Here is a 114,406-nt window from a genome sequence, read left to right as displayed (position 1 = left end):
TGGGTTGATGCCAGGGGCACCAAAAGCGCCTTCTACAAGGTAGACCCCCTCTGTGGCGACGTCGACAGCAGCCATATTGACGTTGATTTGAATATCCACGGAATCAATGGGCGGAATACAATTGATGGTGTCACAACTGCCAAAGCAGAGGTTCAATATCGTATCACTATAAACGGGATCAAGCAAACGATAATTGAGCTCGAAAGGATCAGCACAGGCTTGCCCTTCCAAATCTTCCAGACAACTGAGATCTGGGCAGGTGCCATTTGCAATACTATAATAGGTAGAGAAACCTTCTGGCCGGCGAATCGTGAAGGTGTAAATATCATCCTGGTTCATGTCGGTCAAAGGAAATTCTCCAGGTGCACCAAAGTTATTGAGCCAGTAGACTCCTTCTGGCGAAGTAGCCACGGGGGCCATGTTGACATTAAAAGTGATATCTACAGAATCAGCGGGAGGAAAGCAAGCTGCCAATTGGCATTCTCCAAAACAAAGGTTGATAGTGGTGTCATTTAAGACAGGTGCGAGTAGCCGTTCAAAATCGACAGTGAGGTCGTCACAGTTTTCTTCGCTTAGGTCTTCCTGGCAGTTACCGTCATTGCAGCGCCCATTGAGTAAGGTGTATGAGCCACTAAAACCAAGTTCTTGTAAAAAAGAAACACTGTATTGGTCGTCTTGGTAGGGAGAATAAAGGAGTTTTTGCCGTATATCTCCATCCTCAGAGGTGATTCTAACGTAAACGCCCTCTGGGTTTACCTCCTGGAAACTCATGTCTACGGAGAAATTAATTCTTACGGTAGGTGATGCTCCTTGAATCAGCAGGTGCTGCTCGTTAATTGCGAGGTCAAAAAAAGTTTCTGTTGGGTTTCCTGGCCAATTAACTTGTACACTATCAATGCTTGAATAATCTGCCAGCCCAAAATGGGCAATGGAGGAGTGTTGAGAAGCATGACTACCGCCACCGCTAATTTCACGGATGAGAACCAGGTCGTCAACAAATACGCTAATCTGTGCACCAATAGCATCACGGTTACATTGTGTGCCTTCCAGTTTTATTTTTACCCAATTATTTGAATTGTCTAAATCATTACGATAAAGTTTTACCGCTGGCGCATCTACAACACCGTACATACTACTTACCAATAGGTCTATATCTCCATCATTGTCATAGTCTCCATAAGCTAGCCCGCGGCATTTTTCATCACTATTAAAGCCTGCGGCATCTGATATGTCGGTAAAGGTTTGATCGCCATTATTATAGTAGAGCTTGTTGGGGTCCAAGCTGCCAGTAGCAATAAAATCAGCAGCAGGAATGTATCCGTTTGATACGAAAAGATCTTCGTACAAGTTATTGTCAAAATCAATAAAAGCAGTTCCCCAACTGGTGGATAATAACCCATCAGGGGTGTTAGTGTTTGTTACGCCCGCTACGGCGGCAACATCCTGATATTGACCAGTTCCATCATTATTCAAAAGTGCATTACTACCAAGGTTGGTAATGTAATAGTCAATGTCCTGGTCGAGATCATAATCACCCCAGGCAACTCCCATGCCATAAAGGCCAATGTTTGAACCATTGGATGATCCTACGATAGTGTCGAATACTCCTGTAGTAAGCTCATTGGTATAAAGTAGATTAGGTTCTACAAATTGACCAAAATCATTGACAACGTAAAGATCTTGGTCTGAATCAGTATCAAAATCGGTATTAGTTCCAGCTAATGAACAACCGTCGTCGTTTACACCAAGCTCGAAGGCTGCTTCTGTAAAAGTAAAATTCCCATTATTGTGGTAAAAATAATTTTCGTAGCAATCGTGATCGAAACCGATAGTCCCTGATTGATCTGTTATAGGGTTAGTTCGATCAACATAGTTCAATACATATAAATCGAGATAACCATCTAGGTCATGATCAAAGAAAATAGCCCCTACGGAGCGAGAAGCATCTCCTAGATTGGAAAGTGGTGCCACTTCTTGAAACGTACCATCGCCCATGTTCCTAAAAAAAAGATTTCTTCGATTCGGGGAGTATTGACTGGAAAAGCCGAAAGTAGTAACAAAGATTTCCCTAAATCCATCATTGTCAATGTCTCCGGTAGTTACTCCTGTGGTGTAGTAGGTTTCGGTAATTCCCAAGCCACTTTCAATAGTTACATCCGTAAAAGTACCGTCGTTTTCATTTCGGTATAACTTATCCATAAACCTCCCCCCAGTGAAATAAACATCTTCGTCGCCATCCATATCGTAGTCGAAAAAGGCAGCTCCACCACCAATACTAATATAGGGCGAAAAGGTATGCTCGATGCCTGCATCTTGGACAACGTCGGTAAACGTTTGAGCAGTGAGCAGTGAATTAGCTGTCAAAGAGCAAGACAAGAAGAGAATAAAAAGGAGCGAGTTGGAAACTTGCTCCTGATACGACCAGAGGCCGTTTAATGGGTGGTGTCGTTTTTTCACAGTAAGATAGTTGGCTGGTTGTTTAAAGCTACTCTTTTAATTCAAATTCCTTTTCATTGGAATAAAACTCAATAGAAGCTTCATAGGTAAGGCCGGGAATTTCGCCTTTTAGTTGTTTGCTTTTGACCAAATAAATCCGGTAAGCACCTGGGGTGAATAGCGCTACTGCATCCGCAGGGATAAATAAATCTGTACGTTCAAAAGGGCCTGGGCGTACGATAGTGCGGACTTCCTCATTGGGGTCCGTAAATAATAGCAAAAGGCTTTCGTCAGCCGCTAACTTGTCATTGATCGTTAGCCTGAGTCCTTCTGAAACACTTGCGGAGTTGATCGTAAATTGGTTAATCCCCGTCATGGAAAGCTTTACTTCACTAGGGGTGTCATGGCCAGGCATAGTGAAAGTAAAGCGGCTAGGAGTTTGGAAAGGTACTCGCATTTTTCCTTCATAGCGCAGGAGGTTTCCCGGTAGCTGTTTCTGTTGAGTACCACTACCCATAAAGGCTACTCCGCCGGGAAAAGAAAGCGTCGTAGAGTCTTCTTTGAAAAAAGAAGCCTGTCCGCGTAATTCTTGATTTTCAGCGACGTATCGCACGTAAAAATTTGCTTCTAATTGAGGCTGATCCTCCACAGCTTGTTCTGCACCGCAGCCAGTGAGAGAGGAGCCAAGAACAACAAAAAAAAGTAATCGTAAGCTAATCTTGAGATACATACCTTCTATTTTGTGCCCAAAATAAGCTAATACCTGCGATTCTTCTTACCTTTGCCCCCCAGTTTTTGGTGCAGTCTCGTCCAGATGGGCGAATTGTGTTGATCGCGCTCATGAGACAAACTACTTCTTACTGGTTGATCCGGTAGATTAAGCCCCTTTCCATGATTACATACGTAAAAGGTACCATCGCCTTCAAGAATCCCACTTTTATAGTGGTGGAGGCAGGAGGTATTGGTTATCACATCAATATTAGTCTTCATACTTACGCTCAAATTGAAAAAGCGGAACAAGTCCGCATTTTGACACATTTGCAGGTGAAGGAAGATAGCCATACCCTTTATGGCTTTGCAGAGGACTCGGAGCGTAATTTTTTTCGCATGTTAATATCCGTTAGTGGCGTAGGCCCTGCAACTGCACAGATAGCCTTGTCTAGCCTTACACCTGACGAGTTGAGGGCTGCAATTATAGGGGAAGATGTCAATACTTTTAAAGGAGTGAAAGGCATTGGTCCAAAGACGGCAAAACGCATTATTCTGGACCTGAAAGACAAAGTTTTAAAAGATAGTGGCGAATCTGTAATTCTTAGCACCCCTAAAGACAATACCCTTCGGGAAGAGGCGTTATCTGCTTTGGTGGCATTAGGTTTTTCCCGCCCGCAGGTGCAACGTACGCTGAATCGCATCCTTCGGGAGTCGCCAGTGGACAGTGCCGAGCAACTCATCAAGCAGGCATTACGGGATTTATCATCTTAGTTAGCGTATGCTATTTTACCCTAAACCTTCTGCGGTGTTAAATTTTGAGTCTTCTACCCCAAGGAACGGTAGAGCTCGTTTAAGGAATGAACAATCGGGATAGAGAATCGAACAGTGAGAAACAATGATTAGACAACTTCTACTCTCAAGTATTTTTATTACCCTTGCTATTTTTGGAAGCCTTCGTGCTTGGGGTAGTAATCCAGGATTAGACGATCCGTACCAGATCAATTACGTCAAAGCTAGCGTTCAGGATACCCTGCCGCCATTGCAGGACCGTTACGAAGATTTTATAACGAATCCTACCAATAACCCTTTCGACCTGAATGATCCCGCAGCGGTGGAGCAAACAATTGAATACGATCCGATTACCGGGCAGTATATCGTTACCGAACGAATAGGGGAAACCCTCTTTCGGCCTCCTACCTATATCTCTTTTGACGAGTATATGGAAATTACCCGTCAACGTGATCAGAAACGCTATTTTGACCAATTGGGTGGCTTCAATCGAGGGAGTAGCCTCAGTATTGATGACCCTCTCGCTGGGGTGGATGTTCAGTCTAGTTTGATCGATCGACTCTTTGGAGGAAACGAAATCAACATCCAGCCTCAAGGAAGCATTGATCTTACTTTTGGTTTCGATTACCAATACGTAGAGAACCCTATCCTTACCCAGCGACAAAAACGCAATGGTGGGTTTGACTTTGATATGGCCATCCAGATGAATGTCACCGGACAGATTGGAGAGAAATTGAAACTGTCAACGAATTACAACACCCAGGCAACCTTTAACTTTGATAACCAAATCAAAATCGATTATAACAGTGATCTCTATGGCGAAGATGATATCCTGAAAAAAATCGAAGCAGGTAATGTCAGTTTACCACTGCGGGGGCAATTAATTCAGGGAGCCCAAAGCCTTTTTGGTCTTAAGACCGAACTACAGTTTGGCCACCTGCGCCTGACAGCCATCGCCTCGCAGCAGCAATCCGAGAATGAAAATATTACGATTCAGGGAGGAAGTCAGGTAACAGAGTATGAGGTGAAATCAGATGAGTATGACGAGAATCGCCACTTCTTCATTTCGCACTATAACCGTGCTACTTTTGAGCCAGCACTGACGAACCTGCCGCAGATCAATACACTCTTCCATTTAGAAAACCTGGAAGTGTGGGTGACTAACGATAGAAATGATGTAGAGGATACAAGAGATATTGTTGCCTTTGCCGATTTGGGCGAACCAGAACGTTTGACTAATCCTGCTGAAATACAAGCACAAACTGATCCACGCTATCGGGAAATTTGTGATGGCCGACCACTACCAGATAATAGTGCCAATGACCTTTATGATAGAATTACGGCCAACGAAGAATTACAAAATATCGACCGTGCAGTAGCCATTCTTCAGTCTTCCCAGTTCAATCTCCGACAGTCCATTGACTTTGAAAAAGTACGTGCACGTAAATTGAGTGCCCGTGATTATACCGTTCACCCTGAACTTGGGTTTATCTCTCTAAATATTCAGTTACAACCAGACCAAGTGCTGGCGGTTTCTTATACCTATAAATATAACGGAGAACCTTTTGCAGTAGGTACCAGTTCGATTAACCGCGCTGATGTTACTACTGATACGACACAAACGTCTACCGTACTTTTTACGAAGATGTTGAAAAGTACGACCCAGCAAGTGGATGTGCCAGCTTGGGACCTGATGATGAAAAACGTTTATTCCATCGGTGCTTACCAGGTGAACCAGGAGGACTTTCGTTTAGACATCTTTTATGATGACCCAGGCCGAGGGGTTAAACGGTTCTTGCCAAAGTCTAACTTGGCAGGTGTTCCTCTGGTGCGCGTATTCAACCTGGACCGCCTTAATGTACAAGGAGATCCTCAGCCTGATGGTATTTTCGACTTTGTTCCAGGAGTAACAATTAACCCGTCGAACGGGCGAATAATCTTCCCGGTACTTGAACCTTTTGGTAGCTATCTGGCTGGAGAAATAGAAGGAGCCATTCGAGACTCTTTTGTTTATCAAGAACTTTATGATGAAATTGTCTTTGATGCTCGCGAGTTTCCTGAAAAGAACCGCTATGTCATCAAAGGAACCTACAAGTCATCAGTTGCTTCAGAGCTTTCCTTGGGGGCGTTTAATATTCCTCCGGGCTCAGAACGAGTCACTGCTGGCGGACAATTGTTGATCGCTGGACAGGATTATGACATTGATTATTCAACAGGACGAATTCGAATCCTCAACGATGCAATCCTTAGTTCAGGAGTACCCATCAACGTGTCCTTTGAGGATAATACCGTCTTCGGTTTGCAGAATAAAACGATGATAGGCCTGCGAGCAGATTACGAAGTAAATGAAAATGTAAATATTGGAGCGACCTTCTTGAATTTGTTTGAACGGCCCTTTACACCCAAGGTGAACTTTGGCGATGATCCGATAAATAACCGTATTTATGGCCTTGATTTCAACATGAGTAAGGATGCACCATTCTTGACTCGCCTAGTTGATAAGTTGCCATTTTACAGTACCACGGAGCCTTCCAGCATTTCAATCATGGCGGAAGCCGCTGCGCTTGATCCTGGTCACTCACGAGCGATCAACCAAAGCCGAGATGATAAGTCGGGTATCGTTTATGTAGATGACTTTGAAGGATCTGCAAGTACCATCGACTTGCGCCAGCCAACTAACCAGTGGTATTTGGCAAGTGTCCCCCAAGGGCAGCCTACCAAGTTTCCGGAAGCCAACCGTGGAGGCTTGGTCTCAGGAGCCAACCGCGCCCGACTCAACTGGTACCGTATTGATCCGCTGGCAAGAACAAGCCAGGATAATAGTGATCCCTATACGAGCCTAGTGCCTCAGAATGAGATTTTTCCCAATTTGTTTATTCAGCCTAATCAGCGCTCGGATGTACAAGTTTTTGACTTGTCTTATTTCCCTAATCAACGAGGTGCTTATAACTTTGATATTCCTGGCGGGCGCGAAGGCCTGACGGCAGGTGTTCAAGCTTCAGCCACTGACTCGTTGTCACCTGTACAGCTCAACGACCCCGATACCCGTTGGGGTGGTATCATGCGTGCGATTACGACCAATGACTTCCAGACCTCAAATATTGAGTTTGTAGAATTCTGGATGTTATCTCCATTCTTGGACCCTAGTAATCCAACACAGGCCGATCCTGATTATGAAAATAAGCAAGGTAACCTTTACTTCAATTTAGGTAACGTTTCGGAAGATATCCTACAGGATTCTCGCCGCTTTTTTGAAAACGGTCTGCCTGGCCCAGCCAACCAGGAGCGCCCGGTAGATAATACCGTTTGGGGCAAGGTGCCCGTAGGGCAGCAGATTACCCGTGCTTTTGACAATGATCCGGAAACCAGAGCACTACAAGATGTAGGACTCGATGGCTTAACTGATGAGGAAGAGGAAGATTTTTATAGCGGCTATTTGAATGCCATTGGCACCCTCAATCCACAAGCAGCAAACTTACTGAGGAGAGACGTAGCCAATGATAACTTCCGTTTCTATAATGATGGTTTCGGTAGCAATGATCGCTTGCGAGATCGTTACCGACAGTTCAATAACCCAGAGGGGAACTCTGGTGCTAATCAAGGAACACAACTTCGCCAGTCAGGTACAAATATTCCGGATGCGGAAGATTTGGATGCAGATAATACCCTCAACGAGACGGAATCTTACTACGAATATACCATCCCTATCTATGCGGACCCGACGAACCCCCGGGAAATCGACCGCGAGAGGGCTTTGTACATTACCGACCGTATCGAAGATCAGACAAGTGATCGTATTTGGTACCGTTTTCGGGTACCTCTTCGCCAGGAAGAGAAGCCAGGGGTGTTTGATGCCATCAATGGTATTCAAAACTTCCGTTCGATTCGCTTTATGCGGATGTACATGAAAGGTTTCAGTGCTCCTACCATTCTGCGTTTTGCAACCTTGGAGCTGGTTCGTAACCAGTGGCGTCGATACACCAGAGATGATATTGGTTACGATGGTGTCCTCGAACCTTGTGAAACCGATGGGGTGAATTTCCAAATCGATGCCGTAAATATTGAAGAGAATGGCAATAAACAGCCGTTCAATTATACGCTGCCATTAGGTATTCAACGTGAACAGTCACTAGGTGTCTTTAATGCCCTGCAAAATGAACAGTCACTGGCTTTACGAATAGATAAACTATGTGATGGTGCGGTCCAGTCGGTCTTTAAATATACCGAAGTAGATATGCGCCTCTACGAACGATTACAGATGTTCGTACATGCGGAAGAAAGAAATCAGGTTACTGTGCCAGATGATGCACTTAGTATGTTTATCCGCTTGGGTAGTGACTTTAGTAGTAACTATTATGAGTATGAGATACCGCTAAAAATGTCTCGTCCCGGAGCCGTAAGTTCCGATGCAAATCCTAATTCACCAGCCTATAAGGCAGAGGTGTGGCGTGGACAAAACCAATTTGACTTCCCACTAGAAGTACTTAAGAACCTAAAAGTGGAACGGAATGATGTCGAATTTAATGAAGCAGAAGAGTACACGCAGGTGTATGTTTCCGAAGGGGAAGATGGCCTTCAGGGAATTCACAATATCAAAGTTAGAGGTAATCCGAACTTAGGGTTTGTTAAGGTAATGATGATTGGTATTCGTAACCCATTAGTAGATGGAGATGCTTATGCAGGTGCTGAATATCCTGTCGAAGTTTGGGCCAACGAGCTTCGTCTCACTGGCTTGAATGAAAAAGGCGGCCTGGCTGCCATTGGACGGATGGACATGCAACTGGCCGATTTGGGGTCAGTTACCGTTGCTGGTAACTACAATAGTATCGGTTTCGGAGCACTTGACAACGGTGTGATGGAGCGTAGCCGCGAACAAATTACTGGCTATGATATTGCTGCCGATGTAAACATCGATAAGTTTTTCCCTGATGAGTGGGGCCTACGGATTCCTTTCTATGCGCAGCGTTCTAATACAACAAGTACGCCGGAATTCGACCCTTATGATTTGGATATTCGCCTGAAGGATAAACTCGATGCCACGGAAAGTGCTACTGCGCGTGACTCTATTCGCGAGCAGGCGCAAGATATTACCAACCGAGTTGTTTACAACTTTAGTAATGTTGGTATTGAACGCAGCGGCGACAATGGAGGAGCAAAGCCTAAGCCTTGGGATATTGAAAACTTCAGCGCTAGCTATAACTATACCCGTACGGAACAAAGTGATCCTCTTATTCTGAATGATACCCGTGAGGAATATGCTGGAGGTATTGATTATGCTTATAGCCGACCTACTAATTATCTACAGCCGTTTAAAGGAATTAAGAGTAAACCGCTCAGAATAATAAAGGAGTTCAATTTGAATCCTTTGCCAAATTCTTTCTCTTTCAGTACAGTGCTGGATCGGAGCTTTTCACGGACACAGTACCGGTTCTCTGGTGTAGAAGAACGGTTCAATACTTTCTTTAACAAGAGCTTCCTGTGGAATCGTAACTACGATTTGAATTGGGATTTAACGCGGTCCTTGAAATTCAATTTCAATGCCAATACCAATGCCGCTATTGATGAACCAGATGAGATTGCAGCATTAGAGGACCCAACGATTACGGATATAGACCAATTCAGAAAAGACAGTATTTGGACCAATATTCGAAACCTTGGCCGCCCTAAGTTATATGAACACAATGTGAGTTTATCTTACACGTTGCCTATTCGCTATCTTCCATATATGGACTGGGTACAGGTACGTGCTCAATATCAGGGGGGCTATGCCTGGAATGCAGCATCACTGAACGTGGATAGCTTGGGTAATGTAATTCAGAATTCACAAAACCGACAGTTAAATGCGGACCTGAATTTTGATAAACTATATGATCAGGTACCATTCCTGAAGAAAATCAATCGCCCGGCACGTCCTTCTCGTAATTCAGGAAGAACGCCTTCTGGGCGAAATAACACAGGAAAAGACGAGGAAGTAGCAGATGGAAATGGCGGCAGAAAGAAAAGGGACGGAGAAATAAGCCCAATTACCCGGGCCTTGGTACGTCCTTTACTCCTAATCCGTAAGGGCCGACTTACCTATTCTGAAAACATGCGTACGGTAGTGCCAGGATTCACACCTCAGACCGAACTCTTAGGGTTGTCGTCTGGATTTGATGCACCAGGATGGGGTTTTGTAGCTGGGTTACAACCTAAAATTCGGACCTTGACAAATGCGGAACGAGAAGCCGCTAATGCGGGTAATCCTGTTTCAGATGACTGGCTATACCAAAATCGGGAGTGGATCACGCAAAACGTCTTTTTAAATCAGGATGTTATTCAGGAATATACTCAGAACTACGAAGGGCGGATTACGATTGAGCCTTTCCAGGATTTCCGACTGGAAATCGAAGGGAGTCGCAGCTTTACAGAAAATTATACAGAGAGCTTTAAAATTTTCGATAAGGAAAACCCTGATGTTGATTTTGAACATAGAATTCCGAACGTTGGTGGGCGCTTGACCGTGTCTTACAATGCTTTGTCGACGATGTTTCAAAGCAGTACCGAGGACCTAAAGTCGCTTTTTGATACTTTCGAGGGCTATAGGCCAATCATCTCGCAGCGTTTAGGTAGTGGTATTCATGAAGACCCAGACCTAGCTGCTGAAGGCTATACCTCAGGCTTTGGCCGCAATCAACAGGATGTTTTGATCCCGGCGTTTATTGCTGCTTATTCAGGTGAAGACCCTAATACCATCGATCTTGATCCGTTTAATACAAGTTGGAAGCCCAATTGGCGATTGACTTACAACGGTTTGTCGAAATTGAAAGCGTTCCGAGATATATTCTCAAGCTTCAATATTTCACACGGTTATAAATCGACCTTCGCAATTAGTAATTACGAGACAAGTCTTTACTATCTTCGGGCGCTTCGGGAAAACCCTACAGCTGGAGGGATAGATCAAGAAACCTTTGACTTTTTTCCAAGAATTGAAGTTCCTGATGTTGTTATTCAAGAAAACTTCGCACCGCTGTTTGCCATCGATATGACTTTTCAGAATGGCATGTCTATGAATTTCGACTACAAACAAGCCAGAACTTTGGCACTCAATATTACGGGTAAGCAGCTGCTTCAAACTCGTTCTTCTGAGATTGCTACAGGCTTTGGCTACCGAATGAGTGGGGTGAATATCGGTTTCCTTACGGGGAATAAGAAGAAGAAAGGTCGTGGTAGTGCCGACGAACCTGATCCCGATACAACCGCTCCGGGAGGGCGACCTCGTCAAAATCGTGCCGGCGGCCGATTGAATACCAATGACCTGGATTTCCAGTTCAACTTTAGCTATCGTGATGATTTGACGGTGACACAAAAACTGGATTCGGATATCTTCGAACCCACGAGAGGGTCACTTTCAATAAACCTATCGCCTTCTGCCGAATACCAATTGAATAAGAACTTGTCTTTACGCTTATTCGTTGATTACCGTCGGACAATACCAAGAACATCTGCTGGCTTCCCGCGTACAGATGCCTCAGGTGGGGTCGTTGTAAGGTTCCAGTTGAATTAAACATTAGTAAGACTGTTTAATAGCCACAGAGACAAAGAGACACGGAGGTTTTATCTTCGAATAACTTTGACGCTGTGGCTATTTTATTTGGTATAAGGCCTTCCTTCTAGGGGGCTAATGGCCAACCACTCTTAAATATCCGTTAAAGTGCAACGAGCCAGAGGGTAATCTTTTAACTTTGTTGTCGTTCTCTGCGTTATCAAAGTCGATATGAATAAGCAAATAATCTGGTTAATTATAGGAGTGATGAGTTTGGCCGTGATTGGAGTGGTAGCACTTCAGACGGACTTGACCCTTACGTCGATTCGTGCCAACGAAGATGCGTTCGACAAAAATGTCCAAAACGCACTAAGTGTTGTCGCTACCCGGATCGAAGCAGCATCGCGTACAGATGATCTTTTAGTGATAGCGAATGGCTACTCTGCGGAATACCTGAATGTCGAAGGAGTCGTTGGGGCAGGAGAGAATGGCGGCATGTCCATTCCGGTAGGAAGTACTAAAGTTTCAGCCAGTGATGCTTATAATGACAAGCTACTGGCACAGTTACTAACCAATACGGGAACGGGGTTGTGCGATGAATGCCGTCGTCGGCACAAGCTGGGCGTTGGTTTCGAGGAAGGCGAAGTACAAAATATTACGTACGATTACCAGAGTGTTCATAATCCTATAGAAGAGCGGATTGATGCCCAGCGGCTTGGACAAATTTTAGAGCAAGAACTGGAAAATAATGCTATTAAGACTCCCTACGAATTTGGGGTTTTTAGTGTAGAGAGAGGAGCTTTCGTTATTAGGAATGGGCAATACCTGTCTGGAGGTTTACTAGTGTCTACCAATGACAATCCTTCTTTCCCTAGTTTAGCAGAGTCTTCCTACAGTGTGACACTTTTTGAAAATGAAGAAGGAGATGCTGCTGGTAATTTGAAAATTTATTTTCCAGAAAAATCCAGTGTATTGTGGAGTACGTTGTTGCCGAGCTTTATCGGTACTTTCCTTTTTGCGGCGCTGATTTTAGCATGTTTCGGTTATACCGTGTGGGTTATTTTTCATCAGAAACGGCTGTCGGAGATGAAAACAGATTTCATCAACAACATGACGCACGAATTTAAAACACCAATTGCAACTATCTCTTTAGCAGCGGATAGTATTTCCAACCCAAAGATCTCCGGTGAAATATCTAAAGTTCTACGCTTTGCCAACATAATAAAACAGGAAAATAAACGTATGAATAGTCAGGTAGAGAAAGTTCTGCAAATGGCCCAGATTGATCGGGGGGAATCACAGCTCCGTTTGACCAATGTAAATTTGCATGACGTGATCTCCCGAGCAGTAGAAAATATAGGTTTACAAGTAGAGCCTCGGCAAGGTACCGCAATGGCAGTACTCAATGCTGAAAATCCGATGGTTGATGGAGATTTGACGCATATTTCAAACGTTATTAATAATTTGTTAGACAATGCTAATAAATACTCTCCGGACGCACCTGATATTGTAATTACCACCACCGATCGTCAAGATGGTGTTGAAATAGGTGTTCTTGATCATGGCATGGGGATGAGCAAAGAAGCTCGTAAGCATATTTTCGATAAATTTTATCGGGTACATACCGGAGACCTCCACGATGTGAAGGGATTTGGTTTAGGACTCAGTTATGTAAAAGCCATTATGGACGCTCATAAAGGCAGCGTAGAAGTGAAAAGTGATTTGGGAAAAGGTAGTGAGTTTATCCTCTTTTTTCCACGTCGCCAAGGAGTTGAACAAACGATGCTTAGTTAAGTCCGCCCACACTATTTTCTCAAATTTTGCAAACATCCATTACTCATATGGCACATAGAATTCTCTTGGTAGAAGATGACCAGAATTTTGGCGATGTACTTCGCTCTTATCTCGAAATGAACGATTATGATGTAACGCTCGCTACAGATGGCGAGAAGGGGTTAGAATGTTATGAACGAGGAGAGTACGACCTTTGTATTTTTGATGTAATGATGCCAAAAAAAGATGGCTTCACTCTAGCTTCTGAAATACGAGAGAAGGATACCAGTATGCCTATCATTTTTCTGACAGCACGCGGAATCAAAGAAGATATTCTGAAAGGTTTCAAAATCGGAGCCGATGATTATATTACGAAACCTTTCAATTCAGAAGAGTTGTTGTTGCGTATTCAGGCTATCCTAAAAAGAAGCCAGCAGCAACCTGATCCACGAGAAGACGTCAAAGAATTTATTATTGGGCGATATCATTTCAATTTTCCATTACGTATCCTCACATTTGATGGCGGAGGTACTGAAGAAATGAAAGAAAAATTGTCGCCAAAGGAGGCACAATTACTGCGAATGTTTGCCATGTATCTCAATGATATTTTACCTCGTAGTGAGGCTTTGAATAAAATTTGGGGAGAGGACACCTATTTCACCGCTCGAAGTATGGATGTATTTGTAACGAAACTCCGCAAATATCTCAAGTATGATGAGAACATTGAAATTGTAAATATTCACGGAAATGGATTCCAATTATTAGTAAGAGCAGAGGAAGAAGCTTCCTAAATCAGGATTTCATCTACTAATATTGCCATTTAGTCACCCAAGAAGGGTGTATTACGATTTTTTTTGGTACATAATAGCTTGAGAAATTAAATTATTGCTAAATTTGGGCATATAAAGAAGTAAAGTCATTTATGACTGTTTCCTTTTATATGTTAATGCATCGCATTATTCCGGCATTTATGCCGTTAAGAATAGTTTTTGGGATTATGATTATGGCTAGACAGAGGTAACACCTGTCTAGCTTTTTTTTATCCAGTAAACCAGGATTCATCGTCTATGCTGTACACTAAACTTCTCAAGCCGCTACTTTTTCGTTTAGCACCTGAACAGGCCCATCACTTAACGGTGAAACTACTGGAAACGAGTTTAATGATTCCTGGTGTCTCCGCAATCATGCGAAATCAATACCACTTGGTAGATACTCGCCTGCGGCGGCAATGTTTTGGAATTGATTTTCCTAACCCCGTGGGTTTGGCTGCCGGGTTTGATAAAGATGGCCGTTACTTTCATGCGATGAGTAACCTGGGGTTTGGCTTTATTGAAATAGGGACGGTCACCCCTCGCCCTCAAGGGGGGAATCCTCAACCTCGTCTTTTTCGCCTGCCAAAAGATAAGGCTTTGATTAATCGGATGGGGTTTAATAACGAAGGAGTAGATGCCTTGGTGGAGCGCTTGAAAAAGGGGCGCCCGGAAGGGGTAGTGATTGGTGGGAATATTGGAAAAAATAAGGATACCCCTAACGAAAAAGCGACAGATGACTACTTGATCTGCTTCGAAAAACTTTTTCCTTACGTTGACTACTTTGTGGTCAATGTTAGCAGCCCCAATACGCCCAATTTGCGTGATTTGCAGGAAAAAGAGCCTTTAACCAAATTACTAAGTACGCTACAACAGCGGAATAAAGAGGAGGCGTCTCCCAAACCAATCTTATTGAAAATAGCCCCTGATTTGACGGATGGCCAGCTGGACGATATACTGGAGATTGCTAAAGCAACAGAGCTCGCAGGTATTATAGCAACCAATACGACTATCAGTCGAGAAGGCTTGGAAACCAATACAACAGAAGTAAGTACTATAGGAAATGGCGGCTTGAGTGGTGCCCCCTTGCGTAAGCGCGCTACGGAAGTTATTCGTTACTTGGCAGAGCACTCAAAAGGTGAGTTACCAATTGTTGGTGTTGGTGGAATTACCAGCGGCCAAGATGCCGTAGACAAATTGGCCGCTGGTGCTTGCTTAATCCAAGTATATTCCGGATTGATATACGCAGGCCCTACATTGGTGAAAGATATTTGTAAGGCTGTTTTGGCGGAGTAACTATTAGTTGGTTCCTGCGGAATCTTTAGCAAAAGCCCCTTTCTCAACCAGATACTCCGCAATCTGCACTGCATTGGTCGCGGCACCCTTACGGAGGTTGTCCGCTACAACCCAAAGGTTGAGGCCGTTTTCAATAGATTCGTCGCGCCGAATGCGACCTACAAAGACTTCATCTTTGTTTTTAGCAAAAAGCGGCATTGGGTAATTGTTATTTGCCAGATCATCTTGAATGACGAGGCCTGGGGTAGCTGCCAAAATAGCCTTGACATCATCTAGCTCGAAAGGCTTGCGCAGTTCTACGTTGATAGACTCTGAATGGCCTCCGTCTACGGGTACTCGCACAGCGGTAGCTGTGATGCCGATACTGTCGTCGCCAAGGATTTTACGGGTTTCGTGTACCAGTTTCATTTCCTCTTTGGTATAATCATTGTCTAAAAAGACATCACAGTGAGGGAGGCAATTTTCGAAAATAGGGTGGTGGTACGCCATTTCTTCTTTTGCCATTGTTGCTCCGCTTCGTTCCGTTTCATACTGGTTGACAGCCTTCACACCGGTGCCGGTAAAAGACTGATAGGTAGAAATAACCAATCGACGAATGCCATAGCGCTGCTGAATTGCGGTAAGCGCAACGACCATCTGAATGGTAGAACAGTTAGGGTTAGCAATGATTTTATCCTGGTCTGTGAGGGTAGCAGCATTTACTTCAGGTACGATGAGCTTCTTCTCAGGGTCCATTCGCCAAGCAGATGAGTTGTCGATAACCGTAGTGCCAGCGGCCGCAAATTTTGGTGCCCACTCCAGAGAGGTACTCCCACCAGCAGAAAACAACGCAATATCTGGTTGAGCAGCTACTGCTGCTTCCATTCCGATAACAGTATGCTCCTGCCCACGAAAAACAACCGTTTTGCCTACAGAACGTGCAGAGGCTACAGGTAGAAATTCACTAATAGGAAAATTTCGTTCTTCCAGTACACGACACATTACATTACCCACTAAACCGGTAACTCCAACAACGGCAACTTTCATGCTAAAATCATTTTATGTAGTGATAAAACAGCAGCAAAAATGCTTAATCTTAATTTAAGGGGGTAAAGATAAAGGCAATCATGCTTTTTCGCTACTTTTGGAAAATGAAAGCTGCTATTTTTTTCTGCATTTTACAAGTCCTGAGCTGGTCACTCGCTGCTCAGTTTACCGATGATTTTTCAACGGGAACCCTCGCCACCTACTGGCAGGGAGATACGGATGTCTTCACTGTTACAGATGGTGAATTGCAATTGAGTAATACTGCCCCGGAGTCCAATAATACTTCGGCGCTGTTCACCTTGGCTCCAACGAGTACAGCCGCTATTACAACATGGTCTTTTAATCTGCGCTGTGAGTTTGCTCCATCTACCAGCAATTTTGCGACGGTCTTTTTGACTGCTGATCAGCCTCCCGTAAATGGTAATGCCTGGCGTGGCTATTTTCTAAAAGTCGGAGGTATTTCGGGTTCAGACGATGCCCTGGAGCTTTATCGTAAAGATGAGAACGGAACAACAGAACTCTTGCTCGCTGGAACGAGTGGAGCAGTTGGTAGTGACCCTGTGAACTTGGGCGTAGTTGTGGCTCGGAGTACAGCAGGGGAATGGACGCTCGAAGTGGATTACTCAGGTGGTCAAGACTATGACCCTCAAGGTGCCGTAACGGATAATACCTATTCGAGTGGTTTATACTTTGGCTTTGGTTGTCAGTACACAAGTAGCCGTAACATGGCTTTCTTTTTTGATAATGTGGAAGTTGACCCAATTGTTGTTGACATGGAAGCTCCTGTTGCCCAAAGCGTCAGCGTACAAGGAGCAAATGCAATCATTGTTCAGTACAATGAACCTTTGGCACAAACAAGCGGAGAAACACCGGCCAATTACAACTTAAATAATGGCATAGGCACTGCCCAAAGTGTTAGCTTTCCGGATGGCGACCGTACCCGCCTTTTGTTGACATTTGCTAATAACCTAACCAACCTCAATACTTACACATTAAGCTTAACGGATGTTGAGGACTTAACTGGCAACGTCAATCCGAGCCAAGACCTGAGTTTTGAATTTCTATTGCCTGAAGTCCCGGTTTTAGGAGATTTAATCATTACCGAAATATTTCCAGACCCTACTCCACCAATAGGGCTTCCTGATTTTGAATATATAGAGTTGTACAATGCAAGTGATAAGGTTTTATCATTAGCTGGTTTGGGTTTAAGCACAGGTAGTACACCCCGTGAGATTGATCCTTATGTGATACTGCCTCAGTCTTATGTCATTTTGTGTGATCAGGACGCGGCCTCAGCACTGGGAGCTTTTGGAGAGGTGGCTACCTTGGCTTCCTTTCCTGCACTCACAAATGGCGGCGACGATCTTATTTTGACAGATAGTGATGGAAACATTCTAGCGAGTCTTGTTTACGATGATTCTTGGTATCAAGATCCCTTACGGGCGGAAGGTGGTTATGCGATGGAATTGATTGATCCTACTTTGCCCAATGATTGCCCAGGTAATTGGGCAGCTAGTGTTGCAGCCGCAGGAGGTACTCCTGGCCAAGAAAATTCAGTTAATGGTAGCGCATTGGAGAATGTTGCTCCAATACTACTAACCGCTTTTGCACCAAGTTCTACAGAAATAGTGGTTCGCTTTGATGATGTTTTGGACAGTGGCATTGATTTAACCGACTTTTTCTCTATTAATCCGAATATTGAAATAGGTACGGCGTTATTGGAGCCTGATCGGCAATCTGTTCGCTTATTTTTAGGAAGTGCTTTAGCAGAAAATACGGTGTATGAAGTAAGTGCGCTTACTGGACTCAAAGATTGTATTGGCAATGAAGCAACGACAACATCTTCGGTGCAAGTAGGCTTGACGGTAAACCCAGAACCCGGTGATTTAGTGATTAATGAAATTTTATTCAACCCTAATACGGGAGGTGTTGACTTTTTGGAACTCTATAATCCAGGAAGTAAAATTCTTAACCTTCAGGGCTTACGTTTAAGTAATGAAGCGATTATCACTGGGACGACGAGTACCATAGTAGAAACCAATACGGTTTTATTGCCAGGAGAATTTGTAGTATTTACACCAAACCCTTCTAATATTCTATTAGAGTATACGGTACCTAACCCCGCAGCTTTGGTAGAGAATAATTTGCCAACTATGGCGGATGATGAAGGTAATATTAGTGTATACAGTAGTTTTATTCTGTTGGATGCATTGGATTATACAGAGGATTGGCATTCTCGCCTCTTAAGTGATCGTGGAGGTGTGAGTTTGGAAAGGCTAAGGGCGGAATCAGTTACCCAAAGTGAAGGGAATTGGGCTTCGGCGGCTTCGACAGTAGGTTACGCAACACCTACGGGAATAAATAGTCAAGATCGGACATCGGTTATCCCTCCAACGGAAGACTTTTTTGTGCTGCCGGAGAAAACGTTTTCCCCTGATGGTGATGGTTTTCAGGATGTGCTAGAGATTCAGTACAGCTCTGACCAGGCAGGTTACTTGGCACGCATTGCTATTTTTGACGCCCAAGGACGGTTGGTTCGTCAATTGGAAGATTTGGAGTTGTTAGCAGGTACGGGTAGCTTTCTCTGGGATGGTACGACGGATGAAGAACAGAAAGCACGGATTGGAATTTATATCCTGGTCGCCGAAATTTTCACGGCCGAAGGAGATACCCTTACGGAGAAACATACCTGCGTCTTGGCAGGTAGATTAGATTAAGAGAATATAAGCCGTTATGAGAAACTTCCTTTTATCAATATGCCTATTAATCGGAACGACTGCACTATTCAGCCAACAGGATAGCCTTGGGTTTCCGGGCAATTGGGAGGGAGAATGGACCGGCGATTTGGTGATCAGTACCAGTGCAGGAGAGGTGCAACGGTTGCCGATGATTCTCCGGATATTACCACAAGAAGATAGCCGATATACTTTTACAATTGTCTACGGGGAAGATACTCCTGAAAATACGAGGCCCTATTTTTTAGAAACCATCGATGCCGAAAAAGGCCACTACGTTACGGACGAAGAGAATAGTATACTTTTGGATGATTATCTGATCAATGGCAAGCTGTACAGTAGGTTTGAAGTGATGGGGAACCTTCTTCTCTCCACACTAGAAGAGAGGGGCGGACAATTGATCTATGAAATCATCTCTGGCCCATTAGCTCCTACCCGAACCACAGGAGATACTATCATTGAAGGAGAAGAGGTACCTCCGGTGAATAGCTATTATGTAAAAGTACAGCAGCGCGCCGTTTTGGTACGAAAAGAAAGTGGGAAGTAGCGTTTAGTGCTGTAATTTCATCTTAGCAATTTGCTTAAGGATTTTCCTACCCCTGCTGAGGTAGCCGGGGCTGCCATGTTCCATTCCTTCTTCGATGAGGGTTTTTAATTCAATCGCCAAATCGGGGTAAACAGGTAAGAGGTTAGCGATGCATTGCATCGAATATACATGTATGGCAACAGGCGTTTTAGGGTCTGCCAACAACTCAAAGGAGAGTTGTACAACCCTTCCTTGCTGGTCTTCTGTTAAGGAAATATTGGTTTCGGCGATGACTTTAAGCCCGTTGCGCGCTATCGCTGGATGAGGGGGAGCCTCAACAGCACTGATGAGATCATCGAGGTGAGGTATTAGTAATTCTGGATATTTCATGCCCACTTCGCTGACGACCCAGGCTCCTCGTTGAACGGCTACCCAACCTTCTTCATTAAAGATACGCATCAGAGAAGCATAGCGTTCTGGATCGTTACCAATATATTCCGTGATCAGACGGGTGTTTTCTTTGGAATGTCTCTTTAAGAGTTGTTTGTGAATATCCATTCGTGTTGTTTTTGGCTTCTCCGAGGTGTGTTTTGCTTGATTTCGGTCTTTTTGTAGATGTTTTAAGCCCTTCACTTTTCCTCTTTTAAATCACTCCAACACCTTTGCACGGTATAGGAAATACGCAATAATGCCAAAGATAAGACTAAGGAAGAGCAGTAAAAACCAGAGCCCCAAACCGTCCTGCTGTCCAAGGGCGGTCTGAATAATTCCGTAATGAATATAGGCAAAACACAGGCAGAGTACAGCAGTGAGGGCACGGTTCATTTGTTGCATATTCTTATACTGCCGTGGCGCGTTTTCTGCTGTAATTGGAACGGAATAGTTCGCTAAATGCGGACTGCGCCCAACAAGGGTCAATATTATAAATAGCAAAACACTAAGGCCGAATACTACCCAGAGCGTTATTTTTTCACCATAACTATCAGGTTTTCCGGCGGCATCAAAATAAACAGGGATACGTTCGGGGACCAGGTCGTAATAGTAGAGGTTGAGGCCGAACATCAGTAAAAGGCATAACAATGCGATTCCTGTCAGGAAATAATCAAAGGAATCGGGAGCGATATTGAACTTAGGTGTAGTCATGATTGAATAGAATGGTACACTTAAAGATAGAAATAATCATCTACTCGAGATTGGTCCGTAGCCACAGGAGTATTTTTTCCATTTCTCTTTTTAGTGTCCTTGTTTTGTCGGGGTAGTTGTTGTGCATAAAGCTGAAAATATAGGTCTTTCCGCTATCAGATACGAGATACCCACTTAAGCAATGGACATGCCTTAGGGTACCTGTTTTGGCATAAATAAAAGGTTGGTTATTGGGCCCTTCGTACCAGCCTTCAATGGTTCCAGAAACTCCCCCTGCTGGAAAAAAACGAAAAAGTTGACCTTGGTTCATTTGGGTTTTCAACTGATCTAATACACTGATAATACTGAAGGGGGTAAACTGATTGTAGCGGGATAAACCAGAACCATCTACCCAGTCGAAAGGTTGGGGGGCTTTTGCCAAAAGGGTGTCTCTAACGTAAGCCAAAATCCGTGGACTGTTGATATAACCATATCGCTGAGCACTGGTCACCTGAAGGAATTGTTCTGCGAGGAAGTTATCACTGTCCTGAAGAAATTGTTGGAAGACGGTATCAGGGATGGGAGCTGTAAGTGTCTTCCGACGGAAAGCGCGTGGTAGTGTATCCTGGTTGTAAAGCACTGTGCGCTTAAATGTATCTTGCAGGAGCTTTGCCACAAGAGGTAAATCATAATGAAAACCAATACTTCGATCCAGTTTTTCTACACGTAAAGCACGATCACTAAAGGTGAAAATATTGCGATCCTCGTACCGGCTGAGCGTATTAGGGTTTTCGTAAACCAGGTTATCCTGAAAGTGTTCAGGCATTACCTTTATTGGCGCGAGGTGCCCCGTCTTTGAGAAATGAGCAGCATTGCCATATATAGGAAGTGCTGCCTTTTCCATCTGATAACCATAGGGGTAATCATCCCAGGACCAACCTTCGCCGTAGCGTTTATCATAAAAATGCCCGTTGGAGATGATCCAGGTCTTTTCTTCACGTTGTTGTAGCCATTGAGAGAGTGTATCGTAACCAATGAAGTCGGGGTGGAGTAGGAGGGGGTACCCCGTGCCCCAAATCCTAAGGGTGTCTCCTTGTTCTTGATAATGAATCACTGGCCATTCTCCACGTAGCAAGGTTTGTGCTGCATAAAAAGTGAGTATCTTGGTGTTGGAGGCTGGTGTGAAATACTTATCGGCTTGGTATTGATACAAAAGCTGTCTTTCTTCTGGATCAAAAAGCGCAAAGCCCGTAAATCCTTTTTGAAAGACCTCGGAATTTTCTACACTTTCTGTTAGGTGAGAGACGAGCTTTCGGGAAACGGTTTTCTGGGCTTGAAGGGGGATAGCGCAAAGAGCAAAGGTGAAAAGTGGGAGAAAAAATCGTAGCATGATTACAGTTGGGATTATGAATATTTGGGGGCTGCCAAGGTAAAGAATAGTCAATAATATTTTTTCTTTTGTTTAAATTCAAATAGCGTTTTGCGCAAAACTTATCGAAAAATAATTCGCCACATGGTACATAAGGTTTTAAATAATTTGCTGCGAAAAAAGAGAGCAGTTGCCGTATTGCAAAAAGTACATGTCCACGTTGCTTGGAGTTACGGAGGGGCACTCCTCTTTCTGTTGTTAACCTTTTTTGGGCAGCCACTATTTGCGCAGTTACCTAACAATGATCTAGAAGCCTATAATCGTGCGCGTACCGGACTTATTGTTTTGAAAAACGAAGCCAAACTGTTGCCTTTAAATGGCCTGGAGGCCTTGAGGCCTGCGTTGTTAAGTATTGGTTTGGATGATGATACAGAACTGTATAATACCCTAAACGCTTACGTTCCTACGGCTCGGGTAGATTGGCAAAGTCAAGAAGAATGGAGCGTAAATTGGCCAGCACCCTTGCCACAAACAACGGTCGGCAACGTTTTAATTATAGCCATGGATGTTGATGGCGTGGCGGAGTCAGGTTTTAATTTTTCGACCTTCTTTAGCCCAGAGATGCCAGTTGTTTTTCTGCTTTTTGGAAAGGGAGAGCTTGTAGAGGCCTTCCTTGATCAGAATATAGGAGCAGGTATTATTAGCCAAGAACGTGGACCCTGGGCACAATCACTAGCTGCGCAACTCATTTTTGGTGGAATTGGCGTTTACAACAGAGCTACAGAAGCACTAAGTGAAAACTTCCCCAAGGGGAGTGGCGAGCTCTTAATGGCCAATGGACGCATGACTTTTTCACCACCAGTACTACTGGAGATGGACGCTGATTTGTTGGGAGATAGTATTTCGGCGATTGTCAAGGATGGGTTGGCGCATCATGCTTTTCCTGGCGCTCAGGTATTGGTAGCTCGAGGAGGGACTGTTGTTTATCATGAAGTATTTGGATATCATACCGAAGCAAGAGAACGCCCCGTACAACGCACTGATTTGTACGATTTGGCCTCTGTCTCAAAAATCACTTCAGCACTGCCAGCATTAATGAAATGGTATGGGGAGGGTGATTTTGACCTTGATGCGCCACTAGAAACGTACTATCCTGCTGCGCATAAGAGCAATAAAGCCGATCTGGATTTTAGAACAATGCTTTCCCATCACGCGCGTTTGCGCCCTTGGATTCCTTACTGGCAGGGCACTTTGCGAGGGAATGGGAAATACCCTTGGTCGAAAGCACGTGACCTTGAACGGATCAACGATTATCGTTTTCGAAGAAAAAGTCTGTCGCGAGATTCTTCCGATAAGTTCTCTCTGTACCTGACCGACCAACTCTGGCAACACCGGAATTATCGCGATCAAATGATGAAAGCAATCCTAAAGTCTCCTCTGGAAGACGAAGCGAAATACCGTTACTCTGGTTTGTTGTTTTACCTCTTGCCGGATATTGTGACCATGAAGGCAGGTGTTCCCTACGAGGATTATTTGCAAAATACCTTTTACCATCCCTTGGGTGCTTACTCTTTGGGTTTCAACCCTTCTCGCTTTTTTGCTAAAGATCAAATCATCCCTACGGAAAGAGACAGTTTTTTTAGGATGCAGTTATTACATGGCTATGTACACGATGAAGGCGCGGCAATGATGGGGGGAGTCTCTGCCAATGCAGGCCTTTTTTCGAATGCGTATGATTTAGCAAAAATAATGCAGATGTACCTCAATGGTGGCGACTACGCTGGGCATCAATTTATTCAACAAATAGCACTAGACACCTTTACCAGCCGACATTTTGCAGGAGTAGGCAATCACAGAGGGCTGGGTTTTGATAAACCCTTGTTGGCATACGATGCTCAAAAAAGCTCGGTAGCAGAAGCTGCATCGGCAGAGAGTTTTGGCCATGCGGGGTATACAGGCACTTTTGTATGGGCTGATCCCGAAACGGAGCTGCTGTTTATTTTTCTGAGCAACCGCGTTTACCCAAGCCGGAATAATCGAGGACTTTACACCAGAAACATCCGCCCACGCATCCACACAGCGATCTATCAATCCTTAAAGGAGTGAAAAATGTAGCAACTATTGTAATAAAACCAGCGTTTGGAATACATATAAGATAGATCAATAAAAGCTGATAAAGATGAAAATATTTTTGCGCTGGTTATTACTTGAAGTTTTGGTTTTTCTGGGAGTTGTATTATTTGCACAGCCTGTTGAACACTCGTTTACGCCGACTAAAGCAGAGAATAAACTCTTGTGGGAAATCTCTGGTAAAGGCCTTGCTGCTCCCAGTTACCTCTACGGTACTATCCACATGATCCCTGCGGAAAACTATTTCCTTACGGAAGCAACCAAAGTAGCCTTTGATAAAAGTACCCGGGTTGCTTTTGAGATTGATACGGAAGAAATGACAAATCCTGCTGCAATGATGGGATTGCTGAGTAAGATGTACATGAACAATGACACTACACTTGCCGATCTGCTGCCCGAGGCCGACTACGAGATCGTTTCTACCCACTTTGAAGAAATGGGGATGCCGATGATGTTTATGGGTAAAATCAAACCCATGTTTTTGACGATCCTTGCCGGAGAAGATATGAAGGATATGAAACCCGGAGAAAATCCCATGAGTATGATGGGAGGCGACGGCATGAAAAGCTATGAGCTAGAGCTGACCGAACGTGCTAAAGTTGCGGAAAAGCCGATTGTAGGCTTGGAAACCGCTGAATTTCAGATGAGCCTATTTGATAGTATTCCTTATACTGCTCAAGCTGAAATGTTACTGGAAACCATTCGAAGCGAAAAGGGGGAGGAAGAAAATGACAGTGCCATGGACCAGATGATCGAGTTGTATACCACGCAGGACATTATAGGGATGCAATCATTGATAAGCGACGATCCGGCAGGTATTGGCGGCTACGAAGAGCTGTTACTTCTGAAGCGTAACCGTAACTGGATTCCAGTAATGGAAGGATTGATGTCAGAGGAAACAGTGTTCTTTGCTGTAGGTGCCGGCCACTTGGCAGGAGAAGAAGGTGTGATTGCACTACTACGTAAAGCGGGTTATACCATGACACCAGTGAATTAGTGAGTGAAAGCAGTTAAACTACAAGCAGACGGGCAGTTGCTCAAAAGAGACCTTGCCTTTTTTGGAGGAGCTTACAACTTTTTGGAGAAAATCCGAAGAAGAGGTGTAGGCTCCTCTAAAGTTATATACGAAAAAGGGATACCTGCTTTTTAATAAAAACTGCACTCGCTTAAATATTACATCCAAACGACTGCATTCCCCCCGTATGCACTCCTACTACTCGGCTTCCTGCTGGGAAATAGCCTTGACTCAGTAAAGCATAAAGCGCATAAAACAGCTTGCCAGTGTATACGGGTTCCAATAGAATATCGTGTTGTTGATAGAAGGATTGAATGAAATTCATAAGCTCCTGGTTTTGCCGTGCGTAACCTCCGTGGTGAAAATTAGAATGGATTTCCCAGTTCGTCCGGTTTAGCCCCAAGGCAGTCAATTGTTGTTCAACTTCACCAGTCATGAAGTTTCCTTTTAGAGCACTGATACCCATAACTTGTGGTGGGGTATCTTCGGGGAGCCCACTAAGCAGCCCGGTCAGCGTACCTCCCGTGCCACAGGCGACGGCCAGGTGTGTTGGTTGCTCAGGACATTGCGCAATGACTTCTTTTGCCAAGGCTGCGCAGCCAGAATAGGCCGCAGAATTGGTTCCTCCCTCGGGTAGGATATACACCCTGCCAAAGCGGTCTTCTAATTGGCGTAAATAGGCAGGTTCATTTTTTGTGCGGTAGGTTGTTCTGTCCACAAAGTGGAGCTCCATGCCGTTTTTTCGTGCCAGAGCCAGCGTAGGGTTGTTTACTTCTTCTCCTCGTACCATACCTATGGTGGCCAATCCCAGATGATTACCTGCGCTAGCAACAGCTGCTAAATGGTTACTATAAGCACCGCCAAAGGTAAGGAGCGTCTTATAGCCCTCTTCTTTAGCGTGTATCAAATTGTATTGTAGCTTTCGCCACTTGTTGCCACAAAAAGGGTCATTGGGCAGTGGAGCCAGTAAATCGTCTCGCTTTATATATAGCCTCACTCCTCGGTTGTCCCATTGCTGATCATTTAGCAAAATGAGAGGACTGGGCGGCGGCGATTTGAGGTCAGCAAAATTCATTGCTGTAAAAGTATAAAGTTATTTAGGGATGAGGGAATAAATAATCTACGCAAGGAAAACCTGATGATGGATAAAGCAAAATTTGTAGGAAGATGTGTAGATTATTTTTTGCGAACTTCCTTAACAGCGCAACCTTCTTTTTAACGCCTTTTGACGACCAGCCCGGCAGTGCCTGTTTTTTTACGATTACTCTAACGTATCGCTAACAACACTTAACGACTAAGCCCTACATCTTGCCGTTATACAAGCATTAATACAAAAACAGCGTGGTTGGCCGGATGGGGCTCGCTAGCAAAGTTCCTCCGGCTGCACGCTTTTACTTCAGAGAAACAAAAAACATCATCATGCTGTCTAACACAAAATTATTTTTCGCTGCCCTGTTGTTGCTAACTACCATTGCTGTACAAGCCCAAGTAAGTATAGGTGCCCGAGTAGGCTACCAACTCAATAATGTTTACACCACAGAAGGCTTAGATGCTCTTGCACCTGATTTTCACAACCTTGATGAGGTCAACGTCGGCCTGGTGGTTGAAATTCCAGTAGCGGGCGGGTTCTCCTTTCAGCCAGAGCTGGCTTATACCACGAAAGGTTTTGGCCTTAAGGAAGGCTTTGATGCCGAATTATTGGGAGTAAACCTCCCTGTGAGTGGCCGTGCCGAAACCCGTATCCGGTATGTAGAAGCCCCACTATTGGCAAAGTACAAGTTTGGCCAGGAGGCACTAAAGGCATACGTTGCTGCGGGGCCTACCTTTAGCTATGCAAGCGGTGGACAAATTGATACTTATGCAAATGTTTTGTTAGAAGTTGATTTGGGGAGCATTCCATTAAACCTAGACAATATCAACTACGAGCGCTTCGATGTTGGAGCAACCGTAGCTTTAGGTGCCCAGTACGATTTTGGCCCAGTGACGACTTTCGTAGATGCGCGTTACTACCGAGGATTTTCTGAATTGTACGATATACCTTTCGTCAATGAGAAAGTACGAAACACTGGTTACGGTTTTAACCTTGGCGTGATGGTACCATTGGGCAATTAAGATTTTAGTTTTATCGGAACGTGGGTGATTCTGTAATTAGNTCCGTTAAACATATCCATTTAGGAATTGGCCGTTCTCCGCAAGGGGGACGGCTTTTGTAATTTATTTGATTATAAAATAATTTATTTGAACAAATAATCTTCTATTTGATTATAATTTATCTTTTTTGTGTATCTTTACACTGTCAGAAGGAAGCAACACTAAAGCTTGTATCTGATACAAATAAAAAAGCCCACCAAAGGGTGAGCTTGAATGATTTTATGGCTGATTTTCGCGCTGCTTTCGCTTCCGTCTATTTGTTAGACGGAAGTGGAACGGCTTTTGAAAAAAGGTCTTGAAGGTAAATAAACACCCAAAAAACGTCCCCAGCGCGCTCCATCTGAAACGCTCTCAGTAATTTTTATTAAAGAATTTGACACTGGTTTTCGTTGTGGCCGATGCTTTCTGTCAGGAAGTATCGGCCGTTTTTTATTGAACAGCCTCCGGTTTGTCGTATTCTTCTAACAGCTGGTCAATCTGCTTCAGAAAAACATCCACCTTCTCCTCTTTGGTGCCATCAGCGTAAGCTCTTAAATGGCGATCTTTGTCAATCAGCAGTACCCATCCCGAATGATCAAAGCCTCCAGGTACTTCGGGGGCTTCCAGTACGGTACTGATATAATCGTAGCTAATAGCATAGATAGAATCGCGATCGCCAGTGACAAAACGCCACTGCGGAGAATCGGCTCCTAGTCCTTTAGCATACTTCTTGAGCTTGCCCACCGTATCTCTTTTTACATCAATGGTGTGCGATAGTAAAGCAACCCGGTCATCATCCTGGTATTTTTCGTAGATGCGCAGCATCTGTGCCTTCACCTTTGGGCAAATGGTAGGGCAGGAAGTGAAAAAGAAATCTGCGATGTAGATTTTATCATTAAAATAAGCATTGGTGATTTCCTGACTATCCTGATCGACAAAAGAAAAGTCACGGATTTGATGATAAATGGTATCCCCAGTATTGGGGTCTGTATCGTGAAAGCCATAGTACTTTAATTCGCCCTTACCAGAAGAATTGCAAGCGACCAAGACAAGGCTGGTAACAATGATGCCAAATAGCGTAGTAATTTTCATAGCAGCTGAGGAGGTTGTTTAATGTAGTCTATATAATTTATGATCTTCCGCCCCTCCGTAGCTACGGAGGGGCGGGAAGCTTAATTTCCTGTCCGTTCCTGGATCAAGGCTTTTGCAGCAGAGAGGCTAGCTTTCATGTCTTCCGCTACTTGGTCGATATCCGTTTTTTCTTTGTCAATAAAAGCCATTACGGCGGCATGGTCTTCGTATCGAGCTCTTACCGAATCCTTCGGATTATCTTTGATGCCTCCCATCCATTCCATCATTCCGTCTTCTGCTTTTTCAATATTTGCAAGGGCTTCCTGTGCCCGTGGGTGAAAATCACTGGCTTCAACCATAGCATCTGCGGCGAGTTCCTTAAGTTGGGTAGACACTTGGTACAAATCGTTCATCAGAGGCATAACCACGTCGTGGCCTTCCATCATTTGAGCCCAGGCCTGCTCTTGCTCGGCAAGGTCTTCCTTGTTGAATTTAGGCTCTGGGCCACAGCTAACGACAAAAGTGACGACGAAAAAAAGTAAAAAGGAACGATTAAACATAGTTTTATTCTTAGGTTTGTAATTAAGTAAAAGCAAAGTTAGGCTTGTTAGGGAAGCTTTTCCAGTAACGAGCTAGTTTTTACAAATTCTCTGACATAATATTGACGATAAAACAGACCAACTCATGAGTCCGGAATATTTGAAAAGCCTGAGCAAGTTTTTATCCCTGATCTTGCGTCACAAACCAGAAGTGATAGGGATTAAACTGGATGAAAATGGCTGGGCAGATGTCGATGCACTGATTGAAGGAGCCATGGACAAAAAAAAGGAAATAGATCTTCCTATCCTAGAAGCTATTGTGGCCAGCGACGAGAAGCAGCGGTATACCTTCAATGAAGATAAAAGTAAAATTCGGGCCAATCAGGGGCATTCCGTCAAGGTTGACCTGGAATTGGAGCCCGTCAAGCCACCAAAAATCCTCTATCACGGTACTACCGAGCGTTTTGTACAAAGCATTATGCTGAAAGGCATTGAGCCGCGCTCTCGTAATCATGTCCACTTGTCAGAGGATGTCGAGACGGCCACTGAAGTAGGGGATCGCCGTGGTGACACCATGATCTTCAAAGTCTTTTCTGGCGCGATGTTTCGCGATGGTTATCACTTCTACCAATCAGCGAACGGTGTTTGGCTGACAGACTTGGTTCCTAATAAGTACCTGGATATGTTGTAGAATGGGCCCTGCCTCGCGAGGTGTCCGGTCGAGCCGCTGTGCGGCTAATGTGGCGTTGATTCGCCGCACAGCGGCTCGACCATCTCCTATATTTAGCGATGATGCAAAAAGAAAATGCCAAAATCCCTCACCAAAACCTAGGCTACCGTCCGGTACATCTGACCTACCGCCTGTCTGGTAGTTTGCCTGTGCGCGTGTTGGAAGACATCCGTTTGAAATACGAGGAAAGGAAAAGGCAGATGGAGACAAAGTTTAAGGACAATCCTGAACTACTCCGGTCGGGCCTTTACGCCCACGAAGCTTTTGTGATAAATGCTAGATTTGAGCTGGATATCGACGAGGTGTTGCATAAAATAAAAAGTGGTCCTTTTTACCTACAGGAGCCATTGTCGGCAGAAGAGGTGATTCAATCCTGGAAATTCTTGCACGATCATGAGGATGTTTATCTGTACGCTGTTTGTGTTATGGGGAATCATGTCCACGCCATAGTCCGTGCTCCCAACGATCGGGAAGAGGTAGACATTGGCCGCGTGATGAACCGCCATAAAGCACACACCGCACGGGTGTGTAATAAGATAATCGGCAAAACAGGCTCTCCTTTCTGGGAACCTGTCTATTTTGATCGGACGGTTCGGCAAAACAGGTTTGAGCAGGTGATGTGGTACGTACTCAATAATCCCGTTAAAGTGGGCTTGGTCAGTCATTGGTGGGAATGGGGTGGTACTTACTTAAACCCGGATTTCGACACGCTTTTCCGCCCCGGTTGAGCCGCTATGCGTCGAATGTAAGGTGGATTCGCCCAATGGATCAAAAGGATGATTTAAATTTGATAGTTCAACTATGGAGAGGATCTAATCAATGCCCCCCCGAAGTAGGACACGCGGAGGCTTTACGGCGCATTGAGGCCTGCCGGGAGGAAGGTAAAAGAGTACTTGATTTGAGAGGATTGAAGCTACCGGAGATTCCGCCGGAAGTGGGAGGACTGGCGGATTTACGTATGCTTTTTCTTAGCGGTAACAAAATTAAGGATCTTGCCTCGCTGAGTGGACTGACGGATTTGCAATCACTTTGGCTTCAGAACAACGAAATTAAGGATCTTGTTCCGCTGGGCGGGCTGCTGTTCGACAATGTTTTGTTCGACATCGACTGGATCACGACCGCCGTTTACGGCATCACAGAGAACCAGGCCATCATCAAACGCAACGGCCGCTTTACCCGCGAAGAGATCATCGCGGTCTGGGCCAACAAGGGCGTCACCGACCGCAGCGACCACTAGCTGATGCTGCAACTCCTGCAAACGGATGCCTTCGAGTTGTGCTGGCAAACGGATAAGGGGGATTACCTGACGCCTACCCTTTTTTCTCCAGAAATGCCGGATGCGGAGCCCGTCCGGCCCGACCTGGGTCTGCGCTTCCACTATGATTACCTATCAAAGGGCTTGCTGGGCCAGCTGATCGTCCGCCTACACCAACACCTGGAGGCCGGCCACTACTGGCAGAACGGCATTTTCCTGGTTCGCGAGGCTTGTCGGGCCATGGTTAGCATCCCGCTGGCTAACAAGGACGGGGAGCGGATCATCGAAATCATCGTAGAGGGAAAGGCTCCGCGGCATTATGCGCTGCTGTCTTTGGTAGTGCAGGAATTGGAGACGATTCACCAGCGGTCTTTTCCCCGGATCAAGTTTGCGCGGGAGAGACCCTGCCCCTGCGAACGCTGTCGCAGCAAGGAGTGGGCTCAGGCTTATTTCTCCTATGATCAATTACTGCAACTCCGCCGGGCGGGGGACAAGGCAGCCACCTGCGCCAACCAGCGTGCGAGTGAACTGATCCACTTACTGGAAGGCATGCAACAACTAGAAAAACAATCCCCCATGGATTTTGCCAACGACGTTCGTCAGCTGGTCGCCAAAAACAAGCTGACCGAAGCCATTGAGCTACTGGATCGCCAATATCCCTCCAACGCTACCGCTGCCCTTGCGCGGGAGTACGCGCAGTTGGAATCAGATCGCATAATGGGTATCCTGAGTGGAGACGAAGAACGGCGCGTATCCAATCAAATTACCGCTCGCTTGCTTAAATTGGCCAATATGATGGTTCAGCAGCCCAGTGAACAGCAACAACGGAAAACCATTGAGGAGCAGCTCCCCGAGATTCGTGCCCAGCTGGATAGGATGGAGGCCACGGGCAAAGACACGAACGAAAAGGTGGGTGTCATGGGGCAAATCCTGCTCCACGTCGGCCAGGAGGTGGAAACCATGCGTGGCGACCTCTTCGCCAGTCGCCAGGAGGAGCGCCGTTTTATGAGCAAGCTGGAGGAAACGGTGGAGCAACTCCCCGCCGCCCAACAGCCTGGCGACGACTGGTACGACCAGCCGGCCAAGGCCAAGATCAAGCTGGCCGTCGATCTGCTGGCACTGGTGCCGGGGGTATCATTGAAATGGGAAAAGGAATTGGAGACGTCGGGCGCAAAAATGCCAAGGACTTGGGCGGAGTTTAAAGGGGGGGGGGTGAAGTAAAAAATAGTTGAGCTAATCCCAAAATCACGTGTGGAGAAAACTGGTTGTATTCTCATTGAATATGCGGAGATTAATTAATGCGTGGTTTACCTCAAACAGGTAGCTAGCTTATGGCACGATACATTTATGAATACGAGCAGTGCATTTTTGGTTCATCATTATTCATCCTTTCGATGACGGTAGTGGAAGAGTTGCTAGAGTATTGTCAGATTTATTACTTGCTCGTTCTGAAGAAAGTTCTCAAAGTGTTGTTCCCCCATCGTATTTGGTGATACCAATCACTAATTTTAATCCACATTTTTCAGTACTTGCAATTGTTTGCACTTGTACTTTATAAAATGTACGTATGAAATCACCAGCCTTTTATCTTCTGTTCTCTATTTATTTACTAAGCATCTCTGCTTGTTCTGGACAACCCCATCTATCAGGCACCATCGAGTTGGAGGAAGATAGTAGTTGGGGCTCAATGATCTATCTGATTGATCCGGGAAGTTGGAAAGGAGTGGGGAGTAGTTATGTCGGAACCGTCGTTGATTCGGCGAGCATTGGGCCCGATGGAGGTTTTGCCTTCGAAGAGTTGCCTATAGCAGAGGAGCCCATGTTGCTACAACTAGCGATACAAAGAGTTGGCGAACGTTTCCCTAATCGTCTTGACAATGAACAGCCAACTACTTCTAATTACTTTCCTCTGGTTTGGCAAGATGGGGAGCAGGTTGTGATTACGGCGGAAGCGGACCGTTTTCAAGCTACTTTTGCTATTCGTAACCCCACTCCACGGAATGCGGCCATGCTGGAGCTTTGTAATATACGACAAGCAGCTTTCGCTGAATACCTGGAAGCAGGTTCGGAAGAAAGCCATGAGGAGCTACTTGCGGAAGAGGACGCATTGCTGGCTTTTCAAAGCGAGCTGATGCAGTTTGCAGAGGATAGTCCACATCTGCTGCCTGCATTGACGGCCATTCGTTGGGTGAGTATTGCAGGCAATTACGAGCGTATTCCAGAGTTTTTGGTCAAACAAGCAGAGCGTTGGACAGCCGAGGAGCCCGAGCACCCTTGGGTGCAACAATTGGCGGCTGTTGGTGATCGTAGAAAGCTCCCGGTACTCGTAGGTGATTTGCTGCCTGATTATCCAATGCCAATGCTGGCGGGGGATACGGTCTCATTGCATAGCTTACTGGGCGAGCGCTTAACTCTCGTAGATTTATGGGCCTCATGGTGTGGGCCTTGTCGTGTGCAAAACCGAAATTTCCTGGTCCCTCTTTGGGATAAATATCATGAGAGTGGCTTCCAGGTTGTAGGCTATGGCCTAGAGGCCAGTTCGAAGGCTTGGACAAGGGCGATTGAAACCGATGGTGCCTACCGCTGGCCCCATGCTTCTGACTTGCAGGGCGATGATTCTCCACTTTTTGAGCTACTCCGATTAACGACCATTCCTGCTAATTTTCTACTTGATGCTGAGGGTAGAGTGGTCGCCAAGAATTTGCATGGAGAGGAGTTGATGGAGTATGTAAGGCGGGTGATGGAGTAGGGGTTATTTGATATGCTTTAGGTCAAAGCTGAAGCCAGGTAAAACTTGTTCACCGCTGAGTAGAGAAGCAAAGCCATTTACTATTTCTACGCTTTGATCGGCTCGGTAGATGAATACTTGCTCGTTTGCTAAATCAATGAGCCAAGCAAGATGTACGCCATTGCCAATCCAGGTATCCTGCATTTTGGTTTGCAAATCTGGTAAACGATCCGTTTTAGAACGAACTTCAACAATAAACTCAGGTACCAGAGGGGCAAAGCTTTGCTGGTCTTCTTCGGATAACTGCGCAATTTTTTCATCACTGACCCAGGCGGTATCGGGAGCTCGCACAGAGCCATCCGGCAGGGTGAAGCCGGTAGAGGAAGAAAATACTTCGCCCAAGCCAGTTTCTATAGACCAGATAGTAAGATAAGCACTAAATAGATTTTCAATTTTACCAGAACGAAAAGTTACAGGAGACATAACAGTGATTGAGCCATCGGTTTCCAGTTCCATGACCAACTCAGGGTTGGCGTGGCTGTAGTTATAAAAATCAGCTACACTCATGGGGTGTTCCAATTGAAGTTTGAAACGTTTATCTGGAAAAGTTAAGACAAGTGACATAATTTAATTTTACTGCTGTCTTTTGATAATAACAAGATACAAGAAATACCAATCAACTGCAAATATGGTGCAGGTCGGGGGCGTTTCACCACCTTTGTGAATAGCCTTTTGGGAGAAGCACATTCCAACGCTGAGAGTTGACCCTACTAGCGGGATAACCACCCCCGACTTTGCAAGTCGACCCCGCCAGCGGGGTACATGGGCGGGCCGTGGCCCGTTAGTGTTTACTGAGATAGACGCCTGATAAAATCAGCGCCATGCCCACAAAGTGAATGATGGAAATGACTTCGCCGTCGAGTGCGCCCCAGGACATGGCCACCATGGGTACGAGATAGCTGACGGTACTGCCAAAGACGGGGCTGGTCCACTGGATGAGTTGGAAGAAAACAATGCCTGCCAGTACGGTGCTGAAAAGTGCCAGTACGGTGATATAGCCGACACCCTTCCAAGCTTCCGGTGTTTGTTGGAGCGTGCTGATAAAATCAGTACCCAGTAAGAGATAAAGCAAAACGGGGATACCGACGAGCGAGAAAGAGACGGCACTAATGGTGAGGGCCTTCATGCCTTTGAGGCGAAAACCTACGAGATTGGTGCTGGTTGCATAGCAAAGGCAGGCCAAAACAATGAGTAAGCCGTAGGTCCATTTGCCCTCAAGACCTGCTTGTTCGCCAAAAGCAAAGAGGCAAATAGCGCCTGCCAAGCCGATAACGATGCCTAGGGTTTTGGACCAGGTAAACCGGGAGTTGAAAAACATCAAACCCAGCAATAAGGTAAAGAGGGGGGTGAGTGAGTTGAGGATACCTGCCAGCGAGCTGTTGACTTCTTGCTGGGCGGCAGGGAATAAAAAGGCTGGCAAGCCGGTTCCCATCAAGCCGACAAACAAGAGCATTGGGAGTTGGCGGTAGTCGATTTTTTTTAATTCCCGCAAAAGGATAGGAGAGAACGCAAGGGCGGATACCCCAAGGCGTATACTTGCTACCTGTACTGGTGGAAAGTAGAGGAGCCCCCACTTGATGAGCACGTAAGACGTTCCCCAGATGATGCTCAAAACCACCAAAATGCCCCAGGCTTGCCAGTCAGATATGGGGCTGTCGGCAGCAGCAATTGATTTGTCCATCCCGTTGTTTATAAAATGCGGTGCAAAGTACGGGTTTTATTAAATAGCGCAGGGTTTTCTTATTGGGCTGAATTGAATTATGTAAAGTATTATGAGGCCGTAAAGAAAACTTTAGACAACTTCAAAAGCCAATTACCCAACGTCTGACAAGGTAAATGTGGTCTAGATAGTATATAATCTGCCAAGGCAGACTATATACTATCTCTTTTACATCCTTAATCTCAACCTTATGCTACTGCGCTCGATCATTTTCTTAATGCTGGTCAATTTTTCTTTAGCTGCTCAGCCGGTGGGGTGGCAATCCTATTTGTTTGCAAATTACCTTGTGGGGGGTGCCGAAACCGAAGATTATAGATGGATTGCTACCGTAAACTCTGTCGCCAGGTTTGATAAAACTACCGGCAAGGCAGAATTATTCCATTTTCAAAACAGCCTGTTGCCCCAGCAGATTTTGGATATAGAAAAAAGTAATGAAAACAAATTCACGGTTTTAGGAAGCAACAATGAATTGGCTACGTGGGAAGAAGGCGTATGGACAAAGAATCAACTACAGCTGCCTGCGAGTGAGGATAATCTCCGAAAGATTGTTGGCAATACTGACAATAGTTCTTTATTGATGGTCAACAATCAAAAGCTTTACTCCTTGTCCTCAGAAGGGAACCTTGAGCAGATCCCTTTTACAGAGCAGGCCTCCCAAAACAATTCTATCCAACAAGTTTCACTGGACAGTGAAGACCGCATTTGGATCAAAGGGCATGCTTTTGTTACACAACTAGCCGTAGATGGTACGACCTTGTTTAGCTCAGTTTTTGAGGAAGATTACCTCTATGATATGAAAATGGATCATAGTGATAATGTTTGGTTGACGACCAATAGGTATATTTACTTGTGGCTTAATGAAGCGCAACAATTTGTACAACTTCCCCTCGATGATTTAGGCATTAACTCATCAGGAGGAGTCATAAGTGCTGTTTCAGAGCAGGAGGCGATTTTTACGGTCAATGGGCGTGTTTTTCAAATCAGCTATAGTGATGACAGTTTTCAAAATACGGAATTGACGGATGCTTTTGCTTTTGCAGAGCTGCCAGGGAGTTATGGTTTTCAAGATAGTAATGGCCTGCTTTGGTATCAAAATTACCACCGAGAAATCTTGTCCTGGCAAATAGGAACCCTAAATGCTCCGGAGAAAGCTATTGTCAACCCTTGGTTAGAGGTCAGTGGAATAAATACTTTAGGCCTGGACCCCCAAGGGAAAGTATGGGTAGGGGGCAGTAATAAAGTTGCCTACCTGATGGGGGGGCGTTGGCATAATGTTTTGCTAGATAGTACAGGTTTTTTATCAATCGGCATAAACGACATTGTTTTTAAGGACGATGGGACTCCCATAATTGGATCAGGGGATCAATTTATTTTCGGTTTCCCTGATAGTCAGGTAAGAGAATGGAACGGCGTTTCCTGGGATACGCTGACTAACGCAATCACGGTAGCATCTTTTCTCCCTATTACTCATCTGGAATGGGACCGTAATGGGAACCTGTGGGTGTTACGTGCTTCTGACAATCTCTTTTCGGTGCGTTACAGGGGGCAGTGGTACCGGTATCGGCTAAATGATGTGCCCGCTATTATTAGCTCTTTTCTTTGCTTTACCCAAGGTATTGATGGTTCTATGTGGATAGGTACAGATAATGGACTGCTCAATTATGATGGATTTTCTTTTACACATACCGAACCAAGTACATATCACGCGGGCGCGCATTCAATAGAGTCTATCGCCGTAGATGAGAAAGGACATAAGTGGCTCTCTTTGCGCTATGATGGCCTAAGACGTGAGGCAAATGGGGAATGGAGGGTAGTAGAAGAGGTGTCAGATTTGGCTGCTCAACACGGCGTAAAGAAAATTATCTGTGGTACCTATCCAGAGGTTTGGGTAAGTTTGTATTCACAAGAGGGCGTATTGCATTTTGATGGTACAGACTGGGAATATTTGACGCCGGAAAATTCCGGCCTGATAGATGGCTATATCACGGATATTTTGTGTGATCATCTTGGTCGCATCTGGTTTTCCAGCCAATCGAGTGTCACCGTTTATTCTCCTGACACCCCAGTTATTAAGCCCTTTGAGCGGCCTTCTTCTACAAGTCTAGCAGTATACCCGAACCCTGGCTGTTGTCAATACGAGATAAGTTGGGAGGCACTCAAGCCAGGGGGGTATCAACTGGATATTATTACAGAGAATGGGCAGGTTGTCCGAACCTGGGAGCTGAATGCTACCGCTGCGGGTGACCAATTTTTTTCTTTTGACCAAGAAGATCTCCCCGCAGGCGTTTATTTCTTGTCTCTTAAAGCAGGAAGTCAGCGAATAGGATCGACGCGTTTGATTGTTTTACGGTAAAACATCCTATTTTTGGCGGATGCCACAGCTGGCAGTGATTTGACCCATTACTTTATGGCCAACCTGCGTTTTTTAAATTTTTCCCGTGTCCCTGCCAACTTCCTCAGTTTGCGGGCGGCACTGTTTTTGTTGCTTTTAGAAATCATTTTAGGCGTGATTGGTTACATTGCCCTGGAGGATTACAACTTCCCGGATGCCTTTTACATGGTGGTTATTACAATTTCTACGGTAGGTTTTTCCGAAATTGAGCCGTTGAGTGAAGCAGGGCGGATATTTACTTCTGGCCTTATTTTTGTCAACATCGGGGTATTTGCCTATCTATTGGCAACCTTTAGTTATTACATTATCGAAGGGGAAATCTTTAAACGTATGCACCTCAACCAGATTGAAGAGCGAATTAGTAAGATGGAAGGCCACGTTATTCTTTGTGGCTTTGGAAAGTATGGGAAAGAAATTTCCTCTAGCCTTGCGCTCCATGGAACACCCTATGTGATCATTGAAAATGATCCGGAAAAGATCGAAATTATCCAGCAAACGGATAGCGACATCCTTTATTTAGAGGGAGATTCTACACTAGATGAAATTTTACAGAAAGCAGGTATAGAGAAGGCCCGTGGTTTGATCGCCGCCCTTGGGGAAGACAGTGATAATCTGTTTTTGGTGTTGTCTGCGAGAGCATTGAACCCTAATTTGACGATTGTTAGCCGGGCAATCCTCGAGCGCTCGCAGGCCAAGTTGATCAAAGCTGGTGCGAACCATGTGGTCATGCCCGAAAATATTGGAGGTTTCTATATGGCTATGCTCATGAACAAGCCGGGGGCCGTGGAGTTTTTCTCTTTTATTACTAGTGAGTATCATTCTGATATGGGGTTTGAGGAATTGCATTACCGCGATCTTCCCGAGATGTACCAAGGCCGTCCGATCAGCGACCTGGCCCTGCGTTCTCAAACGGGAGCAAACATCATTGGCTACCGCAATCAACAGGGAGATTATCAAGTAAACCCTGCTCCCTCGGTGGTCCTGAAGCCAGGAGAGGCTTTTATTGTATTGGGCAATGAAGAGCAACTCAAGAAATTACGCATACTCTGTAAAACACATACTTCATGAAAAGGTGGCTCTGGCAACCCGTAGACATTGCGAGTCTGGTGTTTTTTCGGATCGTTTTTGGTATACTGGGTTTTGCTGATTTGATGGGCGGTTTCGCTTATTATCACCTATGGGTGGACGCCTTTAATCCTGATAATTTTCAATTCCGCTATTATGGTTTTGAGTGGGTGACCGTATTTCCGGAACCACTGATGAGTCTGTTTTTCCTAATAGGCATGGGGTTGGCTATTGCAGTCGCCCTGGGATGGCGCTATCGAATTACTGCGCCTTTATTTGCCTGCTTTTTTACCTATTATTTCTTTTTAGAGAAAGCACATTATCTTAATCACGGCTATCTTTTTTGCTGGTTAAGCTGGGTAATGGCCGTATTGCCGGCATGGCGGGCATTGTCGGTAGATGTTTGGCGGAAGCCTACAGAATATATGGCATCTGTTCCTCGCTGGACTTGGGCAATACTCCCTTTTTTAATGGGAGTCGTTTACTTTTTTGGCGGTATAGCCAAACTCAATGCTGATTGGTTACTGGCAGCGATGCCCTTAAAACTTTGGCTAAAAAGCAAAGCTGACCTGTTTTTAATTGGCCCTTTACTGGCAAAAGAGCCTACGGCCTGGATCATGGCCTGGACAGGTGCCGTCTTTGATCTCAGTATTGCTTTTTTGATGTTAAATAAACGGACCCGAAAATTTGGTTTCGCCTTTGCTATTGCTTTTCATCTCACCAATCACTTGGTCTTTAATATAGGCATATTCCCATACCTCTCGGTGGCACTTACGGCCTTGTTTTTTCCACCAGATTGGCCACGAAAGTTTATTGATTTTGTGCGTTTGCGATGGGCTAAAGCCGGAAAATGGTACCTCAGCTGGCAGTTACAGCTTAAAGATATACACCCCGCTCCACGAGCTTATTGGCAAGCCGATCTCAATTGGCAGAATGGGCTGACGATAATTTTTGGGTTGTTGATTTGCCTACAGTGTCTTCTTCCGTTAAGGCACTGGTTATATGCCAGTGAAGTTGCCTGGTCGGAAGAGGGGCATCGTTATGCTTGGCGCATGATGCTACGTGCCAAGCGAGGTAGCGGGCATTTTGTTATCAAAAACCTAGCGAGCGGAGAGGAGGAGCGTGTAAATCCACGAAAAGAGCTTTCGGCAAAGCAAGCCCGGAAGTTATGGACGCATCCCGATATGATTTTGCAATACGCCCATCACCTACGTGATCAAGCCCTCGCCGGAGGGGATAGCGTTGCTATTTTTGCAAAAGTAAAAGTCAAATTAAATGATGGCCAGTACCATCCATATATTGATCCAGAGGTAGATTTGGCCAAGATAGAATGGTCGCTTTGGGAGGCTTCTCCCTGGATATTACCTGAAAATTAGGGAGTCCTCAAATAAATGCTTGTCGCGCAGAATAGTTTATTTTGTGCGGACACCTTCCTCTAAAGGAACCCCTTTCTTTTCAGCAGCACGCTTAGCCAATGCTTTTTTTATCAAGTGGCCTGGGCGGAAGTTGCGGGGAAGAAAGCGATGGTAACTATTAGGGAGAAGGCGTGTTAAGCGATCCAGCATTTTGGTACGTGGGCTTAATAAAACGCGGTGCTTTCCTTTTTTAATACCCTTAATGATAATTTCGGCTGCTTCTTCAGGAGTTGTTGTTGCCGCATCATCAAAGAATAGAGACAGCCTGTTTAAAAGATCCTGGTCGTGGTATTTAATATTCCGAGTGAGGTTGGTTTTCACCGGACCGGGGTGAACTGCTGTGACTAGAGCACCTGTTCCTACGAGTTCCTGACGGAGTGTTTCCGTAAACCCTCTTACGGCAAACTTAGATGTTACATAAGCCCCTTGGCCAGCGTAGCCCATTAGCCCAAGAAGGCTACTAACGTTAACAAGTAAAGATTCTTTTTGCTTGAGTAAGTAAGGAATGGCTACTTGTGAGCCGTGGATAACTCCCCAAAGATTAATTTCTATTAGCCGAGAGAAGTCTATAGGGTCTGTTTCCGGAATGGTTTCGGGAAATGTTGTAATACCCGCATTGTTGAATATACCATCGATCTGGCCAAAATGGTCATTGACCTTTTTAGCAAAGAGCTCCCAAGTCGGACGATCACTGACGTCAAAAACCTGGCTGTAAACACGTACCTTCTCCTGACCGATGAGATCAACAGTAGCTTGTAGTGTTTCTTTGTTCCAATCGTTAAGGGCTAGTCGCGCACCTTCCTGAGCCAAGTGTAAAGCCAATGCTCTACCAATACCTGAGCCCGCTCCGGTGATGATTAACACCTTGTTTTTTAGATTCTTCATCTGAGTTGTTCGATACACTGATATATACAGACAATTGGAGTAGTGTAAGTACAGTAATTAGTCGAAGTAGTTCTCTCAGGAAAATCGTTTGTTCATTATTCAAGCAAAGCACTTACTCCACTCGTTAGAGACTGAATAAGTCATATAAGTCACAAGGTAAGGCTTTTTTACTAAAATCAACGGTCGTCACGCTCGCGTTTGTAATCCCCTCTTTTCCAGGCATCGAAGAATTGCTTCCAAGCTACCGGGCTAAAGATGTTCATTGGCGGGCGTTGGCCGATGTAGTAGAATTCTCTGGATTGTTGTCGTAGATAGTAGCTAGAGTTTTCGACTCCGTCTGATGCTACTTCTGAGCGCATGCGCTCTAATGTTTCGTTGGCGATGTTGCGATTAGCTCGCTCCTGCAACTCAGGCGTTACATCCATGGCCAAAAACTCCAGTTTAAAATGATCCCGGCTAGGCCACGGAAAAACGACTGTTTCAGGTAGGTTTACGGCATCTTGCGTCATAAGTTGCACTAAAGAGTATCTATTATCTGTCAGGGAGTCTGGAATTGTGTATCGAACGGTTTGGTAACCGACTGCTGAGAAGACAATAATATCTCCTTTTTCGACAACAATAGAGAAAAAACCACTGAAATCCGAGTAGGTTCCTCGTCCTTTTTCCTGTACCAATATATTCACATACGGCACTGGCATCAATTCTTGGGTAGTGCCATCAAGCACCATTCCCGAAAATTGTACGAGGTTAGAATCCACCTGTGCCGACAGAGGCGAACAATAGAAAAGGGTAAAAACCCCTAATAAGATCGTGAGCTTACGTATCATAGCAAAAATTGAGTCTCCGGAACCTGGCTTTAGTACCTTGTCCTTATTTAAGACGACTGACAAACCCTTTTGGTTTGTTTTCCTTCTCAAAGCTACGGTTTTTTAGACCAACGGCTTTGAAACATTCAAATCAACCATCATGTTTTGGTGGCGTCTTTAAGTTTTTTCACCAAAGCAACGAGAGAAACTATAGCCCAAGTACCCTCAAGTAGGACAAAGGGGTAATATTTCATTAACACAGAAGCCAGGCAAGCGAGAATTGCTCCCACCAAATTCATAAGAATATATCTCAAGTCATTTGCTGCAAGCCGCTGGTTAAGGTTAAGGAAGTAGGCGATTAGGATGAGCGCTACACCTGCAAACCCCAGTAGGTCGGTGGTATTCACTATCCTTTGTTACGGGATGGCAATCTCTAGCACTTCTTCCATTCTTTCCACAAAGTGAAAAGTTAGTCCTTTCAGGTACTGCTCACTGATTTCGTCGATGTGTTTCTTGTTTTCCTTACAGAGGATGATCTCTTTTATTCCTGCACGTTTAGCGGCCAAGATTTTTTCTTTGATTCCACCAACAGGCAACACTTTGCCACGTAACGTAATCTCCCCGGTCATTGCCAGGTAAGATTTTACCTTTTTGTCAGAAAACAAACTCATCAAGGTCGTTAGCATGGTTACACCAGCAGAAGGGCCGTCTTTGGGGATAGCTCCTTCAGGAACGTGCAAGTGAATATCGTTCTTTTCAAATTGCTCGGGGTCAACCCCAAGCGCTTGGCTATTGGCTTTGAGGAAACTTAGTGCCGTTACGGCAGATTCCTTCATAACATCACCGAGGTTGCCGGTTAGGGTGAGCTTGCCTTTACCTGGGCTGAGGCTGCCTTCTACAAATAGAATCTCACCGCCTACACTTGTCCAGGCAAGCCCAATGGTAACACCGGGTACTTTGACGACCTGATAGGCATCACGGGAGTATTTTGTCGGGCCCAGGATATTGGTCAATTGATCTTCCTTGATACTAACATCATAGGCTTCCTCCAAGGCTACCGATTTAGCAACATAACGCATAACACCAGCAATCTGACGATCCATAGATCGAACACCAGATTCTCGGGTATAGCCACTGATGATTTTCTTGATGACAGCGTTGCGTAATTTAACCTGGCTGGCTTTTACGCCGTGGGCTTTACGTTGCTTGGGTATCAGGTGGCGCTTGGAGATTTCTATTTTCTCTTCGGTTGAATAACCTGTCACATTGATAATCTCCATTCGGTCAAGCAATGCTGGCTGAATGGTATTAAGTGCGTTGGCTGTTGCGATAAACAACACTTTTGAAAGGTCGTAGTCAACGTCCAGATAGTTGTCGTGAAAATTGCTGTTCTGCTCAGGATCAAGAACTTCCAGTAGTGCTGAGCTAGGATCGCCACGGAAGCTATTTCCTACCTTGTCAATTTCATCAAGAATGAAGACGGGGTTAGCAGCACCAGCTTTCTTTAAAGACTGGATGATCCGGCCCGGCATAGCGCCAATGTAAGTACGGCGGTGCCCTCGTACCTCACTCTCGTCGTGTAGGCCGCCCAAAGAAATCCGTACGAATTCACGGTTAAGTGCTTCGGCAATCGATTTTCCAAGAGAAGTCTTACCAACACCTGGAGGGCCTACCAAGCAAATAATAGGCGCCTTCATGTCGCCCTTCAGCTTGAGGACAGCAAGGTGCTCGATGATCCGCTCTTTTACTTTTTCCAGTCCGTAGTGATCTTTATCGAGCACTTTACGAACATTTTTCAGATCAAAGTTATCGGAAGAGGTTTCGTTCCAAGGGAGGTCTAGCAAGAGTTCCAAGTAATTGAGCTGTATGCTATAATCCGGTACTTGGGGGTTCATACGTTGGAGGCGCTCCATTTCTTTTTTGAAAAGTTTGCCTACCTCTTCTGGCCAATCTTTGGCTTCTGCCCTGGTCTTTAGCTTGGAGATATCTTCGTGTTGGGGGTTGTTACCCAACTCTTCCTGAATCGTTTTAAGCTGCTGATTCAGATAATAATCACGCTGCTGTTTCTCAATATCTACCCTCACCTTACTATCGATCTGGTCTTTTAGTTCCAGAATCTGTAACTCACTATTGAGTTGTTTAAGGATGGCTTCGGCTTTTTGGTGCAGATTGGCCATCTCAAGGATTTTTTGCTTCCACTCTTGGTTCGCTCCCATATTTGAGGCGATAAAATTGAGCAAAAAACTAGGGCCTTTGATGTTTCGCAATACCACAACCGCCTCCGAAGGGATATTTGGAGACAGGTCAATGATATTTTGTGCCAAATCCTTTACGCTTGCTATCAGGGCCTTAAATTTGGCACTGTCACCTGGGTCGGTATGTTCCAAAACACTTATTCGGCCTCGTAGATAGGGGTCTTCCGATACCATTTCTTCCAGTTGAATGCGCTTTTTCCCCTGCAAAATAGCAGTAAGCGTACCGTCTGGCATCTTCAGTAACTTGAGGATATGAGCCACTGTGCCCACCTCGTAGAGGTCAGCCGCCGTGGGGTCTTCAATGTCAATATCTTTTTGTGAAAAAACGGCCACTTTTCGGCCACCGCTTTCATAAGCCTGATTAATAGCCTTGATGGATTTGTCGCGACCAACGGTGATAGGAATAACATTGTTCGGAAAAAGAACTGTATTCTTAAGTGCTAGTACAGAGATTTCTTCGGGTATAGCATCCAGTTGTTCCGACTCTTCCTCCTCTACAGAGATAAAAGGTAGAAAGTCAGCTTCTTCTTCAATTCTTCTTTGTAAGCGCAATTCTTCAAACATACGTATCTGGATATTATCAGGATTCCGCCAGGTGTCAATCTGGCAGTATCTATTGTTCAATGGATTATCGGTATACTTGGCAATATTTATGCCATACCATAAATGTAGCCGTTTTAACAGCTATTTAGCGCGACAAATTGCCTGATAACGGACAGCTTGAGACAAAACGACAGTAAAGCAGCCTTAATGGCGATTAACTAAGATTGGGTAACAAGAGGCAGTCAACGATGGATTTCAGGCTTACAAAGATAGGCTCCCGGCCTTCTTTAGTAACGGGGGATTCTTCGTCATCGAGAATAGCATCTTCCACAAAGGCCAATAATTCTTCTTCCGCTGGATGCTCATCAAAAAAAACGGTCATTCGCTCTCGGAATTGGCGAGAGGTAGCTTCTTGTAGCAAGCCCCAGTTATGATCTTCGGCGGTTGAGAGGTGGGTCTCGGTAATAGTTGCTTGTGAACCATAGGTACGAAAGACCGATTTCCAGATGACACAAGAAAGGAAGAGTAAAAATTCTCGCTCCCGTTCGGTGAACACTTCAAAATTTTCAGAGAAAAGGTAGGCCAATAAAATGGGCTGCTCTTGATTCATTAAATCAAGGGTGTGTTCGAGTGCTTTCTCTGAGGCGCTCAACTCTTCGGTTACTTCATCAATTACGAAAGCTTCGACCATACCGCTATAAAGGACTCTTTTGGAGTGAGTCCTAACCCAAAGATATTTACCGATCCGGCAATTCCAAAATTATCAACTCTATTCGTTCGTTTTTTTGTTGAGCAAGATGCGAGCTACTTGGAACGAGAGGGGATAAATTGCCATATCCACGGAAGCCTAGTTGTTGGATACCAACACCTTGGGTTAACCAGTAATCTATAATGTTTTGGGCACGTTCACGTGTAATTTGTTGGGCGGTAATTGCATCGGCGACACCAAAAGTGTGTGATCTTACCTCTACGGTAAGGGTTGGGTAAGTTTTGAGCAAGACACCCCACTGGTTCAAAACCTGTTGAGCTGCGGGCTGTATTTCACTGCCATTAGGCAAAAAGCGAACCCCTTCCAAGGTGATTACTTGCCCTGCTTGTAGGGGCGTTCCACTGGTAGGGTTGGCCAATGGCATTTTCTCACCACCTACTTTGGCTTGCCAATCATTGGTAGTATCTCCCTTCGTTTGAAAAGAAGATTGAATCGTATTTTCAAGTTCTGCGGGTGAAAGATCCGGTTGTTTGAACGAGATAGGCGCATTGTATTCTTGCGGTATCTCTGCATCCCTAGTATCATAAATAGGCAGTACCGGAGAAGTTGGAACAGTAGCGTTAGGATTTCGACCTTCCTGGAGGTTTCTGCTAATTTCCATCCTCAGGTGTTCCGGGTTTTCTGAAGCGGGCGTCTCCGGCGTTCCTTTTGTGGAAATAACCTGTCCTCCGACCTCGGAGTCAGACCAGAGGTAATTATCGTCTTCCTGAGCAGTCTGCTCTTCCTCGTTTTGGGTAGCTGCTTCTTGGTGAAAGCGCCGGAACCGTTTTTTCATGTCTTCCACTTCGGCGCGGTTATCAGCGCGGCGTTGAAGTTCATCCTCTGTAAGCGGAGTACGAGTGGTCCAATCCTGAGCTAAAGTATCCTTAACAACTAAAGAATCTGACTGCAAAACACGGCTGGTGTCTACAGATGCAGGCTGTGTTTGTGCAGATAATAGCGCACTTAACATTAGTCCAGTAATAAAAAGCAACAAGGATAGGTTTCTCATGGTCAACAGCTTTGCTGTTAAGACGTAATAACTGGTTATTAGTCACTTAGATATGAGACTGGAGTATAAAGAGCATGTTATGTTTTAAAAAAAAATACTTATCAACATGGAATCACCTTCTAGTAACTCATGCTTGTGCGCTGTGCGTAGCGAAGCATAGATGTACAGCAAAGTTTCATGCTGCTTTTATTTTATTATTTTTTCTATTCGCATGATTTGATATTTGACCAAGTCTTCGAAAAGTGATTTCTTATCTTGAAAGTTAATTTTGGGATTTTTGGTCGAGCGTAATTCATTTATTACCCAATTATCATGCGCAATTTGTGAAATTTCAGCTTGGAACACTTCTATTCCTGTCCAACTTCTAAAAAAACGGATAACATTATTTTCTACAAATGAAAACCATTTATCCTCCATTTGAAGCGGAGTCTTTCCAAGTTCTAAACATTCTTTCTCCGTATTTGATAAGCGTATTTCAAGTTGATAAACAATGCAATCAGAAGGATTTATTTCTTCTGTAATGGACCAACTTTTTTTAGAAGGTTTTTCAAAATACCTTTTCTGTATTATAGCATCTGAAATTTTTACTTCTTTCTTCCCGCCTTCAAACAATTCTAATTTAGTCCCTGGTTTTACTTCACCTAACGAAACACCTTCATAATGACCTTGGGTTAGAAATTTAATTGTGTTTAAACCAACTTTTGATATTGGACTGCCTCCAATAAATCTACGGCTAAGACGGTTGTCTTCAAAGAGGAATGATACGTGGCTTCTTATCGCTAAAATAGAATCAATGTCTTTTAAAGAATCGACTATTTCAAGCTCGGTATATTCCCTCATTGTTTTCTTTTAATAAAATAAACGTATAACAATTATTACTTATGACTCTTGAATGATTTCTATATCACTTCTGATTCTTCAATCATCAAGTTTATCAGATTATAAAATGGGACACTATAATATGAACACCCCATCAGTTCCTTCAAGATGATTATCTCCCTTTAGGGGGCAGAAGCCTTATTTTTCGTTAGCATTATTGTTTGTCATTTGGGTAAATTCGTTGCCCTTTTTGCCAAACGCCTTCCAGTTCGCGTAAAGCTTCCATTGATTTTAAAGGGTCACCTTTTACAAGGAAGAAATCTGCGGCTACGCCCACCTGAATAGGTTGTGGCCCGACCAAACCAAAGTAACGAGCACTTTCCACTGTAGCTCCGGCAAGACATTCTTGATTAGGGATACCTGCTGCGGCAAGTAAGATCAGTTCTTCGTAGAGGTCACTGCCATGGTTGATGCCAAAATTTGGCGGATCTGTTCCGGCCAGTATTTGCACCCCAGCTTCGTGTAGTCGCCGAATCTCATCAAGTAAGCCTATGCTGTCAAGGGATACTTCCGGTTTTTCTGCTTGTTGCTCAAAAAAGGCGAACACCTTTATATTAGTAAGTGCAGTAGGAACAATAAAAAGATTTTCGTGCTGCTCGAATACCTTGAGTTCTTCATCTGTCATTGCCCGATCAAACCAGATGTGGACGAGGCCGTCAATGCCCAGTCGTACAAGCTCTACGGCATCGGCACAACGGGAAACGTGGGCAACAACCTTTACGTTTTTCTCGTGAGCAGTCTTGATGATGGTATCGATTTGAGCAAAACTAAGGGTAGGCCGCATGGGTTCCCTTAGGATTTTGATGTAGTCAACCCCTTCGGCAATACGGTCAAGCGTAAATTGGCGGGCAGAGGTGCTGCTGTCAATGGTAGGTACAATCATTCCAAACTGGGTGCCGTGCCCGCCGGGAACGGTCGCTCCTGAACCCGCCGCGTAATAACGAGCATAGCCTACTGAATCCTGAAATTGACCAAGAAACTTTGTGGCGAAAGCCGATCCGTGCATGTCACACACGGCCAGTACGCCAGCCTGTGCAGCTTGCTGTAAGTGTAAAGGAAACCAGGCGTGAACATGGGTGTTGACGAGGCCGGGAAGGATTGTATAGCCTTCTCCATTGATGGTGTTGAGTGCCCGGCGTTGGCGATCAAGTTCTGGCCCCATGTGGGTGATGATACCGTCTTTTACGCCCAGGTCCGTGGCCTTTAATGTTTTTTTACCCGTAAACACTTGGACATCCGTGATGAGCAAATCCCACTGGTCGTCAGTTTGGCCTGCTAATGCGGAAGTGGCGATTAAAAAAATAAAGAAGGATAGGTATCGAGTCATCATAGGGTAGGGGGATTAGTTGTTGCTTGCATAAAGTTAGCTAAGTAAGTACGAATTGTGCCACTTTATCGGCTAATCTCTGCTTCCGAATCACAAAGTACTTCCGCAGGCAAAGTGTTGATATTATGGTAACCTACAAATTCCTGTTGATAATTAATTTTTCGGCAATGCTGACAGTGTAAACAATCCTGGAAAATCCGGGCGTAGGAGTACCCTTCACGAAAGCCACGCCGGACGAACCGCAGATTTCGCGGACAATGATATACATGGTAATGGTAGTAATTTCCTTGCTTGTTGATATGGACTTTGCGTGGGGTAGCCGTTTGCGCCAGTTTATATTCATAGCGATGCTGCCAGGGGTGAAACAACCATACTCGATTTTGCGTGCCGTATAGTAATGTGTGTACTAATTGCTTTAAATCCCCTTGTGGGTAGTGAAGTAGGTGCTGCTCATAAATTCTGAGCATGTCGATTTCCACAGTGGGCAAATTAAGTTGCGCCAAGCGGCGAATCTTCTGCTTGCCTGTGGGGTGGGTGACTTTTATTTCTACACCCAATTTCGAGTTGCCATTTTGTAGAAGCACGTCTACCTGAGTATTCCGCAGCCGGGTTTCTTCTTGTGCCTTTTGATAGGTCTCCAGTCTGCCTTTTCGTAAGAGTTTCGAGCGGTAAGCTTCGAGTAAGGGGGTATAGAGGCTTTTCTTTTCGACAATTATGGCTTTGCCTAGCCGATGTAAGGATGTTTCCAGTGCTAAAGAACACAAATGTCCTTTTTGATGCGCAAAATGATGCTGGTTTTGCTGGCCTTTTTTAGCCACGAGAGAAGCGTTACAAGCAGGACATTCGCAAGCACAAGCACGGCCGCGTGGAACTTCACTAACATGTACCCATTGTTCGTTGCGTAGTGCAAAAAGCAACTGATTGGTCTTTTTCATTATTAAAAGTCTAAAATGAAGAAAAAGACACTGCTATGAAGGAAGGGAAAGAGAGTTCGTGGACGCGTGGTGCAGTGCGTTCGTGGAACGACGAAGATAAGAACTTGTTAGGGAAAACCCCAAACGGCCTATCTAAACAATTTCTCCACTTTACTGATCGCTTCGGGTAGTGTAAAAACGATTACTTTATCATTGACCTCAAGCTGAAAATTGCCATCGGGGAAAAGGCTTTCCTCTCCGCGAATTACGCCTCCAATCAATGCAGCTTCCGGGAAGTGTAAATCACGCAATGGCTTTTTTGTTAGCTGGTTGGGCTTGTGGACGATAAATTCGATAACTTCTGCATCTACGCCGTGAAGACTGGTAATGGCCTCTACTTTTCCCTTGCGGACGAAGCGAAAGATGTTGTTGGCTGCAATCAATTTCTTGTTGATCAGGGTGTCTACTCCAATGTTTTGTGAGATATGAACGTATTCTTTGTTCTCCACTTGGGCAATGGTTTTATATACGCCATGGTTTTTTGCCGTAAGACTGGCAATGATATTGGTTTCAGCATTTTCCGTCAGTGCAATAAAGGCATCCATATTGTCTAAACCTTCTTCCACCAAGAGGTTTACGTTGCTGAAGTCGCCATTGATGATCAGTGTCTCCGTAAGCGTTTCTGAGAAAGTTTTACAGCATTCTTTATTGTTGGCAATCAAGGTAACGTTGTAATCCTTTTCCAATAACTGGGCAGTGGCACGACTGAGTTCCGAGCCTCCCATGATCATGATTTTACGCACATTTATTTTTCTACAGTCGATGAATTTGCGTAAATCATCAATTCTCGATTTTGCAGTAATAAAATAGACGTGGTCGTTTTGTCGTAGAATGGTTTCACCTCGGGGAATGATAGTCCGATGTCCTCGCAAAACTGCAATTGGGCGTAGGTCAATCTCTTTGGCATGATCGGGTAAGTCTTTAAGACAAATATTTATAAGGGGAGAGGATTCATCTAGTGTTACGCCTACCAAGCTGATACGCCCTTCCTCAAACTCAAAAATATCAGTAAAATAAGCCTGCTTTACTAAACGACGAATTTCCTCAGCAGCCAAATAAACCGGAGAGATGATGTTGTCAACGCCTAGCTCTGCAAAGGTCTGGCGCTGGGACTCTGCGAGGTATTCCTGGTTGTTTACTCTGGCGATGGTCTGCCGGGCTCCCATTTTTTTTGCCAGAATACAAACGATAAGATTGGTCTTTTCAGAGGTAGTAACAGCCAAGACCATGTTGGCGCTGCCTGCTTCGGCCTGTTCTAAAACGTCAATTGAACCACAATCGCCTTTTATGGTTAATACATCGAGATGGCTCGCTGCATAATCCAGTACCTCCTGGTCTAAATCGATGAGTGTGATGTCCTGATTTTCATAAGCGAGCAACTCTGCAAGATGAAAACCTACATCTCCTGCTCCGGCAATTATTATTTTCATGTCGCAAATTTAAAGCATAAATCCCAACAAATCAGGAGATTTTTGGTGATAACAGTCACATTTCGTTATCTAAATACGTTACTTTAACAGCAGCGAGTTTTTCTCTGGTCACGAACCTATTAACAACTACACATAAATGTTTATCCCATGAAAATTTTAATGGTTTGCTTAGGAAATATTTGCCGTAGCCCGTTAGCGGAAGGCATTTTGAAAAACAAAGTCAAGCAGCACAAACTAGACTGGCAAGTAGACTCTGCAGGCACAGGCGCGTATCATGTAGGGCAACAACCTGATCCCCGTTCTCAGGCGGTAGCAAAAAAGTATGGCCTTGATATAAGTATCCAGCGAGCCCGTCAATTTAGAGCTTCTGATTTCGACGAATTTGATCTTGTTTTCGCAATGGATCGTAGTAATCAGGGCAATATCCTGGCGCTGGCTACCACACAAGAGCAGCGAGAAAAAGTGCATCTCATTCTTGAATTCACTGGTGCTGCCGATCATAATGTTCCTGACCCTTATTGGGATGATAATGGTTTTGAGCAGGTTTACCAAATGCTGGATCAAGCTTGTAGCTTACTTCCTGGTATTGTTGAAGAAAGAGTAAGTCACTAGTTGTGTCAAGTAGCTGATTTTTCCTTGCGTTGGCAATTTTTATTGCTTACGATTACCTTTATGGCACATTCGCAATGAATATCAAAAAAGTATGCGTCACTATTTTACTTTCCTATTGTTATGTGTTGTCTTTTGGAGCACGACTTTGATTGCTCAGAAGGCTCCTAAGGTTTATCCTTTTTCTTACCAAAACGAATGGGGTATCGTTGATGAAAACCGCGCCTTGGTAATGGCTCCTGAATTGGATAGTATTGGTTTTTTTAATCATGCTAGCTCAACGGGGAGTTATGCTATTGTTATTGACAATAGCCGTTATGGTTTACTAAAGACGGATGGAGCCTGGCTTGCTAAACCCAAGCTGGATAGCATTGGGAGAATGCAGTACTATGCCAAGAACAACCACTGGGCTTTGCGTAAGGGAAAGTTTGGATTACTCCATACAGAAGGGGCAAAAGCGAAGTGGTTGGCCAAGCCCAAATTTACAGCAGTAACAGACTTTGACGGTAGAAAAGTAGCGCTGGCCGCAGTAGCTATCAATGACCGATGGGGAGTTATCAATGGTGAAGGTAAGCTTATCGCTCCTTGTATTTATGATAAGGTTAAACTACTGGATGACTATTCAGACTATCCCGACTATAAGCTTACGCTGAATGGTGAAGATCGCTATATAGATGCCTTTGGCGAAGCGCTACCGTTTGAGGAAATGCGGGAAAAAGAAGAAGAACTGGAAATGTGGGGAGACGACATGGTTTTTGAAGATCAGAGCGTTGATGAAGATGCCGCCCCGCGATTGGAAATTAACCGTCAACGAAATCCTGGAGGAGGGATCGATGTTGTTCTTGCCAAAAACGGAAGTGAGACAGAACGCGTCACCGTTCCAGAGGAATACAATATTGAAAAAACAACAATAATCCAGGGTTACAATCGCTCTCAGTTGGGTTACATTCTCGTGGAGAAGGATGGTAAGTTTGGTTTCTGGGCCCACAATGGCGTAGCAGCAACACCTGCTAAATACGACCGTATAAAATGGCAGCGATCTGCTCGTTATGAGCAATTAGCTTATCTCTATAAAGGTGAAGTAATAGGATTGGCGAATTACCGTGGATATCAGATTTTTCCGGCTGTTTTCACGAGTATTACTGAATTTAGCTATTATTTCCGACTCGTTCACCCTGATGGCTATGTTGGTTACGGTAACCAAGATGGTCGAATTTTCCTTCCTGAGACAGTCCTTATTGTCGACTAGGAAACCAAATCATTTATGTTGCTTCGTGTAAAAATCACACATTAATTTATACCTTAGTGTTTGGGCGAAATTTTTGATGGATTTAACACGATTTACATATGTTTTTCAATTCACAGGGGAAGGCCGAAGTTACGTACGATGCGATCGTAGTAGGTTCGGGGATTAGTGGAGGTTGGGCTGCCAAAGAGCTCAGTCAAAAAGGCTTAAAAACATTGGTGCTGGAGCGCGGCCGTAATGTCCGACACGGTGAATATCCAACTGCAGGGGATGACCCCTGGGATTATGAAGGCGGGGACAGGGTCCCACCCGAAGAGGTAGCTGAGCATTATCCTAAACAGGATCGCACTGGTTATACCGTTCGGAAGTCACGCAAGCATTTTTTCGTTAAAGACAGCGAGCATCCATACAGTGAAGTAAAACGCTTTGACTGGATACGAGGCTACCATACAGGTGGTCGTTCTCTCATGTGGGGGCGCCAAAGTTATCGCCTTAGTGACCTCGATTTTGCGGCCAATGAACGTGATGGTATCGCTGTAGATTGGCCTATTCGTTATGCAGACATGGCTCCTTGGTACAATTATGTAGAAACCTTTGCCGGCATCAGTGGCCAAGCCGAAGGCTTAGCCCATCTACCTGATGGCAACTTTTTGCCACCTATGGAGCTCAACTGTGTAGAAAAAGAGCTTAAAAAAAGTATGGCTACCAACTTTGATGGTCGCTTACTGACCATTGGCCGTACCGCTCATCTAACGGAGCCTAATCCAGCTATTCACGGGACAAGAGGAAAGTGCCAATCCCGGAATCGTTGTATGCGGGGCTGTCCTTTCGGTGCCTATTTTAGCAGTAATGCTTCTACTTTACCTGCTGCTGAAGCAACGGGAAATATGACCTTGCGTCCTCATTCGGTCGTTCATTCCATCATTATGGATAAAGAGACAGGCAAAGCCAAGGGAGTAAGAGTGATTGATGGTGAGACCGGCGAGCAGCATGAGTTTTTTGCCAAAATCGTTTTCCTATGTGCCTCGGCATTGGGCAGTACCTTCATCTTGATGAATTCTCAAACCGAAGATATGCCCGAAGGCCTTGGCAGTAGCAGTGGCCAATTGGGCCGTAACCTTATGGATCACCACTTTAAGGTAGGTGCTCGCGGGCGTTACGAAGGGTTTGAAGACATGTATTATAAAGGCCGCCGTCCGAATGGCTTTTATATTCCTCGTTTCCGAAACATAGATGATGCGAGTAAGCGCAAAGATTATATTCGGGGATTCGGCTACCAAGGAGGCGCTAGCCGAACCAACTGGATGCGTGGTGTCAAAGAACTAGAAATGACCGTAGGCGCTGACTTTAAGGATGCCCTGGTACAGCCTGGCCCTTGGCAACTGGGGATGAATGGCTTTGGTGAATGCCTTCCTTATGAAGATAATCGTGTTTACCTTAATCATGATGTCAAAGACATTCACGGGTTACCTACGTTGACTATGGATGCGGAGTTTAAGGGCAATGAAATGGCCATGCGTAAGGATATGGCGGCCAGTGCGGCAGAAATGCTAGAAGCAGCTGGTTTCAAAGACATTGAAACCTACGATGATGGCTCTTACCCTGGTCTCGGTATCCACGAAATGGGAACGGCTCGTATGGGGCGTGATCCCAAAACCAGCGTGCTCAATAAATGGAACCAGGTTTGGGAAGCTCCTAATGTATTCGTTACCGATGGTGCGGCCATGACCTCGGCAGCCTGCCAGAACCCTTCGCTTACATATATGGCTCTTACTGCCCGAGCAGCGGATTACGCTGTAAGTGAGTTGAAGAAAATGAACCTTTAAACCAGTAAAAAACTAAACTTATGGATCGCAGAGCTATCCTAAAATATACAGCATACGTTACGGGTTACGCCATTACAGCTCCTTTGACAAGCGCCTTCTTGAGTGGTTGCAAAGCAGAGCCTGCTGCACCGGATTATATGCCTTCTTTTCTTTCTGAGGATACCTATCTCAATTTGAAAGCAGTCGTAGACACGATGCTTCCAAAAACAGATACCCCTGGTGCACTGGAAGTTGGAGTGCCAGAATTCATAGACCTTGTTCTAGACAAATACACAGAGGAGGAAGACCGTCAGAAAATGGTCGATGGTTTTCAATCCTGGTTATCGAGTATTCAGGATTCAGAACGCAAGCCCTACCACAGTTTATCAGCTGAAGATCAGCTCCGGTTGCTTAATGTGTTGGACAAAGAATCTATTGCGACTGCGGAAAGTCTGGAGGAGCAGGATTTAGATAAAGATGAATTAGAGGAGAAGCAGCCCTGGTGGTTGGATTTAAAATCCTTGGCGATTAATAGTTACTTTGCGTCTGAAAAGGTGGGGACCGAAGTGTTGGCTTACGACCCCATCCCAGGGCCTTATCAAGGTTGTATTCCACTCAGCGACGTAGGTAAGGCGTGGAGTTTGTAGCAAAAAAAACAGCGCTTTGTTTTCTGTTAAAGAAACAAAGCGCTGTCATCAAAAAGAGGCAGCGCCACCACAGCACTACCTCAGCCCTAACCAAATAAAACCAAATTATATCGTAGAAAAGACCTATGTCCTTTCTGATGATGAAACAAATATAGGAAGTTATTGTACAAAATACAATTACTCCACATCCATCACCTCTTCGCTTTTTACGATCTATAAGCTTATGACAAAATTGAAGAGATCATCTTTTTTGTAAAAGATTAATCGGTTTTAGTGCTAGTGTTGATTGTTGGAATGACGAGTTTTTGCAAGAATTAAGCATTTTGATCAAATTAAATTTTGCTGATGAAAGAAATGCGGAATAATTCTCTAAATTCACCGGGTATTCTCTAGTGTCTAGTTATCAGTTAGTTAGAAGCAGGGAGTGTCGTTTAACTCATTTTTCTACTATTCCAAAAAGATGAAAATAAAGTCAATTTTTTTCGGGTTACTACTATTTGGTGCTACCGCACCGTTATTGAACGCTCAGGAAATCCAGCAAGAAGAAGACGCAAGAACGATTCGTGAAATCTATAATAAAGCACTTACGGAAGGTTCCTGTTACCAATGGCTTTACCATCTAACCAAAGAGGTAGGGGGCAGATTGGCCGGTTCGCCCCAGTCTGTAGCTGCGGTTGCTTATGGCCAGCATATATTAGATACTTTAGGAATGGATGCGGTGTATTTAGAAGAATGTACTGTGCCGACCTGGGTGAGAGGTGAAGAAGAGCAGGTGCGAATTGTAAACTCTGAGCAAATTGGCACCCAGGAGCTTCATGCACTTGCTTTGGGGCACAGTGTAGGCACTGGTCCTGATGGCTTGGTCGCTGGTGTTGTAGAGGTACAAAGCTTGGATGAACTAGAAAAGTTAGGAAGAGAGCAACTTGCTGGCAAAATCGTTTTTTATAATCGCCCGATGGATCCTACCCAAATGAATACCTTCTCGGCTTACGGAGGTGCTGTCGATCAGCGTGGCATCGGCGCTTCTAAAGCGTCGGAGTATGGGGCGGTAGCTACCTTAGTTCGTTCCATGACTACTCGCCTTGATAATATTCCTCACACAGGAGCAATGGGGTACAAGGAAGGTGTTACTCCTATTCCTGCTTTTGCGATTAGTACTAATGATGCTGAACTACTGAGTCGTTTGCTCAAAAAAGAAGAGGTCAATGTTTTTGTGCGTTCCACTTGCGAGCCTAGACCACCGGCCACCTCCTATAATGTTATAGGTGAGATTCGAGGCAGCACCTACCCTGATGAAATCATACTTATTGGTGGTCACCTCGATTCTTGGGATGTTGGTGAAGGAGCGCATGATGACGGAGCGGGTTGTGTACACGCGATGCAGGTTATTGAATTGCTCAAAAAAATGAATTACCAGCCTCAGCGTACCATTCGCTGTGTTCTTTTTATGAATGAAGAAAGTGGCCTGGGCGGTGCTCGTGCCTACTGGAAGGCCTCTAATGATGCCGAAGAGTACCACATGGCGGCTATTGAATCAGATCGAGGCGGTTTTACTCCTCGCGGCTTCACCTTTGATGCTGACGACAATGTGTTTACATCAAAGTTTCAACAAGTCTATGAGTGGCTGCCACTTTTAGAACCCTACGGGCTTGGCTTGAAAAAGGGAGGAAGCGGTGCTGATATTTCTGGACTCAAGATACAGCAAGGTTTACTGATTGGGTTTGAACCAGACTCACAGCGCTATTTTGATTATCACCATACAGCAATTGATACTTTTGAAGCCGTCAATAAGCGGGAACTGGAATTAGGGGCAGCTTCTATTACGGCTTTGGTCTACTTGCTGGATAAATATGGGTTGAAATAATTACAGTTTCAGAGGCGTGTAATTTCAGGGCTTGAGGTGCTTAAACCAAAAGATTGGTTAACTGGTCTTTATAAAAGTAAGAAGGTGGGCTTAAACCAAAAGACTGGTTAAACAGTTGGAGTAGAAAGCAAGTTTTACTAAACTTGCAGTACTAAAAGCCCCAGTAATGACCGAACTCATACAGCTCTACGACTTTCGTTTTAAACCTTACCTGACAGAGGAAACGATTCAGCAAAGGGTAGCAGAAATAGGAAAACTACTCAGTAAAGAATATGCTGGCCGCAAGCCGGTATTCATGGTGATGCTGAAAGGTGCCTTTGTTTTTGCAACAGACCTAGTCCGGTATTTTGACGGCCCGGCAGAGGTGAGTTTTGTCCGAACCCAATCTTACATTGGTACAGAAACGACCCAGGATGTAAAAATTATTCTTGGCCCTACGCCTGAGGAGGTTCAAGGGCGTGATATTATCATCGTCGAAGATATTGTCGATAGTGGGCATACAATGAATCGTTTCCTCCCTATCCTTGAGGCTCAGCAACCCCGTTCTATTAGTTTGGTAAGCCTGTTGGTGAAACCAGAGATGCTACAAAAAGAAGTTAAGATTGATCACGTGGGGTTCTCCATTCCGCCTAAGTTTGTCGTTGGATACGGCTTGGATTATAATGGACTAGGGAGAAACATTCGGTCGATCTATCAACTGGCAGAAGATCCGAAATAAGGGTAGGCTGCTAGCTTATTCTGCTAATAGATTGTTAAGTAGAACGTCTCTTTCTTTTTGCGGGCAAAAAAGTGATTACTTTTCGTGAGTAATCCATCTGTGTATTGCGCAAAAAACAAACTTAGCCTTCTCTAAGTTTTTCAAATAATTAACACGCTTGAAATGAACCGCTTAGTCATTCATTTGAAGAACGAATGCTCAATTTATTTTTGTGCTGCCTCTTTTCCAATGAAATACCTGCTCTTTTTGTCAGGCTTTGCCTGTTTTTTCTTTGGTTGCGAAACCGCGCCTTCTCCTCTCGGAATTGCTGCCGATTATCTTCCCCCTACAGAATTGCTCCGCAAGGGGGTTGTCAGTAAATATTATTTTCATTTTACTAGTGCTGACGGCTACGAGGAGTCTACAGACATCCGCTATTACCTTTATCAGCTTCACGCAAATGATCGGCTAGAAATCACATCTTATAATGCGGGATTTGAGCCTCTTGAGACCAGCCAAGTTTATTTTAAAGATAATCAAGAGTTTCTGGAACAAGGAAAACAATTCTGGCAAAAAGACACTTTCGTTATAAATATTTTAGAACCTGTTTTACTTAATTGGCAAGGGGATACTGCCCGGTTAGCCACGCAAACAACATTTAACGGGGGGACGGAGGAACAATTGCTGATGCGCCAAACACATGTAGTAGACACCATGATTGAAAATCAGCCAGCTAAAGTCTTCTATAAAGAATTAGAGCGGCATTACGACTACGCTGAGCGAGAGGACAAAACTTATCAGACCCAAATCCAGAGCACTTACCTGGCAGGGATGGGGCTCTATAAGCAGGAGCTTTACCTGGAAACAGGCACCGGGAATATGGAATTGGTAGAGCAAATGCCCCGCAAGGCTTTTCTGAAACGCAGGGCCTCTGCTCCCGAGCGTGTAGCATATATTAACCCTGCAAGTACGTTAGATAATAGTACTCAATTTAAAATTTGTGACCCTCACGAATGGATTCATGACTATTACAATGGCAATCCTAAGGCAGGCTACCGTACAGGGAAGCGCGGGCTAGAAGCAGTTTTTCGTGAACAGCTTGACCCCTCCCTTTTCAAAGAAGTCTCTGGTTATCTTACTTATCGTTTTGTGATCAATTGTGAAGGACAGGCCGGGCGATTTGTAACAGAAGAAGCCAGTTTAGATTTTAAACGGATGGAATTTCCTGCACCTTTGGTTCAGCATTGCTTTGAGATTATCTATAATCTTGACGATTGGGAGGCCGCTGTAGCTTGGGAAGAAGCGATTGACACTTACGCTTATCTCACCTTGAAGTTCCGTGATGGAGCATTGGTAGAAATATTGCCTTAAGCGCTTGTTGATAATTTTTATTTGATGGGAAACCAATATTCTAAATCATTAACTAATTACGGAAGATTATGAATGCCTTACTTCTACGCTACATTGGTTGTATAGTTTTATTGGTGTTGTTAGTCGCATCTTGTGGGCAACAGCGTCATAATTGGTACCGAAAATCATTCACACAGGAAGAACAGATAACCCTCGCAAAAAAACTTACAGAAAGCATCGGCAGTTACTATCAGGGGTCTCCTGGATGTCAGCTGTTATTGGAAGAAGCAAAGGGATTCGCCCCCAATAACGCAACCGTTTACCGCGAGATTGGAGTGCCTTACCTCAAGCGGGGTATAGCCTCGGCCTTTCCTCATTATTACGGCAAAGCTGCTGACCTCGACCCTCTTGGCTGGATGGGCTGGAGAGGCTACCTATACCTTTATTTTTACAGAGATTATGAACGTGCTCTCACCGATTTTAATCGTCTGGATACCATTACCCCCGGCGTTGTCGACTATCCACAATCGGTCAGTGTAGACTTTATGCGGGGTATTTGTTACCTACAGTTAGAGCAGTACAAGAAAGCCGTTGACTACTTCGATCAGCATATCGAATATGAGACGAGTGTTACCGGTTTTAAATACATAGCGCCAGAAACTTTCCTCTTTCGGGGTATCGCCTACCTAGGATTAAAACAACCCGACGAGGCCATCCAGTCCTTCGAAACTGGCCTCAGCCTGGAAGACTACAATGCAGATTTGATGTATTGGCTGGCTAAAACTCATGCAGAGGAAGGCCGTAAGGCACAAGCACGTAGCTACCTGGATCAAGCCAAACTTGCTTTTGCCGAAAGGGACTACAATCGGCGGCCTTATGTGGAAGAATTTTACCAGTTATACGAAGTAGACTTGATAGCCTTGGAAGAGGAGATGTAGTCAGCTTTTTTATTTCAACAACAAAACATCCCCTGAGTAATCCAGCGTCACCCCGTCAATGAATTCTATTTCGGCAGACCAAACGAAGACATCACTCCCCAGGATTTCTCCTTGATAACGACCATCCCAGGTCATGGTATTCGAGTTAGGTAGCAGTTCCTTTGCTTCAAAAAGCAAATCGCCCCAACGATTGAAAACGCGGAAGTTTTTAATTAAAACAACTTCTGGCCCACCGAAAACAATCAACTCATCATTTACACCATCGTTGTTGGGGCTGAAAGCATTGGGTACAAAAACGTCACGTACATCCAGGATACTAATACGGATGGAATCAGTCGTCGTACAATCGTCCACGGAAGTAACAGACAATGTGTAAGTGGTAGGCAAAATGGCCGTCAATATTGGGTTTGGACAATCGATGCAAGACAGGCCATCAATTGGCGACCAAGAAAAATTATCCAAAGGCACACTTGAAATTGGACGCAAAGTCAATTGTTCCGCCAATTCAATACTGGTATCTACCCCCAAATCAATAATTGGAATGATGCGGGCTTGCAGCGTTTCGCTTATCTCAGTAATGCAGCCATTTGCATCCTCTGTTGTCAGTGTGTAGGTGCCCGCAGTGAGGTTGGAGTATTCAAGCTGTTCGCTAAATACACCTCCGTTTAAGGCATGAAGATAAGGAGCAGTACCCCCTGATATGGACGTGATAATGGCCTGGCCAGTGTCATTTCCCCCGCAATCCGGGTCAATAAATTCAGTCGTCATAACTAAAGGTGCAGGTTCTGCCAGCATGAGTGATGCTGCGACGGAACAACCCATGGCATCCGTTATTTGCACGGTATAGGTTCCCGCTGTCAAATTTTCAATACCTGCGGTTAGGGGACCATTGTCCCAACTGTATTCATAAGGACCGACGCCACCCATTGGCAAAGCTGTAATCATCCCATCGTCGCTATCAGAACAGCTAAGGTCACTGGCCACTAGTGTTACGCTGAGTAATGTTGGTTGTGTTACTTCCTGAATCAAGACAAGGTCGTTGCCAAAGTCATCATTGAGCGTAATGAGGTAAGTACCTGCTTCTAGATTAGCAATATTTGCAGGAGTATTGATCGTATTCAATGAGCCGCTGCCGGAAGCGCTGCTTCCTAGTTGCGTCCAATTATAGGAAAACGGTGGGGTACCGTCAGTTACGAAAAAATTAAGTTGCCCTGATGATTCTCCACGGCAAACCACGGGAACCTCGTCGATTTCTCCTTCTATTTCGCACACAATCAGGCTTAGGTCTAGAATAACTGTACTGTCGCAGCCGAGATAATTTTCAAGCACTGTTGTGTGAATATCCGTAGAGAAATAAGGAATTCCGCCAATAAAGAGGCTGTCTCCTTCGCAGATATTAGCACTCAGTTGTGTTTCTGCTGATTCAAAAACGGTAAGGTCTACAATCACCATACTATCGCAACCAGCGTCAGTGGGGAAATTGAATTCGTAAAACCCTTCTTCACATAAGGACAGTGAATCATGAACCTCAAAGCACTCTCCTGAACATATTATTTCTTGGTAAAAGGTCGGGGCAATAGACTGCACCAAAATATTTCTACAAGTAGGTGGAGCCTCGTCACAAGCATTGCTGATCTGGAGGCATAATTCAAAAACACCGTCCCCTGGCCAAACCACCTCCGCGCTATCCAATGTACTTATCAGCGTGCCATCCAATCTCCATTCGTATTCCGTGCCGCCCATCAGTCCGGGAGTAGTGTAAGTCGTTATCAATTCCGGACAGGATACTTCCGGGCCTTCAATCAAAGGCGCTGTATTTAAAGGGGCGGCCTCCGTACTTCCTTCTGTAACCTCCAGGGTCCAGTCGCAATTGTCGCCAAAAGCACCGTCCATAACAAGGTAGTAGTATTGACCAATCACCAGAGGTTCGGTGTTACTAATCAACCGCGGAATACCAGGTGAGACTATCGTCGTTGTACCTCCTTCACAGTTTGAAACTCGGCGAAAATTGGTACAATCTATCCCTTCATACAAACCGATCTCCAGGCCAGCTGACATTTGACAGTTGGATACCGTAATCCTGATGGTCAAATCTTCACTACCCGCAATAAAGGCGATCCACTGTGCATTATGAACCACGATGGTACAGAAATCATCGGGAGCCACTCCGGGCACATTGCTTTCATGGCGGCCTGTAAAACCATCAATGTCGCAAATAACACAAGCCTCCTCGCAAGTAGGCGTCATTGCTGGCGGATCATCGGTGCACGGAACCGGTTGTAGGAAAACAAGTGCAGGACATAATAGTGATAAAAGGAAGGAGGAGTATTTTTTCATCAGTAAAACAGCGTTTATTGGGGAAGAGCCTAGCCACTAAGTTAAGTTAAGCCTATTGAGCAATGAAATGGGCTAAAGGAAGATTAACTTATAGTAGCTTCGTACTATTAATAGCCACTGACACAAAGCTACGGCTTGGCCGCTTATTATACCCGTTATTTTTCATGAAGAACGTCTTCCTGCTTGCTTTATCACTCCTGTCTATCGTCTTCTTCCAGGAAGAAGCTAATGCGCAGGTCAGTAATTACCAAGGTGTAGTCCTTGACGCAGATACTCGAGAACCCTTGGTTTTTGTCAGCATTCAGCGAATGGGTACCACGGAAGGTAGCTACTCTGATGTGGACGGGAACTTTAAAATCAAAGCACAGCCTGGCGACACTTTGCGCTTGCGATACGTAGGTTATGAAGAACGACTTGTGGTGCTGAAATCACAAAGCAATCTCACCCTCACGATAACCACGGCTGGTGTTTCACTGGAGGAAGTGGTCGTTCGCCCAGAAGAAAACCCTGCCTGGCGTATCATCCGAAGGGCACTTGCTGCTCGGGACCTGCACGATCCTGCCCAAAAAGACGGCTACTCCTACCAAGCTTATCACAAGACAGTATTAGGAGTAGATACCCTCGCGGCTCCGCCAGTTAAAGTCCGTGAAAAGACAAGGAGGCGTTCTGCTAAACGCGATTCGGCTTTACTTGAAGCAGCTGCCTTACAGCAACGCCGCCAAGAACTCTTCACCGACGAAATGCACCTATGGGTAACAGAAACGCGCAGCCAACATGCTTTTCGGGCACCTCACCAGCAGAAAGAAATTATTCTAGCTACCCAATCCTCCTTGCCCAATGACTTTACGGGTGGCCTAAATCCGATCAACTTTCAGCCTTTTGGTTTTTACAAAGAAGTGATCAGGATGGAGGTGACCGACCAAAACTACGTTAACCCACTAAGCAAAGGCACCTTCCAACATTACGATTTTCTCTTGTCCGATACGATTGTACACTCACAAGACACCACCTTTGTCATTGAATTTCGTCCCCTGCCCAATAAATATTTCACGGCCCTGAAAGGCGTCTTGTATATCCACACAGATGGTTACGCTATTGAGCGGGTGATCGCTACGCCTGCTGATCCCCGGCAGACTATTCAGTTTAGTATCCAACAGGAAAGCCAACGTGTAGAAGGTAGCTGGTTTCCGGTGGTTTTACATGCCGATCTTTTCTTCCAAATTGGTCAGGGAGAACTTTTTATAAAGTATGGTTTCCGCAACCGGAGCGTACTCACGGAAATCTCGTTGAATCCGCCTCCTGCCAGCTTTTTTAATCATTATTTAAAAGAAGTTCAATCCAGTACCAATGGCTTGGACGATAGTCTGCGATTGCTGCCCCTCCACCCGCGAGAGGCGAATACCTACGTTTATTGGGATTCTTTGCCAGAGTTACGCCCTGCCTATCGCGTGCTTAGTGCTTACAATGGCCTCATACAGGTCGTCAGCAGCGGACTGTGGAGTGGGCGCAAAATAGACCTCGTCGTTCCCGATTTACTCAACGTCAATGTACGCGAAGGCACCCGATTGGGGCTAGGACTCAAAACCAGCCCCGAGTTATGGCGGGCGGGTTCTATTTATGCCTACGGGGGCTATGGGTTTCGTGATCAAGAATGGAAATACGGTGGCGCATTGGAGTTGAAGATTTACCCGCAACGTGATTTAAAGCTCCGTTTTAGCTACCGCAATGACCTAGTCGCCCCAGGAAGCATTGATTACCTTTCCAGTGTCAATAACCCTTGGGCCAATTGGTCGGCTAGAAATCTGATTCTTGAACGCCTTGACAATCAGGAGCAAATCCGTGCAGACCTGATCTATCGCCCCCACGGAAGCGTGCAACTCAATTTTTATGCCCAAAAAGAGGAACGAAAACTTAGTTACATCTATGCTTTCGGAGCTGCTCCCACGGAAGCGCCTCTGCATTACCAAACAGAAGAATTCGGCACACGCCTGCGCTGGGCACCCCGCGAACGCTTGGTCAAGATGGAACAATTCGAAGCTATTTTGTACCCCGTTTTTCCTATCCTCGATTTTACTATTGCCCACCTGGCGGTAGATGATTTTACCGCTCAGCGGTTCACCGCCCGCTTGCAACACGAGCAACGTTGGAAGTTTATGGGCATGACGGAGATTACCCTGGAAACAGGCTGGCTCAGCAAAGCATTGCCTTATCCCTATTTGTTTCAAGCCCCGGGAAATAGCCAGAATGGAATTACAGGCAACGGCCTTTTTAATACTGCTGGGGTTACGGAATTTGCGCAAGAAAAATTTGCTTACCTGTTTTTTACTCACCGTTTCGGTACCTTACTCGGCCGATTAAAAACTCCTTATTTTCGCCCTGAGCTGCGACTGATGCAACAATTGGGCTGGGGAAAGTTATCAACGCCCACACAACACCAAGGGCTTGACTTTCAGGATATGCGTCGCGGCTACCTGGAATCAGGGGCCGGTCTCGACAACATCCTCCGGATTCCTTATTTCAAGACGGTCTATATCGGCCTGGGGGCAAGCGTGTGGTACCGCTGGGGGGCTTATCATTTACCTGTTTTCAAGAACAATATGCGGGTGCAGTTTACGGTGAATATTTCGGTGTAGGGTGTCTGTTCCGATGCATCAGAACTCGCAGTTATTACCAGCCGGGAGGTTGTTTTCTAAAAATCGTCACTCCGCTCACTGGTCAACAAGCTCAAGTCGGTTGCTGTTGGGTCAACGTAGATATTGTCCCACAACAGGGTATTATCGCTCATGAGGTAGAAAATGCGATAGTAGCCAGGAGTGAAATTGTCTACGTTAAGGGCAAAGTTCCCCAAGTTGACCGTATTGGTCTGAACGACCGTTAGCGCCGCTACTTCATCAGGAGAGTAGGTGGCGTTATCAAGCAATATATTGTAATCAATGTCGGGATATTCCGTGTTTTTGGTCGCCGAAAAAATCCAATATTGCTTAACACTAAGCCCACTTCCACCAAAGTAAATGACATTTGCTTGCCCGATGGCCGGGTTGGGATAAAAGTCTACTTCTCCGGAAAAAACATTGGGGTTGCCATAGCTCCCAATCGGCGATCCGTTGGTGTCCCGGACATTGATGCCGGTTACGATCTCTAGCTGCAATTCTGCTTCGTAAGGATCGGGCGTCATCGCTTCGTCATCTCCGCAGGAACCAAAGATTAAGACCAATAAAAGAAGAGGGTAAAGATTTTTCATAGGGATGGTTTTGAGTTCATGCAATAACGTATAAGTAACCTAAAACGTTGTGTCAAAGAGTATTAAAGTATTTTGACTAGCAATTGGGCTATCCCGGAGGTATGTCTATGACAAAACTGTAGAAGGATGCGGGACGATTCTATCGCCCCTTGAGGTAGAAGGTAGAGGGGACTAGATCATTCTAGTAGGAACTAACTTTTTAATTCCCACCATCGACATAAATGACGGGTATTTCTATCTCTATACCCTATACTCTAAAGGGCGCGAAGCGGCCTGTATCTATATACAGACTTTGGCGTAACCAAAGTCAAGCTTATTTCTTTCTCCGAATCACCTTTTCCACTGCACTACGATCCAACAAGCCAAGGATACGACCGTAATGGTCGAGAACAGGGAAGGCGAATAGCTGGTGCTCGTCTAGTTTTTCGGCGGCGCGCAAGAGGCTTTCCTCAGGGTGCAGACCTTCCCATTTCGCTTGCCCTACCAGCGTAGTGATAGCATTGTCGGCGTACTCATCCAGGTCTTTGGTCAGTAGCGATTGTTTGTTCGTGATGCCATGGGGTTGTTGCCACTGATCCAGTAGCAGAATGGGCTGATCTGGCCAAGGAGTAACTTTTGTTCTGGCAGCAGCCAGGCTTAGCTGAGGAGAAAGGTAGAGTCGTTGGAAGTCTTCGCGCAAATAATCACCGACTACCGCTTTGGAAAGCCGCTCTCGGCGGCGCTGAACCTGGATTTCAGAAGCCGCCAGGATGATAATAAACAGGGCGCCAATACCAAAAACAACATCTTGGAGATAGACACCTGCAGCGAGCAAGAAAAACCCTCCCCACATGCCGATCCTGCCTGCGAGGACGGTAGCCCGCGTTCGTGAAAATCGCATACTGAGGATAGCCCTCAATACACGGCCACCATCAAGCGGAAATGCGGGGATAAGATTGAAAGCGCCTAACAATAGATTAAGTGCAAAGAACACCACAACAAGGTATTCCCAAATACTGGCATCAAAGATTACAATATTCCCATTGGGCTGGATGAACAACTTCAGGATGAGCAGAAAATCTTCGTTGCCACTATACCAAATAATGGGTGCCATCAATCCGGCCAAGATGAAGTTGACTGCAGGGCCGGCTAGCGCTATACTTATTTCTTCTCGGGGTACTTCGGGCATTTTTTCCAGGAAAGCACCACCGCCAATCGGGTAGAGCACAATTTTCTCTGTATCAATACCCCATCGCCGTGCTACGAGTGCATGACCCAGTTCGTGCAAAAGCACCGCCAAAAACACCATACTGATCCACACCAAAAGCCACTGGAAATTATCCCAGTTGAAATCACGACCAGGTGTCCAGCTATCGTAAACAAGCCATATGCCCACCAGCAGAAAACTCCAATGAAATTGAAGTGGTACACCCGCGATACGACCGATTTGCAGACTGGTTTTCATGGACTTAAAGATGCAACGAATTTTGATAATGGTGGTTGAAAAACGTTAGACGGCTAAATTAAGTTTTTAATCATCAGGAGGATTAGAAAAAAATCTTTATTACTGTTATAAACGGGAGTAATTTCAGAAATCTGGTATTACGAATATCATAAGCAGTAGGACTTTTACTAAGTTTTATTTAAGCGTGGTAATACGATCAGGGCAGCTGGCCTCGCCTGGCGGCTGGCCATCGCGCTATTCGCTCTCACCTCCCGGTGGTCGGTACCGCTGCTATCACTGCTACTGCTCTCTCTGTTGCGCCGTGCTCCGCTGTTCGCTCCACAACGATTTTGGATAAGTTGGGGCCTGTGGTTTTACCTCCATTAAATGCTAGTGCGCATGTTAGTTTCCAGCTAGCAGGTCTTACATCAGCTCCCGTTAGCTGGTCAGGGGACCAGAGCGGTATATTAGATTGTAGTTCGGAGACTACAATCCGCCTATGTTTTTGTGTGTGGATATTTTACCAATGTGTACCTAGCCAAGGTCAAAAAATAAAGAGATAAAGTCCCAGCTATAGGTGCGAAAGGCGGAGCCCAAAGGATAGGAGTTGCTTCATAGGGGCGGATTTCAAACCTGCACTCACGGAGCAGTGGATAGCCTAGTGCCGTAGGGGGCGTTGCCTTGCAAACGCCCCCTACCGGCATGGCCCATAATTCTAATTTTCGCCGACAGGCAAATAAACGTCACCTTTCAACACACCTCGGCTGATCACGATTTGCTGTACCTCGGAAGTACCTTCGTAAATCTGGGTGATTTTGGCGTCACGCATCAGGCGTTCGACATGGTATTCTTTGACGAAGCCATAGCCGCCGTGAATTTGCACTGCTTCTACCGTATGTTTCATGGCTACCTCAGAGGCATAGAGTTTTGCCATGGCACTCGCCTGAGAGTAGTCCATTCCGTTGTCTTTCAACCAGGCGGCGCGGTAGACCATCATTTTTGCAGCTTCGATATCCGTCGCCATTTGGGCCAACTTGAAGGCGATAGCCTGGTGCTGGCTGATAGGTTTACCAAAAGCTTCGCGCTCTTTAGAATACGCCAAGGCCAGTTCATAAGCACCACCAGCGATTCCCAATGCCTGAGCGGCAATGCCAATACGGCCACCAGAAAGCGTCTTCATGGCGAATTTGAAGCCAAATCCATCTTCGCCAATCCGGTTTTCTTTAGGCACTTTTACATCGGTATACATAATGGTATGGGTGTCCGAAGAGCGAATACCCAGCTTGTCTTCTTTGGCACCTACCACTACGCCGTCCCAACTGGTTTCGACAATAAAGGCGTTGATGCCTCTGTGTTTTTTCTCGGGGTTCGTTTGTGCAATCACCAAATGTAGGCTGGACGAACCGCCGCTGGTAATCCAGTTTTTGGTACCATTGAGCAGGTAATGATCCCCCATGTCTACGGCAGTGGTGCGCTGCATGGTAGCATCGCTACCGGCTTCGGGCTCACTGAGACAGAAAGAACCAATCCATTCGCCTGTTGCCAGCTTTGGGAGGTATTTTTCCTTTTGTTCTTCTGTGCCAAAAGTTTCAATTCNCCAGCACACCAGAGAATTGTTTACAGACATGGTGACAGAACAAGAATTATCTACTTTGGAGATTTCTTCCATCGCTAGTACATAGCTCATGGTGTCCATGCCGCTACCGCCATATTTGGGGTCGACCATGATGCCTAAGAAACCTAGTTCGCCCATTGCGCGAACCTGCTCCTTTGGAAATTCCATTTTACTGTCGCGCTCAATGACTCCGGGCTTGAGTTCTTTTTGAGCGAATTCACGGGCGGCTTCCTTTACTGCCAGTTGTTCTTCCGTTAATGAGAAATTCATAATCGTAACTTTATTCTTGGTTTAATTTGGTCAAACGAGCATCAATGGCTTTCAGGCGTTCTTTCTTTTTGACCACAATTGGATCAATGGCACGCTCTGAACAATCGGTAACGGCACATCGTTCACAGGTTCGGTTAACTTCCCGCATTTGAATCGCCGGATCATTCAGCCATTTTATCTGTTTTTTTACATCTTCATTGATTAGTAGTCCCAGTGTTACACTCACGTTGTGTTTGCCAGTGTTTTTGGTGGTCACCCGGCGACTGTTTTCCGACATGCCTGGTCGTGCAAGTGTAATGCATAGGTATTCATCTTCGGTTCCAAGAAAGCGGGATCGTTGAGCTCTTACAATGGTGCTTACGTATTTGCCCTCTTGCTGCATGGCTCCCAGGTCTTGTAACAGTGACAAACTCACCCAGCGCCGGCAGTAGTGTTCCAGGATGGCATTGCCGTGGGGGTGATGCCGCCGGCTTAGATGCAGTTCTCGATCTATCTCGAAATGATCTTTTTCAGGGTCATGCAAAAAGCGCAGGAAGAACAACTTAGGCATATTGAAAAAGCGAGGGATAACATTCGTCAGTCGATGAAAAAACATCTCCGGACTGGCCTCATAAGACTCCATGATTTGGAGAAATGCTTTGGCATCCCAGCGTTCCAATGCAAAAAACGATTTCATATCTCCGACAAAAGCTTGCAAGGGCAAATGCAATGCCACCGAAAAGTACGTAGCGAAAGCGTGATTGAGCACCTCCTCAAAAATTCTGGGGCGCAGGATACTGGAAGTGTACGAGCGCTCTTTCAGGTTCAATACCTGGAACCCAATCTCCTTACCGTACTGAAAAGCCAGTGCCATAGATGGCAATGCACTGTTGAGAATAAGTTTGCGGCTTTTGGGTAAAAACACAGAGCGTACCCCTTTCATTTCCGGGTATTCGTCCAGGCCGCCCATGATTAGCTCGTAATCAAAATCATTCTCTAGAATATCTGCCAGTCGGCTTGGCGGTAAAGGGCGCTTGGTGTTCAGTTGATGCTCCTTGATTAATTGCTCAACAGCTTCTTCTATATTTTCGAAGTAATTGTTGTTCAACTCCAAGTAAGCACGCAGGGCAGCAAAAAAGAAATTTTCTTCCCGCAAGGCATAAGACCGCGAAAGCTCAAGTAGGGTAGAGATAAAAGCGCCTACCCTCAAGGGGGCATTAGCGATAATTTCGGCCACTTTTCCCAGCTCTATTCCGAAAAGATCAAGGGGGAGTTCATTGAGGAAATTGGATTGCAATAATTCCGTAACAGGTGCCAGTTTAGCGCCCATTTCTGAACTGCGTAGTTGCTTCTCGTCGGCCTCCAGCGCTCGGGCCAATGCCGTGATTTTATCATCCTTAGGAAATTTCTTTCCTTTCTCTATTTCGTTAAGATAGGAAACGGACATCCCCGTGGCTTTTGCCAACGCTGCGAAACTCAAGCCTTTGTCTTGTCTTAATTGCTTGATTTTCAGACCAAAAATTATTCGCTGGTGCGGGATTTTTCCATTCATAGGTGACAAAATTACACTCTTTTTAGCGAATATTCGCTAAGCTATAGCAGATTATTTCACCTCTATTTCATTCTAACCATGAATTATCCTTTTCTTTGCGGCAGTCGTGAGAAAAAACTTTAGACAACTTCCTGTAATAAACCTTGAACATGCTTCCTCTCTATCAAAAAAGAGCAGCCGAATTTTCGGCCAGCGCTACTGCGCTACAAGCCCGCTACGAAAAATTGGGATGGGTACGCTTGCTAGCTTTTCTAGCCTTAGTGGCATTGATTATTCTTGCCTGGCGGGAAACACCATGGTGGTCAGGAATGTTAACGACGGGGTTGGGGATTTTTGCTTTTGCACAGCTGGTTCGTTGGCATGGTCGTATCCAGACAGATGCCCAACACCAGCAACAATTGTCCGAACTCAATGCTGCTGAAGCTCAAGGGCAAAACAACGATTTTAGTGCCTTTTCTGTAGGGGCGGATTTTGTGGACCCTCAGCACCCCTACAGTTACGATATGGACTTGTTTGGTCCTTACTCTCTTTTTCAGATGGTCAACCGGGGCAGCACCTCTATTGGGCAAGCGCGTCTTGCAAGCTGGCTGCAAGATCCCTCCACGAATGATGCCATTATTGAACGACAAGCGGCCGGCCGCGACTTGGCTCAACAACTAGAGTGGCAACATCATCTGCGGGCTTACGGAGCAGCATTGGAAGAAGAAGACGGCCAAATTGATCGTCTCTATGACTGGCTGAAAGAGTCCTTCATTGTGGAAGGAAATACCTTGAGAAAAGTGGCACTTTGGGCTGCGCCATTGTTGTTTGTAATATCTATGGCGCTGTGGGTGACGGTTTGGCCTTGGTATCAGGCACTGCTACTGCTCATTCCCGCTGGTTTGTGGCTACGGAATAGCCTGGAAGAAATACAGAAAATGCATACCCTGACTGGCCGAGCAGCGGACACCTTGCGGCGTTACGGTCAGTTGATATCACATATTGAAACGGCTCAGTTTGAAGCACCAAGGCTTCAAACATTACAAGCGGTTTTTACAGAAGGCGACGTTTCTGCATCACAAGCCATCCATAAGCTGGCATATCGCGTGAGTCAACTAGACGTACGTTATAATGCGTTTGTTTTCCTTTTGGAGTTCTCTATCGTATGGGATTTGCAACAGGCTTATCGGATGGATAAATGGAAATTACGCCACCGTGATCGCCTACCCCAATGGTTTGATGCACTGGCCGAGCTGGAAGCACTCGTGAGTTTTGGTAACCTGACCATGAACCAGCCCGAATGGATATTCCCTACGCTTCAAGAAGAACGGCAATTACACGCGGAGGCACTGGGCCATCCGCTACTTCCTAATGACAAACGAGTAACAAACGACATCAGTATGCCCACTGCGGGCCATATGCACCTTCTGACAGGTTCTAACATGGCAGGTAAAAGCACTTGGCTGCGGACGGTAGGGATCAATATTGTATTGGCCCTGGCAGGCGCACCTGTTTGCGCACGAGCGTTCCGCCTTCCGCAGCTACAGGTCTATACCAGTATGCGAACTCAGGATGCTCTCCATGAAAGTACCTCCAGTTTTTACGCAGAACTGAAAAGGCTAAAGTTCATCATAGAAGCTGTAGAAGACCCTAGCAAGACCGATGGCCGCCCTGTCTTCTTCTTACTTGACGAAATCCTTAAAGGCACCAACTCGCGTGACCGTCACACAGGCTCAAAGGCACTCATTCGCCAACTCATTGCCAGTAAAGGCGCGGGCATCATAGCTACCCACGATCTTGAACTCGGGGCGCTGGAAGCGGAAGCAGATGACCAGATTGAAAACTGGGCCATTGAGGTTGATATCAAGGACGGTCAACTCTTTTTTGACTACAAACTCAAACGCGGTGTAAGCCAGAGTTTCAATGCAACATTGCTTATGCAGCAGATGGGGATAAAGGTTTAAGTATATTTTTTACTTACTTTATTGCAAATTCCAAAACAAACTTTTATCTTTGCGGTCGCTTAAGCGGAAACTCTCTGAGGAGAGGCAAGCAAAAGCAAGATGGCGTGGTAGCTCAGCTGGTTAGAGCGCGTGATTCATAATCCCGAGGTCGAGTGTTCAAGTCACTCTCACGCTACGAAAAAAGAGCTCGAATGGTAACATTCGGGCTCTTTTTGTTTTTTAACGCTTCAAAGTCAGCTCCATAAGGTCGGGTTTTATACCCCAACCCTATGGAGTGAACATCTTTAATCTGCGCCAAAAATCTCGGCCAGCTTCGCCTCCAACTGTGCGCCGCGCAAGCCACGGGCGATGATTTTACCTTCTGCATCCAGTAGAATCGTATGAGGAATAGAGCTCACGCTGTACATCTGTGCCACTTCGTTTTTCCAGCCTTTGAGGTCGCTGACTTGTAGCCACTGGAGGCCATCCTGCTCAATAGCTTTCAACCAACGGTCTTGGGTTCTGTCAAGACTGACGCCTAGAATTTCGAAGCCCTGTTCTTTGTAAACATCGTAAACGCGCTTCACATTTGGGTTTTCCTTCCGACAAGGGCCACACCAGCTTGCCCAAAAATCAATGAGCACCACCTTGCCGCGCAAATCGCTCAGACTGATCGATTCGCCAGATGGAGTAGCTTGCGTAAAATCAGGAGCTTCGCCGCCAATCAGGAAGCTTTTTTGACTTTCGATTTGTTTGGCCAAGTCAGTTGTAGCCCGCGGGTCCAGCTCGCTAAAATGGTCGATAAACTGCTGCGCATAATCAACAAAAGCAGGGTGGCTTTTTTGTTTCAAAATAGAAATAATACCGCCCAGGGCCAGCTTTTCTGCCATACTTCCTTGGGGGATATCCGTAAAGATTGGGTCTACGGCAGCAGTAAACGCTTCCTTGTCTGTATACACCTGCGAAAGGGTATTGGTGTAGTTTTTAAAACTCTCATAAACCCATGGTAATTCATGGTATGCTTCGTCCTCCCAGTCTACAAACTGGAAGAATTCACGCGCGAAGTAAGCGATTTCATTATCGTACGCTTCTTCACCATGGTTAAAGTAACTCAGGTAGGTATTCAGGGCTGCGACCCTGGCAAGGAAAGGATTAGCTGTTTTCAACGAGTCTAACAAGCTGATTCTACGCTGGTCTACCACTGCCATCTTTTCGATAGCCTGTGGCTTTAATTCTGCATTACGAAAACTCATCCGGTACATTTGTACAGCTTGCTGATTTTCTTGGTTGATCGAATTAAACTCTTCTTTTAGCGATGTATACTGGTCATTAATAACCGAGTTTTTGACCGCAAACGGGAGTGTGCCGTTGCAGCTGGTATTGAGTATTACGCCTTCCTCACCTCCCAGTACGATGGGTTGCAATTTGGTAGGATCAGGACCGAAGTAGTAAAAACGGTGTCCGCCAGCCGGGACTTCAAATTCATAAACATTATCAGTGCCACTAGCGGCTATTATGGGTTTGAAAGACGTACCATCAAAGGTATACAAAGCCAGGTCTTTCGTACAGCTTTGAGTTTCGGCTTTCACCATAAGCGTGTTCTGCGCCTGAAGTAAAAAGCCAGTCAAAAGGAGAGAAAATAAAATCGTATAACGCATCGTATAAGGATTATAATTTTTATACATTCGGCACTAAGTAATCTGAAATATTCTCACTTAGTGCCGGGTATACTAAAGAAACAAAATTAGGTCTTATTGAGCGGAATGACAACTTAAGAGGGTGTTTGGGGCTTCCGCTGATAAGTAAAGCCATCGGATTCTTCGATAAAAAGTCATATCTCGTCGAAACAAGGGCACCTTTGCCAACCTCTTACGGTTAGAAATCGTTAATTTGTTATAGATTATTACTTGGGCAGTAAGGTTACTTTCAATTTTTTTAAGAAAATTCCTTTACGTCCAACTGCAAAACAATAACCTCTTTTTGACAACTTTGTGGTTAAGCGAAAACAGAAATTGTCAGAGAATCAACAACAATAACAACATGACTACCCAAGGCTCCTTTCAATTTGGTGGCAACAACAACAAAAGCCCTTTCCAGGGCATCGTTGGCATCGTGGTAGCTATTCTTTTCTTTTTTGCCCTTTTTTACTTTGTACAGATTTTATTTAAGATCCTGTGGTTTCTGTTGCCGGTAATGGTCATTGCTACTGCAATTATAGACCATAAGGTTATCCTTAATTATTTTGGTTGGATTGGAAAGTTATTTAAAAGCAACGCGGTAGCCGGGATAGCAATGAGTGCGCTCACTATTATTGGCGCGCCAGTCGTATCTCTTTTCTTGCTGGGAAAAGCACTACTCCGCAAAAAGATAAAAGATGTACAGACAGAGGCAGATCGCCAGCAAAATGGCGAGTTTGTAGAATATGAAGAATTGGACAGCGAAACGATGGACCTGCCTACACTGGAGCCACCGCTACGCGCAGATCCTCCTCCGAAGAACGATACTGGTTATGACGATATGTTCCGGTAGTCGCTCCGGTATAGAGCTACTTAGTGGAGGGTAGAAAGAGTAGTTTGTGTTATAGAAAATCCTATGATCTCATCTCTCTACGCAATGATCATGTAAATGACCGATTTTATAAAATTCTACAAAAAAATAAACGAGGGGGAACTCTTTCCTCACATTGCTGGTTATCCTCACCAAATAAGCAAATAACATGTATTCAGCACAGCACATTTTTAAGATTCTCGGTAAAGGGCTAGCGCCTTAACGGAAGTCTTATGTCCTGGCTGTACAGTGCAAAAGCGCCTTCCGTTGATTCGGGGGGCGCTTTTGTTATTATTTAAAATGCTTGTGTAGCGTAATTGGTTAACGCATCCGTCTGATACGCGGAAGATTGGTGGTTCGATTCCATCCACAAGCACTTTATCCCTTCAAAGCATTGCAGGCGATGCACCGGATTTTTGCTCCGGGTAACCAGGTTCGATTCCTGGTGGGGGGACTTGAAAAACGTGAGATGCTAACATAGCATCTCACGTTAAAAAGGGAACTTAGCAAAGATGGTCTATGCGCCGGATTGAAGCTCCGGAGATGGTGGATCGTTACCACCAGTTCCCACATTTAGAAAGGGGAGAGAAAATGCTTTATTCTAAAGCTTCTTCCTTAATCACTTGCCATTGCAATCGTCACCATACTGATCGTCGTCTCAGGCAAAACTAGCATTTGACTGGCACAAGCTTCCAGTGTAGCCCCCGTGGTCAGTACATCATCGACGAGTAGGATATGTTTTCCGGTGATGAGTTCAGGCTTTTTTACGCGAAAGGCAGTTTGTGCATTTTCGAGACGTTCCTGGCGCGATTTACGGGTCTGCGACTCGGCGTATTCTGGTCGTTCGAGAGCGTAAGGATAGTGGGGCAACTCCATACTTTCCGCCAGCCCCGCCCCAAAGGCAGCAGCCTGATTGTATCCGCGTTGGTGCTGCTTACGCGGATGGAGAGGTACGGGGACAATGGCATCAATACCCTTGAAGTGATCTTGCTCGCGGAGCTGCCGCCCAAACAATACACCCAACTGATGACCAATTTCAGACTTGTGTTCGTATTTAAGCTGGTGGATAAGGCGTTGCACCCGACCAGATTTAGAAAAATAATACTGAGCAGCCCCCGACTGTAATGGTACCCTTCCCCAGAAGATTTCTGTAAAAGCGTTTTCCTTTTGTTCGTGCTGCTTGGTTTTGGGGAGTTGAAATTCACAACTCAGGCAGAGCAACTCGTCATTTGGGGGTAAATTACTCCCACAGGCCAGGCAGAGCTTTGGGTAAAGCAAGTTGAAAAAATCATGTAGCCAGCGAAAGTGGCGAGTATCGATATTGGCCAAAGTGGATTAGTTTTAAACACTAATTATCTCTGCTAAGCTACTAAAATTTGTTAGAGAAATTGTCTAAAAGACGAGGTACTACGCTAGCAAAAGGCATGGAGATTCCGAAACAAGCTCTTATCTTCCGAAAAAAAAAGAATGCACCTTTTACGTTCACTTCTAGTTTGTCTGTTTATTGGTTTTATAACCTTGAGTTGCACTCAACCTAATACAACGAGTGATTCTACTGAACCAGAACAAAGCCCGGCCGATTGGCTGTTCCGTCAACGGGCTTTCCCTTCCGGAGAACTGGATGGGGGTGCGTATAAAAGCGCCCTTAAACAACGTGCTTTATTGGCGGAAGCTCAGCAGTCTAATACGACTAGCAGAGACTTGACTACAGCACTTTGGCAATTCGCAGGTCCCATTAATGTAGGAGGCCGGGTTACGGATGTGGAGATGATTTCGGGTACACCAGGTACGATTCTGGTGGGAGCTGCTGCTGGTGGCGTCTTTCGTTCCAATGACATGGGGGAGAATTGGGAAGCAGTCTTCGATGAAATGCCAAGCTTGGCTATTGGCGACATTGCCCTTGCGCCTAGTAACGAAGCTGTTATTTATGTAGGTACTGGTGAAGCCAACGCTGGTGGTGGTTCCATCGCTTACGATGGTTTGGGCGTTTTTCGTTCCGGAGATGGTGGCACTACTTGGGAGAGCCGTGGACTGGAAGAGGTAGGCAGCATCGGACGTATAGTCGTTGATCCACAAAATGACGACCGTCTTTACGTAGCTGCGATGGGCACTTTGTTTGCCAATAACAGTCAGCGGGGTGTATACCGCAGCCTCGACGGTGGTAACAACTGGGAGCAAGTACTATTTCTTTCCGATAGTACGGGAGCAATAGACCTGGTTTTACATCCTTCTGATCCAAATATCCTCTACGCAGCTATGTGGGAGCGAGTTCGTCGGCCAGATCGTAGGAGTTATACGGGTATCACCTCCGGTATATACAAAAGTACTGATGGCGGTACAACCTGGGAAGAACTCGGTAATGGCTTGCCCATTCTCGCTTCCGATAAAGGTCGCATAAGCTTGGCTATCTCGCCTTCCGACCCCAACCGCATCTACGCAGGGTTCGTCAATAGCGGTGGTTACCTCGCCAATATGATGGTTTCGGAAAATAAGGGTGCGAGTTGGGCCAACCTGCCCATTACCGATATGGAGATTAGGCCTTATGACTGGTGGTTTAATCGCGTAGTCGTACACCCTACGGATGCAGACAAACTGTATTACATCGGTTTCAATATCAACGAATACCTTCCGGAGGAGCAGCGCTGGGTTTTGGCCTTCGAAGGGGTACACGTAGACCAGCACAGCCTTTGGATAGATCCCGATAATCCCGATTTTATGCTATTAGGGAATGATGGAGGCCTTTACTTTAGTGAAAACGCTGGACAGGGATTTACCAAGTGGGACAACCTACCCATTACCCAGTTCTACACTTGTGAGATTGATTATCAACAGCCCGATCGCCTCTACGGGGGCACGCAAGACAATGGTACCAACAGAACGCTAACAGGAGCAACCAATGACTGGTCTAGGATTTATTTCGGCGACGGCTTCCGCGTATTGGTTGATCCTACGGATAACAATTACGTATACGCTGCCTACCAATACGGCAATATTGCCCGCTCCATCGATGGTGGTAGTAGTTTTACAGCGGCTACCGAGGATTTAAGCGGCAGTCGCCGAAACTGGTACACTCCTTATATACTGGACCCAACCGACCCATCCAGGCTTTATCTTGGTGCAGAACGTGTCTTTCGCTCCGATGATCGGGCAATGACTTGGCAGCCTATTAGTCCCGATCTAACCAACGGAAGTACGGGTGGAAATGGCCTCGTTTTTGGCACCATCACCTCCCTCAGTGTTTCTCCTTTGGACAACCAAATCATTTGGGTAGGTACCAATGATGGTAATGTGTGGATTAGTATAAATGGCGGTGACACCTGGACTTCATTGTCTGCGAGCTTACCTGAACGATGGGTGACCAGCATTACTGCTGATCCTAACGATGCGGCTACTGCTTACCTGACTTTTTCCGGCTATCGTTTTGGTACCAATATGAGCCACGTTTACCAAACCAGCGATTACGGCGAAAACTGGCAGGATATCAACGGCGACCTACCAGACATTCCTGTTAACGACCTGGTGATTCACCCCGATAATGGAACACTGTTTTTGGCGACAGATGTAGGTGTTCTCTTTTCAGAAAACAACGGCACCAACTGGCAGTTGTTAGGTGTAGAAATCCCGCCTGTCATCATCACTGATCTCACTTTGCACCTTCCTACAGAAACGCTGGTGGCGGCAACTTTTGGCCGTTCACTTTGGAAAGTCAATGTAGAAGCGGAGGTGAATACGACGCAAGCCGAAGCATTATCGCTAGATTGGAACGTTTATCCCAACCCCACAAAAGGTCCGGTGCAAATAAAGGTTACCGTTGAGGAAGCAGGCATCTACCAATTACTTGTTTTCAACGCACTAGGGCAGCAAGTACACCAAATCTTCAATGGCCACCTTGCCCCTGGTGACCATAAACTGAGTTGGAATGCGACTGTTTTACCGAAAGGCAATTACTTTTTGCGCTGGCAAAATGGGCGTAAGGTCAGTAGTAAATCTTTGGTTGTAGATTAGGAAGGAGACCATCTCTAGTTTTCTTGGAGCTCCCTAAACACGCCATCAGTAAGCACCAACTGCGTTGATGCTGAAAAACCAGGGGTTCATACCGCTTACCTTGTTGTTGATGCATAATTTTAGTAGCTCTCTACGACAGAGCTTATTTTTGGAATATGAATACAAATACATTCCTCCAACGCTACCGTCCACTTTGGTTGGGCGCGCTGATCACCTTCTTTTTTATCGTTATCCTGCGGATGATTGGCTTCCTGCTCATTGACCCCAACGAGACGGCGGCCAACCTGACCATTTTTACGGTATGGTGGCTGTTTCTTGCTTTTTTGTTGTACGGCTTCGATCGGGTTACGCACAAAATGCAGCTCCTTGGGCATTTGGGTATCATGGGTGGGCTGCTCGTTTCGGCCATTGTCGTAGGTAGTTCTTCTGCTATCGACGATAATCCGTTGACTGTTACCCTCTTGGTTGCTGCGGTGCTCTACCTGCTACGCTGGATGGCCCCTGCTTTTTTTCGGCTGTATCAATGGGTTATCATAGGTAGCTACGTGGTGCTCCTGGCTGTTTTTGCAGTCGCCCGTTTTACACCCGATTATTTTCAGGCCAATTCCGATGTATTGTACGCGGCCTTCTTTTGGCCGGTGCCGCTGTTGCTGCTGCTTTGGGTTTACCAGCAATGGAAGTGGCTGAAATCCATCCGTGCAGAAAAAGCGGAGGCGGAACTGGCCTTGCTCAAGTCGCAGATCAATCCACATTTTTTCTTCAATACGCTCAACAATCTCTATTCCCTTACGGTCGAGCAATCGCCGAAAGCCCCAGAGATGATCGTGAAGCTATCCGAGATGATGCGTTATACCATCTACGAAGGAAAAAAGGAATGGGTGCCGCTGTTGGAAGAAGTGACCTATTTGCAAAATTATCTTGAACTTCAGGAGATCAGGCATCATCACCAAGTTCGTATCAGCTTCTATCAGGATATTGATCCGGGCGTTGAAGTGTCGCCGCTGCTGTTTATTGTCTTATTGGAGAACGCCTTCAAGCACGGTGCCGAGCATTTGCTGGAAGATGCTTATATTCAGATGAAGCTTGTCGCAAAAAACAACCAGATCGTCTTTTCTATAGAAAATAATTTCGATCCTGAAGCACAAGTCGCAACGACTGACGGTATCGGCCTGGAAAACCTTCGCCGCCGCCTCGACCTCGTTTACCCTGCCAGCTACACGCTTGAAACGACGACGGTAGATAAGGTGTACCAAGCTGTTTTAGCCATAGTATTGCGCAAAAAATAAGTTGAGCCATCTTTGTGGTTTTCCAAATAGCCGACACGCTTAAAGTGAACCGCTTAGTCGGCTTTTTGAAAAACGATGGCTCAACTTATTTTTGTGCTGTTTCATAGGATAACTAAGTTTAATGATCAAATATCTCATTGTTGACGACGAACCTCTAGCCCATAATCTCATCCGTAAATTTGCGGATGAGATTCCGCACCTGCAAATAAAGGAGCAGTGTTATAATGCGCTTGAAGCACTGGCTTATCTCCAGAAGCACCAGGTGGATCTTATCTTTCTCGATTTGCACATGCCTCGCATCTCGGGCTTCGATTTTTTGCGTACCCTAGCCCAACCGCCCAAGGTCATAGTGACCACCGCCCACAAGGAGTTTGCCCTGGAAGGCTACGAACTCAACGTGGCCGACTACCTTCTCAAGCCCTTTAGTTTCGAACGGTTCCTCAGGGCTATCAATAATGCTTTCCCGGCACAGGCGCCTGCGCCACCGCCAGTACCTAGGCCTACTACCGATGTCGCGTTGCAACGCCTATTTGTCAAGGGCGACAAAGCCTACCACAACCTCCACTTACCGGATATTCTATTCCTCGAAGCTTACGGCAGCTACACCAAAGTTCACCTCCTCACGGGCATGTTGCTCACCCACGCCCCGCTCTCTTTTTACGTTCAGCAACTGCCGTCAGCCGCTTTTTTGCGGGTTCACAAGTCCTTCATCGTCGCCACCACTAAGATCGACCGCATAGCCGGCAATCGTATCTACATAAGCAACCATGAAGTACCCATTGGACAAACCTTCAAGCAGCAGGTAATGGCGTTGTTGCCGTAGGAATAGGCGTTTTTTGTGTTTTTATGCTAAACCATATAAGTACCTTTTTAACAATACTTAAATGACCTTATATTTCTTATATGGTTCATAAGAAAGCTATTCAGGGTGAACTCAAGACCCTTTCCTTCTTCTCAAAAACGAAACAATATGAGTCATCCCGAATTTTGATTGTCATCAAAATCCGTGCTGACCAACTGCAAAACCTATCGTTAAAGACGAAACCCCATGATTTCTACTAATGAAATCATGGGGTTGCGTACAAATAGTCAGATAAATCACTCTTTTCAGATGCTTAATGACTAGTTCTTAGTTGTAGTCAGCTTGGATTTTGGCCTAAGCCAAAATTTGGGATGACTCATATTGCTCCAATAAAGAAAGGGTATAATGAACGGTATTTAGGTGAAAAGTAGATGACACTTGATACAACATCCATTTAGGCTTATCAAAATCCCTATACCCTATACCCAGTACCTAATACAGTGAGGTTTTTGCCTTGAGAATCCTCGCTTTTTAGTAACCTAAGAAGGCTAAAACTGCACCTTACTCCACCAACCTCACATTCCTAAGCACATACATCAACTGATTGATGTCAGAGTCGTTAAGCTCCAGGATGCCTTTGATTTTTATGGCTTCTGTTTTGTACTGGATAGCCTCGTCAGCGTAGACTTCCATGACTGTTTCGGGGCCGGCGCCGCCACAGAAGAAACACATATTGTAGGGGAAAGCCGAAAAGATGAATTCCGTATGGCTTTTGTAGCCCTCTACGGGGATAACATAGCCTTTGATTTCAATTTCTTGCCCCTCTAGTGCTTTTACTTCTTCACTGAAAACGGGTACGTCTACCTTGAAACCCAAGAGTTCATCGTACTGTTTGGTGTAGGTTATTTTGGCTAAAGACTGCCAAATATTTTCCGTGGTTTCCTGGCCATATACAACGCCAACGGTAAGGGCGGAAAGTAAAACAATGCAAAGAATACGCATGATTTGGTTTTTGGTCGATTAGTATTGCGCAAAAAATAACTTGAGCTTTCTTTGAGGTTTTTCAAAAAGTTGACACGCTTTAAATGAACCGCTTAGCAGCTTTTTGTAAAACGAAAGCTCAACTTGTTTTTGTGCTGTTCCTTAGTATAACGCAAAGATAAGGTATTCGGCTTGTTACAAAGAGGTTAAAGTTTTAGAAGAGTTAAAATGATTGATAATCTTTTTCTAAAACATTAACTAAATAAAAAACCAAGTTAGGAAAATAAGGCAGAATATTGCATTGAATTTCGTGGATTCAACTGACCCGATCTTCCTATCATTTCATGCACAAGTCTATTGTCTTTGCAGCCTGGTAGGTCTACTCATCCTTTTTAGCGGAGAGCAGCGTTCTATGCCCTTGAATCCTACTATTGTTGCCCCTGTGGCAGACACGGTCGTTGCACCGTTAAGAACCTTAGTAGATGAAGAATTACAACTCCGATTGGATGGTATTCTAAACCAGCGATCGGATTGGAAAAACCTGATTAGTAATAAAAAAATGGCGGTGAGTCTGGTTGATTTACTAGACCCTGAACAGCCTCGTTTCGCACAGCTTAATGGCGACCACATGATGTACGCTGCCAGTTTGCCTAAAATAGCAGTACTTCTGGCCGCTATGGATGCTATTGATAAAGGAGAGCTGAAGGAAAGCGCCGAAGTAAAACGAGATATGCGGTTGATGATCAGCCGCTCAGACAACCAAGCCTCTACCCGAATGATTGACCGGGTGGGCTTCGATAAAATTGAGGACGTGCTTACCGATCCTGAGTATAAGCTCTACGACAAGCAGCAAGGAGGTGGCTTGTGGGTAGGTAAACGCTATGGCAGTGGGGGAGGGCGGCATCCGGAACCGATGAAGGGTTTGAGTCATGCTGCTACCAGCACCCAGGTTTGCCGTTTTTATTACTTGCTGGCAGAAGAAGCCCTTGTGAACCCGGAACGCTCACAGCAAATGATGAACATCCTTGCTGATCCGGCACTTCACCATAAGTTTGTCAATACCCTTGACCGCATTGCTCCAGAGGCGACGCTGTTCCGTAAGTCTGGCTCTTGGAAGACCTATCACTCAGACTCTGTTATGGTACTCGGGCCAGATCGTCGGTATATCCTGGTTGCTCTCATTGATGATCCTGCCGGAGAATCAATTTGCAGGGAACTGGTACTTGAAATAGAAAAAGTGTTGGCAGCTACGCCGTAGGTATTATCTGCTTTGAGTAACGTAAAACGCTCCGTTCAGTTTGCTGAACGGAGCGCCAAAGTCGCACACATTACCTTTATATAATCTTATACAACAGCCGCAAAAGCGTACTGAAATTTAACTTAAGTATTACCCTTTTGGCAAGACAAAGCTGGCACTAAAAAAGAAGATTACCAATAGGTACGAGTTTGTTTTTGGTTAATTATTCCTTAATGTTTTAGCAAGGTTTCAAGCATCTCAAGAACCTCTTTTTGGGTAGATAGGGTCTTGTCTCTAGCGTACCATTTCTGTGCATCAATCTTCGCTTGATCAGTAAGTATTGTCCGCTCTTCCTGTGAAGTTGCGGCTAGCGAAGCTGCTTTGACTTCCATCATTTGGTACTGTAAGACCTCAGGTCGTGGGCCCCAATGACCAAGTACTTCGTTGCTCTCTTTGTCAATGACGATAGTGATAGGAATAGCTCGGGCACCACCGGTAAGGAAGGCATCCATAATGTCGAGGTGTTCATCGCGCAGAATGAGAAAATGATCAATGTGGGATTGACTTGCCGCCATTTGCTCCAGTACAGGAATTACCTGAGCGGCATCGCCACACCAAGCTTCGGTAAGGGTAAGCCATACCAGCGGTCGCTCAATTTTCTGTAAAGCAGCCAGCGTTTCTTCCGTGAGGCGAGATCGCTTGTCCAGGCGCTTCATCCTTGTTACATTCAACTCTGTATAGTGGATCATAGCATCGCTATGATCTTGACCAGTAGTTTGACCTTTGGCGAGGAGCTGATCGGCCAGCTGTCTGAATTCCGTATACGTGTATCGGTTGGAGAGTTTTTCCCAAGCAAGATGTGTCATTGGTAAAAGTCGTTGTTTAACCAGTTAACCCCATGAGAGGAGAGAAGGTTGAAGGGGTAGAGCGTTATTTTATTCCTGTCCTTAACCAAGCCTCCTGTCTCTTTTTTACCTTGCCCTTTATTTCTTTGTGAGGCAACAAACTGACGTTGAACTCAGGGTCGAAAGTAGCTGTGAAAGAGCCTGTTGTTTCGATCCCGTTTTGCTTAAATCGGAGCTGGCAGGGTTGCCCAATTTTCAAGGCTGCTACCGCTTGCTTCCATTCTTTTTGTGAAGAAATCGCTGTGTCATTGAGTGACAATATATAGTCATCTTCTTCAAGACCAGCGGCATAGAGTGGGCTGTTTGCAAAGACTGTTCCGGCAACTCTTAATCCTTTGTCGGTATCTTTTAGGCGCAAGCCATAAAAACCAACGCTGTCCATTTCGTTCAGTTCCATTTTTACGCCAAAATCTTCCAAGAGGCCTTTTAAGTCTGGTAACCCACTGTTGTATACATGTGAAGCAAACCAATTTTTGGCAAACGTCTCATTATTTGTTAACTCAGCGAGCAAATGCTCCAAATCAGGAATATGGTAGGGGATTTCCGGTTCACCGTAACGCTCCCAAACCAAGCGCATAAAACGACTCAGGTCAGTGCCATGATCCCGGCGTAATTCCAGGTCAAGCGCTAGTCCAAGTACTGCACCGTAGGAGTAGTAGCTGATGAAGGTATTGGCAAAATTATCTCCATCAATCGAAGTAGCAGCATCTACGAAGGGGGCACATTGACTCATTCCAATCGGGCCACGATGCCGAGTACCGGGGCGTAGCAATACGTAATTGAGCATTCCGGTAAGGCCACTTACATAGTCTTCCGCGCTGAGGATCCCCGCCCGCTGTAAGCTGAGGTCATCAAAATAGCTGGTAAAACCTTCGGCGAACCACAATTCGCCGGAAAGATTTGCTTCATCAAAGTTGAAAGGTTCCAACGAAGCGGGCCGTATCCGTTCCACGTTCCAGCAATGGAAAAATTCGTGAGAGATCGTTCCGATCAGGCGATCGTCATAACCTTCTAAAGGAACCGAAGCGCTACAGACGGTGCTGTTGCGATGTTCCATTCCGTCACCATTTACGTAAGGATTGTAAGCACACAAAAAAGTATAGCGGCCAAAATCAAACGCTGGCAATTCGCCATAAACAGCCTGTTGCTCTAGCACTATTTTTCTAGTCCATTCTGCGTAAGCATCCAATAAACTATCGGGATCTGGTGTCAGGAAAGCCATCTCTATGGTGTCGATCCTGTTGCCGCTTGCTACCGTCCAGCTGCGGAAACGAATATCTCCTACGAAGGTGGGACTGTCGTAGAAGTAATAATAATCAGGTGCTCTGAAGCGGCGATCACCTACGCGCTGTAGCTGGGTCGCTACCTGCCAATCTGGTTGCTGATCTGATGGTATCAATAATTCCACTGGCCGATCATTGAGGCCCACTCCATATACAAAAGTCGCTGGCATATTGAGGTGCAACTTGCGGTTGTCGACCTTGGCATAAGTACCATCAGCACGATTGGCGTAAAGCGTATATTTGAATATGGCACTGCCGTTATGACCTGCTACTGTCCATTCATTTAAGCCAGTTCTGCTTACGGCCAACACTTTTCCGTCTTGAGTATGGGCTTTTACAGCATAAACGTTTTTTGCAAAATTATGGGTAGCATACCGCCCAGGCGACGCCGTTGGCATTCGTACCACCAATGGTTGTGGAGGTAAGGAAGGAAAGGTGACCTCTACATTCAACTCGTGGTGTTGAATATTATTAAGATCTAACGTATATTGGATAGCTTGCTGCGCATGTGCCGTCAGGCCGATGCTGAGCAGAATCAGGGTACAAATGATCAGGTTCTTCATTTGGCAAAGGTAACTACTTCTCTCGTTTAACAAATAGAATCAAAAAGCCTAATCCTACCACCATAACGCCTAATAAAGGCCACCAAGGAGAAGCAGAACGAACCTTTACCGGGTCGACACTGCCAATCACAATGCTTGGTGCCCAGTGTACGGGCTGGCGGCTGGTAGGGCTGCTGATTTGATCGTCCTTTAGGTAGATCAATTTCGCTTTTTGGAGGGCAATATCTTTGGGGTAACCATGGTTCAGTTGCTCGTAAAACAACTTCATGAGCTTTGACGAGGAATTATCAGGAATACTCCACAAACTAGCTACTACCGAGGGGATACCAGCGTAGTGAAAGGCTCGGGCCAGCGTCATTGGTCCTTCTCCGGGTTGAAGCTTGCCGTAGCCGGTATTACAGGCACTCAATACGGCCATCTCACCGGTAAGCTCCAAGCCATAGATTTCGGCAGCCCGCAGAAACAAATCGGAAGAGTCTGTTCGAGTGAAGATGAGTGCAGAATTCATTGGAAACTCCAGGTCATAACTACCGTGCATGGAGAGGTGTAGCAAGTTGTAATCGGTAGCTTCTTGCAGAAATCGCTCTTTGGTTACCTGCTCATTGAGCCAGCTATCACCTTCCGTAATAGCAACGATATCGCGAACTTCATTGTCAGAAAAGGCAAGTTTGCCGAGGTAGCGCCGAGTCGTATCCAGCGTAAAACCACAAGGGAGCGTAAATGTGGTATCGATCTCTTCAATCTTGGTGTAGTCGATCTCTTTGAGGTAATCCAGCGTAGCATCATCGTACTCCATGCCAAAGCCAACGAAGCCTTTTTCGGCAGAGCGTGGGTAGTATTCCTCCTCCAGTAATAGTTTGCTGGAGTATGCATAACTAAACGCGTATTTTTCGATCAAGAACCCTTCTGCACCGTTCATCTGGTCGATGTCTTTGTACAACAAGGCTTCAAAGGAGAGGTAATTGAGCAGCCCGTCGGGAATAACCACTAGTCGGTTCTTGCGATCACCAAGTTGGGTTAGGGGCTGATCTAAGAGCAAATTGTAGAAGTAGCGCCCCAGTTGGATATACGCTTGTTCACAGTCTTTTTCGATACCATTGGTGAGTAATTCCCTGAACAGCTCCACGGAATCGGTTAGTCCTTCGGGAGTAGCTTTCGAGAATACTTGTAACTCATTGCCGTCCATGAGGAAGGTGTAAATACTATCCTGCCCTACAAAGTATTCGAGCATAGCCTGATCTTTAGCCAGCTGCTGCTGAACATCGGCTACTAAAGGTGGTTTATCAGTGCTGTATTTGAGCTGATAATAAGCGGGATAGTTTTTTTCAAGCTGCTGGATAAACTGAAAATAAGCCTGTTCTTTTTCGAACACGACACTTTGCAGGCTGTCAAAAGCCTCTTCTTTTTGGTAGGCGACATAGAGGAGGCGTTCTTGTTCGGTAAGTTCATCACGCAGGTTTCTCTCGTCTTCTTGTACGGAAAGTGGCAGTTTGGCGAAAGTCATGGCGCGGTCGCTTTGCAAACTTTCCAGTAAGAGGATGGCTTTGTTGCGGGCATTGAGGGCGTAGGCTTGTTCGAGGTACTGCTGCTTGCCCGTCTGGGCATACAATTGACGATTGAGCTGGATGCCCAATTCGTAAACCGGCATCACCTGCTGGATGAGGTAAAACTTGGAGAGTGATGACTGGTAGCTCCGTCGGCTCTGGGTCACCAAGCGATTGAGCAGGGCTACATCCTGGAGCGCGCGCTGGTTGTCTCCTCTGCTGGCGAGCACTCGCGCGCGGAAGCCGATAATCTCTAGTACCCGCTTAAAAGGGCCAATGATACTGATGTTTTCTTCTACGCCGGTTTCCTTCAGTTCAGGCGCAACCACCTGCATCGCTTTTTCGAGAAAAGCCAGGCTGCTATCGTAGTTGCCGAGCGCGTGCTCTAGCTTGCCTTTTTTGAAGTAAATTTCCGCAAAACGCGGTAGGCGGCCGGTGCTGTCAACCTCTAGCAATAGGCGCAGTGCTTCGGCGTAGTGGTATTCCGCCTCGTCATATTCCTTCTTTTGGAGGTAGAGCTGGAGTAGGTTGGCGTGGGAGTTGGAGAGGAGGGCTTTGTTGTTGTTTGATTTAAGTGATAAAATATTTGTTAAATGAAAATCATGTTTTTCAAGTAAAAGAGGTTCTGCTAACTGAATTTCATCTAATGCTAGATAAGTTAATCCCAAGTTACCTTTAATCCCCTGATTTGATGAAAACCTTTGGTCTTCTAAGTATTTCAAGTATAAAAATTTAGCATCAATATATCTTGATTGGTCCATGTATGTTAATCCTAATGCTGTTTTTGTTCTTTTTTCAACAAGAGGGAATAGAAATTTATTTTTGAGTATAGAATTACCTAAAACCTCAGCGGTATTTAGGTCACCAATTCTTCGATTGATTTTCATCAACTCATAAGTCCAGTTTAGCGAGATAGAGTCTTTTTCTTCTAATTCATCAATTAAACTGAGAAAATTAATTGCATTCTCGATAGAGTGTTTAGCCAAAGAATAATGCCCAATAAGAGATTGAATAACGCCTTTGTTATAATAAGAGTTTACAGTAATAATATGGTCTTTACCATGTGCTAATTCATAGAAATGGATAGCAGTATCAGTATAACTCAGGGCTAGGTCGAAATCATTTAATCCATAAAAGGTTGCGACGCTTTTTCGTTGATACAGCCGTGCCATTGTTGAATCAGCGCAGCTATAGTTGTGACAAAGCTCAAATGCTTTCTCTAAAAAAGGAAAACTTTCAATGTTGTTGATTTTTTCTGCTTTGTCTGCTAAATCATGGGCTAAGGAATCAGTAGATTGTCCTTGTAGTAGGTTAAAGCAGATAAATGGACAGATGATGAGTAGAAAAATTTTTCTTTTTTTTACAATGTTTTTATTTCTAATCATTTGACGTAGAGGTGTTTTTTTGCGTTTTTGTCTTGCGTTTTTCTGCGAGTAAGAAAAAAAGCAAGAAAAAATGTCACGTTTTTACTTTTTCAAGCTTATATAGCTGACAAGATATTTGATCAACAAGATAACAACAAAGATGAAAACAGTTGTAAGTACATTTTTAGCATTTTTTTTCATGATGGCTTTGTTTGCCCAAAACTTCGTGGCCGATGAATTTATTGTAGGATATGTGGCAGGAACCACGAGTACAGAGCGCCAGGCAGTACGTGATTTATTTGGTATCACCAATGCCACAGATATCGGTGAGGGGATCGAACTTTGGTCAGACATTACTTTTCCTCTTTCTGTGATAGAAAATGGTGAGACCACTATAATTGGTGGTGTAGAAGAACTATTGTATTATATCAATATTCAAGAAGGTGATGATGATGATAGTGGAACAACTAATACCTCCGCCAGCATCAATAACGGCAATCTAAACCTTCTCCTCCAATTAGAAGAAGATGGCGCCTTCAATGAGGATGGTACTTTTGATCCCCTGCCCTATTGCGATGATATTCATAATTATCGATTAATTGGAGAGGACCAGAGTGATAATCCCTATCAGAAATCAGTTAAAGTTATTATTGTAGATCAAATTATTTCAGGGATAGATAATATTAATTTAATTGTTGGAGGAGGAAATCAAGGAGGAGATCATGGGAATAAAGTTTATTCTGTCATTAACAATATTCTTTCACAGGCAGGTATTAGTGGTATAGAATATTTAAACCTTGTAGCTTTTGATGAAAATGGATCGGGAACGGCAGGAACTCTGCTAGAATTAGCTCTATTTCTTAGAGAGCAGTTTGAATCAGGATTATGGAATTCAGAAGATAAAATAATTATCAATTTTAGCGCTAGTTTATATACGGGAAGAGGAGATTTACCTCCTTCAACAGATATCCTTAAATATCAATGGGCCACTGTCTTTGGCAGTAACTCTGGTAGTTCACCTTATGTACCATATGAGAATATTACTCTTATAAGCAGTGCTGGGAATCAAAATTTGAATTCAGGTAGGAATATTTTTCCGGGGGAAGTTGATTTTGCTACAGAGGTTACTGTGGCAGGAACACAAGAATGTTTTTCCCAACCATGGATGGACACTAACGCAAGCTCTAGTTTTTATGAAATTGCAGCTGAAGCTACTAATGTATTAACTCAGTCAAATGGACAATATTATTTATCATCAGGAACCTCCTTTTCAGCCCCTATGGTTACAGCAGTAGTTGCTCAACTAGTATTGATGAATCCTTCTTTAAATATGACTGAAATAAAAGATCTGTTATTAAATACAGCAGAAGAAGTTCCTGCCTTAATCAGTACGGTACAAGATGGTAGAGTATTGAATCTAGATAATTACATCCCTAGCGGCGGTGGAGACACCTCCCTTCTCCAAGGACACCTCCCCACCTCCCCCCTCACCCTAACCACCACCCCCAATCCCTTCTCCACCACCGCACTCGTAACGATACAGTTACCGGAGGCAGGTGATGTGACCATAAACATGTACAACATGATGGGCCAGCGGGTACACGAAGAATTTATCGCTAACCAGCAGGAATTATTGGAAATAGAATGGCCTACACCCACTAAGCTTGCGCCTGGCACCTACCTACTGCGGGTACAAGTTGGCGATGCTGTGGAGCAAATGATGATGGTGAAACAGTAAAAGGGTATTTGGTACTGTGTAAGAGGTACTTGGATAAGTGACCTTGATGAAGTACAATACTCAATAATGGGAAGTAAACTCCTTCCTGAAAAGAATAACGCGGTTTATTATTTTAGATGTAAATAATCCGGTTGCCCTGTAGTGGGGTAGCCGGTTTTTTAATTCCGGGTCCATACCAGCGGGGGGATGGTTTCTTCTTCGGCGATGATGCCCGCGCTGCGGAGGGAATAGAGCACACTCTTGAGCATCTTGTTGCTCACCCAGCCGTGGATAGCCCATTCGGTGCTGTGGTACCAGCGCGTTGCGTTTTCCTGGGTGATTCCATAGCGTTCGCTGACCATCTTAGTGATTTGCTCGTCTTGCATGAAGGTGTCACAGGCGTCGTGGATGGTACGGAGTAATCGAACGATGTTGTCTGGCTGGTTTTCTAAAACCTTGTCCGTTGCTGCAATCACAAAGCAAGGCCAAGGGGTGAGGAATTCTCCAATGCGCTTGAGTTGGCCAGACTTGACGAAAGGCTTAGTGGTGTATTTCTCCCAATAGAAAACATCGGTTTCTTTATTCGCAAGCGACGCCAATGCGCCATCCAGGTTACGGATAACGTTGAATTGGTCTTTGTTGATGGTTTCGTCTTTGCTGTTGGCATCAACAATGGCCATGAGGTGAGAGCCTGAGCCGAAGCGGCTGATGGCATATTTTTTATTGAAAATATCGAGATAATTATCCAGTGGATTATCCGCAGCGGTATGTACCCCCCAGGTGAGTGGAGAGATCACATAATTACTGATGATCTTGCTGGGGTTGCCATCAATAATGGCTTTGATGATGCCTTCTGTGAGTAAAATGCAGACGTCAATATCGTCTTGCTTGAGGGCTTCTGTCATCTGGCCGGTACCTCCTTTGAAGGTCGTCCATTCTACATTGATACCGCGCTTGCTGAACTCTCCGTTTTCTATCGCCAGGTGAATGGGAAGGTTGAAGTGTTCGGGTACTCCACCGATCCGAATTGTGTTTTCCTTCATTTGCCAAAGTTAGCAGAAATCTTTTTTCTACTTGAATGTATTCAAAATTGTTTGTTTCGCGGAAAGCCGCAGAGGGTGCAGCTGTTTTCGTGACTAAGGGAAAACGCCTTTAAGCCACTGCTTTTGGGTGCGTAGGCCAGGGGCCGAAGCACAGCGCACCCCGATCTTCCATCGGGGGAGCAGCGGCAAGGATGGTAGTCCCCGCAGGGGTGGACAGCCTGGTGCCGAGGTTAGAGCGTATTTGGGACTTGTTCCTGCTGCTAATCAGGGATTTATGAACCTTGCTTTACATCTAAATTCTCATTTGACCCGTCAAACTCGGATTTAGATGTTTCGCCAGAACCGCAAATCTCTGATTCTCGCTACGAAACCGTTCCAAATACGCTCTAAGATGGCAGCCGCCCAAAAAAGCGGGAACTGAACTTTGTTTGGCCGATGAATACTGATGATTGGTATAAATGGGCAAGGTGGATGTGGATGGGGTTTGTTATATTTGAGACCGCAGATTTAAACTCGAATATGACCTACGATAATTTTACGACTCGCGCCCAGGAAGCTATCATGCAAGGGCAGAAGGTAGCTGGTGGCTTGAGCCAGCAACAAGTAGACACTCCGCACCTGCTAAAAGGTATCCTGGATACGGATGAAAGTGTTGTCCGCTTTTTACTAGAGAAAAATAGTGTAGACCCGCAAGAGCTGATCACCAAGCTGGATCGCTCGATCAGGGAATACCCTAAGGTGGCTGGTAGTGAAAAGCAATTCCTTACGGATGGTGCCAATAAAGCACTGAGCCGGGCAAAAAAGATGTTGCCGGACTTTGAAGACGAGTATATTTCGGTGGAATTGATGCTGCTGGGTATTCTGCAAGGAGAAGATAAAGGTGGGCAAATATTGAAGGATATGGGCTTGACCAATGATGGCCTGCGCGCAGCTATTGTGGACTTGCGAAAGGGGCGTAAAGTCACCGATCAGAGTGCAGAAGAGAGCTATAATGCTTTGAAAAAATTTGGTATAAACCTGAATGAGCGCGCAGAGACCGGCAAGCTGGACCCCATCATAGGGCGGGATGAAGAGATGCGCCGAGTGCTACAAATCCTGTCGCGCCGTAAGAAAAACAACCCCTTGCTGATTGGTGAAGCCGGGGTAGGTAAGACGGCTATTGTAGAAGGGATTGCCTGGCGGATAGTGAAAGGAGATGTGCCGGAAAACCTGAAAAGCAAGCGTATTTACGTGCTGGATATTGCAGCCTTGATAGCTGGAGCAAAATACAAAGGAGAGTTTGAAGAACGCCTGAAGGGGGTGATCAAAGAGACCACGGAATCGAACGGAGAGATTGTACTCTTTATTGATGAAATTCACACCTTGATTGGCGCAGGTGGTGGCAATGGCGCTATGGACGCCGCCAACATTTTGAAACCTGCTTTGGCTCGTGGCGAGCTTCGTACGATTGGTGCAACGACGTTGGATGAATACCAGAAGTACTTTGAAAAAGACAAAGCACTGGTACGGCGTTTTCAGACGGTGTTGATTGAAGAGCCTAGTGTAGAAGATACGATCTCGATTTTGCGTGGATTACAGGAACGCTACGAGGTGTACCATAAGATTGAAATATTGGACGAAGCCTTGGTGGCTGCTGCCGAGTTGAGCAACCGCTATATTGCTGATCGTCAGTTGCCGGATAAGGCCATTGATCTGATTGACGAAAGTGCTGCCCGCCTGCGGCTGGAGCTGGACAGTGTGCCAGAAGAAGTGGATGAATGGGAACGTAAGGTGCGCCAGCTGGAAATAGAACGCGAAGCGATAAAGCGGGAGAAGAACAAAGCAAAGCTGGCGAAAATCAATGAGCAGATAGCCAACGCCAAAGAAAAACGCGATGGGCTGCGGGCCTCGTGGCAAGGAGAGAAGGAAATAGTGGACCTGGTGCAAGGCTTGAAAAAGCAGATGGAAGAGAAGGAACAGGAAGCTGATCGGGCGGAACGTCACAGCGACTTTGAGACGGTAGCCAAAATTCGCTACGGTGAGTTGCAGGAGCTACAAAGCCAGCTGGCTGTGGCCTTGAAGAAACTGGATAAACTACCTGATGAAAAACGTTTTACCAACGAGGAAGTGACGGCGAATGACATTGCCGAAGTAGTAGGTCGCTGGACGGGTATTCCTGTGGCACGAATGCTACAAAGCGAGAAAGAGAAGCTGTTGAAGCTGGAAGACGAGCTACATGAGCGCTTGATTGGACAGGATGAAGCCGTAGTAGCGGTAGCTAATGCCGTGCGCCGCAGTCGTGCCGGGATGCAGGATGAAGGACGACCGATAGGCTCGTTTATTTTTCTGGGGCCTACCGGGGTAGGTAAAACTGAATTGGCGAAAGCGCTGGCGGAGGTCTTGTTTAACGATGAGCGCGCGATCACCCGAATAGATATGAGTGAATACCAGGAGCGCCACGCGGTGAGCCGCCTGGTTGGAGCGCCTCCGGGGTACGTAGGTTACGACGAAGGTGGCCAGCTGACGGAGGCGGTACGCCGTCGCCCATACAGTATTGTGTTGTTGGATGAGATAGAAAAAGCACATCCAGACACCTTTAATATACTGTTGCAGGTATTGGATGACGGGCAATTGACAGACAACCGGGGACGGGTAGCCAGTTTCAAGAACACTATTATTATTATGACCTCGAATATGGGGGCAGAGGTGATTTTGGAAAACTTTGAAGACCTGGACGCAGTAGGAGAGGAGCATCGTAACGATATTGTTGCGACAACAAAAGAAGAGGTATTTGAAGCCTTGAAGGATAATCTGCGGCCAGAGTTTTTGAATAGGATTGACGAACGTATCATGTTTTTGCCGCTTACCAGGGCGGAGATCAAGAAAATCTCTAAGCTCCTTTTACGGAAGACCGAAAAAATGTTGGCGCGTAAGGGGATGGTCATGAAGATCAGCGAACGGGCCTTGGATTGGTTGGCCGAGCGGGGTTATGACCCTCAGTTTGGTGCACGCCCCATGAAGCGTGTCATACAGCGAGACTTAGTTGACGGTCTTTCGAGTGTTATCATTGCTGATACTTTTACTACCGGGGATACCATTTATGTTGATCTCGCTGAAGATGCGTTAAGTTTTAGCAAAGAGCCTTTTGATCCCAATGCCACTTATACGCCCAAAGCAGCAGAAGCGCCTAAAAAGCGTAGTCGCCGGTCCTCTAAGAAGCGGGAAGATGCAGTTGAAGAACTAAAAAAAGCGACCGACGACCTGAACGATGCTGTGACGGAGTTGGATGGATAGAACAAGTCTAATAAAAAGCCTTATTTTTGCTAAATTATTAAGTACTGTTCTTTTTTAAGGACAGCAAAAACAAAAGCTCATGAACAGGGTCTTAACCTTCGTTTTTATGCTCGTGGTTGGTTTAACTATTTTGGCTTGCCAGGGCGACAAATCTACTGATAACAGTGCGGTTACTGCACCAGCAGTTACTCCGGTAACTGCTACCCCTCCTCCAGCAGCAGGTGGTGCAGCAGCAGGTGTTGAACATTATATTTGCCCATCAGGCCACGTGGGCTCTGGTGGTCCTTCACAGGGGGCTTGTGCACAATGTGGTACAGCACTCGTTCACAACCAGGCTTTTCATGCTAATGATGCAGCGCCAACAGCAGCGCCAGCAGCGCAGAATCCTATGCTTCAGAACCCTAGTGGGGCTCCGGCAGCAGCGGCTCCCCCTACTGAGCCTGCTCAGAATGCGGCTGGTGTATGGCACTATACGTGTTCTGCTGGTTGTGCAGGTGGAGGTGCTTCGGCAGTGCCTTGCTCACAGTGTGGTGCAACCCTGGCACATAACCAGGCTTACCATAACTAGTAGTTAACGTTCTATATTTTACCACGTAGCCATCTCGTTTTAATTTAAACTTGGTGGCTATGTGGTCAAAATACCTTTCTTATGAATCCGGATAGAAAAGTCGACTTCAAGATAGATTTTCTGGATCATGTTGCTATCCGTGTGAAAGACATGGAAGTATCGGCCCGATGGTACGAAGAGGTACTGGGCCTCAAACGTTATGAGCCTGCCCGCTGGCGGCCTTTTCCTACCTTTTTACTGGCCGGAAAGACAGGCATAGCGCTTTTTCCTGCCAATATGGAAGATCAGCCTTTGGATGCTTCCTCGAAGCACATAAAAATTGACCATTTTGCTTTTCAATTGAGCCCGGCTGACTTTGCCAAGGCCCGATTGCACTATACCCAATTAGGGATAGTTTACCATTTCCAAGACCATCACTATTTTCATTCTCTTTATACCAAAGACCCCGATGGGCATACGGTAGAGTTGACAACGCTGGTGGTTGAGGAGGGCGATTTTTATTAGGAAACTACCCTTTATTAGGATTGAAATGCACCCAGCCTTGCGCTTGCAAGGGGTGAATGTTGCCACCTTTGGTATGTAGCATAACACCGTCTTTGGCGTCAGTGATCTCGCCGGCAATGTAAATATCTGGCAGGTATTTTACCTTTTCCAGATCGCGGGGATCAACGGTAAAAAGGAGTTCGTAATCTTCGCCTCCGCTGAGGGCACACGTAATAGGGTCAAGCTTGAAGTCTAGCGCCAATAATTGGGCATCAGGATGAATAGGCACACCGCTTTCTTCCAGAAAAGCCCCTACGCCGGAGGCTTTGCAAATGTGAAATAATTCACTGGCTACCCCATCCGAGACATCAATCATGGAGGTAGGAATCAACTTTGCTTTATCAAACTGTTCGATCATATCCCGGCGAGCTTCCGGCTTGAGTTGTCGACCGACACAGTAGGTTTGGTTCTCCAAATTGGGTTGAACTTCTGGCGAAGAGAGGTAGATCTGCTTTTCTCTTTCCAGGATTTGTAAACCTAGATAGGCTGCACCGACATTGCCGGTAATGCAAATAATATCTCCCACTTTTGCACCAGAACGATAGGCCAGTTTCTCTTTTTCGCCTTGCCCTATGGCTGTGACGCTGATGACCATTCCTTTGTTGGAAGAAGTAGTGTCGCCTCCGATGAGGTCAACCCCATAGTGCTCACATGCAAGGTATACGCCTTCGTAAAACTCCTCCAGTGCTTCTACCGAAAAGCGGTTGGAAAGGCCGAGCGACATGGTGATTTGCCGTGGGCGGGCATTCATGGCGTAAATATCCGATAGGTTGACAATGACGGATTTGTAGCCCAGATGCTTGAGGGGGGTGTACATCAAGTCAAAATGTATGCCTTCAACCAACATATCGGTAGAAACAACTGTCTTGAAGCTGCCATTGTCAATCACTGCAGCATCATCGCCAATTCCTAGATGTGAGGACGCGTTGAGAAGGGGGAATCGCTGCGTAAGATGTTCAATCAAACCAAATTCACCTAATGTATTTACATCCGTACGTTGCGGTTGCTCTGCTTGCTGTGCCATGTCCGTTTTTTAGATTTCTCGACAAAGTTAGGGGTATTTACTAACTTTCCGTTCTTAAACATCTCCAATGAAGATAAGGTTACCACTACTCCTCGTTTTTATCAGCCCCGTTTTTTTTATGACCAGTTGCTACGAACCACCAAGTGATCAGCAATCTGCAATGATGGAAGAAGCAGAAGTATGGGTAGGCACTTATACCCGAAAAGAAGGCCATGTAGAGGGCAAAGCCGCTGGCATTTACCAGTTACAATTTGAAGAAGACAGTTTGCTTTCTTCTCATACCACCGAAGGTATTGTTAACCCTTCCTTTTTGTGTCTGTCTCCTGATGGTGGGCGCGTTTATGCGGTAAGCGAACTAGGGCCTGATGTGGATACGTCGGGGTATGTGTATAGTTATCAACAGGAGGGAGAAAAGCTGGTGCTAATCAATCGGCAACCGACCTTCAGTTTTGCACCTTGCTATGTGAGTATTCATCCTAATGGTGAATGGTTATACGTCGCCAATTATGTTGGAGGTATGATTGCTCGTTACCCGGTAGCCAAAAATGGCGAGATTAAAGCGGCTACTGATACCTTACGCTTAGTAGGTCAAGGGCCCAACGAAAGGCAGGAAAGTTCACATCCACATTCCGCGACCGTCAGCCCGGACGGATACTGGGTGATGGTCGCCGACCTAGGGGCTGATCAAGTGCATACCTTTCGGGCAGAAGGACCGTCTTGGGAGTTGGTCGCTACAGCGGAAGTGCCAGGAGGCAGTGGCCCACGGCATTTGGCTTTCCATCCCCGTGCGCCATACGCTTATGTACTTAATGAGCTAAACAATACCGTCACAGGCTTTCATTATAATGCTGAAAATGGCGCCTTGAATATCATTGATCACTGGTCTACACTGCCGGATGATTTCAAGGATTTCAGCTTGGCCGCAGATCTGCATTTTAGCCCTGATGGTGAATATTTGTACGCTAGTAATAGGGGGCACGATTCTTTGGCAGGCTTCCGGGTAGACACCAGAGATGGTAGCTTGGAGTCTGTTGGCTATTTCTCTACCCGAGGAACTTTTCCCCGCAATTTTGCGATCCACCCTGGAGGGAAAACCTTGTTGGTTGCCAATCAGAATTCTGACAATGTGGTACAGTTTACTATAGATACTAAAAATGGGAAGCTACGTTACGAGCAGGAATGGGAAGTGAAAACGCCTGTTTGTTTGCAGTTTACAAAAAAGTAAAACAGAAGCTATGGTTTAGGCGGTAGCAAGAAAAATTGCAGCAGATGACCAACCCAAAACCTATAGTTAAAAACGAAACCCCATGATTTCACTAATAGAAATCATGGGGTTTCGTACAAAAAGCCAGATAAGTTACTCTTTTCAGATGCTTATTGACTTATCCCTTGCTCTAAGAGTTTATTTCGTAGAGAGATTGATTTGTAGTGCAATCTCGTTCTTAATAGCCTTGTCTTTCAAAGCACCAGCTGCTGTAGAGCCATACATTACTCCCCATTGAGTGCGATCAATAACAAATTGGGGCGTCTTCGCAGAAATACCACTTTCGTTGATAGACACCGTTGCCGGAATAGTAATACTCTTACTGATATCCTTCATGGTGAGGTTTCCTGTGATCTTGTGGGTAGCCTCAGCGTTACCTTCTACTGCTTCAATAGACGTGATTTCGAAAGCAGCTGTGCCAAATTTTTCTACTTCGAAGAAATCACCAGTAGAAAGGTGGCCAACTAGTTTCGCTTTCATCTCTTGAGGTGTTTCGTCGGTCACTTCAATCGTATTCATGTCAATGGTAAAGTTACCACCTACTAGATTGCCATCTGATGTCATCAAATTGCCTTCAGCAATCTGAATAGTGCCGGTATGTTGGTCACCTGTAAATTTAGCACCAACCCAGTTGATTGTACTGGCATCGGTATCAACGGCTACCGAAACGGTTTCAACTGCTGGCGTGGTAGTTTCTACAGCATCCTGAGCATCTACTTGTTCTCCTTCTGGAGCTGCACCACAAGCTGCCAACATTAGGGCAAGCGCTAAAATCATTATATTCTTCATAAAAAAATCAAGTTTAGTTGTTTAATAACATTTTGCTTAACAGCGGGTTATTCAATATTGTTGTATCAACATTGATTATTTTTTTTCAACAAGGTGTAATCACGAATATTCAGGCGCAAAAATACCTTAGCATTGATCAATGAATTGAAGCATTTGATCTAGGCTCTTGAGAATAATAACGTGACCTGGAGCTTCTACCTGTTGTGCAACAACTTGATAGCCAGACAAAAGTATTTTAGTGTCTGGAAAAGTCTCGGCAAGCCGGTCGACATAATTTTGGACGGGTTCTTTCGCAAAAGTTTCAGTAATCATTGTAAAGATGAATGCTGGCTTCTGGATGCGATTAGCATCTACTAGATCGGAGAGGGAGATGTCTTGCCCAAGATACAGCACATGCCTCCCGCGAGATTTGAGGAGGTAATGCATGAATAACAAGGAGAGTTCCTGTCGTTCTCCTTCGGGGAGATAAAGGATGATCTTTTCGGTTTCGTCCCCACTTGAGAGCGGGGTAACATTGATGGCACTGATGATCTTTTGCCGGATCAGGTAACTGATGAAGTTTTCTTGTACAGGAGTAATTGATCCCGTAAGCCAAAGTAAACTGAGCTTGTCAAGGAAGGGATAAATAACCTCCATCATTGTCCGTTCAAAACCAATCTGGTTGATATTGGTATTGATGATGCGGTCAAATTTATTTTCGTCCATCTCAATCATCGAGATGGTAAGCGCATCAAGTTGGGTTCCATCCTCAAAGTTGATTTCGGAGATGTCAGCTATTTTTTCTGCCAATTCCTCTTCCTTCATTTTGGCAATCTTAGAGATTTTGATGCCATTCTTATTTAGGAGAGCTACATTCAGTAGCGTTCGGAGATCTTCATCTTGATAATATCGGATATTGGTTTTAGTTCGTTGTGGAGCTAAAATATTGTAACGCTGTTCCCAAATACGGATAGTGTGGGCTTTGATGCCTGAGAGTTTTTCCAGATCCTTGATGGAATAGACTGCCACCCGTAGATTATTTTATTATCAATGCTTTAGCAACGCGGGCCTAATTAGCTGTGCTAAAGGAATGCTTGGTTACAGAAAAAAGGTAATACAATGGAACGCCGGTTTAACAACGAAAGAAGTAAAAGGTTTAGAACTATTATTAAGCACTATTCAATACTATTCTAATACTTCTTTGTCATAAAGCAGCTAGTCAGATAAAATAAAGTGGGCGTTTAAGGATTTTTGGCTAATTTTAGCACACTTTGCGGATCATTCAAAATTTAGCAACCTTCTGCCAAAAAAGATAAGCTTCATGAGCTGGAAATTTACACTGTATACATTTGTATTATTCACCCTGAGCGCCTGGCAACTCTCGGGCCAGTCCTGTGGTGAATTCTTCTATGATTCTGGTGGCCCCGACGGGCAGCACCAGAATAACGAAATTCAAAGTTGGACCTTTTGCCCTGATAATCCAGGGGATCTGGTTACCCTCAATTTTACTTTTGTAGATGTTGAGGCTTGCTGTGATGACCTAAGTGTTTATGACGGCACCGGTACGGGAAATCCACTGAACCTTGATGTTGAAGCCCCTGAAAGCTTCACTTCTTCTGCAACTGATGGTTGTTTGACGGTAACCTGGGATTCTGATGGATCAGTTGTCAATGATGGTTGGGAGGCCCTGATAAGCTGTAACCCTCCCCCTCCTTGCCCTAACCCGACATTACTGACGGTAAGCGATGTTCTTGGAACAGGCGCTACATTTTCTTGGGCCCAGGTAGGTAATGTCAATACTTGGGATTTGGAAATTCTACCTGCTGGTACGCTAAGCACCGGCGTTCCTACAATTGCAGATGTTACCGATAACCCCTTTATGTGGGATGGTGCAGAAACCGGTACTTCCTACGATGTTTACGTACGTGGCCATTGTGAAGACGAAGGTGAATTTACCAATTGGGTAGGGCCATTGAGTTTTACAACAGCTTCTGGTTGTGGAGACAGTTTCTTCGATAGCGGTGGCCCTGATGGCACTTATCAGAACAATGAAATAGAAACCTATACCTTCTGTCCTGATAACGCTGGCGACTTGGTGACGCTTAACTTTATCTTTATTGACGTGGAAACCTGCTGTGACAACCTTACTGTTTATAGTGGATCAGGTACAGGCGGTCCTGTTCTTAATGCTGATTTGATTGCACCAGAATCGTTTACTTCGGTGTCTTTAGATGGTTGTATTACGGTAACTTGGAGTTCTGATGGTTCGGTAATACGTGCAGGTTGGGAGGCCATTGTTTCCTGTGATCCTCCTCCTCCATGTCCGAACCCTTTTTTCTTAGAAGTTATTTCCGCAACGACTAATGGTGCGGTTTTGGGTTGGAGTCAAGAAGGCAGCGTTACTGTTTGGGATCTCGAAATTATTCCTGCGGGAACAATGCCTACGGGAGTAGCTACGGTAACTGATGTTACCGACAATCCTTATACCTGGACTGGTGGCGAAAGCGGTACAGAATATGATTTTTATGTGCGTGGTCATTGTGAAGACGAAGGCGAGTTTTCTTATTGGGTAGGGCCAGTTTTTTTCAGGACTATTCCCGGATGTGGCGATAGTTTCTTTGATAGCGGTGGTCCGAATGGTGATTACCAGAATAATGAGTTTGAAACATATACATTCTGCCCTGATAATCCTGGAGAGGCCATTATTCTGGATTTTAGTTTTGTTTCAGTAGAGAGTTGTTGTGATGATCTTTCTGTATTTAATGGTAATGGAACTGCAAATCCAATTGATTTAGATATAGAAACACCTGGATTATTTATTTCTACAGATCCTAGTGGATGTTTAACCGTTACTTTTGATTCTGACGGGTCTGTGATTAGACCAGGTTGGGAAGCATCAATCACCTGCTCCCCTTGTATTCCTGATCCAATTATCCTTACCCCTGATGTGTCGGTAGAATTCTTCGATGCCTCTTCGGTAGATATATTAGTCAACCTTGCTGGGCTTGATACCTTCATGATCGAGTATGATACCGTTGGGTTTGAGTTGGGGACTGGAACTACTTTGATGACGGATGACTCGTTGATAAGCATCAATAATTTACCAGAAGGAACAGACTTTGAATTCTATGTGGTCAACTTATGTCCGGATGGGCAAGCTACTGTTGTGTTAGGCCCTTTCAGCTTCTCTACCATATACTTCAATGATGTTGGAATTACCAATGTCATTGCTCCAACGGATGAATGTGGTCTAGGTAGCGGAGAACCTATTCGGGTTGAGATAACCAACTTTGGCCAATATCCTCAGACTTTATTCCCGCTGAATTACAGTATTAATGGTGTACTTTCTGGTGTAAACCAACCTGTTGATGGTTTCTTTACCGGGATTGTTAGCCGTGATAGTATGGAATCGTTTGAGTTTGACCTCAACTACGACTTTGATTTGCCTGGTGAATACACCATTCAGGTATGGACCGAAATGATGAATGACGGTGATGTAGAAAATGATACTTTCACCATCGTTGTGACACGCTTCGCGCCACCGTTGTTTGAAGACTTCGAGGCAGGAGCTGTTCCTGAATACATTACGACCAATGGAACTATATATGCGCCTTTGGCTCATGATAACGAGACATTTGTGCTTGGCGCTAACCTCTTTTTTGCAGGTGGTGAATTGATTGTTGATCTGCCAGTACTCGGTCCAATCCAGGAAACGGATACGCTGTTCTTTGATTACCGTTATGTGGAATGGTTTGCTGGCACAGAACCTACGATGGATTTGACAGGAACAGATTTACTTTCTGTACTTATCTCTACAGACTGTGGTGAAACCTTTGGTATTGCCTTTTTACAGTCAGGTACGGATCATGAGCCAAGTGCGGACTTCCGTACGGTATCGGTGCCTTTGGCAGACTTTGCAGGGGAAAATGTCCAGATTCGAATTGCCGGTACTTATGGTAGTGGTGGCCCGGATTATTGGTTGGATTTTGACAATATCAACTTGCCACGTTGTGATGGACTCGGTATAACCGCAGAAATCACTGATGCTACTCCTGGTCTTGATGATGGTGCCGCTACAGCAATTCCTGCTAGTGGTATTGCTCCATTTGAATACTTGTGGTCAACAGGAGATATGACGGAAACCATTACTGATTTAGCTCCTGGTGATTACACCGTAACTATTACTGACCGCTTTGGATGTAGTGATGAGCTTGTGGTTACTGTTGATGTGATGGTGGGCACGGAAGAAGTTATCGACCTTATTGGTAACATGTCTCTGGCTCCTAACCCTACCCAAGGACAAAGCAACGTACGTGTCGACTTTAATCAAAGTGTAGATGCACGTATTGATGTGATCAACCTCATGGGGCAGCAAATTTGGCAAAGTCCGATTCTGGAGCGCGTCAATACTGTTAATGAGACGGTTGATTTGAGTCAAGTTCCTGCTGGAATTTACCTGGTTCGTATTCAAGCTGCTGGTCAGGTGAAGACAATTAAACTTGTTAAATCTTAAAGCACCCTAATCGGTACGATATAATGAGCGCCACTTCTGCAAAACAGGAGTGGCGCTTGTTTTTTCACTGCGCATAGTGGGGTATCCACCAACTTACTAGAGATAGAGGACAACTATTTGCCTCCTCTTGCTATTATTAAAGACTGAACCTATCAAAGATCAATGAAAATAGGCATTGTTTGTTATCCAACTTATGGAGGCAGCGGGGTCTTAGCCACGGAATTGGGGCTAGGACTAGCTCAACGCGGACATGAAATTCACTTTATTACCTATCGTCCGCCAGCACGATTGGTGCATTTTTATGAAAACGTCTACTACCATGAAGTAGGTACGGATGATTACCCTTTGTTTGAATATACGCCCTACGATACAGCATTAGCCAGTAAGCTGGTGGATGTTGTCAAGTATGAAAATTTAGATTTACTGCACGTTCATTATGCTATTCCACATGCTGCAGTAGCTTATATGGCGAAAAAAATACTACTTACAGAGGGGCGTTATGTGCCAGTGGTTACTACTTTGCACGGTACGGATATCACCTTAGTTGGTAATAATAAAGCCTTTGCACCGGTAGTTGCTTTTTCGATTAACAAATCAGACGGTGTCACAGCTGTTTCCGATAGCCTGCGCCAGCAGACCTTTGATACGTTTAATATCACCCGTGAGATTGAAGTCATTTATAATTTTATCGACTTCAAGCGCTTTCGGAGGGTCAACAAAGATCACTTCAAAAAAGCCATCGCGCCCGAAGGCGAGCGAATCCTGGTGCATACCAGTAATTTCCGTAAAGTGAAACGGGTAGAAGATGTCATTCAAATTTTTGCCAAAGTACAGAAGAAGTTACCCAGTAAACTGCTCCTAATTGGTGATGGTCCGGAACGGCGGAATATGGAGACGCTCTGCCGCAAGTTGAAGCTGTGTGATGAAATTCGGTTTCTTGGCAAGCAAGATGCTGTTGAAGAGCTCTTGTCGCTAGCGGATTTATTCTTGATGCCTTCTGCCAGCGAAAGCTTTGGTTTGGCAGCACTGGAAGCAATGGCTTGTGAAGTACCTGTTGTGTCGTCTAATGTAGGAGGGATACCGGAAGTGAATATACATGGTAAAACGGGCTATCTGGCAGATGTTGGTGATGTTGAAGCAATGGCAGATTTTGCTATTGAGATACTTAAGAAAGAAGAAACACTCACCGAGTTTCGTGCTAATGCTTTAGCTCAAGCTAAACGATTTGATCTGGATATTATCCTTCCTCAATACGAAGCATATTATGAGGAGGTGGTGCGAACTGCAGTCTATCCAGTGGAGGAAGAAGACTAAAATTGGATAAGTGTAAGGGAGGCTCGTTTTACTAGCATCCTCCCTTACACTTCTTAAAAAACTATCCGTTCTTGATTGCATTAAATGCCGCATAGGCAGCCTCTAAGCGACGATCGACTTCTTCGGTACCAAGTAGTGCCATAACCGCAAATATAGAAGGGCCTTTCATGGTGCCTGTGACACCGATACGTAGGATAGGCAGCACGGCTCCAAAACCTAATCCGTTGGCCTCCATAAATGACTTAACAGTAGTTTCTACTGCGGCTTCATCCGGAGAATTTAGGGCCTTGAGCTGCTGGCGTAGGTCTTCGAAAAGTGCCTGGTTTTCTGGCTTCCACTTTTTGCGGATGTTCTTCTCGTCATAAGCAGTCACATCAGTAAAGAAGTAGTAACCACTATCCCAGAAATCGCCGTAAACAACAACCCTTTCTTTCATTAATTGCACAAAGGTGGTCAGGAATGCATCGTCTTTGGTAATGCCTTTTTCTGCCAGCATCGGTTTGATGATAGTGATAAGGTCTTCGTCAGACGATTGCATAATGTACTGCTGGTTGAACCATTTGGCTTTGTCAAAATCAAAGCGGGCACCAGCTTTACCGATTTTTTCAATCGAAAAGGCTTTTATGAGTTCTTCCAGGCTGAACAGTTCTTGTTCGGTACCAGGATTCCAGCCCAACAGCGCCATAAAGTTGACCATGGCACGTGGATCAAAGCCAAATTCGCGGAAACCAGTAAAAGATTCCTCTTCGGTTGCTCCTTTCCAGGCGAGAGGAAAAACGGGAATTCCTAGTTTTACACCGTCGCGCTTGCTCAGTTTTCCTTTGCCGGTAGGTTTTAAAATTAGCGGCAGGTGAGCAAAGGCGGGCATGGTATCTTCCCAACCAAAAGCACGGTAAAGCAATACGTGGTGGGCAGTACTTGGTAGCCACTCTTCTCCACGTATGACGTGGGTGATCTTCATCAAATGATCATCTACAATATTTGCGAGATGGTAGGTAGGCATACCATCTGTTTTTAATAGGATTTTATCGTCGAGTTCTTTACTTTGAAACTGTACATCACCGCGTACCAAATCTGTGACCTTGACGATCTCATCTGTCGGCACTTTGAGGCGAATGGTATAAGGGGTGTTAGCGGCTAGTAACTGCGCTACTTCTTTGCTTGAAAGAGATTCACTGTTACGCATGCTTGACCGACTGGCAGCATCATAGCGGAAATTATGATTCCCAGCTTCTTTTTCTGTTTCCCGACGGGCATCCAATTCTTCAGGGGTGTCGAATGCGTAGTAGGCTGTACCGTTATCAATTAATTTTTGTGCATGCTCCAGATAGATGGCTTTTCGGTCAGATTGGCGGTAAGGGCCGTAGTCACCACCTTGTTCGGTGCCTTCGTCGATGGTAAGGCCACACCAGGCTAGTGCTTCCTTGATATAATCTTCTGCACCAGGGACATAGCGATTTTGGTCAGTGTCTTCAATTCGTAGAATAAAAGTGCCACCCAATTGGCGAGCCAATAGATAGTTGTATAAAGCTGTTCTGACACCGCCAATATGCAGTGCTCCCGTTGGGCTTGGCGCAAATCTTACTCGGACATTACTCATCGGTAAAACGTAGTTTATGGTAAATGCTAACAGTTGAAGTTGAGTTTTTTGGAGCTCAATTTTTCATTTTCTGTTGTCATCACGAATATTTCTTCAAAAAAGTGAATTTTCTTTAAAAAAAGTTCCGTTATAAAGCAGCAAAACAGGCTACTTATACGTTTATCGGGAAACTTTTACTAAAGAAATTTGGTAATAAGGGAAGAACACAGTTTTTAAGGATACTCCCCATTCTAAAATACAGTGCCTTTACCAATATTATCTGTGGCAAAAGTAATGATTTAGAGCGGCAGCAAGAAATTCTCCCTGATTTTCCCATCGTTGTCTATTTCCCCAGGTTATTAGTACAAAAATGAACATGTAGGTTGTGATGTGTCTTAAGACCTGGCAACCTTGATTATATTATCCCTGAACTATTAATTGCGATTCCTATGTACCTCGTTAAAACCCCAAAATTCATCCAAGAGCTCTTTCCTAATTTTACCTGGAAAGTTCCTTCCGAAGACAAGGTCATTTACCTCACATTCGATGATGGCCCCATCCCTGATGTTACTCCTTGGGTATTGGAACAATTGGCACAATACAATGCCAAAGCCACTTTTTTCTGCGTTGGAGACAACATTGAAAAGCACCCTGAAGTATTTGAACAGGTGAGAGCTGCCGGACACTCTATTGGTAATCATAGCTTTAATCACCTCAATGGATGGAGCTCGGACAACATTCCGTATTTCCATAACATCCGCCATTGTGCAAACCTAACCAAGACAATTCTTTTCCGCCCTCCCTATGGAAAGTTGCGTCCACGTCAGACTCAGTTTTTACTGCGTCATTATAGAATTGTGATGTGGGATGTATTGAGTGGTGATTTCGATCCGAACATTACCGAAGAGCAATGCCTCTTAAACGTTACCCGCAATGTGGAACCAGGTTCGATTGTTGTATTTCACGACAGTCGCAAGGCCGAGGAGAAACTGCGGTATGCACTGCCTAAAACACTGGCTTACTTTGCGGAACAAGGCTACCGCTTCGAAGCGCTCAATGAGCAGGAGATGATGGTGCATAACGATCAGCGTAAATCAGCCTAAGANTAATTCTGCTAGACATGAATTTCAGAGCTGCCCCCAGGGGTGGCTCTTTTTTTAGGAGAAGGTTTACTCCAAACAGTAGGCTACAAACTGCCGGACCATGAGTTGCGTTTTACGCCGGGACTCTATCATTCCCATGTGTCCAATTTTTTCTAAAACATGGATGCTAGACCGAGCAGGCAAGGCCAGTTGTTGTTCACTAGCCTCCTTTGGTACCGCTTCGTCTTCTTCACCCACGATAAAAAGGACGGGTTTCAGGAAGTTTTCTAAAACAGCTGAGTAGTCGGGGCGGTTAGCCATTGCTTTTAATCCCTCAATGATACCTTCTGCGGGATAGCGGGCTGCTCGGTGGATAATCTTATCCAAGTCGAAAGGGTTGGTTTGCCCATAGGGAGGGGGGAATAACTTGGGAACCAACTGTTTTACATATAGGGGGTGGCCATGTTTATTGATAAACTCGATCTGCTTATATCTGGCGGCTTTCTTTTCATCATTATCCGCATAAGGGTGAGAATGGAAAAGGCCAATTCCTTTGAGGCGGTCAGCAACCAATGCTGCCAAAGCAAGGGCGGTGTAGCCTCCCATAGAGTGACCGATCACAATTACATCGGATAAATTTTTCTCCTCCAAAACAGCTAGAATAGCTTGCGCATAGTAGTCAATGGAAACATTGGGAACCACATCAGAACTGCCAAATCCGGGCAAGTCAATGGTAATGACCCGGTAGCGTTCTTCTAGTAAATCCTGTTTGAAATCCTCCCATATTTGGCTGTCTGCACAGAAACCATGTACCAGGACCACGGGGAATCCTTTACCTTCAATGTTATAGGCGAGCTTGGCTCCACGGAATATCAATGTTTTCATTTGTGCTTTCCTCTACTTGGCATGATGCAAAAATAACCCCTTAGCTTTCCTTTCCAAAATATCTAAGTACCTCCTTCCCATTTATTTTACGATACCTAGGCGTTTAATAGCCTGTTTTCTAAACCCTAGTCAGGAGGTAGTATTTGTTTTGCTTTTAGTATCTTTGGGGAGAGTTATAACTAAGAGCTTGTTGAGGAATTCTACGAATAGATTTTCAGCAAACTCTAAAATTCCGAGCTAGCGTACTATATGGCTGATTTTGCAAATATGGCCAGGCAGTTTTCTAAAATTGAACGCTTGGAGCATGAGCTTCATTTGCGACAATTGCAGGTCAATCGATTATTGACCCTTACCCAGGCGATCAATAATAACTTTCCGGCTGCGGAGCTTTTCGCAATGTACCATTCCTTCCTGACATTCGAGCTGGGGATTAAGAAAATGGCGCTATATGTTCACGGCGAAACAGAAGTGAAATGGGTTTGTACAGCTCAAACTGGACTGACCAAAGCGCAGAAGAAGTACAACATTGGCTCAGAATTGGCAGATTTTCGGGAATTAGTTAATCTCGATGCCAAGGATCATCCCTTTCTTTGTGCGTTTGAACTGGTTATTCCTGTTTTGCACAAAAAACAACCCATTGCTTACGTGTTTATCGGTGGCTTTGATGACGATGATGATATGTATGAAAAAGTACAATTCATCACCACTATCACCAACATTGTAGCGGTAGCCATTGAAAACAAAAGGCTGTTTAAGCGCCAATTAGAGCAGGAGCGCCTGCGCCGGGAAATGGAACTCGCTGGTGAGATGCAACGTATGCTTATTCCTGCCAGCCTACCGGTGAAGGATTGTTACGAGATGGCCAGTATCTATAAACCCCATTTTGGTGTAGGAGGGGACTATTACGATTATTTGGAGTTTCCTGATGGTAAATTGGCTTTCTGTATTGGCGATATCTCTGGGAAAGGAGTAGCGGCCGCATTGTTGATGGCCAATTTTCAGGCTAATTTTAATACCCTTATTAATAAAAGGACGCCACTTAAGGAGTTTATTATAGACCTCAATACTTCCGTTAACCGGATTACCGGAGGAGACCGTTTTATTACCCTTTTTGTGGCGGAATTTGACCGCCATACCAACGTCTTACGTTATATCAATGCTGGGCATAATCCTCCGATTCTAGCAAGCAAAGACCAGACGGTATTGCTAAAGGAAGGATGTACGATCCTTGGGTCCTTCCAGGAGTTACCGGAAATTGGGGTCGGAGAAGTCCAACTGACACAACCGTCATTGATTCTGACCTATACCGATGGCCTCATTGATATTCAGAATGCGCAGGGTGATTATTTTGACGACTTACTACTTAAGCAATTTGTGGAAAAACACCACCATCTTTCAGCCGCTGAATTCAACCATGAGCTACAGCAAGCTCTCAATGCCTTCAAGGGCGAAGAGGGGTATCCTGATGATTTTACAGTGCTTACTTCCAGGTTTGTTCCTGTAGAGAACCCCTGTTAATAGGCTGTTAAGCGATAGCAAAGCTGTATTAAAGGTGATGAAAACGACGATCTTTGGTAGCTGAGATTTATTAATACTCCGTCGCTTAAGGACAGCACGAAAACAAAACACGATTTTGGCTTTCACAATAGTTGGCCAAGCGGTTCATTTTAAGCGGGTTAACTATTTGAAAGCCTTATAAAAAATCGTGTTTTGTTTTCTGCGCAATACTTAGAGGTGTTTGGGAAAAATTCTCCTTATGCAAAATGCGGTAATTCGTTGGGTCGTCATTCTTGGGGCCGTGGCCTTGGTCGGAATCATTGGTATCCAATCTTACTGGGTGATGACGACTTGGGACCTCAATGAAGAAGAGTTCAACAAAAAAGTCAACCTTGCTCTTTACCATGTCGCAAATCAACTTGCCGATATAAATGACGCCGAACTCCCTTCTCGGGATGTGGTGAAACAACGCACCACCAACTATTGGATCGTTAATATGGCCGTCGAAATCGACGCGAAATTATTGGAGCACCTCCTGCAAAGTGAGCTGGAAGAAAGAACACTTAACGTTGATTTTGAGTATGCCGTTTTTGATTGTCATACCGATGAGATGGTATATGGTGGCTACTGTAGTTACACTCCAGAAGGGGAAATTAAAAACATGGATTTGGGGGATTTGCCCAAGGACCAGGAATTTACCTATTATTTCGGTGTGAAATTTCCGGGGCGTACCGGTTTTCTTTTTGATAAGATGCAGTTGATCATCTTTCTATCAGCAATTTTGCTGCTTACCGTTCTCTTTTTCGCTTACGCGATGTGGGTTATTTTAAGGCAAAAGAGACTCTCTGAGATGCAGAAAGATTTTATCAATAACATGACCCACGAGTTTAAAACGCCTTTGTCTACGATCAAGATTGCAGCTGGTGTATTCCTTAATGATGAGCGCGTGAAAGCTGATACACGCTTGCATCGCTACGCTACGATCATACTCGAACAAAACCAACGCCTAAATAAGCAAGTCGAAAAAGTGCTACAGCTTGCCAGTGTGGAAAAAGGTAACCTGGAACTCAAGAAGGAAAAAGTAGATTTGCTGGAAATTCTGGATGCACTACTTTCCAGCACCCGGATGCGACTGGAAGAACAAGGGGGCGAACTTACTGCCGACCTCGAAGATGCTGTTGGCGTTTTCCTGATGGCTGACCGACTACATCTGACCAATATCCTCTATAGTTTACTCGATAATGCTATTAAATACTGCCAGGAAGATCCCCAGATAAGTGTACGGGTCCTCAGAGACAATAACCTCGTTCAACTTGCTATCCAAGACAATGGGATTGGAATATCCCCGGCCTACCAAGCCAGGATATTTGATAAATTCTATCGTATCCCTACCGGTAATGTCCATAATGTTAAAGGTTTTGGACTTGGCTTGTATTACGTACGTCGAATTTGCCAGGCCCATGGCTGGAGTATTGAGTTGGATAGTGATGTTGGCCAAGGGACGACAGTGAGATTAAATCTTGGACAGCCATTGAAAGTCCGCCATCAGCCGATACCAGCCTAATAAAACCTAACCATATATGCGTGCCCACCTTTTATACGTAGAAGACGACGAAAGCCTGAGCTTTGTTACCCGTGATCATCTTGAATTGCAAGGTTATCAAGTTACACATTGTGCTGATGGGAGTAGTGCGAAGGAGGCTATTGATCGCCAGGACTATGACCTTTGCCTGTTGGATGTTATGCTTCCTGAAACGGACGGCTTCACGTTGGCTAAAGAAATTCGCAAACAAAACACAGAGGTTCCCATACTGTTTCTAACGGCCAAATCTCTCAAAGAAGATCGCTTGTTTGGCTTGCGCCTTGGTGCTGATGACTATATTACAAAACCTTTTAGTATCGAAGAATTGATATTGAAAATCGAGGTTTTTTTACGCCGTTCCCGTAGTGTGTCGACTCCTCCGCCTAACGAATACGTGTTGGGAGAATACATTTTTAATTATCCTAACCTCAAGTTGAAAATTGGCGATGACCTTCGGCGGCTTACTCAAAAAGAAGCCGACCTTTTGAAATACTTGCTGGAGCACAAAAATCAAGTCATTAAAAGAGCAGATATCCTCGAAGCAGTTTGGGGAGAGAATGATTATTTTTTAGGGCGTAGCCTGGATGTGTTTATCTCACGTTTACGTAAATACCTGAAGAAAGATCAGCAAATAAGGATCGAAAACATACATGGAGTAGGTTTTTGCTTTCATGTATAGCTCAGGTATTCTTTAAAATCCAAACCATAGCCTAGCCACAGCAACCCATGCGATAATCAGTATTGGCCCCACTAATCCAACGGTAATACCACCGAAACGGAACTCTTGTTGCGTAACTTTTCCGGTAGCGAAAACGATTGCATTTGGCGGCGTTGAAACAGGGAGGAAAAGGGCACAAGAAGCTGCTAATCCAATTACAAAAGGTAACACTGCTGGATGAACACCAGGCCACAATGCTGCTACGGGAATAAGAATAGTTGCAGCAGCAGTATTACTCATGATATTGGACAAAACAACGGTGAGCAGTGCAAAAATAGGCAACACTAACAATGGATTAAATGGCCACTGTTGAAGCTGATCCACGAAGTAAGCAGAGATACCAGTGTCCTGAATAGCAAGTCCAAGAGACAAACCACCAGCCACCAGCATAAGGGTGTCCCATGGGAGGGTCCGAACATCTTCGCCGGTAATAATACTCACCATCGTAAATACGATAATCGGGATGCCGGATACTGCGGCAGGGGGGATTCCGTGCATACGACCTGTAAGCCATAAGGATAAGGTGATAAGCAAGGTGATAACTACGATACGCTTGCGTAAACGGTTACCGTCAACAAGACTAATCTCCCGACTTTCGTCTTCAGTCGTGATGACTAAACGTTCGGTATAAGACTCTTTCTCCAAGAGTTCAGAGATGTCGAGGAGCTCGTTGCCTGGCTGGTATTTTCGTATCAGGGCTTGCCACATGATCAGGGTGAGCAAAATAGCGATAGGTGCACCAACAATCATCCAGTCTAGAAAACCGATGGTGTAAGGCAAGGCTCCGCTATTGTTGATAGCTTCAACAGCAATTGCATTAGGCGGGCTGCCAGTAATCGTACCCATGCCTCCTACGGCAGCTGAGATGGGAATGCCCAGTAAGACCGTCTTGCCAAAAGGGCTTTGTTCTCCCATGCGTAACAGTAGTGGTGCCGTTGTCGCTACCATCATGGCGGTCGTAGCAGTATTAGACATGAGCATAGAGGCCAAGCAGGTGGCAAGCATCACACTTAATAGAATGCGGTCAGGTCGAGGCTCAAAACGAGCAACTAACATGCGGAATACATCCTGATCGACCTTGGTTTTTCGCATCCCTTCGGCAAGAAAGAAACCACCAAGGATCAGCCAGATAACACTATTGGACCAGGTGCTGACAAACTTTTGGACGTTGAGGCCTTTTTCGGCTCCGGTTGGGGCAATACTACCAAGGAAAAAGACCAAGAAACCAACAATTAGAATACCTACGGCAAAGGGAGGAATAGCCTCCGTAAACCAAAGACCTACGGAAAAGAACAATAAAAAAAGCACATAATCCTGAGCCTGGGTAAAATCAGCTCCTCGTAGCAGGTGAGTTAAAATAAAGGCGCCGATAGCGCTAAGCAAGAAAAAAATCAAGTGGCGCTGGTATTCCACCATCCGCTGGATTTGTTTCATGTGAAGACTGGATGCCCGCCGCGAGTCTGCCATAACCTGATTGCTTTGTCTGAAAAGACAAAGGTCGTTAGGCTTCGTGTACGATGCACAATATCTAAATTATCCCTTTCTGATGATTTTTGTTACTTGTTCCGCAAATCCGTGAGGTAGCGCTCCAGTTCTATTTCGTCGTAAACGAGTACTTCTCTGGCTTTAGAACCTTCTGATGGACCGACAATACCGGTAGCTTCCAGTTGATCCATGATCCTTCCTGCCCGATTGTAGCCCAGTTTTAGGCGACGTTGGATCATAGAAGTAGAGCCATGTTGCTGGGTAACAATTAGGCGTGCGGCTTCTTCAAACATCTCATCAACATCCCGATAGGTGA

84 protein-coding genes, 2 tRNA genes and 1 pseudogene (1 of these 87 cut by a window edge) are annotated in these 114,406 nt (G+C 45.2%); 47 read left to right on the top strand and 40 right to left on the bottom strand.

The window, feature by feature from the left end:
* On the bottom strand, positions 1-2,457 hold a 2,457-nt coding region (locus A3EU_RS30415), incomplete at its 3' end, for a CRTAC1 family protein (RefSeq protein WP_156825749.1).
* A gap of 28 nt (positions 2,458-2,485) precedes the next feature.
* Entirely contained in the window at positions 2,486-3,166 is a 681-nt protein-coding gene (locus A3EU_RS0113410; RefSeq protein WP_020536689.1) for a hypothetical protein, read from the bottom strand.
* Between the two features lie 161 nt (positions 3,167-3,327).
* Between A3EU_RS0113410 and ruvA the strand changes: the two genes are divergently transcribed.
* The 5 genes from ruvA (at position 3,328) to A3EU_RS0113385 (ending at position 15,336) form a co-directional block, all read left to right on the top strand.
* Positions 3,328-3,918 carry a Holliday junction branch migration protein RuvA gene (gene ruvA, locus A3EU_RS0113405; RefSeq protein WP_020536688.1) on the top strand — a complete coding sequence of 197 codons (591 nt, stop codon included), beginning with the start codon at positions 3,328-3,330 and terminating at the stop codon, positions 3,916-3,918.
* 124 nt (positions 3,919-4,042) lie between these two features.
* Positions 4,043-11,479: a T9SS outer membrane translocon Sov/SprA gene (sov, locus tag A3EU_RS0113400; RefSeq protein WP_020536687.1), complete on the top strand. Its 7,437-nt coding sequence runs from the start codon at positions 4,043-4,045 to the stop codon at positions 11,477-11,479.
* Positions 11,480-11,689: 210 nt separating this feature from the next.
* On the top strand, positions 11,690-13,252 hold the full coding sequence (locus tag A3EU_RS0113395; protein ID WP_026211388.1) for a sensor histidine kinase: 1,563 nt from the start codon (positions 11,690-11,692) through the stop codon (positions 13,250-13,252).
* 47 nt (positions 13,253-13,299) lie between these two features.
* Positions 13,300-14,022: a response regulator transcription factor gene (locus tag A3EU_RS0113390; protein ID WP_020536685.1), complete on the top strand. Its 723-nt coding sequence runs from the start codon at positions 13,300-13,302 to the stop codon at positions 14,020-14,022.
* Positions 14,023-14,298: 276 nt separating this feature from the next.
* Positions 14,299-15,336 carry a quinone-dependent dihydroorotate dehydrogenase gene (locus A3EU_RS0113385; protein ID WP_020536684.1) on the top strand — a complete coding sequence of 346 codons (1,038 nt, stop codon included), beginning with the start codon at positions 14,299-14,301 and terminating at the stop codon, positions 15,334-15,336.
* Positions 15,337-15,339: 3 nt separating this feature from the next.
* On the opposite strand, the gene A3EU_RS0113380 is transcribed toward A3EU_RS0113385, so the two are convergent.
* Positions 15,340-16,362, bottom strand: coding sequence for an aspartate-semialdehyde dehydrogenase (locus A3EU_RS0113380; protein WP_020536683.1), 1,023 nt, complete (start codon positions 16,360-16,362; stop codon positions 15,340-15,342).
* Positions 16,363-16,466: 104 nt separating this feature from the next.
* Between A3EU_RS0113380 and A3EU_RS0113375 the strand changes: the two genes are divergently transcribed.
* Together A3EU_RS0113375 and A3EU_RS32810 are read left to right on the top strand one after the other, a co-directional pair.
* Positions 16,467-19,079, top strand: a complete 2,613-nt coding sequence (locus A3EU_RS0113375; protein ID WP_169433352.1) for a lamin tail domain-containing protein — start codon at positions 16,467-16,469, stop codon at positions 19,077-19,079.
* 16 nt (positions 19,080-19,095) lie between these two features.
* Positions 19,096-19,644 carry a hypothetical protein gene (locus A3EU_RS32810; protein ID WP_020536681.1) on the top strand — a complete coding sequence of 183 codons (549 nt, stop codon included), beginning with the start codon at positions 19,096-19,098 and terminating at the stop codon, positions 19,642-19,644.
* 3 nt (positions 19,645-19,647) lie between these two features.
* On the opposite strand, the gene A3EU_RS0113365 is transcribed toward A3EU_RS32810, so the two are convergent.
* The 3 genes from A3EU_RS0113365 to A3EU_RS30405 all read right to left on the bottom strand — a co-directional run bounded on the left by A3EU_RS0113365 (position 19,648) and on the right by A3EU_RS30405 (position 22,135).
* Entirely contained in the window at positions 19,648-20,181 is a 534-nt protein-coding gene (locus A3EU_RS0113365) for a hypothetical protein (protein ID WP_020536680.1), read from the bottom strand.
* Between the two features lie 90 nt (positions 20,182-20,271).
* The gene (locus A3EU_RS0113360) at positions 20,272-20,766 is read right to left on the bottom strand and encodes a DUF1648 domain-containing protein (protein WP_020536679.1); all 495 of its coding nucleotides are present in this window, start codon (positions 20,764-20,766) and stop codon (positions 20,272-20,274) included.
* Between the two features lie 40 nt (positions 20,767-20,806).
* Positions 20,807-22,135 (bottom strand): D-alanyl-D-alanine carboxypeptidase/D-alanyl-D-alanine-endopeptidase, encoded by a 1,329-nt coding sequence (locus A3EU_RS30405; RefSeq protein WP_020536678.1) that lies wholly within the window; start codon positions 22,133-22,135, stop codon positions 20,807-20,809.
* 123 nt (positions 22,136-22,258) lie between these two features.
* Here A3EU_RS30405 and A3EU_RS30400 point away from each other — a divergent pair, with 123 nt between their 5' ends.
* Positions 22,259-24,220 carry a serine hydrolase domain-containing protein gene (locus A3EU_RS30400; protein ID WP_020536677.1) on the top strand — a complete coding sequence of 654 codons (1,962 nt, stop codon included), beginning with the start codon at positions 22,259-22,261 and terminating at the stop codon, positions 24,218-24,220.
* A 73-nt stretch (positions 24,221-24,293) separates the two neighbouring features.
* Positions 24,294-25,241 carry a TraB/GumN family protein gene (locus tag A3EU_RS0113345; protein ID WP_020536676.1) on the top strand — a complete coding sequence of 316 codons (948 nt, stop codon included), beginning with the start codon at positions 24,294-24,296 and terminating at the stop codon, positions 25,239-25,241.
* 169 nt (positions 25,242-25,410) lie between these two features.
* On the opposite strand, the gene A3EU_RS0113340 is transcribed toward A3EU_RS0113345, so the two are convergent.
* The gene (locus A3EU_RS0113340) at positions 25,411-26,334 is read right to left on the bottom strand and encodes a 1-aminocyclopropane-1-carboxylate deaminase/D-cysteine desulfhydrase (RefSeq protein WP_020536675.1); all 924 of its coding nucleotides are present in this window, start codon (positions 26,332-26,334) and stop codon (positions 25,411-25,413) included.
* A gap of 344 nt (positions 26,335-26,678) precedes the next feature.
* Between A3EU_RS0113340 and A3EU_RS0113335 the strand changes: the two genes are divergently transcribed.
* Positions 26,679-27,371, top strand: a complete 693-nt coding sequence (locus A3EU_RS0113335; RefSeq protein ID WP_169433351.1) for a porin family protein — start codon at positions 26,679-26,681, stop codon at positions 27,369-27,371.
* 468 nt (positions 27,372-27,839) lie between these two features.
* On the opposite strand, the gene A3EU_RS0113325 is transcribed toward A3EU_RS0113335, so the two are convergent.
* Together A3EU_RS0113325 and A3EU_RS0113320 are read right to left on the bottom strand one after the other, a co-directional pair.
* A complete protein-coding gene (locus A3EU_RS0113325; RefSeq protein WP_020536672.1) occupies positions 27,840-28,481 on the bottom strand; it encodes an SCO family protein in 642 nt (213 codons plus the stop codon).
* Between the two features lie 80 nt (positions 28,482-28,561).
* Positions 28,562-29,020 (bottom strand): hypothetical protein, encoded by a 459-nt coding sequence (locus tag A3EU_RS0113320; protein ID WP_020536671.1) that lies wholly within the window; start codon positions 29,018-29,020, stop codon positions 28,562-28,564.
* 124 nt (positions 29,021-29,144) lie between these two features.
* Between A3EU_RS0113320 and A3EU_RS0113315 the strand changes: the two genes are divergently transcribed.
* From A3EU_RS0113315 to A3EU_RS32805, 6 genes and pseudogenes are all read left to right on the top strand, one after another.
* Positions 29,145-29,690, top strand: a complete 546-nt coding sequence (locus A3EU_RS0113315; protein ID WP_020536670.1) for an RNA 2'-phosphotransferase — start codon at positions 29,145-29,147, stop codon at positions 29,688-29,690.
* A 98-nt stretch (positions 29,691-29,788) separates the two neighbouring features.
* On the top strand, positions 29,789-30,457 hold the full coding sequence (locus A3EU_RS0113310; RefSeq protein ID WP_044085816.1) for a transposase: 669 nt from the start codon (positions 29,789-29,791) through the stop codon (positions 30,455-30,457).
* Positions 30,458-30,627: 170 nt separating this feature from the next.
* Complete coding sequence (locus tag A3EU_RS34570; RefSeq protein WP_169433350.1) at positions 30,628-30,966, top strand: leucine-rich repeat domain-containing protein; 339 nt, start codon at positions 30,628-30,630, stop codon at positions 30,964-30,966.
* Positions 30,967-30,969: 3 nt separating this feature from the next.
* On the top strand, positions 30,970-32,205 hold the full coding sequence (locus A3EU_RS0113300; RefSeq protein WP_020536667.1) for a COR domain-containing protein: 1,236 nt from the start codon (positions 30,970-30,972) through the stop codon (positions 32,203-32,205).
* A 142-nt stretch (positions 32,206-32,347) separates the two neighbouring features.
* Positions 32,348-32,443, top strand: a pseudogene (locus tag A3EU_RS35390) (Fic family protein); the annotation flags it as partial.
* Between the two features lie 108 nt (positions 32,444-32,551).
* The gene (locus A3EU_RS32805; protein ID WP_020536666.1) at positions 32,552-33,733 is read left to right on the top strand and encodes a TlpA family protein disulfide reductase; all 1,182 of its coding nucleotides are present in this window, start codon (positions 32,552-32,554) and stop codon (positions 33,731-33,733) included.
* Positions 33,734-33,736: 3 nt separating this feature from the next.
* On the opposite strand, the gene A3EU_RS0113290 is transcribed toward A3EU_RS32805, so the two are convergent.
* Both A3EU_RS0113290 and A3EU_RS0113285 read right to left on the bottom strand, forming a co-directional pair.
* Positions 33,737-34,336 carry a Uma2 family endonuclease gene (locus A3EU_RS0113290; RefSeq protein ID WP_020536665.1) on the bottom strand — a complete coding sequence of 200 codons (600 nt, stop codon included), beginning with the start codon at positions 34,334-34,336 and terminating at the stop codon, positions 33,737-33,739.
* Positions 34,337-34,553: 217 nt separating this feature from the next.
* Positions 34,554-35,453, bottom strand: a complete 900-nt coding sequence (locus A3EU_RS0113285) for a DMT family transporter (RefSeq protein ID WP_020536664.1) — start codon at positions 35,451-35,453, stop codon at positions 34,554-34,556.
* A 229-nt stretch (positions 35,454-35,682) separates the two neighbouring features.
* Here A3EU_RS0113285 and A3EU_RS0113280 point away from each other — a divergent pair, with 229 nt between their 5' ends.
* Genes A3EU_RS0113280 through A3EU_RS0113270 form a run of 3 tightly spaced genes read left to right on the top strand, consistent with a single transcriptional unit; the run spans position 35,683 to position 40,325 of the window.
* The gene (locus tag A3EU_RS0113280) at positions 35,683-37,845 is read left to right on the top strand and encodes a T9SS type A sorting domain-containing protein (protein WP_020536663.1); all 2,163 of its coding nucleotides are present in this window, start codon (positions 35,683-35,685) and stop codon (positions 37,843-37,845) included.
* Between the two features lie 12 nt (positions 37,846-37,857).
* A complete protein-coding gene (locus A3EU_RS0113275) occupies positions 37,858-38,952 on the top strand; it encodes a potassium channel family protein (RefSeq protein WP_020536662.1) in 1,095 nt (364 codons plus the stop codon).
* The gene (locus A3EU_RS0113270; RefSeq protein WP_020536661.1) at positions 38,949-40,325 is read left to right on the top strand and encodes an HTTM domain-containing protein; all 1,377 of its coding nucleotides are present in this window, start codon (positions 38,949-38,951) and stop codon (positions 40,323-40,325) included. Before A3EU_RS0113275 ends, A3EU_RS0113270 begins: the two co-directional genes overlap by 4 nt.
* A 36-nt stretch (positions 40,326-40,361) precedes the next feature.
* Here A3EU_RS0113270 and A3EU_RS30390 read toward each other — a convergent pair whose 3' ends face one another.
* The 10 genes from A3EU_RS30390 to trkA all read right to left on the bottom strand — a co-directional run bounded on the left by A3EU_RS30390 (position 40,362) and on the right by trkA (position 51,223).
* Positions 40,362-41,249: an SDR family NAD(P)-dependent oxidoreductase gene (locus tag A3EU_RS30390; protein ID WP_020536660.1), complete on the bottom strand. Its 888-nt coding sequence runs from the start codon at positions 41,247-41,249 to the stop codon at positions 40,362-40,364.
* A gap of 176 nt (positions 41,250-41,425) precedes the next feature.
* On the bottom strand, positions 41,426-42,076 hold the full coding sequence (locus A3EU_RS0113260; RefSeq protein WP_156825748.1) for a carboxypeptidase-like regulatory domain-containing protein: 651 nt from the start codon (positions 42,074-42,076) through the stop codon (positions 41,426-41,428).
* A 137-nt stretch (positions 42,077-42,213) separates the two neighbouring features.
* Positions 42,214-42,462, bottom strand: a complete 249-nt coding sequence (locus A3EU_RS35520; protein WP_020536658.1) for a CBU_0592 family membrane protein — start codon at positions 42,460-42,462, stop codon at positions 42,214-42,216.
* 9 nt (positions 42,463-42,471) lie between these two features.
* Complete coding sequence (gene lon, locus A3EU_RS0113250; RefSeq protein ID WP_020536657.1) at positions 42,472-44,874, bottom strand: endopeptidase La; 2,403 nt, start codon at positions 44,872-44,874, stop codon at positions 42,472-42,474.
* Positions 44,875-45,067: 193 nt separating this feature from the next.
* Positions 45,068-45,544: a hypothetical protein gene (locus A3EU_RS0113245; protein ID WP_020536656.1), complete on the bottom strand. Its 477-nt coding sequence runs from the start codon at positions 45,542-45,544 to the stop codon at positions 45,068-45,070.
* 46 nt (positions 45,545-45,590) lie between these two features.
* A complete protein-coding gene (locus tag A3EU_RS0113240) occupies positions 45,591-46,613 on the bottom strand; it encodes an OmpA family protein (protein WP_020536655.1) in 1,023 nt (340 codons plus the stop codon).
* 186 nt (positions 46,614-46,799) lie between these two features.
* Positions 46,800-47,453 carry a hypothetical protein gene (locus A3EU_RS32800; RefSeq protein WP_020536654.1) on the bottom strand — a complete coding sequence of 218 codons (654 nt, stop codon included), beginning with the start codon at positions 47,451-47,453 and terminating at the stop codon, positions 46,800-46,802.
* 193 nt (positions 47,454-47,646) lie between these two features.
* Positions 47,647-48,822: an amidohydrolase family protein gene (locus A3EU_RS0113230; RefSeq protein WP_020536653.1), complete on the bottom strand. Its 1,176-nt coding sequence runs from the start codon at positions 48,820-48,822 to the stop codon at positions 47,647-47,649.
* 62 nt (positions 48,823-48,884) lie between these two features.
* Positions 48,885-49,754 carry a competence protein CoiA family protein gene (locus tag A3EU_RS32795; protein ID WP_052331305.1) on the bottom strand — a complete coding sequence of 290 codons (870 nt, stop codon included), beginning with the start codon at positions 49,752-49,754 and terminating at the stop codon, positions 48,885-48,887.
* Between the two features lie 128 nt (positions 49,755-49,882).
* Positions 49,883-51,223: a Trk system potassium transporter TrkA gene (trkA, locus tag A3EU_RS0113220; RefSeq protein ID WP_020536651.1), complete on the bottom strand. Its 1,341-nt coding sequence runs from the start codon at positions 51,221-51,223 to the stop codon at positions 49,883-49,885.
* 147 nt (positions 51,224-51,370) lie between these two features.
* Between trkA and A3EU_RS0113215 the strand changes: the two genes are divergently transcribed.
* The 8 genes from A3EU_RS0113215 to A3EU_RS30375 all read left to right on the top strand — a co-directional run bounded on the left by A3EU_RS0113215 (position 51,371) and on the right by A3EU_RS30375 (position 60,379).
* Positions 51,371-51,835, top strand: coding sequence for a low molecular weight protein-tyrosine-phosphatase (locus tag A3EU_RS0113215; RefSeq protein WP_020536650.1), 465 nt, complete (start codon positions 51,371-51,373; stop codon positions 51,833-51,835).
* 91 nt (positions 51,836-51,926) lie between these two features.
* Positions 51,927-53,081 carry a WG repeat-containing protein gene (locus A3EU_RS0113210; protein WP_020536649.1) on the top strand — a complete coding sequence of 385 codons (1,155 nt, stop codon included), beginning with the start codon at positions 51,927-51,929 and terminating at the stop codon, positions 53,079-53,081.
* 98 nt (positions 53,082-53,179) lie between these two features.
* Positions 53,180-54,904 carry a GMC oxidoreductase gene (locus tag A3EU_RS0113205; RefSeq protein ID WP_020536648.1) on the top strand — a complete coding sequence of 575 codons (1,725 nt, stop codon included), beginning with the start codon at positions 53,180-53,182 and terminating at the stop codon, positions 54,902-54,904.
* 20 nt (positions 54,905-54,924) lie between these two features.
* Positions 54,925-55,530: a gluconate 2-dehydrogenase subunit 3 family protein gene (locus tag A3EU_RS0113200; RefSeq protein WP_020536647.1), complete on the top strand. Its 606-nt coding sequence runs from the start codon at positions 54,925-54,927 to the stop codon at positions 55,528-55,530.
* 460 nt (positions 55,531-55,990) lie between these two features.
* The gene (locus tag A3EU_RS0113190) at positions 55,991-57,394 is read left to right on the top strand and encodes a M28 family peptidase (RefSeq protein ID WP_020536645.1); all 1,404 of its coding nucleotides are present in this window, start codon (positions 55,991-55,993) and stop codon (positions 57,392-57,394) included.
* A gap of 166 nt (positions 57,395-57,560) precedes the next feature.
* Positions 57,561-58,112 (top strand): hypoxanthine phosphoribosyltransferase, encoded by a 552-nt coding sequence (gene hpt, locus A3EU_RS0113185; RefSeq protein WP_020536644.1) that lies wholly within the window; start codon positions 57,561-57,563, stop codon positions 58,110-58,112.
* A 162-nt stretch (positions 58,113-58,274) separates the two neighbouring features.
* Entirely contained in the window at positions 58,275-59,462 is a 1,188-nt protein-coding gene (locus tag A3EU_RS0113180) for a hypothetical protein (protein WP_020536643.1), read from the top strand.
* A 68-nt stretch (positions 59,463-59,530) separates the two neighbouring features.
* Positions 59,531-60,379 (top strand): tetratricopeptide repeat protein, encoded by an 849-nt coding sequence (locus tag A3EU_RS30375; RefSeq protein ID WP_020536642.1) that lies wholly within the window; start codon positions 59,531-59,533, stop codon positions 60,377-60,379.
* Positions 60,380-60,388: 9 nt separating this feature from the next.
* Here the strand turns inward: A3EU_RS30375 and A3EU_RS0113170 are convergent, their stop codons facing one another.
* Positions 60,389-62,716 carry a T9SS C-terminal target domain-containing protein gene (locus tag A3EU_RS0113170; RefSeq protein ID WP_026211381.1) on the bottom strand — a complete coding sequence of 776 codons (2,328 nt, stop codon included), beginning with the start codon at positions 62,714-62,716 and terminating at the stop codon, positions 60,389-60,391.
* A 164-nt stretch (positions 62,717-62,880) separates the two neighbouring features.
* Between A3EU_RS0113170 and A3EU_RS0113165 the strand changes: the two genes are divergently transcribed.
* Positions 62,881-65,349: a DUF5686 and carboxypeptidase-like regulatory domain-containing protein gene (locus tag A3EU_RS0113165; RefSeq protein ID WP_169433349.1), complete on the top strand. Its 2,469-nt coding sequence runs from the start codon at positions 62,881-62,883 to the stop codon at positions 65,347-65,349.
* 56 nt (positions 65,350-65,405) lie between these two features.
* On the opposite strand, the gene A3EU_RS0113160 is transcribed toward A3EU_RS0113165, so the two are convergent.
* The 4 genes from A3EU_RS0113160 to A3EU_RS0113145 all read right to left on the bottom strand — a co-directional run bounded on the left by A3EU_RS0113160 (position 65,406) and on the right by A3EU_RS0113145 (position 70,796).
* The gene (locus A3EU_RS0113160) at positions 65,406-65,957 is read right to left on the bottom strand and encodes a hypothetical protein (RefSeq protein ID WP_020536639.1); all 552 of its coding nucleotides are present in this window, start codon (positions 65,955-65,957) and stop codon (positions 65,406-65,408) included.
* 313 nt (positions 65,958-66,270) lie between these two features.
* Positions 66,271-67,401, bottom strand: a complete 1,131-nt coding sequence (locus A3EU_RS30370; RefSeq protein ID WP_020536638.1) for a M50 family metallopeptidase — start codon at positions 67,399-67,401, stop codon at positions 66,271-66,273.
* A gap of 694 nt (positions 67,402-68,095) precedes the next feature.
* Positions 68,096-69,265, bottom strand: a complete 1,170-nt coding sequence (locus tag A3EU_RS0113150; protein WP_020536637.1) for an acyl-CoA dehydrogenase — start codon at positions 69,263-69,265, stop codon at positions 68,096-68,098.
* A gap of 10 nt (positions 69,266-69,275) precedes the next feature.
* Positions 69,276-70,796 (bottom strand): helix-turn-helix domain-containing protein, encoded by a 1,521-nt coding sequence (locus A3EU_RS0113145; protein WP_020536636.1) that lies wholly within the window; start codon positions 70,794-70,796, stop codon positions 69,276-69,278.
* A gap of 149 nt (positions 70,797-70,945) precedes the next feature.
* Between A3EU_RS0113145 and A3EU_RS0113140 the strand changes: the two genes are divergently transcribed.
* Both A3EU_RS0113140 and A3EU_RS0113135 read left to right on the top strand, forming a co-directional pair.
* Positions 70,946-72,739, top strand: coding sequence for a MutS family DNA mismatch repair protein (locus A3EU_RS0113140; RefSeq protein ID WP_020536635.1), 1,794 nt, complete (start codon positions 70,946-70,948; stop codon positions 72,737-72,739).
* Positions 72,740-72,840: 101 nt separating this feature from the next.
* Positions 72,841-72,914, top strand: a tRNA-Met gene (locus A3EU_RS0113135).
* Positions 72,915-73,023: 109 nt separating this feature from the next.
* Here the strand turns inward: A3EU_RS0113135 and A3EU_RS32790 are convergent.
* The gene (locus A3EU_RS32790) at positions 73,024-74,376 is read right to left on the bottom strand and encodes a TlpA family protein disulfide reductase (protein ID WP_020536634.1); all 1,353 of its coding nucleotides are present in this window, start codon (positions 74,374-74,376) and stop codon (positions 73,024-73,026) included.
* A gap of 382 nt (positions 74,377-74,758) precedes the next feature.
* Between A3EU_RS32790 and A3EU_RS0113125 the strand changes: the two genes are divergently transcribed.
* Together A3EU_RS0113125 and A3EU_RS0113120 are read left to right on the top strand one after the other, a co-directional pair.
* A complete protein-coding gene (locus A3EU_RS0113125) occupies positions 74,759-75,247 on the top strand; it encodes a hypothetical protein (RefSeq protein WP_020536633.1) in 489 nt (162 codons plus the stop codon).
* Between the two features lie 320 nt (positions 75,248-75,567).
* Positions 75,568-75,641, top strand: a tRNA-Ile gene (locus A3EU_RS0113120).
* A gap of 239 nt (positions 75,642-75,880) precedes the next feature.
* Here the strand turns inward: A3EU_RS0113120 and A3EU_RS0113115 are convergent.
* Positions 75,881-76,594: a ComF family protein gene (locus A3EU_RS0113115; protein WP_020536632.1), complete on the bottom strand. Its 714-nt coding sequence runs from the start codon at positions 76,592-76,594 to the stop codon at positions 75,881-75,883.
* 189 nt (positions 76,595-76,783) lie between these two features.
* Here A3EU_RS0113115 and A3EU_RS30360 point away from each other — a divergent pair, with 189 nt between their 5' ends.
* The 3 genes from A3EU_RS30360 (at position 76,784) to A3EU_RS0113100 (ending at position 81,379) form a co-directional block, all read left to right on the top strand.
* Positions 76,784-79,270: a VPS10 domain-containing protein gene (locus tag A3EU_RS30360; RefSeq protein WP_169433348.1), complete on the top strand. Its 2,487-nt coding sequence runs from the start codon at positions 76,784-76,786 to the stop codon at positions 79,268-79,270.
* Between the two features lie 155 nt (positions 79,271-79,425).
* Positions 79,426-80,556, top strand: coding sequence for a sensor histidine kinase (locus tag A3EU_RS0113105; protein WP_026211380.1), 1,131 nt, complete (start codon positions 79,426-79,428; stop codon positions 80,554-80,556).
* 121 nt (positions 80,557-80,677) lie between these two features.
* Positions 80,678-81,379: a LytR/AlgR family response regulator transcription factor gene (locus A3EU_RS0113100; RefSeq protein ID WP_020536629.1), complete on the top strand. Its 702-nt coding sequence runs from the start codon at positions 80,678-80,680 to the stop codon at positions 81,377-81,379.
* A gap of 540 nt (positions 81,380-81,919) precedes the next feature.
* Here the strand turns inward: A3EU_RS0113100 and A3EU_RS0113090 are convergent.
* Positions 81,920-82,360, bottom strand: a complete 441-nt coding sequence (locus A3EU_RS0113090; RefSeq protein ID WP_020536627.1) for a hypothetical protein — start codon at positions 82,358-82,360, stop codon at positions 81,920-81,922.
* 280 nt (positions 82,361-82,640) lie between these two features.
* On the opposite strand from A3EU_RS0113090, the gene A3EU_RS30355 reads away from it, so the two are divergent.
* Positions 82,641-83,597, top strand: a complete 957-nt coding sequence (locus A3EU_RS30355) for a serine hydrolase (protein WP_020536626.1) — start codon at positions 82,641-82,643, stop codon at positions 83,595-83,597.
* Between the two features lie 209 nt (positions 83,598-83,806).
* On the opposite strand, the gene A3EU_RS0113080 is transcribed toward A3EU_RS30355, so the two are convergent.
* The 3 genes from A3EU_RS0113080 to A3EU_RS0113070 form a co-directional block, all read right to left on the bottom strand.
* Positions 83,807-84,442 carry a thioredoxin family protein gene (locus A3EU_RS0113080; protein ID WP_020536625.1) on the bottom strand — a complete coding sequence of 212 codons (636 nt, stop codon included), beginning with the start codon at positions 84,440-84,442 and terminating at the stop codon, positions 83,807-83,809.
* A gap of 64 nt (positions 84,443-84,506) precedes the next feature.
* The gene (locus A3EU_RS0113075; protein WP_020536624.1) at positions 84,507-86,327 is read right to left on the bottom strand and encodes a M61 family metallopeptidase; all 1,821 of its coding nucleotides are present in this window, start codon (positions 86,325-86,327) and stop codon (positions 84,507-84,509) included.
* A gap of 13 nt (positions 86,328-86,340) precedes the next feature.
* Positions 86,341-89,256: a CHAT domain-containing protein gene (locus A3EU_RS0113070; RefSeq protein ID WP_020536623.1), complete on the bottom strand. Its 2,916-nt coding sequence runs from the start codon at positions 89,254-89,256 to the stop codon at positions 86,341-86,343.
* A gap of 139 nt (positions 89,257-89,395) precedes the next feature.
* Between A3EU_RS0113070 and A3EU_RS0113060 the strand changes: the two genes are divergently transcribed.
* Entirely contained in the window at positions 89,396-90,973 is a 1,578-nt protein-coding gene (locus A3EU_RS0113060) for a S8 family peptidase (protein ID WP_044085811.1), read from the top strand.
* A 158-nt stretch (positions 90,974-91,131) separates the two neighbouring features.
* Here A3EU_RS0113060 and A3EU_RS0113055 read toward each other — a convergent pair whose 3' ends face one another.
* Positions 91,132-91,995 (bottom strand): substrate-binding domain-containing protein, encoded by an 864-nt coding sequence (locus tag A3EU_RS0113055; RefSeq protein ID WP_020536620.1) that lies wholly within the window; start codon positions 91,993-91,995, stop codon positions 91,132-91,134.
* Positions 91,996-92,514: 519 nt separating this feature from the next.
* Between A3EU_RS0113055 and A3EU_RS30350 the strand changes: the two genes are divergently transcribed.
* The 3 genes from A3EU_RS30350 (at position 92,515) to A3EU_RS0113040 (ending at position 96,340) form a co-directional block, all read left to right on the top strand.
* Positions 92,515-95,268: an ATP-dependent Clp protease ATP-binding subunit gene (locus A3EU_RS30350; RefSeq protein ID WP_044085880.1), complete on the top strand. Its 2,754-nt coding sequence runs from the start codon at positions 92,515-92,517 to the stop codon at positions 95,266-95,268.
* Positions 95,269-95,347: 79 nt separating this feature from the next.
* Positions 95,348-95,836 (top strand): hypothetical protein, encoded by a 489-nt coding sequence (locus A3EU_RS0113045; RefSeq protein WP_020536618.1) that lies wholly within the window; start codon positions 95,348-95,350, stop codon positions 95,834-95,836.
* A gap of 81 nt (positions 95,837-95,917) precedes the next feature.
* The gene (locus A3EU_RS0113040; protein WP_020536617.1) at positions 95,918-96,340 is read left to right on the top strand and encodes a VOC family protein; all 423 of its coding nucleotides are present in this window, start codon (positions 95,918-95,920) and stop codon (positions 96,338-96,340) included.
* Between the two features lie 4 nt (positions 96,341-96,344).
* On the opposite strand, the gene thiL is transcribed toward A3EU_RS0113040, so the two are convergent.
* Positions 96,345-97,403 (bottom strand): thiamine-phosphate kinase, encoded by a 1,059-nt coding sequence (thiL, locus tag A3EU_RS0113035; RefSeq protein WP_020536616.1) that lies wholly within the window; start codon positions 97,401-97,403, stop codon positions 96,345-96,347.
* A gap of 67 nt (positions 97,404-97,470) precedes the next feature.
* Between thiL and A3EU_RS30345 the strand changes: the two genes are divergently transcribed.
* Positions 97,471-98,628, top strand: a complete 1,158-nt coding sequence (locus A3EU_RS30345) for a lactonase family protein (RefSeq protein ID WP_020536615.1) — start codon at positions 97,471-97,473, stop codon at positions 98,626-98,628.
* 177 nt (positions 98,629-98,805) lie between these two features.
* Here A3EU_RS30345 and A3EU_RS0113025 read toward each other — a convergent pair whose 3' ends face one another.
* Complete coding sequence (locus A3EU_RS0113025; protein WP_026211379.1) at positions 98,806-99,456, bottom strand: YceI family protein; 651 nt, start codon at positions 99,454-99,456, stop codon at positions 98,806-98,808.
* A gap of 126 nt (positions 99,457-99,582) precedes the next feature.
* Positions 99,583-100,464 (bottom strand): MerR family transcriptional regulator, encoded by an 882-nt coding sequence (locus A3EU_RS0113015; protein WP_020536612.1) that lies wholly within the window; start codon positions 100,462-100,464, stop codon positions 99,583-99,585.
* A gap of 292 nt (positions 100,465-100,756) precedes the next feature.
* On the opposite strand from A3EU_RS0113015, the gene A3EU_RS0113010 reads away from it, so the two are divergent.
* Both A3EU_RS0113010 and bshA read left to right on the top strand, forming a co-directional pair.
* Positions 100,757-103,948, top strand: coding sequence for a T9SS type A sorting domain-containing protein (locus A3EU_RS0113010; RefSeq protein WP_020536611.1), 3,192 nt, complete (start codon positions 100,757-100,759; stop codon positions 103,946-103,948).
* Between the two features lie 162 nt (positions 103,949-104,110).
* A complete protein-coding gene (bshA, locus tag A3EU_RS0113005; RefSeq protein ID WP_020536610.1) occupies positions 104,111-105,262 on the top strand; it encodes an N-acetyl-alpha-D-glucosaminyl L-malate synthase BshA in 1,152 nt (383 codons plus the stop codon).
* Positions 105,263-105,323: 61 nt separating this feature from the next.
* Here the strand turns inward: bshA and gltX are convergent, their stop codons facing one another.
* Positions 105,324-106,862, bottom strand: a complete 1,539-nt coding sequence (gene gltX / locus A3EU_RS0113000) for a glutamate--tRNA ligase (RefSeq protein WP_020536609.1) — start codon at positions 106,860-106,862, stop codon at positions 105,324-105,326.
* Positions 106,863-107,290: 428 nt separating this feature from the next.
* Here gltX and A3EU_RS0112995 point away from each other — a divergent pair, with 428 nt between their 5' ends.
* Positions 107,291-107,944, top strand: coding sequence for a polysaccharide deacetylase family protein (locus A3EU_RS0112995; protein ID WP_020536608.1), 654 nt, complete (start codon positions 107,291-107,293; stop codon positions 107,942-107,944).
* A 66-nt stretch (positions 107,945-108,010) separates the two neighbouring features.
* Here the strand turns inward: A3EU_RS0112995 and A3EU_RS0112990 are convergent, their stop codons facing one another.
* The gene (locus A3EU_RS0112990; protein ID WP_020536607.1) at positions 108,011-108,808 is read right to left on the bottom strand and encodes an alpha/beta fold hydrolase; all 798 of its coding nucleotides are present in this window, start codon (positions 108,806-108,808) and stop codon (positions 108,011-108,013) included.
* Positions 108,809-109,057: 249 nt separating this feature from the next.
* Here A3EU_RS0112990 and A3EU_RS0112985 point away from each other — a divergent pair, with 249 nt between their 5' ends.
* The 3 genes from A3EU_RS0112985 (at position 109,058) to A3EU_RS0112975 (ending at position 112,566) form a co-directional block, all read left to right on the top strand.
* Positions 109,058-110,326: a PP2C family protein-serine/threonine phosphatase gene (locus A3EU_RS0112985; protein WP_020536606.1), complete on the top strand. Its 1,269-nt coding sequence runs from the start codon at positions 109,058-109,060 to the stop codon at positions 110,324-110,326.
* A gap of 238 nt (positions 110,327-110,564) precedes the next feature.
* Positions 110,565-111,869, top strand: coding sequence for a sensor histidine kinase (locus tag A3EU_RS0112980; RefSeq protein WP_020536605.1), 1,305 nt, complete (start codon positions 110,565-110,567; stop codon positions 111,867-111,869).
* Positions 111,870-111,885: 16 nt separating this feature from the next.
* Positions 111,886-112,566, top strand: a complete 681-nt coding sequence (locus A3EU_RS0112975; RefSeq protein WP_020536604.1) for a response regulator transcription factor — start codon at positions 111,886-111,888, stop codon at positions 112,564-112,566.
* Between the two features lie 12 nt (positions 112,567-112,578).
* On the opposite strand, the gene A3EU_RS0112970 is transcribed toward A3EU_RS0112975, so the two are convergent.
* Both A3EU_RS0112970 and A3EU_RS0112965 read right to left on the bottom strand, forming a co-directional pair.
* The gene (locus A3EU_RS0112970) at positions 112,579-114,072 is read right to left on the bottom strand and encodes an SLC13 family permease (protein WP_026211378.1); all 1,494 of its coding nucleotides are present in this window, start codon (positions 114,070-114,072) and stop codon (positions 112,579-112,581) included.
* A gap of 89 nt (positions 114,073-114,161) precedes the next feature.
* Positions 114,162-114,406 carry the final stretch of an FtsK/SpoIIIE family DNA translocase gene (locus tag A3EU_RS0112965; protein WP_044085874.1) on the bottom strand. It continues 2,227 nt past the right edge of the window, so only the last 245 of its 2,472 coding nucleotides appear in the window; its start codon lies off the right edge, out of view; it ends in the stop codon at positions 114,162-114,164.

This window comes from Lewinella cohaerens DSM 23179 (assembly GCF_000379805.1).
GTDB lineage: Bacteria > Bacteroidota > Bacteroidia > Chitinophagales > Saprospiraceae > Lewinella > Lewinella cohaerens.
The sequence above is the reverse complement of the archived record's forward strand: the minus strand, read 5'-3'. Positions and strand labels throughout refer to the sequence as shown.

What these genes read in the sequence shown, in the direction of transcription:
- A3EU_RS0113245 (WP_020536656.1), bottom strand. Translation starts at nt 45,544, where the DNA reads ATGGTCGAAGCTTTCGTAATTGATGAAGTAACCGAAGAGTTGAGCGCC.
- A3EU_RS0113170 (WP_026211381.1), bottom strand. Translation starts at nt 62,716, where the DNA reads ATGAAAAAATACTCCTCCTTCCTTTTATCACTATTATGTCCTGCACTT.
- A3EU_RS0113315 (WP_020536670.1), top strand. Translation starts at nt 29,145, where the DNA reads ATGAGTCCGGAATATTTGAAAAGCCTGAGCAAGTTTTTATCCCTGATC.
- A3EU_RS0113070 (WP_020536623.1), bottom strand. Translation starts at nt 89,256, where the DNA reads ATGATTAGAAATAAAAACATTGTAAAAAAAAGAAAAATTTTTCTACTC.
- A3EU_RS0113010 (WP_020536611.1), top strand. Translation starts at nt 100,757, where the DNA reads ATGAGCTGGAAATTTACACTGTATACATTTGTATTATTCACCCTGAGC.
- sov (WP_020536687.1), top strand. Translation starts at nt 4,043, where the DNA reads ATGATTAGACAACTTCTACTCTCAAGTATTTTTATTACCCTTGCTATT.
- A3EU_RS0113060 (WP_044085811.1), top strand. Translation starts at nt 89,396, where the DNA reads ATGAAAACAGTTGTAAGTACATTTTTAGCATTTTTTTTCATGATGGCT.
- A3EU_RS0113045 (WP_020536618.1), top strand. Translation starts at nt 95,348, where the DNA reads ATGAACAGGGTCTTAACCTTCGTTTTTATGCTCGTGGTTGGTTTAACT.
- A3EU_RS0113380 (WP_020536683.1), bottom strand. Translation starts at nt 16,362, where the DNA reads ATGAAAGTTGCCGTTGTTGGAGTTACCGGTTTAGTGGGTAATGTAATG.
- A3EU_RS32805 (WP_020536666.1), top strand. Translation starts at nt 32,552, where the DNA reads ATGAAATCACCAGCCTTTTATCTTCTGTTCTCTATTTATTTACTAAGC.
- A3EU_RS0113365 (WP_020536680.1), bottom strand. Translation starts at nt 20,181, where the DNA reads ATGGATATTCACAAACAACTCTTAAAGAGACATTCCAAAGAAAACACC.
- A3EU_RS0113215 (WP_020536650.1), top strand. Translation starts at nt 51,371, where the DNA reads ATGAAAATTTTAATGGTTTGCTTAGGAAATATTTGCCGTAGCCCGTTA.
- A3EU_RS0113210 (WP_020536649.1), top strand. Translation starts at nt 51,927, where the DNA reads ATGCGTCACTATTTTACTTTCCTATTGTTATGTGTTGTCTTTTGGAGC.
- A3EU_RS0113335 (WP_169433351.1), top strand. Translation starts at nt 26,679, where the DNA reads ATGCTGTCTAACACAAAATTATTTTTCGCTGCCCTGTTGTTGCTAACT.
- bshA (WP_020536610.1), top strand. Translation starts at nt 104,111, where the DNA reads ATGAAAATAGGCATTGTTTGTTATCCAACTTATGGAGGCAGCGGGGTC.
- A3EU_RS0112975 (WP_020536604.1), top strand. Translation starts at nt 111,886, where the DNA reads ATGCGTGCCCACCTTTTATACGTAGAAGACGACGAAAGCCTGAGCTTT.
- thiL (WP_020536616.1), bottom strand. Translation starts at nt 97,403, where the DNA reads ATGGCACAGCAAGCAGAGCAACCGCAACGTACGGATGTAAATACATTA.
- A3EU_RS0113140 (WP_020536635.1), top strand. Translation starts at nt 70,946, where the DNA reads ATGCTTCCTCTCTATCAAAAAAGAGCAGCCGAATTTTCGGCCAGCGCT.
- A3EU_RS0113410 (WP_020536689.1), bottom strand. Translation starts at nt 3,166, where the DNA reads ATGTATCTCAAGATTAGCTTACGATTACTTTTTTTTGTTGTTCTTGGC.
- A3EU_RS0113385 (WP_020536684.1), top strand. Translation starts at nt 14,299, where the DNA reads ATGCTGTACACTAAACTTCTCAAGCCGCTACTTTTTCGTTTAGCACCT.
- A3EU_RS0113125 (WP_020536633.1), top strand. Translation starts at nt 74,759, where the DNA reads ATGACTACCCAAGGCTCCTTTCAATTTGGTGGCAACAACAACAAAAGC.
- A3EU_RS0113160 (WP_020536639.1), bottom strand. Translation starts at nt 65,957, where the DNA reads ATGAAAAATCTTTACCCTCTTCTTTTATTGGTCTTAATCTTTGGTTCC.
- A3EU_RS0113290 (WP_020536665.1), bottom strand. Translation starts at nt 34,336, where the DNA reads ATGTCACTTGTCTTAACTTTTCCAGATAAACGTTTCAAACTTCAATTG.
- A3EU_RS0112985 (WP_020536606.1), top strand. Translation starts at nt 109,058, where the DNA reads ATGGCTGATTTTGCAAATATGGCCAGGCAGTTTTCTAAAATTGAACGC.
- A3EU_RS30375 (WP_020536642.1), top strand. Translation starts at nt 59,531, where the DNA reads ATGAATGCCTTACTTCTACGCTACATTGGTTGTATAGTTTTATTGGTG.
- A3EU_RS0112995 (WP_020536608.1), top strand. Translation starts at nt 107,291, where the DNA reads ATGTACCTCGTTAAAACCCCAAAATTCATCCAAGAGCTCTTTCCTAAT.
- A3EU_RS0113025 (WP_026211379.1), bottom strand. Translation starts at nt 99,456, where the DNA reads ATGAAGAATATAATGATTTTAGCGCTTGCCCTAATGTTGGCAGCTTGT.
- A3EU_RS0113075 (WP_020536624.1), bottom strand. Translation starts at nt 86,327, where the DNA reads ATGAAGAACCTGATCATTTGTACCCTGATTCTGCTCAGCATCGGCCTG.
- A3EU_RS0113040 (WP_020536617.1), top strand. Translation starts at nt 95,918, where the DNA reads ATGAATCCGGATAGAAAAGTCGACTTCAAGATAGATTTTCTGGATCAT.
- hpt (WP_020536644.1), top strand. Translation starts at nt 57,561, where the DNA reads ATGACCGAACTCATACAGCTCTACGACTTTCGTTTTAAACCTTACCTG.
- A3EU_RS30345 (WP_020536615.1), top strand. Translation starts at nt 97,471, where the DNA reads ATGAAGATAAGGTTACCACTACTCCTCGTTTTTATCAGCCCCGTTTTT.
- A3EU_RS32790 (WP_020536634.1), bottom strand. Translation starts at nt 74,376, where the DNA reads ATGCGTTATACGATTTTATTTTCTCTCCTTTTGACTGGCTTTTTACTT.
- A3EU_RS0113320 (WP_020536671.1), bottom strand. Translation starts at nt 29,020, where the DNA reads ATGTTTAATCGTTCCTTTTTACTTTTTTTCGTCGTCACTTTTGTCGTT.
- gltX (WP_020536609.1), bottom strand. Translation starts at nt 106,862, where the DNA reads ATGAGTAATGTCCGAGTAAGATTTGCGCCAAGCCCAACGGGAGCACTG.
- ruvA (WP_020536688.1), top strand. Translation starts at nt 3,328, where the DNA reads ATGATTACATACGTAAAAGGTACCATCGCCTTCAAGAATCCCACTTTT.
- A3EU_RS0113395 (WP_026211388.1), top strand. Translation starts at nt 11,690, where the DNA reads ATGAATAAGCAAATAATCTGGTTAATTATAGGAGTGATGAGTTTGGCC.
- A3EU_RS32795 (WP_052331305.1), bottom strand. Translation starts at nt 49,754, where the DNA reads ATGAAAAAGACCAATCAGTTGCTTTTTGCACTACGCAACGAACAATGG.
- A3EU_RS0113310 (WP_044085816.1), top strand. Translation starts at nt 29,789, where the DNA reads ATGATGCAAAAAGAAAATGCCAAAATCCCTCACCAAAACCTAGGCTAC.
- A3EU_RS30405 (WP_020536678.1), bottom strand. Translation starts at nt 22,135, where the DNA reads ATGCTACGATTTTTTCTCCCACTTTTCACCTTTGCTCTTTGCGCTATC.
- lon (WP_020536657.1), bottom strand. Translation starts at nt 44,874, where the DNA reads ATGTTTGAAGAATTGCGCTTACAAAGAAGAATTGAAGAAGAAGCTGAC.
- A3EU_RS30350 (WP_044085880.1), top strand. Translation starts at nt 92,515, where the DNA reads ATGACCTACGATAATTTTACGACTCGCGCCCAGGAAGCTATCATGCAA.
- A3EU_RS0113345 (WP_020536676.1), top strand. Translation starts at nt 24,294, where the DNA reads ATGAAAATATTTTTGCGCTGGTTATTACTTGAAGTTTTGGTTTTTCTG.
- A3EU_RS0112970 (WP_026211378.1), bottom strand. Translation starts at nt 114,072, where the DNA reads ATGGCAGACTCGCGGCGGGCATCCAGTCTTCACATGAAACAAATCCAG.
- A3EU_RS0113260 (WP_156825748.1), bottom strand. Translation starts at nt 42,076, where the DNA reads ATGATACGTAAGCTCACGATCTTATTAGGGGTTTTTACCCTTTTCTAT.
- A3EU_RS0113240 (WP_020536655.1), bottom strand. Translation starts at nt 46,613, where the DNA reads ATGAGAAACCTATCCTTGTTGCTTTTTATTACTGGACTAATGTTAAGT.
- A3EU_RS0113090 (WP_020536627.1), bottom strand. Translation starts at nt 82,360, where the DNA reads ATGCGTATTCTTTGCATTGTTTTACTTTCCGCCCTTACCGTTGGCGTT.
- A3EU_RS0113145 (WP_020536636.1), bottom strand. Translation starts at nt 70,796, where the DNA reads ATGAATGGAAAAATCCCGCACCAGCGAATAATTTTTGGTCTGAAAATC.
- A3EU_RS0113190 (WP_020536645.1), top strand. Translation starts at nt 55,991, where the DNA reads ATGAAAATAAAGTCAATTTTTTTCGGGTTACTACTATTTGGTGCTACC.
- A3EU_RS0113375 (WP_169433352.1), top strand. Translation starts at nt 16,467, where the DNA reads ATGAAAGCTGCTATTTTTTTCTGCATTTTACAAGTCCTGAGCTGGTCA.
- A3EU_RS0113180 (WP_020536643.1), top strand. Translation starts at nt 58,275, where the DNA reads ATGAACCGCTTAGTCATTCATTTGAAGAACGAATGCTCAATTTATTTT.
- A3EU_RS0113360 (WP_020536679.1), bottom strand. Translation starts at nt 20,766, where the DNA reads ATGACTACACCTAAGTTCAATATCGCTCCCGATTCCTTTGATTATTTC.
- A3EU_RS0113325 (WP_020536672.1), bottom strand. Translation starts at nt 28,481, where the DNA reads ATGAAAATTACTACGCTATTTGGCATCATTGTTACCAGCCTTGTCTTG.
- A3EU_RS0113340 (WP_020536675.1), bottom strand. Translation starts at nt 26,334, where the DNA reads ATGAATTTTGCTGACCTCAAATCGCCGCCGCCCAGTCCTCTCATTTTG.
- A3EU_RS30370 (WP_020536638.1), bottom strand. Translation starts at nt 67,401, where the DNA reads ATGAAAACCAGTCTGCAAATCGGTCGTATCGCGGGTGTACCACTTCAA.
- A3EU_RS0113105 (WP_026211380.1), top strand. Translation starts at nt 79,426, where the DNA reads ATGAATACAAATACATTCCTCCAACGCTACCGTCCACTTTGGTTGGGC.
- A3EU_RS0113055 (WP_020536620.1), bottom strand. Translation starts at nt 91,995, where the DNA reads ATGAAGGAAAACACAATTCGGATCGGTGGAGTACCCGAACACTTCAAC.
- A3EU_RS32800 (WP_020536654.1), bottom strand. Translation starts at nt 47,453, where the DNA reads ATGAGGGAATATACCGAGCTTGAAATAGTCGATTCTTTAAAAGACATT.
- A3EU_RS0113300 (WP_020536667.1), top strand. Translation starts at nt 30,970, where the DNA reads ATGCTGCAACTCCTGCAAACGGATGCCTTCGAGTTGTGCTGGCAAACG.
- A3EU_RS30390 (WP_020536660.1), bottom strand. Translation starts at nt 41,249, where the DNA reads ATGAAGAATCTAAAAAACAAGGTGTTAATCATCACCGGAGCGGGCTCA.
- A3EU_RS0113200 (WP_020536647.1), top strand. Translation starts at nt 54,925, where the DNA reads ATGGATCGCAGAGCTATCCTAAAATATACAGCATACGTTACGGGTTAC.
- A3EU_RS0112980 (WP_020536605.1), top strand. Translation starts at nt 110,565, where the DNA reads ATGCAAAATGCGGTAATTCGTTGGGTCGTCATTCTTGGGGCCGTGGCC.
- trkA (WP_020536651.1), bottom strand. Translation starts at nt 51,223, where the DNA reads ATGAAAATAATAATTGCCGGAGCAGGAGATGTAGGTTTTCATCTTGCA.
- A3EU_RS30400 (WP_020536677.1), top strand. Translation starts at nt 22,259, where the DNA reads ATGGTACATAAGGTTTTAAATAATTTGCTGCGAAAAAAGAGAGCAGTT.
- A3EU_RS0112990 (WP_020536607.1), bottom strand. Translation starts at nt 108,808, where the DNA reads ATGAAAACATTGATATTCCGTGGAGCCAAGCTCGCCTATAACATTGAA.
- A3EU_RS0113280 (WP_020536663.1), top strand. Translation starts at nt 35,683, where the DNA reads ATGCTACTGCGCTCGATCATTTTCTTAATGCTGGTCAATTTTTCTTTA.
- A3EU_RS0113165 (WP_169433349.1), top strand. Translation starts at nt 62,881, where the DNA reads ATGAAGAACGTCTTCCTGCTTGCTTTATCACTCCTGTCTATCGTCTTC.
- A3EU_RS0113270 (WP_020536661.1), top strand. Translation starts at nt 38,949, where the DNA reads ATGAAAAGGTGGCTCTGGCAACCCGTAGACATTGCGAGTCTGGTGTTT.
- A3EU_RS0113100 (WP_020536629.1), top strand. Translation starts at nt 80,678, where the DNA reads ATGATCAAATATCTCATTGTTGACGACGAACCTCTAGCCCATAATCTC.
- A3EU_RS32810 (WP_020536681.1), top strand. Translation starts at nt 19,096, where the DNA reads ATGAGAAACTTCCTTTTATCAATATGCCTATTAATCGGAACGACTGCA.
- A3EU_RS0113230 (WP_020536653.1), bottom strand. Translation starts at nt 48,822, where the DNA reads ATGATGACTCGATACCTATCCTTCTTTATTTTTTTAATCGCCACTTCC.
- A3EU_RS0113205 (WP_020536648.1), top strand. Translation starts at nt 53,180, where the DNA reads ATGTTTTTCAATTCACAGGGGAAGGCCGAAGTTACGTACGATGCGATC.
- A3EU_RS0113390 (WP_020536685.1), top strand. Translation starts at nt 13,300, where the DNA reads ATGGCACATAGAATTCTCTTGGTAGAAGATGACCAGAATTTTGGCGAT.
- A3EU_RS0113080 (WP_020536625.1), bottom strand. Translation starts at nt 84,442, where the DNA reads ATGACACATCTTGCTTGGGAAAAACTCTCCAACCGATACACGTATACG.
- A3EU_RS0113285 (WP_020536664.1), bottom strand. Translation starts at nt 35,453, where the DNA reads ATGGACAAATCAATTGCTGCTGCCGACAGCCCCATATCTGACTGGCAA.